Below are 81,267 nucleotides of genomic sequence, written 5' to 3'. Positions count from 1 at the left end.
GATTTTTCAATACCTACAACGAATAATCTGTCGGAAAGATCACTCAGAGGAATCAAAACCAAAATGAAGGTATCAGGTCAGTTTGCATCTACTGATACCGCGGATAATTACGCCCTTATAAGGACATATATCGAAACATGCCGTCGTAACGGGATAAATGAAATAGAAGCTCTGTCCAGGCTATGCAATGGTAAACCTTATACTGTGGAGGAAATCTTCTCTTCACAGAAATAATCATACTGAAACTTAATAGCGAATCAGCGTGCTGATTAAGTACGCTGATTTGTCATGTCCAAAAGTATTTAGACCGTGAATAGTAACACTCACTTCACACTGCTTTAATATGCGTTGTCAACTTGGCGTAATCAGGAATAAAATTATCTTATGAAAAATGGCAATTGCACCTTCACTAACAACAGCATCAACCAAACCCTCGAAAATAAGAAGCGTCAGAAGCACTCACGTCTTCCCTTGATTATTCTCGCTCTTTTTCTGATAATAGGTCTTTGTTTGGGTTATAGGATGATGCAGAGCGACACTTCCGGGATTTTCTCTCTTCCGCCGAATGTTATCTTTTCTCTGAGATCCACAAATGGAAAGGTACTAAATTATGATGTCTCCTTCGTTCCCGAAGAACGTGATGAAATTTTCGTACTATATCAGAATCTCAGCGACGCAGATAAAAATGTTTACAACCTTTTCATGGACCTTGTAGAGAACAGGTCTGCGGAAAAATATGTAAGTGCAATTATTTTCTCAAAAGATACGCTGGAGGAGTTTGGAGAAGATCGTCTCCTTTGGGATATCTACTATGCAATGTGTTATGACCACCCGGAATATTTCTTTCTTTTTACGGATACCAGTGCTGTAGATTACAGAACGTTAGAAATGCGAAACCACATAATTTATTTCATTAAAATAGAAGTGGTGGATCCTTCAGAGAATAAACAGATAGCAGCGTTTGAAGAAGCTGCTGCAGACTTTTTAGAAGATATAGATTTAACAGGAACAGATGAAGAAATAGAGCTTGCCATTCATGACAAGCTCATTGATGTTGTTACCTACGATGATCCAATTTTGAATGATACTGATGAGACCTGGGATCTTGGTCACACAGCGTATGGCGCGCTCGTGTGCGATTCTGAGGGGCGTCCAAACCATGCCGTCTGCGGAGGTTACTCCTTTGCTTTTGAATACCTTCTGCACCGGGCAGGAATCCCCTGTGGTTATGTGACCGGCGCCGCACACTCAATACCATCGTCGGAGTACGACACTGACACTCACGCATGGAACGCCGTCCAGATCTCCGGCAAGTGGTACGAAGTAGATTCCACCTGGAATGATATAGCATACGATGTATCGGAAGATCCGCAGTTCTACAACGCTCTTCTTTCCGATGATGAGAAAGTTTTTAATGTATGCCATCACTATTACAACCGAACGACTGCCGAGATGCAGAATCTGGAAGCAACTGATGACACACTTTTTTGCATAGAAGGTTACGAGCCCTACAACGCCGTGTATGACACCTCACATATACGAGCAGGTCTGTCAGACCACGAATCGGACCAGTTGGATATATTCCTTAATTCTCTCATTCCGATAGCGGAATGATATCACAGCTGGTATATCCTCTCTCTGAATTCCTTTGCAATGGATTCGTATTCCTCTTTGGAATACTCATTCTGCGTGCTTATCGTTTTCAGATATTCCTCGCAGATTTCGTTTGCTTTCTCCTTCTCTCCGGCCTTGTCGTATGCGATCACGAGGTTGTAATAATACTTCTTCCAGAAGTGTTTCATATCATCAGTCGTATATTCCGGAATCGTCGAATACGCCTCGATGACCTTCCTGCACCACTCAAGATTCCGCAGCGCCTCATCAGTTTTGCCCCAGTACGCATAGTTTTCCAACATGCATTTGAACTGTCTAAGCAGGATAGCGCACAGCATCTTATTGGTCGCTGTAAAATTATCCTTCATCTCCTCAAAGCCATGCTCAAAGAACATGAGCTCAGAATATAGCAGTTCCCTGATGCTTGTCATATTAAGGCTCGGCAACACATTGATATGCTCTCTGGCATTTTCAAAATCTTTCCTGTGAATATATATCCAGGCCAGCGCACAATGAGCTTTTTCAACGAGTTTCCTACAGTCGGAATATCTGATTATGTTTACACCCTTCTTTATTCCGTCTTCCAGGATATCATTTGCTCTCTCGGGGTTGTCAGACAGCAGTCCCTCCATATCAATGTAATAGCTAAGTCCTGCCACCTGCTGAACATACAATAGATTTATGTCAAAATTCATCGGATTTCTGCTGACTTCACCCGCAAGATACTCCGTCCTTTTCAAAGCGCTTCCCCCGGTATCGGAGATATCATACATATCCTCAACTTTGTTCCTGACAGTCTCCACAAGGTAATCATCTTTGTCAGCGGCATTATATCCAAGCAGCATATCGGTTGTGACATTGAGTGCCCGTGCAATCGGCACAACCATCGAGATGTCCGGCAGCCCCGCTTCCGACTCCCACCTGCTTACTGCCTGAGGTGTAACTCCAAGCATCCCCGCCAGTTCTTCCTGTGTAAATCCTTTGTTTTTTCTAAAGTTCCTGATATTTGAACCCAAATTGTTTTTCATGTTTTTCCCTTTCCCGATTATTTTCATCAACCGTCCAAACTTGCTGTTTCTCGGAAAATGTCTGCAGAATCATCTTCTGTACTTAGAATACAGAACAGCTCACAACTTATCAAACAATGGATACTTGAGAAAAAATCAATTATATAGGTTAAACAACGACAGCTGCCCGTCAATCCAACTCTTCTGCTCAACGGTATGAACCTCATCCTCCGGTCTGATATTGCCGATAAGGAGCGGCGAGTCCGGATCGTGATTGGCGTTATTTTTCATAACCGTCTCCGCGTCGTAGTTTGCGTAGCAATAGCGGCACATGTGAAGGCAGGTGTTGTACATGCCGATATCGTTTCCCAGGAAGCACGCGCAGGTATTTCTGGCGTTTTTCACCTTGGGGAAGACCATCGTATTGTGGACAGCCTTTTCATAGATGGGCTGTGTCATGCAGCCGCTGCAATCGGCGCCGAATACTTCAAGTTCGTTCCCCTCACTGCAGGGGCGAAGTGTCATACCGTGCTCTCTTGCTATCTTCGCCATGCGTTCGCCCAGATACAAGCGATCCGCTTTTTCAAGTGGCTTTGCCTCCGGAAAATTCTTTTTCACTTTCTGGTATATGTCGATGAAGCTTATCACACAGTTTTCTGTGTAGCCGTCAAGCGCAGCTGCAATCTCAGAGAACTTCGTAAGATGATAATCCCTTGTATATTTTTCATCCAGGAAAATAGGGTCATATCTCCATCCCATGGAGTCTACTCCCGCAAATTCAGAGAGTCTTTTGAAGGTATCTATAACCTCGTGAATCTCCGGGACATTTGGCTCAACATCTTTTCCATAACCGGTGATAGTAACATACCAGTACATCCCGTAGGGTCTAAGGAGATCAAGATACTTCAGCATCGGCGCGGGATTCTTGGAGCAAAAGCTTATGAGATCCACCACCGACGGATGCAATATGAATTTGGTGACATAAGTCATGTTGTAGGGATTTCGCACGTATACATATCCCTCTTTCAGCCTGTTTGCAAACCAGTCTGCATAAAAAGCCGGGATGTCCGTGCGCGAACCTGTCTGAATTATCATTATTGTATCTTCCTAATATTCTGCGGTAGCCCTTTAACTACAGATTATCATCGGCTCCCCATAGCACTGCAGTCCGCCGCGGAATACTTCCACATCGCTGCCGTCTATGAGGTTCTTGTAAATCCCGTCTGGAAGCGGCACGCGGACGTTTGAGGTCTGTGCCTTAAGTGCGAACACACCTACAGCCTTCTTCTCACCATGTGTGAGGGTTGCAACTACTGTATCATTCTCGGATGCTTTGCAATCAAATATTCCGTCTGCGAAAATCGCATCCTTTTTAATAAAGCTGAGGGTGCGTATGAAATCGGTCATATCTATACCGTCTTCAGGTCTAAGTGAAATCGTATCCTTATCAAAGAGGCTTGGCAGGTGGGATGCACCAAACTCCTGGCCCGCGTAGATGAACGGGATTCCCTTCTGGAAGAACAGGAACGCAGTAAAATTCCTGAGCGACTTTTCATCGGGAATCAGGAAATGCGCTCTGGTCTGATCGTGGTTTTCAAGGAAATGGAGCTTAATATAATTCGCGGGATAGATGACCTCCTGGCGATTAAGTCCCTCAAGGTAGTCCTTCAGCTCCTTCTCACCGCATAAGTATCCTGCAAGACTTGGATATACGTCGTAGTCATAGCTAAGATCGAAGGCTCTGAAAATCTCACCGTCGCTGAGCGCAGTTATGCCGCAGCCCCTGAGGTAAGTCAAAAAGGAATATTCCACCGACTCAGCAAGCCAGATGCAGTCGGGGCAGACCTGTGCCACCTCTTTTCTTGCCCTCTCCCAGAATTCTATCGGAACCATCGGCGCCACGTCGCAGCGGAAGCCGTCGACGATTTTCGCCCAGTACATCAGCGTCTCTATCTGGTAATCCCAGAGCTGCTCATTGGTGTAGTCGAGATCTATGATGTCGCTCCAGTCGCCCACATGATTGCCAAAGGAGCCGTCCTCTTTATGGAAAAACCACTCGGGGTGCTCTTTTGCCAGAACAGAATCAGGTGACGTGTGATTATAGACAACGTCGATGATGCACTTCATTCCCTTCTTATGGATTGCATCCACGAGGCTCTTAAAATCCTCCAGCGTTCCGAACTCCGGATTCACCGCGCGATAATCGCTGATCGCATAGGGTGATCCGAGTGAACCCTTCCTTGCCTTTTCTCCGATAGGATGAATCGGCATCAGGTAAATTATGTCTGTGCCAAGCGACTTGATACGGTCAAGATCCGCTTCCACCTGTGCAAAGGTTCCCTCCTTGCTGTAATTACGAACAAAAATCTGATAAAGCACTGAATTTCTGAGACTTTTTGAAGTATTTGAAGCCATTATGTATCCCCCTGTTCTTTCCATTCAGCTACGCATTCAAAGCGTCTAAGCTGAACTCACATATATCGAATTCACATAAATCAATTATACAAGATTCATCTGTCAAATGTGTTATTATTACTATATTAAAATGTATTGTTTTGTTGGGGAGTATTCAATGAAGATCAAGATCAAATCCAAGAGCTACGCGGAGGTCTCCGCGCTAAGTCCATACAAGAACAAGAAGCCTTGCAGGCAGACTGCCTTCTGGAAGTTTCTTATGAAAACAGTATCCAAAAAGGATCTCGAGGATTGCCGTTTTTCCTATACTTCAGAGGGCATGGAGAAGCTCGGAAAAGACGAGCCCTGCCTGATTCTGATGAACCATTCATCGAGCACTGACCTTGAGATTGCTGCTACGATTTTCGCAGACAGGCCGTTTCATATCGTAACGACGCTCGACGGCTTTGTGGGAAAAGAGTGGCTTCTTAGGCGTCTGGGATGCATTCCTGCCCGCAAGTTTATCACGGATCTTCCGCTCGTGAAGGATATGATGTACTGCTTCAAAGATCTGAAGGAGTCTGTCCTCATGTACCCTGAGGCTAGCTACAGCTTCGACGGCACAGCAACGGGCCTTCCTTCGAGCATCGGCAAAAGTCTGAAACTCTTCAAAGTGCCTGTTATCATGGTTACTACCACCGGCGCTTTTCATCGTGATCCTCTATATAACGGACTGCAAAAGCGCGATGTGAAGGTCACAGCCAAGGTGAAGTATCTGCTCTCACCTTCTGAAATCGAGAGCATGAGTGCCGGCGAATTGGGCGACATTATAAAAAAAGAGTTTTCCTTCGACCACTGGCGCTGGCAGCGTGAAAACGGCATCAAAATCGATGAATCTTTCAGGGCCGATGGTCTTGAGAGAGTTCTTTTCAGGTGCCCTGTCTGCGGAAAAGAACGCGTTTTGAAAGGAAGCGGAGCCTCGCTTGTCTGCAGCTCATGCCATACGAACTGGGAGCTTTCTGAAAGCGGCGAACTTAATTGCAAAACTCCCGGCGTAACTATGCCGAAGGGAAACTACGATTTTTCATATGTTTCAGATTGGTACAGGTGGGAACGCGATTGCATAAAAAAGGAAGTCACAGATGGCAGATACTATCTAGACATTCCCGTAGACATCATTGTTGTGAAAGATACCAACGCGGCTTACCGCGTCGGAGAGGGACGTCTTATACATAACAAGAACGGCTTCTCCCTCACAGGCTGCGGCGGAGAGCTTGACTATCAGCAGTCTGCAAAGATTTCCTATTCGCTCTATGCAGACTATTACTGGTATGAAATCGGTGACATGATCAGCATCGGCAACATGAACGAGCAGTACTACTGCTTCCCCAAGGATAAGAGCATCAATGTGGCCAAGGTGCGCCTTGCCGTAGAAGAAATATATAAATTGAACATTCCTCAGAATGTGAAGTCTGCGAGTGCGGCGATTTAATCGCAAATGGCATGTCGGCGAGTTCTGCGATAACCATTGTCGTAATATCGTTATTTTTAGAACATGATTCTAAAATCTCTTATTATCCCGAAGCACTCTCTGACCATGTTGTTGGGGAGATACCACGGTCTCGTGTACGCCGCGATTCCGCATATCTCCTCATCACACATTGACGTTGCAAGGTGTACACCTCTGAAAACATGGAAGTTGTTCGTAACTATCCCGATTTTCAGATCTTTTTCCAAAGCCTCATCTCCGATCATTTCCAGTGAGTAGGCTATGTTCTCTGTTGTATCAACAGCCTCGGTCTCTGCAATAACCCGGTTTTCCGGGATTCCCAGCGATATCAGGTAATCCCTTCCGCCTTCGCCCTCGCTTACAGGCTCGTTCGCAGCCTGCGCTCCCGAGACAATACATATCGTGCCCGGATTTTTTTCAAGATAATGGCGCGCAGCATCAAGTCTGTATTTGAATATGATGCTGGGTCCAAAGTCCCTCATCTGAGCACCAAGGACGATGATGTAATCAAGGTTTTCTTCTCCCTTGTCATTAAAATGGCTTAGTATCATGCCCTCGCAGATAATAAATATCAAGACTCCTATAGCAATTACTGAAGTCATAACAATCCGCAACGCTTTGGGGATTTTGTTCCACCGCTCTTTTCCTGATACAAACCAGAGAAATGCAAAAAATGCTGCGCCGGCAAGCCATATTACAAAAGAAAAAGTCCCGCTTGCTACCAGATAAATGCTCACGGAATATATGAGACAAATTGCTGTCAAAGTAAGGAAAATAATTCTGATAAAAGTGTTCTTCTTAGTCATAGTTTTTATGTAAATCTTTCATGTTTAGTAAATTAATAATTCGCAAGAAATACGCTTACTTGCACGCTTTTACAAATAGGAAATCAGGCTTGTGATAAAGGTCATAGTACTCGGGATATTTCTGTACGATCTCCTCCGTCGCATGTGGTTCCTCTATCCTGAGAATCTTAAATCCGGCGTCAGCAAGAGTATTTATTGTAGTTGAAAACATTCTGTGATATCTCTGAATTCCTTCAACAAACCAGGTTGATTCATAGCTTTTCTCAACGCAGTAATTTGCTATATTGGCATAGATCTTCGTCCCGTTTTCATCGCAGGTCCATCTGCTAAAGGTTCCCTGATAGCATGTGTTAATCGGATGCTCCTGTGAAAAGAGGAAGATTCCTCCGTCGCTCAGTAGCCTATAAACATTCGCTACAACTCCTTGGAAATCCTCAACATAATGAAATGCCAGCGAACTTATCACAACGTCGAATTCCCCGTCGATAGTTTCTATATCTTCCATCGGCATTTTTATATATGTAATCCGGGGATCGCTGTTTTGGCTCTTCGCCACGGCAAGCATTTTTTCCGAAATATCTATTCCCGTAACCTGAATCGCCCCGCGATTTAGATAGTCGATGCAGCGCTCACCGGTTCCGCATCCAAGGTCAAGAACCCTTTTGCCTTCAAGATCAGGCATAAGCGTGTAAAGCGTTGGTATCTCAAACAGATTGTTGGCGTTCACCTCGCGCTCTCGAAGTTTACTGTACTCATTGAAGAATGTTTCATTGTCGTAGATATTTTGTTTTGCCATTTAAACCTCCGTGCTTAGAACCGTATAGAGTAGAAGGCGGTTTCCCACTCATTACAGTCTATCACAATTATAAACAGAATACCCGGATACACTGATCTGAGCCCATTCTACACTTAATTATTCACTTGTTTTTCTAAAGTGATGAATGTATTATATGTGGTATAGTTTTTGTACCAAGTATATAGTTTGAATTTGATTGAATAAAGGAATAAATATCATGAGAAAAAAAGAAAACAAAGAGCTCTTATGTGAAGATATAGCAGGAAAAGGTTGTGGCCTAAAAAAGGTTATCGATACCGTTGGCGGCAAGTGGAAGATCATGATCCTCTGCGTCATCGATAAAAACGAGGTTGTCAGATACGGAGAATTAAATCGTTCTATCCACGGAATCACTAACACAATGCTGGCCAATTCCCTAAAGGAGCTTGAGGCGGACGGCCTCGTTGAGAGAAAGCAATATGATGAGATGCCAGTTCGGGTTGAGTACAACCTCACCCCAAAAACAAAAAGCCTCATCCCCATCCTTCTTGACCTGAAGAAATGGGGAGAGGAGAATTTGTAGTTTGGAATGGTTACCGCTACTAAACGGTGCTTAATACAATTGATATATATGATAAGCATAAAATGATAAAGCAGCAGATGCCAGCCAGATTACAAAAAATGCGATAATTTGCACCGCCTTATTCATTTTTCCCGGTGAGAAATGGATCATCTTGTTATTAATCTCGATAACAAGATAACATACCGCAATTACTATTATTCCGATGGCAAAATGCACCAAAGAAGCAGGCAGCAGACTCCCCCTGGTTGCAATAAGCAGTATACCCCACACGTATAATATGATGTCACTGATGCAATAGTAAGCGTTTATATGCTTAGATAGATGGAAAACGATAGTCGGTACTTTTATTTTTTGTAAAGTCACCAGCTTGTACATGGCAGCAAAAGTAATCAGAGTATCCAGACATACAGCCAAGGCGTCTGTAGCTAATACAGGTTCATCTTCCGGAACGTACTTTGGCATAAACGGAAATGGGACTGTAAACCGAAGCGCAAAGTAAACTACTACAATTGGGATACAAATGAACAATACACGTTTTGACAGAATTGTTTTATCAATAATACGTCTATAATATCCACCCACCAGATAACCAAAGGCAACGAATACAAAATGTGTACACAGCGGAAATAGAGCGTTATCAGTCAAAAAAAATAAGTTAATGAGCTTGTTTATCCAAAAATCTTTAGGAGTCCCGATTATTGAATAAAATGGTACCATGAGAAAGTTGAGTATAATTCCTATTAAAAAAATCACTCCATCGCCAAGCTTTAACATTTTGAGCAGAGCCATTAAGATAAATGCAAGACCGGCAAAAGTGATGATGTCACTATCTATTACCCCCAACATGTATGGGATGAAGTTCTGATTCCCTGTTGCCTTATAAGCTATCAGCCCCGGAATACCTGCACGTAGAAGATTCAAAACCTGACCGATCGTAAGCAATAAAATACCACGATAAAGATTACTTGAGGCATCCTGTTTTTGGGAGTAGCGCATACCGATTCCCATGCATATCATGAATGTGCCTGCCCCCCAAAAAGCCTGCACCATACCCAAGCAATCCGGTTATAATACCATGATAACCTCCTGAACTCGCCATATATGCATGAATTAAAATCATTAAAACAATACAAATAGCCTTCGAAATGTCAATTTCAGGTTGTCTGCCAGGATTTACTGTTTTATCTGAGAAATATTTCAATCTTATCCCTCCTTACCAAGTACAGCCTTTTTCCTTCCTAAAAAGACCTTTATCTTTTCATTATTATAGCAGCCTGACTTCCGCGGTTACCGCCGGTATATCTGTGAGACCAGTATTTATGCGGCATACACATGGTACAGTCTTCGATGATATCAATATTTTTTTCGGACAGACCGGTATTAAGCATGCTTCTCTTTACTACACCTTTCAGGTCAAGCATAAATTTCCCGTTATCTTTTCGGTTATATAGATCGGCGGCATTGGCTTCCAGCAGCCGGTTTACTTCCTCAATAACTTCCTCTCCAACTTCGAAACAGCATCTGCCTATAGCAGGACCTATGCATGCCTTGATATGGTCCTTCCTGGCGCCAAGGCTTAACATTTTGTTTACTGCTTCTCTCTCGATGTCCTGTACAGTACTGCGCCATCCACTGTGTACCGCAGCAACGACACCTGCCTCATCATCCGCCATCAAGAGCGGGATACAGTCCGCGATAAAAATAACCAGCGGTACACCTGACTCGGCAGTTACATACCCGTCAGCCTGAAAAAGCTCATCATACCCGTAGGGCTTTCTCGCATGCTCTTTTCCTACTATCATCACGTTATTCCCATGCACCTGCTGCCCGCAGACAAACTCCTCAGCTTCTATGCCACAGGATTTCAGAAATCTATGATAATTCTCTTTAACATTCTCAGGATCATCACCCCTGTTCATGCCCAGATTGAGTGATTCAAATATCCCTTCACTCACCCCTCCGGTTCTTGTTGAAAAACCGTGAGGATATGATATTATTGATGATTTTATTGTATTTATCTCTGACATATTATTTCCCCAATTCATGTAAGCTCTCTCGTTTTCTATAAGAAACAGGTTCGTATTTACCAATAAGTAAAACGAACCTGTTTTTGGCTAATTATTTAATTGATGAAGCTCTGGGAGTCATGACTATTTGGTAATTATCCAAAATATTTCTCCTTCAAAGCTACAAAAGCATCATCAAATGGAATCAGGTCAGCGCCTTCCTCGATTTCTTTTTCAGATATAGCTATTGATTCATCAATTGAAGCGTCGAGACTGCTAGCAGGGATCTGCTCAAGAAGCTCTAAAGCTCTTTCTCTATTACTCATATAACAAAATCCTTTCTATTCCAGTAGTCCCCACCACCTGTATAGACAATAATATTATATCATTTTTATATTGCTAAACATAGTTATAATGAGCAATTTGTACCGACGGCCAATTCTATGTCTGTGCCTATATCACGCAGCATAATAATATACACCCCGTTATATAGAAGTATTCATATACTTAAATACAAAAACGCTTAACTTTAGTAGTTAAGCGTTTCTAATGAGACACGTGGGAATCGAACGCGATTAGGCAAATGTCTTAAACGCTTACAGAAAGGAGCTTCGCGCATCATCCCTTTCATTTTGGTAACCAGTATGGTAACCAATCTTACAATGTCTCACATATTATAGATTACACTAATACTGTACCTTTTTTGTACTACCGATTGACAAATTCAGGGGATACATGGGATTATACCATTTGTTGGACAAATTTAATATTTTCCTATAAAAGGGAGTAGCTACAGAGTAAACACTCTGTGTTCAGGTTCGACTAAGGAACGTCGATTCGTTCCCGGCCTGTCCGAAGCTTAGGATGACAGCGAGACTTTTATAAAGGATATTGCACTTGCAATTCCTTTATAAAAGTCTTTTTTATTAACACGAAATAAGAAGAGAGGATCAGAAATGCTAGACAGAATAATCAGAACCAAGATCAGACAATATCACAACCACCTTTTTATTGGATTCATCATTTTTATTTCTCTATTAATTCGCATTTCATTACTTGGTCATAACGATATACGGTCAGATTACAATGACTTCCTGATTCCATGGTGCGACTTCTATAGGAGAGTTGGCATTGTCAAAGGATTACGTGATGGAGTCGGAAATTATTACATTCCTTACAATGTTTTCCTTGCTATGATCTCACAAACAAGGCTTCCGTATTGGCTTCCTCTCGGGCTCCTATCAATTACATTCGAATACCTGTCAGTTTTCTGCTTATACAAAATTCTGGCACTAACAAAAGGTACTCTCAGTTCACCACTGAGGATGTTGGCTTCATTAACTATACTGTTTGTTCCTGTTTCTTTTCTAAATTCATCATTGTGGAAACAGTGCGACTCAATCTATACATTCTTCTTGCTAGCCGCCGTTCTGTATATTTTACGGGAAAACTACACACTCGCCATGATCATGCTGTCCATAAGCTTTGTTTTCAAACAGCAGGCAATTTTCTTTTTTCCATTCTTCATCATGGTATATCTGATAAAAGACAGATTTCATATCTACAATATAATATTTTTCCCTTTGATCTACCTTATAGCAGGACTTCCGGCTATCATCTGTGGAAGAGAGGCAATGGAAGTTTATACCATCTACCAGTACCAGCTTCAGGGTAATCTCGAGATGTACAGCGGACTCCCCAACATCAGTGTATTAGGTCTGATCGATTATGATTCTCTGTTCCATGCAATGATACTGACTACCATCATAATATTCACTTATACAGCGTATTTCATATATCACAATGCTTCAGTGATCGATAAGAATATGCTGATCAGTCTATCTATTTGGTGCGTTTATACCTGTTGTATGTTCCTGCCCACCATGCATGAACGCTATGATTATTATGTGGTTCTGTACCTGACTGTATATGCCATCGTCTACAACCGCAAAATGATTCCTTCAGCTCTCCTCATCAACATAGTTTCGGTGATAAACTATACCACATATTTCTTTGGTGAAGACGCTGTAATGATCAGCATGAATTTCATAGCTCCCTGTTATATGGCAGCATATCTCTGGTTCACATACTGTTGCTACAGATCTGTATCTCTAAAGAAGAAAAGCAGAAAACTCTGATACATTAGTAAACGGCATTAGAAATGTTGGTAACATTTCTAATGCCGTTTAAAATAATTACCGATAGACTTGCTCATTGATCATCTCAACATGTCTGTCCCAGGATTCATAGCCATTCTGACCTCTCCTGTCTGGAATATCGAATCTCTCTTTGATCTCATGTCCCAGAAATTCGGTAAATTTGCATGAGCCCAGATAGTTCAGATGAGAGGCGTCATTGAAATCAGTGCTGAAGTTCAGCCCCATATCCTGATAATTATAATTTGTGCTGATGAAGCTGACGTCATACTGCTCAGCAATTTCCTTTATCCTGTTGTAAACGGTCTCATCTTCGCTTATTGTAATGTATGGTGAAACCATCAGGAAAAGATCTATATCGTGAGCTCTGGTATATTCAATTATCTTCATCAGATAGAGCTCACTTTTGGCGGTGAAACCTCCGCTTCTCGTTTCATTAAGCTCCGGTTCCGGCTGAACACTTACATTCATATATGGTGTATAGCCTTTAAATGCTTCCAGGTCGTCCTTTTTCAATTGTTGAATAACATCCGGAATCTGAACAGATTTGTATTCAGAGTGCCATGCGGAAATAGATGGAAAATAATCCCCGTAACGATCCGGTTCACATGCATCATGAAGCATCTGAAGCTTGGTCAGCGAAAACCTCATCCCATATACATTATCTCCCAGCCAGTTATACTGATAATCATCCTTGAACCTGGCAGGTGAGTACAGATCAATAACAACCAGTCCCGGATTCTGATACTTGCAGAACTCCTGGAGATAATAATAGGTAATCCATAAAGGCTGCTCAGCTGCACTATAGTCATATCCCGCAATTCCAAAACGTTCCCACAGATATGCTGTATTGATATCGCAATGTACATGGCTCGATCCCAGAAATGCTACATCCACAGTATTCTTTGGCTGAGAATAAAATGCTCTTGCCTGAACCACACCATGCTCAGTTTTAAAGTTCAGTATCCTGTCTGCCATAGAATATGCACAGCAGAATGCGAATATCATACATATGGTTATTATCAGTTTTTTCTTCAAACTCATATCTCATTCTCCATCATGATCAGATATCAGAACTGCATATATATAAGATTGCTGTCAATGTCAGGTCCATAATTTCCAAATATGAGAGTTATCACTACAAAGAACAGACAAAATGCTTCTCGTAAAGTGAAATTCAATGATAGAACCATATCAGGAACACTCTTTTTATGTCTGTTCGCTATTAATTCCAGCAGAATCATGATAATTATCCATGCCATCAGTAGCTTGAATTCACGAGTACTGATTCCCATACCTTCCAGGACCATAAAGAAAATACTAAACACAGGAGTAATAGACACCATATCTTTGATATAGGTAAATGCCAGGCCTGCATCACCTATTCTGAAGAATATCCATGCAAAAGACACTCCAATAAAAGTCAAAATCCTGACCAGTACCCTGCTGACAGGATATCTGTCTGTATATCTGTGTGTCAAAACATAAATCACATTGTATAAGGCATGAAGTCCGCCCCATATGAGAAATCCGGTTCCTACACCATGCCAGATACCACTGAGCATAAAAACTATTATCAGATTCAGTATTTTTCTCAGCTGTCCCTTACGGCTGCCGCCAAGCGGGATATATACATAATCTCTGAAAAAATTACTAAGAGACACATGCCATCGCCTCCAGAAGTCAGATATATTAGCTGCCAGATAGGGATTTCTGAAGTTCTCAGTCAATCTCAATCCAAATAGCAGAGATATGCCAAACGCCGCATAGGAATAACCGGCGAAATCCGCATATATCTGCAATGTGTAGAAAAGACTTGCAACAGCCATCCATACACTACCGCAGGCATCGTGGTGTTCAAAAACAAAATCGGTATAGGCAGCCAGATTATCAGCAATAGCTACCTTGAGAAACGCTCCCCAGGAAATGTATACCAGTGCCTCAACAAGCACGTCTATATCGAACAGCCGGACTTCCTTAAGCCGGTCAAGCTGAGGAAAAAAGCTGCTCCCTCTCTCTATAGGTCCGCTGATAAATTTGGGGCACCATGTCATGAAGAGAGCGAACTTGAAGATGTTTTTCTCAACTTTCACATCTCCTCTTCGGATGTCTATCAGATAACTGATCGATGAAAAAATATAAAAGGAAAAACCAATCGGAACCAGAAGTCCCGGAATATACTTAAAGAAAAGAAGCGAACAAGCTGATGCTAAAGAACCGATAACGCATACAGCACCGCATAGTTTCTGATAACCCTTCTCTTTACAGAAACCTGCTATCAATCCTGCAAAGTATACACAGATCGTAACTGTGAGAAGTATCACAGCAGCATCAGGCGATAGATGATAAATATAGATAATGCTTCCTGCGAACATTATAGGTATTCTCAGGAACTCTTTGGCAACTCCTATCAATACGAACATAACGGCTATATAGACGAACGAAAAAAATGATATCTGCATACTTACCTTCCTTTTAATAAAAAAGAGACCTTTACAAAAGCGGTATAAACCACTCTTGTAAAAGTCTCGCTGTCATCCGAAGCTTCGGACAGGCCGGGAACAATCTCTCTTGTCCCTTAGTCGAACCTGAACACAGGAAGATTTCCTGTAGCTACTCCCTCTTACTCGATAACAATACCATTAATATTACATTTTAACAACTGCGCAGCAGGTGCGCGATTCTGGACGAGTGAACAGAAACAATATAATAGTCCATGCTACGCTTCTTTATACTCTATGAAATATTTTAGCAGCAATTATTCTACATCTGCAGTTTTAAGGACTCTACCTACGGAAGCGGCCTTCCCTTTTAGAGTTCTAAAACGCAAGCCAGAACATATACAATCCTATAAGCAAGATTGCAACTCCCATCAATATTTTGAGAGCAGATGAAAGCTTTTTGTATTTTTCATTTTCATTTATATTCTTTACAAATCCCATTGACGTTCCTGCAACGATCAATATCGGAATCAAAATTTTAAAAACAAGTGAACTCTTACTCTTCAAACGCATTTCCTCCTATCAGTTTTTCACATAATAAGCGGCTGTATGATGTTGAAGAAGTATCCCACCAGAATGATACCAACCACGCATATCCCGATGAAAATACCCAGGAGCTTTGGCTTAACAGCCTTTCTGAGCATGATCATTGATGGAAGGGACAAAGTGGTTACAGCCATCATAAATGCAAGGACTGTTCCAAGGAGAGCTCCCTTGCCAAGTAAGGCTTCTGCAATTGGAATAGTACCAAAAATATCTGCATACATCGGTACACCTACAAGGGCTGCAAGAGGTACTCCCAGTGGGTTCTTACTTCCAAGAATTTTCTCAACCCATGCCTCTGGAATCCAGTTGTGGATTACTGCTCCGATACCTACACCCACAAGAATGTATGGAAATACTTTCTTGAAAGTCTCAACAACCTGGTCTTTAGCGAATATCAATCTGTCTTTCTGTGTAAGGTCAGGCGCTGAGATATCTACTCTGCCTGCTCGAAGTGCATTCTTTACTACATCTTCAAGCTCATCCTCAAGGTGCATCCTCTCTATAATAGAGCCGCCGATCACAGCAACTACAAGGCCAAGAACTACATAGATTATTGCTACTCTTGCACCGAAGATAGACATGAGAAGAACTAAGCTTCCCAAATCAACCATAGGTGATGAAATCAAGAATGAAAAGGTAACTCCCAGAGGAAGCCCTGCACTCGTAAACCCTATAAAGATCGGGATTGATGAACAGCTGCAAAATGGTGTTACTGTGCCAAGCAATGCCGCTACAGTATTTGCTCCCAGACCATGAAACCTGCTCATAATCTGTTTACTTTTCTCAGGAGGGAAATAGCTTTGAATATAACTGATGCCAAAAATTAAAATGCACAGCAGTATTGTGATCTTGATCACATCATATATGAAAAACTGAACACTGCCCCCAAGCCTTGTTGTAATATCCAGTCCCAGAACTGAAAGTAGATTTCCTATGACTTTATTAAGCCATTTCATTCCAAGGATTTGATCCTGAATAAACATACCCATTGTCTGTATCCTTTCACATAGATGCTTGTCCATGTAATCTTTTTAAAGAAAACCGGCAAATGCCGGTTTGTGGATTTCTTTTTAAATACTCGCCGATAAACTGTTCTGCAAAGTATCCTGAAGAGTTTTTCTTATTTCAGAAATGCCTCAATTTCTTTTTCTTTTAAAACCTTGCCCATTGAAACAACCTTGTCATTCACTATAAGCGCCGGTGTTGACATAATACCGTATCCTGCGATCACAGAGAAATCTGTAATGTATTCAACCTCTGCGTCTACACCAAGAGCACTGATTGCTTCCTTTGCATTTGCAAGAAGTGTCTCACACTTGCTGCATCCACCACCTAAAACTTTAACATTTGTCATAATCTTTTACCTCACCCTTTCTTACATCCGCATTTCCCGGATACTGAGTCACAGCATGAAATTGCAGTAATATATTCTTTGAAATCGCTGAACATATCGCAGTTGATGGAATAATGACTCCACTTTCCATCTTTTCTGGACTCTACCAATCCGCAGTCAGAGAGTACCTTCATGTGATGAGATAGTGTAGGTTGTGTAACCTGCAGCTTATCAAGAAGATCACATCCGCACTTTTCACCTTTTGTCAGCATCTCTATGATTTTCAGCCTGTTCTCATCTGACATTGCCTTACAGATTAGCGACACCTCATTGCCAGTCATTGTAGCCCTCCTTCACATTGATTGCGGTCTATGTGAAGTTTATCATTTACATAGATGAATGTCAATGTTTTCTTACACACCATATTCGAAAACCTCCCGCAACTGCTCAATAACTTTTTTCTCTGTCCGTTCCACTCTGCTCACACTCAGCATGAAATGATCAGCAGTCTCAGCAAGTGAATGTCCCATATCATCCACAAAGCCATATCTGTATAGCAGATAAACCTGGCCTCTCCTGGTCACATTACCGATTGCCCTGTATATTGCAAGAAACAGTTCTTTACGAACGCATATATCCGCAGGGTCTTTGGTATAAATGTTAGAGGCAGTGTCAATATAATGCTGCCTGTTTTCTTCAGTTTTCACATCAGAAAGACTGATGGTACTCATCCTCATATCAAAAGCTGCCGTCTGTTTTCTCAGGTAATCTCTTATGGCATTCTCCATGACTGTCGAAGCGTAGGTCTCAAAACCTGCCTCTCTGGCGGCATCATAAGTTTCAGCAGCTTTCAGAATTGCTATGAGTCCTTCCTGGACCATATCTTTCTCAGTCTCTTCAGAAACATCGGTGCGTTCCTTTTTTATGAGTGCAGCTATCTTTTCTGCCAGCTTCCAGTTCTCACGAATAAGAATATCTCTGGCAGCCATGTCCCCCTGCTGAATTCTCTGGCAGAGCGCGTCATTACTTGTTTCCATCTTCCACCCTGTCAGGAACTGTTGTCATGACAAGTCCCCTCAGCGCCTGCTCAAAATCAGAAATCTTTTCAGTATCTTCAATACCACAGGATTTAATCACCTGCATGATAGGTGCTACAACATACTGTTCGATTGCCATTTCCTTGTCCTCATGAATCAGATTCTCGTCCATAGGCTCATTGAACATCTTCTGAACAGTTTCTCTGGTCAGCTTCTTTGCACTCTCAAGATCACTCCCGACTTCCTTCTTAATCTCTTTTACCGAAGCCATAAACTGGTTCTGAATACCCTAAAGATCAGCCTGGTATACATTAGTCCGCATGTATCTTAGATCATCAGCTACATCATCAGCAGCTTCACTGGTATCTTTATCTATAACAAATTCACTCAGGGATGCATACAGCTCATTCTGCGCCGCAAATCCCGCGGCAAAAGTATCATTGAAATACTTTGATATCATTCTGGTAAGAGCAAGATATTTTTTATTCTCAAGCATTCTGGATACAACCCTCTGATCAGCCCTGCCCTTATACAGATTCCTTGCCGCTTCTGACGACAATCCCAACTCAGAAATCTGATAATTTTTCCTGTCAGGGACATCTGTCTCTCCCAGTAAAAAATCCGTAGATACATTGAATGCTCTTGCGATACGTATAACATTTTCATTACCGAACTTATCGGTACTTCCACTTAAAAATCTGCTGATGGTACTCACTGTCACGCCAAGAAGATCTGCCAGCTCTTTCTGGGTCACCTTCCTGCTTTTCATCAGATCCTGAATACGGTCACGAAGTGTGCCCGGTAGAAATTCCTTTTCCAAATAACACTCCTCCCAATTGTCTTTCCTATGTTTCCAATCCTGTCACGACTCTGCACACCATTTTCAGAATGGCCTCCCATGTATGAGCCTCTGCTAATTATATTCGAGTCACTGTGTAAAAACAAATTCTTTTAAGTTTGCATTTTTGCAATTTTTTCATTTTTCCCGAAGGACTTTTTGCATTTATGCCTTATTTGTCCCCTCTTCTGATTTTCTTACGTATATAGCTACAGAAAGATAAAAAATCAGGAGGATTCTGTCTATGTTTTTCAGAACAAGATCACCGCCCTAAAGCAGTTAGAAACCAAACGGCCGATACGCCGATAAGGACTTCATACAGGCTCCCTATGGAGCCTGAAGTCCATTTGCAGCCGAGACTTATATGCCTCTTTTTTAATGGCTTTTCAGTCCTGTTTTTTAGTAGTAGCAAGCACTGGAATATGGGCCCCACGCCCCCTCGTGCAGTTCCAGCACGAGGTCGCGCTCTTCGGCAAATGGACATGCGAGCATGTCCGCTTGCCTTCAGAGATACGCGCATATTCCATACGAAGGGATGACTTCCGAAAATACCGGAAGCTATCCCTTCTTGCTTGTTGGGGAGAAACTCCCCAAGCCCCTTATACAGCATGCCGGATACGGCATAACAAACAGTGCAGTTCAACTGCACAGAAAGGAAAACAACATGGCAAAAAGAGAACGAACACATGAAGTCAAAGTTCGACTAAGTGACAGAGAAAAAACAATCCTTGATAAAAAAGTTGCCCTGACTCCGTCACGCAATCGTGAACAATTTTTACGCAGCCTGATCATTCACGGAAATGTATTTGTAGTCGATTTTTCCGAGCTGAGAGAAATCAGCACATCACTCAGCAGAATCGGCAGCAACATTAACCAGATTGCAAAAGTGACGAACACATCAGGAAGCATTTATCTGAAGGACATAGCTCAGTTAAAGGAGGAGATGGAAAAAATATGGCAATTACAAAGATCCATTGCATCAAAGGTAAGGTTATGAAATCCGTCAACTATATATGCAATGGAAAGAAAACAGCTGATGAGCAATATGTCACGACCTATGGCTGCGGACGGCATACCGCTGATCTTGACTTCGAGATGGCTCTGTCAACAGCTGCCAGGTCTGATAGAGCTGACAGCAATTCCGCTTATCATATCATCCAGTCTTTTGCGCCGGGCGAAGGTACACCGGAGCAGATTCATCAGATCGGTATCGACCTGATGGACCGGTTATTCGACGGAAGGTATTCATACATTCTGGCAACACATCTGGATCATGAATTTCTTCACAATCATATCATTTTCTGTGCGGTAGATAACGTTGACCACCATCGATACAACGACTGCAGGAAGACCTATTACAACCTCAGAAATACAAGCGATGAGCTTTGCAGGGAAAATAGCCTTTCGGTGATAGAACCGGACCAGGATAAAAGCAAAGGATTGAAATACAAGGAATGGATGAGCCGAAAGAACAAAAACTCATGGAAAGACATAATCCGCATGGACATAGATTCATGCATACAGACATCAACCTCATACACTGAATTTATCACGAACATGAAAGCTATGGACTATGAAATCAAAGGTGATGACCTGAGTGGTAAGACCGGCAAATATATCAGCTTCCGCCCCGAAAACAAGGACAGATTTGTCAGAGGTTCTTCCAGATCTCTTGGCTCTGATTATACAAGAGAAAAAATAACTGAAAGAATTGACGCAATTGTTAATTCCAGGACGGAACAAAACACAACTGCACCTGTCAAAGAAAAAGCTCCTGGTACAATCCAGTCCCACGGCACAATGATTAATATATCAGAGAAGAAATTCCTTGAAAGTCCCGGACTGACCAGATGGGCAAAAAATCAGAATCTCAAAACTGCATGTTCCATTATGGCAGCCGAAGGAGATCCTGAAGCAATCCGTCAGAAGCTGACCGAAGAACGCAGGCTCAGAGATGAGACGTGCAGCAAAATCTCTGACCTTGAACATGAAGTCCATGACCTGGATGATGTCATCCAGTATGCAGGCTACTATCTGGACAATCTAAAATACCACAGAGCGTACATAAAATCCAAAAACAAGGATGCATATGAGCGTAATCACGATTCTCAGCTCATATACTATACCGGTGGTGTCAATGTCCTTCGAAAGCACGGAATCAATCCAAAAGATATGACATCTGAAGCGCTCGCAGGTCTTCAATACCATCGTGAGGAACTGAGCACAAAATTATCCGGTCTGTACAGAAAATACAGTACGCATAAAGCTAACATATCCGCTCTTGATCACGACCTGAAGCAGTTAGAAAAATTCATGAAGCCGCAGAGCAGGGATCTGTTCATGAAACAGTGCGAAGCCCGTACAAAAAAGAGAAGCCATGACCTTTCGCTTTGATAATCACGAGAACAAAACAATACCTTATTAACCAGGCATCTGATTTAATCAGGTGCCTTTTTATTGCCCTTTGGGGGCAGAAAGGAGCTCACATGAGCGTATTTACAGCCGTAAAGGCAAACGTAACCGCCAGGCAGGTCGCAGAACATGCCGGCATCAGGATCAACCGTAATGGTATGGCCATATGTCCATTCCATGATGACCACAATCCCAGTCTCAAGATTGACGATCGATATTACTGCTTCGGCTGCGGAGCAAAAGGTGACGCAGTAGATTTCGAAGCAAACTACTACGGACTGGGCTTAAAGGATGCTGCCCTTAAGATTGCTGAAGATTTCGGAATTTCTGTAGACGATGGATGTTCACACGGATGCTCTTTCACTCATATGCAGCCCAAAGAGAGCTCAGAACACAGATTTATCAGGCTCCGTAATGAATGTATCAACCAGTTAAAAGCATACTCCGTATACCTGCATGAACTGAAAGATATCCTCGCACCAAGATATATCTTCGAGGATTTTTCAGATGAATACGTTGAAACTATCAAGACGGAAGAGTACATCAATTACCTTCTTGATCTCATGTACGGCTTTGAATACTGCACCAGAGAAGATCAGGAGGAAATCATCAGAAAAAATGAGAATGGAGAATTCAACTATGGAGAATAAGACAATCAATAACAGCAATACACAAACACCCAAAGACGATGCAGCATTAAAAAACGCACCCGTTGCTGACACTCTGGAGAGTAACAGGTCATCAGATACCACCTTGGCTGATGTCAATACCCCTGATAAGGAAGAGAATCATCCGCTCTCAGTTCCAGAGATAAGAGAGCTTCTCGAATGCACCAAAGGCGGCAGAGTCAAAACCACTATGGACAACTGTGTGATCATCTTCGAAAACGATCCGGTACTGAAAGGAGCAATTCTTCACAATAACTTCAATGACAGGACTGAGATTGTAAAGGATATGGGATGGAACCGCTCATCAACAGCAATCACAGACACCGACATGAATTTCATTCTGTACAGATTCGAAAAAGAGTACGGAATCCGTAATGAAAGGGATATCACCAAGGCCTGTGATATAGTGGCCAACAATCATTGTTTTCATCCTGTTATTAACCTGCTGGAATCCCTGGCATGGGACGGACAGCCTCGGATTGCAAATGCACTTCACCATTTCCTTGGTGCAGACCAGTGCGATTATGCCAGTCAGGCGATGCAGCTCTTTATGATGGGAGCAATCAACCGTGTATACAATCCCGGAAGCAAATTTGACTATCTGCTCGTTCTGGTCGGAGGGCAGGGGGCGGGCAAATCTACCTTCTTCAGGTTCCTGGCTATGGAGGACGATTATTTCACAGACGATGTCCGTGACATATCTGATAAAAGGCTTTATGAAAGGCTTCAGGGTCACTGGATCATAGAAATGTCGGAAATGCTGGCTGTGGTCAGATCTCAGAGTGTCGAGGAACTCAAATCCTTTCTCAGCAGAAATACCGAGATTGGCCGCGATCTCTATGAACGATATCCCAAGCACAGACCAAGACAGTGCATTTTCGGAGGAACGACAAATTCCATCGATTTCCTTCCTGCGGATTCAACCGGAAACAGACGTTTTATTCCCATCCAGATAAATGCAGAAAACGCCGAATGCCATATTCTTGATGACGAAGATGCATCCAGGGAATATATCAGGCAGATGTGGGCTGAGGCTCTCGTGATCTATAAGAGCGGAAACTACAGCCTCAAATTCGAAAAGGAACTTAGTGCATATCTTGACGAACACCGCCAGGACTTCACTGCCGAAAATACCAAAGTCGGAATCATTGAGGAATTCCTTGAAGATCAGATTTCCAAGGGGAACTTCTTTGTCTGCTCCCTTGACCTCCATTATGAAGCCCTTGGCAACACCTCTGCTCCCACAAGATGGGAAACCAAAGAGCTTAACGACATAATGAACTCCATGCCCGGATGGAGAAAGGTTCAGAATCCAAGGCATACTGCCCTGCACAACAAGCAGCGCGGATGGGAGATGATTCCCGCTGATCCGTCTCTGGAAACAGAAGGAGATTTTATCCCTGTGCCTGAACAGTTAGAGCTTCCATTTAAATAATAAAAGTGGCAACAGCTGTGCCTGATACACATGTTGCTGCCACTTTGTTTCCAATATCGTTGTCATCCTGAGCCCAGTATTTATCGGGCTTTTTTTATATTGGCAACACAGATACCTGATAACAAGAAAAAAATAAAAATATTAAATCATATGCCAGACAAAAATAATATAAGAGTTTCTGCATCGGTTTCCAGTTGCCGTTGCCAGGAACTCTTTTTTCTGCCTGGCATTTTTTATGTCCGGAGAAAAAAATGAATATCAATGCAAACAAAACAGATACAAAAAATAACAATAAAAGCACTTCAGACTACTTGAAATCCGCTGCCGATAATAATATGCTGTCATTGGATGATGCGCGGAAATTGTATGAATACATGCGAAATGAAGAAATACTGAAGAAGTACACTTTCCCCACAAAAGTCAGCAGCGACGGATATTATCACATCTATGTACGGGATACTCTCAAGGCATCCGGAAGGAGGGCAGTCAAAGCCAAAACAATAGATGAGCTCAAAGAAAAGGTCTTAAACAACGAAAGAGGCATAGCAGGGAGCCTTAGGAAGACATTCAGAAACGCTTTCGATATCTTTCAGGAGCAGCAGTTAATGTATGTCAAAGATGCACAGAAGCGCGTTTCCGTTATGAATACAAATACTCGCAGGGAGTATGACTACAAACGCTATTTTGACGGCACTGATATAGCAGGCAGCTACATTGATGATATCAGCAAAAAGGACATTGAGCAGCTCATACTCATGAACCTGCAGAGATATGAAATGCGCAGAAAAGCCTTTGCCAGTATGATCGGTATCCTGAACGCAGTCTTCCGTCTCGCATTTCAGCAGAGCTGGATTCAGGATAATGTCTTTGCCCGTGTGGATCTGAAGCAGCCTATGTTCAGAAATATGATCCTTCCGGATAAAGCAATCGAAGAACGTGCCTATTCCGATGAAGAAATCACTGAAATACTGGATTATATCCATGAAAAAGAGCTGAAAACTCCCTGGCTTGTAACTGCCTATGCACTGGAAATCCAGATAGTTCTTGGGCTTCGCCGTGCAGAAGTATGTGCTCTCAAATGGTCAGATATCCAGGATTCATCTCAGGGATTCAAGATAATCAAGATTCAGAGAGAACTTCTGGAGGTCAAAAAGGGGTCCGGCAATGAAAAGGCATATGGCCAGCTCGTAGATCACACCAAGACCTGGCGTGACAGGATTGTCCCCATATCGGATGAACTTGAAGAAATTCTCACAAAACTGCGTACTGTGACCAGGCAGTATTATCCCGGAAACGAATTTCTTTTTCCTGCCAGGGATAAGAGAAATACAACAGGCTGTATCGGCTACAGAACAGTTTATGAGTTCTACAGGCATATGTGCAGGGCTCTTTCCATTCCGATTCAGAAAGACCTTATACGCGGGCCTCACGCATTCAGACGCAATGCATGTACTGATGTAGTCAATGCCTCACACGGCAATGTGATAATGGCCTCAAAGCTCTTCGGAAACAGTCCCAAGACCCTGCTGCAGAATTATTACTCAGGATATGATCTGAGTGAAGCCAGAGACCTGTTAAACCAGCGCAGACTTACGAAATAAGAATCAGGTAACCATTACCGGTAACCAAAATCACCCCTTCGGTAACCACTTTTTTCTCATAAGAAAAGTTCTGAGATGCAGTATTTATCTGCATTTCAGAACCTCTCAACCTAATGAGACACGTGGGAATCGAACCCACGACAACTTGATTAAAAGTCAAGTGCTCTACCAACTGAGCTAGTATCTCATATATATAAACTGCAAAAGCAGTAATATATCAAAAAACTGGGCTAGCGGGATTCGAACCCACGAGTGCAGCAGTCAAAGTGCTGTGCCTTACCGCTTGGCGATAGCCCATTATACACAGCAACCACGCTCGGTGCTAGAAAATCGCAAACGAAATTCTAATACAATAATAACTTAGATTGAATATATAATCTAGAAGTTATTGCCCTAAAAATTAAAAGGGTGGCTAGAGGGACTCGAACCCTCGGTCTCCAGAACCACAATCTGGCGCGTTAACCAACTACGCTATAGCCACCACAAAATGTGCCCGAAGGGATTCGAACCCCCGACCCACGGCTTAGAAGGCCGTTGCTCTATCCAGCTGAGCTACGGACACATATATCGCAACCACGCGGCGACATCTATAAAGTATAAAGTAGAGTCCAATCAATGTCAATATATAAAATACATTTTTTCTAATTAATTGTTTTTATTTTATATTTCATAGATGAAAGCCGCATAAATTGTGAATTCTTCCGATATTGTATGGCAACCGTTTTTCCTAATGGCCGTACTTAATTATATCTGCTAACGGTTCTGCTTCCTTTTGAACGGGTAATTTTATAGCTTATACCTTTGCTGATAGAATCCTTAATAAATGAATCCAGCACTTCTTTATAGCTGCAATTTCCGTCCTTTTCATAATGAGATATGAGTGAAAGGAATTCATCATCTTCGTACTCGATGCAAAGTACGTCGTCATCTTCCATTTTTATAAGTATGATTTCAACGCTGCCATCGGATGTGATCTCTGTGAACTCGAAATCTTCTTCCTTGAGGAAGTCCTTGATGTCGCCGGCTGTTCCAACCATTGATTCTGTCGCCTGGTCCATGTCATCCATGATTTCGGGAACAAAATCTTCTGCCTGCTCGGGCTCTTCTTCAAGTGCTCTGTCTTCCTCAGTTTGCAGCATCTCCTCTTCAGGAATAATAATCTCAGGTATATCAAGGTCAAGCTCCGGCAAATCGATCTGAAGCTCTTCTTCAGCTCCTTCCGGTGCTGCTTCTTCACTCATGCTTTCATCAACAATTGGCTCGCTAAGTCTTGCAAGCTCTTCCTCAGGAGAAAGCTCAGAAGCTTCCTCTGCCGGCTCCTCAGCAGAACCTTCTATATCCATCAGAGAGATATCTGAATCCATAGCTTCGGGAGATTCCTCTACTGCAGGTGCTTCTTCTGCTACAGGGATTTCTATATCTGCTGGCATTTCTATATCTGCTACGGAAATCTCTGCTTCTGCTGCTGGTGCTTCTTCTGCTACAGGGATCTCTATCTCTGCTGCAGGGGCTTCTTCTGCTGCAGGTATTTCTATATCTGCAGGCATCTCTATATCAGCCGGTATTTCTATATCTGCTGCGGGAATCTCCACCTCTGCTGCAGGGGCTTCCTCTACTACTGGAATTTCTGCCTCTGCTGCAGGGGCTTCTTCTACTGCAGGTATCTCAATCTCAGCTGCAGGAGCCTCTTCAACCGCAGGAATCTCTATCTCTGCTGCAGGGGCTTCCTCTACTACTGGAATCTCTGCATCTGCTGCAGGGGCTTCCTCTGCTACAGGCATTTCTATTTCAGGTGCAGGCGCTGCTTCTGCTGCAGGAATCTCAACTTCCGCTGCTGGTGCTTCTTCTACTGCAGGTGCTTCTTCAACTACAGGAATCTCTACCTCTGCTGCAGGCGCTTCTTCCACTGCAGGTATCTCAATCTCAGGTGCTGGTGCTTCCTCAACTGCAGGTATCTCAACTTCTGCTGCAGGTGCTTCTTCAACCACAGGAATCTCCACCTCTGCTGCAGGCACTTCTTCTACTGCAGGGATCTCTACCTCAGCCGCAGGTGCCTCTTCTACCGCAGGGATCTCTATCTCAGGTGCAGGGGCTTCTTCAACTGCAGGTATCTCAGCTTCAGCTACAGGTGCTTCCTCTACTACAGGAATCTCCACCTCCGCTGCAGGCACTTCCTCTGCCGCAGGAATTTCTATTTCAGGTGCAGGCGCCGCTTCTGCTGCAGGTGCTTCCTCTACCACTGGTGCCGCAGCTTCTGCTGCCATTGCCGCCGCAGCTGCCGCAGCTTCCGCCTTTGCTGCTTCCTGTGCTTCAAACGCAGCGACCTCTTCGGCAAATGCAATTTTTTCCAGGCTTTTATCCACCTCTTCTGCAGGAGCCTCAGGCGCAGGAACCGCTACTTCAGGAGTAGCTACAGCCTCTGGAGCTGGCGCTGCTTCAGGAACCGCTGCTTCAAGCGCAACCTCCGAAGCCGGTGCTGCTTCAGGAACCTCTGCCTCAGGTGCTACTTCCGGAGCAGGTGCTGGCGCAGGAGCTTCTGCAACTTCAGGCGCTGCCGCTGCTTCAGGTGCTGCTACTGCTTCCGGAACTGTTGCCGCCTCAGGAGCTGTCGGAACTTCGGGTGCTGCTACTGCTTCTGGAGCTACTGCTTCCGGAGCCGCTTTCTTTCTGGTTGCTCTTGGCTTCTTTTCCGGTGCCGGTGCTGGTGCTGTTTCAGGTGTCGCTGCTTTTGTATTTGCCATAATTAATCTCCTTTTTAAAAGAGAACTACGTACAATCCTACATATATATTATCTTTTATAATTGTCAAAATGAGAAATTAACTTCTTATAAAAAGACTAAACATTTTGTTACAAAAAAGTTTCTCATTTTAAAATAAATATTCACTTGCAATTTTCTATAAAAAAAAGAGAGCACCTTGCCGGTACTCTCCTCATCAAGCATCATTTATTCAGCATAATAAACATAGTTCTCTTTTCTCGGAGCTGCATCTTTAGGTGGCTCTGCAGCATAACCAAGTGCACAGTGGCCGATTCCTTCATAATCACCACTAATTCCAAGCTTACTCAGAAGATTTTTTCCAAACTCTGACTCAAACTCTTCCTTCGCTCTGTGAATCCAAATGCTGGCAACCCCAAGGCTCTCTGCGGCATTCATAAGGTTTCCCATAACGAGCGAGCCATCGTACACATGGGTGGGAACACTTTTATCTGCAAGAACTATCAGAATAGCCGGTGCCCCGTAAAAAGGATCAAACCCTTCATCCCATCCACCGATTTTCCTGTTTTCCTCTGAAACCGCATCGCGCAGCTCCTTCCCGGTAACTGCAATGATGATAGGACTCTGCTTGCCCATCCCTGTTGCCGCATAAGTTCCCGCTTTAATGATGGCATCAAGCTCTTCTTTCTTAACCATGTCCGGCTTGAATTTTCTGCAGCTACGCCTTGTCTCCAAAACCTTCAGTGTTTCGTTCATAATCATACCTCCTCTGAATCATTTTATATGCCCTGAAGATATGCGCATATTACTTGATATATCTTCATAGACATTTTGTTTTGTATTTCCCTTTATTCAATTGTGTACAATTAACATTATATCACCTTTTCTTCATTAGTTTAAATAGAGAACTTAATTATTGCTTTATCTTGTACGTTATATTACATATTTACACACGCATATTAGTTTATGCCAACAACCCATAAATCCATTTTTCATTTTCTACAAATTAGACTTACGAATTATCAATAAAAAGAACAAAAATCGGTATAAATCGCCATATTCTGCCATGGATATTTGTTATTACAAATAATAATTATCTTAATATCATTTTTCAAACAAATTCCATAAGTCTATTTTTAAAAAATGAAGAATTAGGCTTACCATTATCGATATTACGTTAAAAAATGCCACTTTTCATTAAATTTTCATCAAACTGAGTCACTGGCTAAATCCAGTCAAGCCCCACTAAGCTCAAAAGGAGCCCGACAAACGTCAGGCTCCTCCAATTCAACCAAGATAATATCAAGATAATATCCTCAAAATCAGTTCCTGCCACACATGCAAAAAACTTGATTCCAAAAACTTCCCAATACTAAATACCCATTCCTACAACACATCCAAATACTTAATCTCATAAGTCAGCTCGCCTTCATCGTCAATAGTAAGCACGAGATATGAAGGCTTTCTGCCCTCCTGTCTGGGGTAAGAGAGGCTTCCGGGGTTAAACACGTACATGCCGTCTATCTCTGCCGCCACGGGCCTGTGGGTGTGGCCGTAGATCACGACATCGGCGCCTCTTGAGAATGCCTCGCGCATGATCTCATCGCTGCCCATATTCACAAGATATCTGTGTCCGTGAGTAAGGAAAAATGTGTACGGCCAGACCTCAAAAACCTGCTCATCAGGAAGATTGGAAAAGAAGTCGTTATTGCCTCTCACAATTCGCATGGGAGCGCCGGCAAGCTGCTGCATCTGAGTTTCGCTTCCCTCAGTATCTCCGCAATGAATGATAAGGCTGACAGGGCTTTCCGCCTCCACAGCCTTATAAAAATTCTCATCTTTTCTATGTGTGTCACTAACAACCAAAATCTTATGCATACAAAAATATTACCTTACTAAGTGATTACTTAAGTTTCTCAGCCATCATTCTAAGCGCTTTGCCTCTGTGGCTTATTGCGTTCTTCTCCTCAGGACTAATCTCTGCGGAAGTCTTGCCGTATTCAGGCAGGAAGAAGATCGGATCGTAGCCAAAGCCATTCTCTCCCGCTATCTCATGGCCGATTATTCCTTCCATAGTAGCTCTGACCACAAGCTCCTCGCCGTTTGAACGGACTGCACCTATGGCGCATACGAATCTTGCAGTGCGCTTTTCATCCGGAACTTCTTCAAGCTTCTCGAGGATTTGCTTGTTCTTCTCGGAATAGGGTGTGTCATGACCAAGGAATCTGGCGGAATAGATGCCGGGTGCCTTGTCCAGGTAGTCTATCTCGAGTCCGGAGTCATCAGCCATTATGCAAAAATCGGTCATTCCCTTCTCTTTGCAGTAATCAGCGACAGCTCTTGCCTTTATCATGGAGTTTTCCTCAAAAGTGGTGCCGTCCTCGACTATATCAAGGTCGATTCCCTCATCCTTCATGGAATTGATCTCGGATGCAACTCCGCCCAGAATCTCTCTGATTTCTCTCATCTTGTTTTCATTACCGGTAGCAAAAATTATTTTCATAATATATCTCCATTACAAATAAATTGTATCGATTAGCCGTTTATAATTCCCTGCAGCGCATCATCCTCAGATGAGGAGTCTGTGGGATTTACCGTCTCAAAAGCATTGCGAATTCCCTCTGCAACTCCCTTTGCGCACTTTTCTATATAGCTGTCCTTGGAAAGCTTGTCATGATCGACTCTGTTGTTGAGATTGCCGATTGTCACAAAGGCAGACGGAATCTTTGAAGTGGTCAGCTTTTCATTCTCCTTATAGGAAGAAGATAGCCCGAGAGCCTTGTTCCCTGAGTTCTCCGCAACGCTCATCTCAAGCTTGTCGGCGAGATCCACATTTCCGAAGCCTCTTATGAAAAATCTGTCGTTGAAATAAGTCCTTACACCTGCGTCGCTCTCGACTGTCTCGTCGATTCCAAGCTGCACATAAAAATCCGCGCCGGAGTCATTTATAAGTGATGCAAGCGCCTCCGCTCCGACCTCGGTGTCATCAAGCGTGGTAAAATACAGCTTCACGCTCTCATCTCCCTGAAAAGCGTTCTTAATATAAGGGATCATCTTAAGCCCGAGCTCATCCACAGGATCGATTACTACAACATTTTCATAGTCACCCGAAGGTACGTTAAAATTCACCACAATCTCGCCGTCTCCGAGCGAAGTGGAATTCTCATATAGGCCGTCAAGCCAGAATTTAAGGCACACAAGACCGCTATCTCCAAGAGGGCTGAAGGTAGCCTTCTGGATACAGATGAGGTCTGTCACCACACCGTTTTTCGCATAAAATTCAGGGTCTTTGCCCTTTACATAGAGCACAAACTGGTGAAGTCCGTGTCTCTCTTCAAAGGTGATACTGTCTGAAGATACACCGCTCTCAAGCGGTATCACCAGGCTTCCATTCCCTTTAGAGGTCGTGGGAGCCTGAATTTTCAATTCATATTCACGGGCATCTTCGATTTTTGTTACAACCTCCTCACCCGCTTCAGCGATTATGACATCCTTGGTGGCAGCTCTAAAGAACATGACTCCGAGCGACAGCACCACAAATATACCGGTCATGATCGCGGTTTTCCGTAGTCTGTTTTCAATCATTACTTATATTCCTTCTGGGAGGTTTAGGTCCCATGTATTGGTAAAAATAGGTCTTTATCATACCGTTGTAAATCTTACGGTTCTTGTCAGCCTTCTTGCCGATATCGCGCTCCGCCTTGTCGTATGCGGTGATAAGGTACATCGACCAGGAATCCAGAGCCTTGTATCTCTCGCCAAGTGTCTTGTAAAGCGCAGGAAGCTCCTTCTGTTCACCGATTCTCTCGCCGTAGGGAGGATTGGTGATAATGAAGCCGTATTTCTTCCTGTGACTTAAGTCAGCGACAGGTCTCGCCTGAAAATGTATCATTTTATCAACGCCGGCTTTCTCGGCATTTATCCTTGCAATATCAATGACCTCCGGATCGATGTCATAGCCCTGAATATCGGTATCCACACCAAAGTGAATCTCATCGGCGCACTCCTCGCGCACATCCTTCCAGTTCTGGGGAGTGATGATATGTGTCCATTTCTCTGCTGTAAAATGTCTGTGCATTCCGGGTGCCACATTCGCCGCGATCATCGCCGCCTCAATGGGGAAGGTTCCGCTTCCGCAGAAGGGGTCCACAAGTATCCTGTCGGGTTTCCAGGGTGTCAGCATCAAAAGAGCGGCCGCCAGGTTCTCGGCAATCGGAGCCTTGGCCTCAAGCTTTCTGTAGCCTCTCTTGTGGAGTGACTCGCCTGTCGTATCAAGCGCCACGGTGACCTCGTCCTTCATAAGGAAAACCCTTACCGGAAAGCTCTCGCCGCTTTCCTCAAAACGCATGATTCCGTAGATATCGGAAAGTCTGTCAACCATCGCTTTTTTCATAATGGACTGTATGTCAGACGGGCTAAAAAGCTTACTCTTAACGCTACTTGCCTTCTTAACCCAGAATTTGCCGTCCTTCGGGATGTACTGCTCCCATGGAAGCGCTCTGGTTCCCTGATACAGTTCCTCAAAGGTAATCGCATGAAAAGAACCGACCTTGATGAGTACTCTCTCGGCCGTTCTCAGTCCGATATTCGCACGGACAACGGCGTCCGCGTCACCGATGAAGGTCACTCTTCCGTCCGCAACTTCGCGTATCTCATAGCCAAGGCTAATTATTTCTTTTTTCAAAACCGCTTCCAGGCCAAAATGGCATGGTGCAATCAAATCAAATCTCTGCATAGTTATCCTTTTATAATAATCTGCGGGTGACTAATTAAATCCGTTTTATTTTATCACAGTTTGTAGTTTTAAAAAATTTTTTATTTCACTATAAAGTTCCGGGAACTTTTGTCGATATACTTATTGCAGAACAAAAAGGACAATCTCCTTTTCTTAATGACCGGTATGGAGTCCCCACCCATGCCGGTCTCCTCCCATTAATAGGGGATTTTTGTGTGCCTCAGATCCGGGGATTGGAAAATAGGGAAAAGAAATTTAAAAACAGTATTGACAATTACTTATTCGATGTTATAATAATTTTTGCTGCACAAGTTGTGCAGGCATGTGTGTGTAGCTCAGCTGGATAGAGCGTCTGGCTACGGACCAGAAGGTCGAGGGTTCGAATCCTTTCACACACGTCGATTAAAATAAGAGCCATAGCAATTAGCTATGGCTCTTATTTTATCTTTATAGCCTTATATTATAGTACAGTACTATCACTGGCTAAGCAAGCCTCCGCCACCGGCGGCCAGATTTGCTTCCTCCTCAGCCTTGGTTCTTGTAACCATGGCCTCCATCTCGGGTCTTGCAATATCGAAGCAGGCGAGCATCTTTGTGGAGAAGATTCCGCTCTCACCATTTTTGATCATCTCATAGGCCTTGGTGGGCGAATAAGCTGATTTATATACACGGTCACTTACAAGCGCATCATAGACATCCGCTAGGGAGGTTAGCTGCGCAGCGATGGAGATTTCCTCTCCCTTTAAGCCGTCGGGATAACCCTTGCCATCGTATTTTTCATGATGGTGTCTGCATATATCGTAGCTGACCTCAAGATACTCCTTATCCTGCAGGTCTGCCAGCATCTTAACGATCTCGCAACCTCTTGTGGTATGCGACTTCATGATGTCGAATTCATCGGGAGTCAGGCGCCCGGGCTTTAGCAAAATAGCATCGGGAACGGTAATCTTTCCGATGTCGTGCATGGCACTGGCGTTGGTAATAACTTCAATCTTGTGCGGTGTGAGTCCGAATTCGGGATAGTTTCTCATCGCCACATTTGCCAGGATCTGAACAAAGCCCTTGATTCTCTTTAAGTGATATCCGGACTCAAGATTACGGAACTCAACAATCGTACAAATCGTATCAATAATTCTGCTGTTGGTCTCCCTTAAGCGCTCTTCCTGCTTTTTAAGAACCATGTACTGCTTTTTGAGGACCTTGGTCTGATCGTTAACCTTCTGTTCGAGAACCTTGCGGTTCATATTGAGCTCGATAGCCCTCTTAACCCTGTGTTGAACTATAAATGAATCAAAGGGTTTATGAATAACGTCGGTAGCGCCTGTCTGGTAGCACTTTCTCTCGGTCTCTGCCGAAGTGTCCGCAGTAATCATCAAAACCGGAATCTTGTCCGGAATCTTGTGCTTGAATAGTTCCTCCAAAAGTCTGAACCCATCCATTTCAGGCATAACTATATCAAGCAGAATCGCGGCGATCTCGTCCTTTTTCTGCGCAATAATTCCAAGAGCCTTCTTTCCGTTTTCAGCCTCCAGAATATCATACTGATCCTTGAAAATTTCAGCCAGGATACCTCTATTTATTTCTGTGTCATCTACAATTAGAATACTCTTGTCAGCCACTTTTTAGCTCCTTGCTATCGGTTTCTCACCGTCAAGCATTACCAGTCCGCCATCTTTCCCTGTAAAGGTTATTCCCCTGGATGTTTCGACTATATCATGCACTCGCAGCACTCTGTTTCCAAGTTTCACGGTAGTTCCGCTAAATACAAGTCTTGAGACTATGACTTTGGCATCCCTTACCGATTCCATCTCTTTCTCTATAACCCGCTTTCTCTCGTTCAGTTTTTCAAGCTCAGCTTCCTTTATCGCAGATTCTGCATTGATTTTGATTTTTATCTGCAAAGCCTGTTTATTGGTATTATCGTTAAAGGACTGCAGCTTTCCTCTTTGTTGATCGTAGGTTTTAAGCTCCGCATACAAACGACTGACATTCTTAAGAAGCATCTGATACTCGTAATCGAGTTCCTCTGTGATTCCCGTTCTGACAACTGTTTCCTTTACTGTTTTGCTTCCAAGAACCGCTGTTTCAACGCCCCTTAGTGAGGTAACGACACCTCCGCTCACAAGTCCTTTTTCGCCAAGCATAACGACTTTTCCGTCAGCTGATACATCGCAGTTCAGGCAGTCGTTGGAAATAAGATCACCCTTGCACTTGATGTTTGCCGTATCAAGATGAGCTGCTGCCACCATGCCTCCGGCCGTTATCGAAACACGGTCGTTTACATTTCCGACAATACTTTTTTTGACAAACACGCGGCCGCCGGCATGTATATCGGAACACGAAACGCTTCCGTCCACCACAACATCACCTTTTGCCTGGATGTAAACATTGTCTACATCTCCTTTTACCCAGATGGTTCCGTCGTAGACTATCTTATCTTTGACATTGATAAGTGATTCGTAGGTCTTAGCCTTATCAATCCTTATCTCACCGTTTAGGATTCTTCCGACACCCGCAAGCGAGGACACATACGTCTGCTTATCGGCCAGCATCATGAATCCCTGTCCTTTTAGTATCGGTTTTCCTTTTCCAGGCTTTGCCTTTAACAGTTTTCCGTTGACATCGAAGCCGTCCTCACCGACAGTTGCGGGATGATAGATTGCAAGCTTATCTCCGAGCTTGACCTCCTGGAACACTTTTACCCTGGAAAAATCCGCCACGTCTCCGCTACTTAAATCCGGCTGAATGTCCTCGTTCAAATTCATAAGGAATTCATAGTATCCGTCGGTCCCGTTCACAGGTAATTTCCCCTGAGCCACAAGAGTCTTAACGCCGAACTTCTTATTCAGTATCATCTCTTCGATGGCTTTCCTGCTGACGCCCCTTCGTACACGGGCGCTGTACAGCAGCTTAATCACCTTCTCAAGAGTATATGTTGTTCCCTTGGCTCCGAGAGGAAGAGTAAAATAGCACTTCATTTTATCTTCCGAAATATCGATAAGGCGTCCTTCCTCAGTCTGAAGGAACTGCCACGCCTTAACCTCTTCATCCGCAGGCTTCTCCAGCTCTTCCTGGAGCTGTCCCGTAAAGAGCTTGCTCAAATTGCTGGGAAGAGTTTTACCCTCCTCAAGCCATTTACGCATGATTCGCATCTCCTGCGCGGGATGAACCATGCTCTTATACAAATCTACATCTACATTGTTCTCAAGTCCCCTTCTTATCTCGTACATCTGATCTGCGCGATAAAGGGACTTTGCATAGGGCGTAACATCAATCTGATGTTCAAGTCCGAGGCGCAGCTCTCTCATCTGCTTCCAACCGTATTTCTCATCGGCATAAATGGAAACATCGAGGTTCTGCTCCAGCCCTTTTCTGACCTCATGCATACATTCGCCGCGCATGCCAAAAAGGAAGTAACGGTCTATATCCTCGATTCCTTCCTGTTTTGCCTTTCTGATCTGTTCCAGCTGCTCGGCATCAAAATTTCTTTTTACATATTCGGAGATATCTATCTTCTCCTTAAAAGCAATATGGATCTGCTCCAATGTGGATGCATCCTTATTGCGAATCAATCTCTCGTCAAGCTCGAGGCCATCCTCGAGGCTCTCTCTTATCACCCTCATTTTCATGTAGGGCATATCTATTCGCGCATACTGAGATATGTCTGTGCCGTGCTCGAGACCAATCCGGATCTCTTGCATCTGCAGCCAGTTGAATCTCTCATCCTGATAGAAGATAACAGGCACACCCGCCATAAGTCCGAGTCTGATCTGTTTCATCTGGTCTGAAAAAAACTCCGGCCTTGCATACTCGGAAACATCAAGATTTTCCGAGAGCCCTTCTCTGATCTCGGCAAGCTGCATTATATCAAAGCCCGCCTCACGATAAGCAGACATATCGATTCCGCTCTGAAGCTCAAGCCGTATCTCTTCCATCTCATTCCAGGGCACATCAGGTTTGGCATAGGTATCTACGTTGACCCCGGTCGAAAGTCCCTTTCGGATTTCCGCAAGCTGATAAATGTTGAAATTCTGTTCCTTGTACTTTTCAACATCTCCGCCCTGTTTCTTTATGAGCAGCAGCTCGTTAGCTATCAAATCAGGCTGATATAAACTTTTATCCTCATCGGCGGTAACAACAGCCATTATCAGTGCCCTCGCGTATTATTTCGGCATATAATCTTCCAAAATTATTCTATCACCGAAAAAAATAACTCTCAATGAAATTGCACGAATTTATGAATATTTAATACTCTTTTTCCGTTTTCTTTAAGCACGATTACATACTCTCAAACAGTTCAGCTATGCTAACATCGTACGGTGCACGAAGCACTCCAAACTCAGTCACAATGCCTGTTATAAGCTCGTTATCCGTAACATCAAAAGCGGGATTATAAACCTTCACGCCCTCGGGAGCCATGCGCTCCTTATACCACATTTCGGTAACCTCTTCGGGCTTTCTCTGTTCGATTTTTATGTCGTCACCGGTCTTCGTATTTATGTCAATTGTTGAGGTTGGCGCACATACATAAAAAGGGATACCATAGCGTTTAGCCACAGTCGCCACCACACTGGTTCCTATCTTATTGGCGGCATCTCCGTTAGCGGCAACTCTGTCGCAACCCACGAAAATAGCGTCTATTGCACCGGTTTTCATAAGAGATGCTGACATGTTATCGCACAAAAGAGTTGTATCTATTCCGGCTGACTGCAGCTCAAATGCGGTGAGTCTTGCCCCCTGAAGGAGAGGTCTTGTCTCATCGCAGTAAACGCGTATATTCATGCCCTTTTCATGAGCAAGATACATAGGCGCTGTGGCTGTGCCGTACTTGCAGGTTGCAAGTTGTCCTGCGTTGCAGTGTGTCAGAAGGCCGTAGCCGTCCTTTATAAGAGTGAGGCCGTTCTCTCCGATTCTTCTGCAGACGTCGATATCCTCCGCCTTTATGCGCTCGGATTCCTCTCTCATTTCGGTTATTAGAGCATCTCTGTCAAAAGAGCCCGCACCGTTTTCCTCTGTCATTCCGCGCTCTTTGGCCACACTCATCACATGTGCTTCCATGCGCTTAAGTGCCCAGGAAAGGTTCACCGCTGTGGGTCTTGAAGAATTGAGGTAGTCACTCTTTTCCTTGAGCTCTGTCATGAACTCCGAAAAAGACTCTGCCTTTGAATGTTTCATAAGAATATAAAGACCAAAGCCCGCAGCTACTCCGATAGCCGGTGCGCCGCGAACCTGAAGAAGATAAATCGCATTCCAGATTTCCTCCCCCGTGCGCAGCCTTATCATCTCTGTTTTTCCCGGAAGAAGCGTCTGATCTATTATCTCGATCGCATCATCCTCATCGACAAGCGCTACTGTCTCATAGTCCAAAATACTTTTCATTACCAAAAATCTCCTCTTACATTTTTTATCTGCTATTTTCTCTCAGCGAAGAATTTCTGCAGATCTGCCATAAGCTCTTCCCGCTTTATGGACTTTAAAAGATAGCCTTCGGGCTTTAAGTTTACAACCTTCATAACACTTTCCTTGTCACTTTTGCCCGTAAGGAAAATAACCGGAATATCCCTGGTTGAGGGGTCGTTTCTGAGCATCTCAAGAACCTGCGGTCCGCTTGTTATCGGCATCTCATAGTCCAAAAGTATGAGGTCCACCTGCGTCCTTCCAAGAATCCTGATCGCCTGAAGCCCGGACACAGCCATGGAAACCGTGTATTTCTCGCGAAGCCAGTCCCTGATCAGACCTATGTAGGTGGCATCGTCGTCCACTACCATGATGCTTTTTTTCGAAGGATTCAGAAGTTCCGAAAACTGATTCTTAACCGTTTCGATGAAGTCCTCAACGTCCAACGGTCGAAGGAACGTCTTCAGAATCATTCCACTGGGCAGCTGTCCATTGGCGATATCGGTGTCTGCCTTTCCGCCGATGATAATAATCTGCTTATCATCCTCTGTCAGGTGCTCGTTCAGATAGTGAAGAAACGATTTCTCAATCTTCTCAGACTGATCAAGATAGTATGCAATTGCTGATGCGTTATCCCATTTTTTACTCACCACATCTATATCGGGCGTAACAAAGAAGAAGTCTATACCTGCCTCCCTGAGCTTATTCTCAAGGGCCCGTATGACAAAAGTCTCCTTTATTCCTATAAGCATCAATTCCTGATTTCCAATACTCATCGCTTAAACCTCTTCCAAAACCTTTGTGATTTCATCCCAGTTCAGTTCCTTGAGTAATCTGAAAAGTCGTTCGAATCTCTCGTTGTTTTCGCTTCCGCAGTCGTACTCCTTCATGTCGAGAAGCACCATCTCGAAGGAATCATAGTCCATCACCGGAGCGAATTCTTTAAGTGCCCCGTAGGCCTCTTCAATGGTGGCTTCGTCGCATTTCTCCTTCCCTTCACTGTCCTCTTTTTCGGACAGCTTTGACAGACTGTTTTTGTACTCTCTATACATTTCAAGAAGCGAAGACGTGTTTTCTTTTATTTCTTCAATATTGCCGATCTTCCCTGCTTCTTCCATTTTAGCAGAAAGTTCGGACAATTTCGACGCTCCGATTATTCTGGCGGAGCTCTTAAGGGCATGTACCTTTATAGTATAAAAATCGTAATCCCCGCCTTCATAGGCCTTCTCAATCTCATCCGCCTTCTGTTCCACAGTGAAATAGAAGGTGTTAAGTGCATCGAGAAAAGCCTTGCTGTTTCCGCAGTTTTTAATTCCCTCCGCCACATCAATTCCGCCTACGGAAAACAGCCACTCCATGCCCTCCATGGGATTTTCGTTCTTCCCTGAATTCTCATCGGATGTAAAATCAGTGGGATCCGGCTCCTGCAATAATTCCTCGGGGATGTTGCTCTTAAGAGTTTCCTCCAGTTTCTTTACATTCACGGGCTTCTCCAGATATCCGTTAAAGCCCTTCTTTACATAATAATGCTCGCCGCTGTGAGCTGCATTTGCAGTCAACGCAAATACAGGAAGCTCATACCCCTCTTCCCTTATCCTTTTAAGTGTCTCGATTCCGTCCATCTCAGGCATCATGTGATCAAGGAGTACCAGCTCATAGTGCTCCTTAGCCAACTTTTTAAGGCATTCTTTTCCGCTTAGCGCTGTGTCCACCATAAGCTTCGTTGCCTTAAGAAGTCCCTTTAATACCTGCAGATTCATCTCGTTGTCGTCAACAACAAGGATTCTCGCATCAGGTGCGATGAATCCCGGAACGTAGTTCTCATCGTCATCTGCCGGGTTTTCATCTTCCTTGAACTCACCTATGGGTTCGTCCTTTTCCACCTTCTGAACCAGGGTAAAGAAGAACTTCGAACCCTCACCATAGGTGCTCTCGCACTTAAGCTCATCCCTCATAAGTTCCACAAACTGTCTTGAAATATCGAGCCCCAGGCCGGTTCCCTGGATGCCGCTGTTTTTCTGCTCCTCAAGTCTCTCAAAGGCTGAGAACAGCTTGTCCATATCCTCGGGTCTTATTCCGATTCCGGTGTCGGATACGCTGTAATTTATGGTACAGGTATCGCCTTCCTTCTTCACAAGTTCAAGAACCAGTTTGAAGGAGCCCTCCCTCGTGTACTTGACAGCGTTGGTCAGAAGGTTCATGAGAACCTGTTTTATTTTGCCGTCATCGCCGTAGAGATAGCGCGGTATCTCCGGATCTATTTCCGTTTCAAAAAGAAGATCCTTTTCGTTACTCCTCACACGGATCATGGTTGTTATGGTCTTCAGGAATTCTGACAGGTCGTAACTTTTCTCAACAAGATTCATCTTCCCGGACTCTATCTTGGAGAGGTCAAGGATATCGTTTACAAGCGACAAAAGCGTCTCTGAAGCCCTTTTTATCGATACGGCATAACCTGTTACCTGTCCTGAGTACTGCGGCATGGAGAGGCTCTTATCCTCTCTAAGGATCATCTCATCCATACCGATTATAGTATTGATAGGCGTTCTGATTTCATGCGACATATTTGCAAGGAAACGTGATTTAGCGCTGTTAGCCCTGTCGGCCTCCTCTTTTGCAACACGAATTTCCTCGTACTGTCTTCTGATAATTGTCGATCTGAGGAACCACCAAACCAGGAATCCGACTGAGCCTGCTACAAGGACAACCATACCTATTCTGAATATCGGAAGCTCCGTAAAATGAGCCTTTTTGTATATAGGATAGACTTCGTCCCTCAGGACTTTTCTTGTATTCTTATCGAGCACCTGAATGTGCATCGTATAATCTCCGTAGGGCAAATTGGTGTACGATAAAGAAGACAGTTCATCCTGATATACGCTGACACCGTCGTCCTTTGCACCATCAAGGTAGAATTTGATGAGAGGATTCGACAGCAGGTAATTCAAAATAGATACTTCGAACTGTATACGTCTTGCTCCGGCAGGGATCTCATACACTCCGTTCTCACCTTGCACAACCGGCTCATCGTCTGCAGTAACCTTGTCCAGGTCAATGATATAGTTGTTGTCAAAGGCATCATAGGATGTGGTCGAGACTTTTCTCACACCGTCAGTACAGCACAGGAGAAGGTCGCCCTCCTCACCTGTAATGCTGTTCCACGCATTAGCTGTAAGTGATGTGTTAAAACCTCTGGAGTAATCCAGCAGATCCAGTGTATATTCTTCGTTTTCTATCACATCATCCGCATTTGCAACGAAAATTCCGGCGCTGGAGCTTATCCAGGCCACCTTATCGGGTGTGATATAAACGTCATAGCAGTTTGTATAGGGAAATGCATCCAGCTTTCTTATAGTGCTTCTGTCGTCATAGTACATCGCATTACTTGTGACATAGATAAAGCCATCATTATAGGGCACGATGCGAAGGACCACCTGTGTTCCCAAGCCTTCCTCGGGACCCTTGTGGCCGACTATTTTGTGATCCTTTATTATATAGATTCCTTCGCCGTCCGAACCGGCGAGTATGTTTCCGTCCTTATCCTCCACAATCGTAAGAATCTGCGGGGATTCCATGCCCTCCTCTTCTCCGAGGGTGCAGACAATCTCATCTCCGTCTATAAAGTTAATCCCCATATTGCTGGCTGCTACCACTTCACCGTTAGATAGTTCAAGGCAGTATCTGAATCTTCCGCCAAGAGTTCCGCTCGCCTCATTAAAAGACTTCACCTCTCCATCTGCGCTTACTCTTATAAGTCCGTCCTTACCATACGTTGACAGCCATATATTATGCTTGCTGTCGACCATCTGATGTCTTATACGAACTCCTTCGAAGTACTTAATATAGTCGTAATCCTTCGCTGTACAAGTCTTTTCATCAAGGATCGCAAGCCCCTTGTCCATGCCGATGTAGATCTCTCCATGGTCAACGAGGACACTGTTTACCACCGCTTCATCAAGTCCGGCCTTCACAAAGACGTTGTAGAAGGGATTCTTGGAAAACTCCAGCATTCCCTGCTTATTTGACGAAAACCACACATTGCCCTGGTAATCATAGATACAGTCTGAAACAGAGCTTCCGAAGCCGTTTTTCATAAGTCGCGTGACATTACCGTTTTCATCTATGATACCGAGTCCGTTCTCTGCGCAGAAAAAGCAGCCTGTTCCGTTCTGCTCCGGCACAAGCTTGTTGTAGTAATTTATGTTTTCTGTTTCGACCTGTCCTGTTATCTCAATGTTTCCGCCATTGTAACTGCAGCGCTGAAGTATGTTGCCCGAGGTTCCTAGATGGAGTGTATCTCCGTCTGTACAGGCCACTGTCGTATAAGTAATGCCTGTCTCCTCAAATTCCAGCTCCTGAAGAAGTTCCCTGCCTTTCAGAAAAAACAGCGTTCCACCGTTAGTGACTCCGGCAATGATGCCGTCTGTCACATAGCTCATAGATCTTATTGAGGTGATACCCGTCAAATCATCCAGTTTTTCCAGGGACATATCCTGATGAATAATTGTTATGCTTGAAACTGTCCCGACATAAATGTTTCCGCTGTCATCCTCACATATTGATCTTATGGAATCAGCGCTCAGTCCGTCTTCAGATGTAAACCTGCTCTTCTCTTCAGTTTCAGGGTTATAGCACACAATACCCGTATCGTTTGTGCCTATCCACAACCTTCCCTTTGAATCCACGTACATGACCATTACGTTGCAGATATTGTCATCTATATCAGCAGCTTCGAATTTTATTCCGTTATATCTGTACAGTCCCGAATACGTCCCAACCCAGATATATCCATCAGAAGACTGTGCCAGCGCATTTATCTCATTGGATACAAGCCCTTTACTGGTGTCATAGCTTATGGATGCATATTCAGCCAGATAGTCTCTTTGCCTGTTATACCCGGCAGCCGCCTGAGTTGATGTTTTACCGCCGTTATCTGCCATTATTGCGCTTTTGGCCTTCGCTACTATCGTATTATTGATCTTAGCTGTTATCGCATGATTCCCTATGTCCCCGGATTTATAATCCGATGATACCCCCTGCAAAATATAGCCAACCCCCAGAGCAATAAAAAGCGCCGCAAGTATCAAGGCGACAGATTTTCTGTGATGGATCTGCCGCTTTCTTTGCGACGTATTGCTTAATTTGTTTAACGGTATCATGCTATTACCTATTATTCTATTGTTTTCAGCCATTCAGCTTTTCCTGAGATTTTATTAATTGCGTGGCTTTTGTTTTTTCCTATGATTCTTTGTCTTACATAGGTTCAGAAAACATCATTCTTACTTAGATTCTATTCTATCATATAGCCTTTTTCAGATTATAAAGGGGAAATTTATAATATATAAAAATTCGATAACATTTTCCCTTTATTTAGCTGTTTGACTCATCTTCATCCATTTATACCACTTCCCATCTGTGATTTTTGCATTTTCACACGCTTCACAGATGGACTTTTGTCTGTCATCTGTGTTTTGCTATGTCCTTTCTATTCCACAGATTCATGTGATAATTGCTTCTGTGTTTTTATACTTATCTTTTATTTCACAGAGATCATCGACATCTGGTATCTGTGTTGTATACATATCACTGTGTTCCACATATAGCTTGAAGAAGAATCCTACTATCTCAGCCTATATATCTTTCATTTTGTTTACATCTTGGTAGTAAAAACCTCTCAATAAACCAAGATATCTCTTATTTCCCATCTTTCTTGGTAATAAATCTCAACTACAATACCCAGATTTCTCCCATTTTACTTCCATCTTGGTAACATAAACTTTCCCTTAAGCCAATATATCTCTTATTTCATATATATTTTGGTATTATATTTTTACAACCATACCCTTATTTCTGCCATATAGTTTCTATCCTGGTAATTAACGCCACCACGCCAAAAGACATCCCAATATACCCACACATAAATCCAGACAAAATGATAAAGGGCTGTGGATAATCCACAGCCCTCTTAAAGTCATATAATATGAAAGTTCTGCCCTCGGGCTAAAGCCCTCGCCAAGTGATTACTTTTCAGCGAGTGCAGCCTCAAGCTTCTTTGTAAGTGCAGGAACGATCTTGTTAAGGTCGCCTACTACACCGTAATCTGCTACATCGAAGATAGGAGCGTTCTCATCCTTGTTGATAGCGATGATGAGATCTGACTCTTCCATACCTGCAACGTGCTGGATAGCTCCGCTGATACCGATTGCGAAGTAAACCTTAGGACGAACAGTCTTACCTGTCTGACCTACCTGAAGATCCTTCGGCTTCCAGCCTGAATCTACAACTGCACGTGAGCAAGATACTGTTCCGTGAAGAACCTTTGCAAGGTCCTCAAGGATCTTGAAGTTCTCAGGGCTTCCAACTCCACGTCCGCCAGATACAAGGATCTTAGCTTCCTGGATATCCTCAACCTCTGAAACAGCCTTAACGATCTCAAGGATCTTTGTATAGCATGCATTCTCTGTAAATCCGGGATTGTACTCAACAACCTCAGCCTTAGCGCCCTTTACAGGAGCAATCTTCTGCATAACGCCGGGACGTACTGTAGCCATCTGAGGACGGAAGTCAGGGCAAGCGATAGTAGCGATTGTGTTACCACCGAATGCAGGACGAGTCATGAGGAGCTGCTTATGCTTCTGCTCCTGACCCTCTACAGGGTTAAGCGGGAAATCACCGATATCAAGCTGTGTACAGTCAGCTGTAAGACCTGTGTGAACACGTGAAGATACGCGAGGACCAAGGTCACGACCGATTGCTGTAGCACCAACAAGAAGGATCTCAGGCTTGTACTCGTTAATTACAGATGCAAGTGCGTGTGTGTAAGGCTCTGTACGATAATCCTTAAGTTCAGGATCGTCAACAACGATTACACGGTCAGCGCCGTACTCTGCAAGAGTATCTACAAGATTGCCTACCTTGTCACCAAGAAGGACTGCTGTTACTTTTTTCTCATCAAGATCATTAGCAAGATCTTTTGCTTTGCCCAGAAGCTCTAATGCAATGCCTGAAAGCTCATTGTCTACCTGCTGAGCAAATATAAATACACCCTTATATTCTTCTAAAGACATGTTTTGTTCTCCTTTTTATAACTAATTTGCTGCTATTACGCAGGTATTATATAACGTGCTTCTCTTCGAGTTTTCCGAACAGATAATCAACTGCTTCATCAGCTGAATCAGCAACGATCTTCTCGCCGGCACCCTTCTTAACCTTATCGGAAGCCTTAGCGATCTGAGTAGGTGATCCCTTAAGACCGAGGTTAGAATCCTCAACATCCTTAAGATCTGCTCTTCCCCAAACAGTTACTTCCTTCTCGAAAGCATCGAAGATTCCGCCGGGAGTCATGTATCTGGGCTCGCCAAGCTCTGCAAGAGCTGTAATAAGGCAAGGCATCTTAGCCTCTACCATGTGATAACGATCCTCGAACTGACGCTTAACAACAACAGTCTTTGCCTTCTCGTCAACCTTGATCTCCTCAGCGTAAGAGATTACAGGAAGTCCAAGGTGCTCAGAAATCTGAGGTCCAACCTGAGCTGTATCTCCATCGATAGCCTGACGGCCTGTGATTACTAGATCATACTCAAGGTTTCTGAGTGCGCCTGCGATTGTTGAAGATGTTGCCCATGTGTCAGCACCACCAAGTACGCGGTCTGTAACAAGAACTGCCTTGTCAGCACCCATTGCCATAGCCTCACGAAGAACTGCCTCAGCCTTGGGAAGACCCATGGTTACAACAGTAACTTCTGCACCATATTCATCCTTAAGACGAAGAGCTGCCTCAAGACCTGCTTTGTCATCAGGGTTCATGATTGCAAGCATTGCTCCTCTGTCGAGTGTTCCATCGGGTTTAAACTTAACCCCGCCCTTTGTATCGGGCACCTGCTTTATGCAAACTACAACTTTCATTTGTTTTCTCCTTATTAAAAATTGTAAATAGTCCTTTGTGAATGGTTCCGGATATTAGGAAAGTAATGCTCCACTGATAACCATTCTCTGAACCTCAGATGTACCCTCGTAGATCTCTGTGATCTTAGCATCACGCATCATTCTCTCTACTTCGTACTCTCTGATGTAACCATAACCACCGTGAAGCTGAACAGCCTTGGTTGTAACATCCATAGCAACCTCTGCAGCGAAAAGCTTAGCCTTAGCAGCTTCTACAGAGTAACGATCCTTGTTCTTCTTAGCATCTGCTGCTGCGTAAACAAGCATCTTAGCTGCTTCACACTGTGTAGCCATGTTAGCAAGCTGGAACTGTGTATTCTGGAACTGACCGATTGAACGACCAAACTGCTTTCTCTCCTTAACGTACTCAATTGTACGATCAAGAGCGCCCTCAGCGATACCAAGAGCCTGCGCAGCGATACCGATACGTCCACCGTCAAGTGTGTGCATGGCGATCGGGAAGCCCTTTCCTCTAGCGCCAAGAAGGTTCTCTGCAGGAATGTGGCAATCCTGGAAAATGAGCTCGTATGTGGATGATCCCCGGATACCCATCTTGTTTTCCTTTGTACCGAATGTGAATCCGGGTGTTCCCTTCTCAACGATGAATGCTGAGAATTTCTTTGTCTTTCTGCCTCTCTTATCCTCAACGATATCTGTGTAAGCGATGATGATATAAACGTCAGCAACCTCACCGTTTGTGATGAAGCACTTAGAACCATCAAGGATCCACTCTTTACCGTCTTCTGAAAGAACAGCCTTGGTCTGAACGCCCTGAGCATCTGTACCAGCCATGGGCTCTGTAAGACCGAAAGCACCGAGCTTCTCACCCTTTGCAAGGGGAACAAGGTACTTCTGCTTCTGCTCTTCTGTACCGTATGTCATGATAGGATCGCAGCAAAGTGATGTGTGTGCGGAAACGATAACTGCTGTTGTACCGCAAACCTTTGCAAGCTCCTCTACGCACATAGCGTATGTAAGAGGATCACATCCCTGTCCGCCGTATTCCTTCGGAATCGGGATACCCATGAAACCGTACTTCTGCATCTTCTTAACGGTCTCCATAGGGAATACCTCTGTCTCATCCACATCTATAGCGTGTGGCTTAACTTCTTTTTCTGCAAACTCTTTGAAAAGAGCTCTCGCCATTTCATGTTGCTGATCTAACTGAAAATCCATGAAAATATCCTCCTAAATGAATTGTTGTCTAAGGGAGTTCTGCTCTCAGGGCAAAGCCCTTCGCCAGAACAAAGTAGTACACTAGGCGCCAAAGGACGGCGCCAAGTGATTACTTTTACTTTTTATCAGTGGGAACCTTGCCGCCGTCGCTGTAATCGTAGAAACCGATACCAGTCTTAACACCAAGCTTCTTACCACGAACCATCTTACGAAGAAGAGGGCAAGCACGATACTTGGAATCACCTGTCTCCTTGTAGAGAACGTCCATGATTGCAAGAACGATATCAAGTCCGATGTAGTCACCGAGTTCAAGGGGTCCCATAGGATGGTTGCAGCCAAGCTTCATAGCTGTGTCTACGCCCTGGATATCGGAAACACCTTCTGAATATACGAAGATACCTTCGTTGATCATAGGAACAAGGATACGGTTTACTACGAAACCAGCTGCCTCGTTAACCTGAACGGGAGTCTTTCCAAGATCCTCAGAGATCTTCTTGATCTTCTCAACGTCAGACTCAGGTGTGTTAGCACCCTGGATAACCTCAACCAGCTTCATAACAGGAGCGGGATTGAAGAAGTGCATGCCGATAACGGGCTTCGGAAGTCCTGCACCGATCTCTGTGATTGAAAGAGATGATGTGTTAGATGCAAAAATGCAATCAGGATTCTTTACGATGTTCTCCTCAAGTTCCTTGAAAAGGTTCTTCTTGATATCCATAACCTCAAGAGCTGCCTCAACTACGAGATCAGCGTCTGTGCAGATGTCGTTAAGACCTGTCTGGATCTTGCCGATGATAGCATCAGCCTTAGCCTGATCGATCTTTCCCTTAGATACCATCTTGTCGATGCTCTTCTTAATCTTAGCAAAGCCGCCCTCAGCGAACTCTGTCTTAATGTCGCAAAGATAAACCTTATCTACTGTGTCTGCCTGTGCAAATGTCTGAGCAATACCTGCTCCCATTGTACCTGCGCCAATTACTGCTACTTTCATTTATATATCCTCCTAAAGTTATTTGTTCTGGAAGTCTACAACCTTAACCTTCTTCGGGTCGTCCTTCTTACGAAGGAAGTTAGCCATACCTTCACGCTGATCTTCTGTCTCGAAGCAATCACCGAAGATCTTCTCCTCGAGCTCAATTGCCTTATCGATATCAAGCTGAAGTCCATCGTTGATAGCCTTCTTGCATGCACGAACTGCAATTGGAGCCTGTGCTGCAATTGTGTTTGCCATCTTCTCAGCTGCAGGAAGAAGCTCTTCCTGTGCATAAACTGCATTTACAAGACCGATTCTGTATGCCTCGTCAGCCTTGATGTTGCGTGCTGTATAGATAAGCTGCTTAGCCATGCCTGCACCGATGAGACGAGCAAGTCTCTGTGTGCCGCCGAATCCGGGAGTGATTCCAAGACCAACCTCGGGCTGACCAAACATAGCGTTGTCTGAGCAGATACGAATATCACAGCTCATTGAGATCTCGCAGCCGCCACCAAGAGCAAAGCCGTTAACTGCTGCGATTGTAGGAATGGGGAATGTCTCCAGCTTTCTGAAAACATCATTTCCTTTCTTACCGAATGCTTCACCTTCTGCCTTTGTAAGAGTGCTCATCTCACCGATGTCAGCACCTGCTACAAATGACTTTTCGCCTGCACCTGTAAGAACGAGAGCTCTTACTGTGTTCACATCAATGCTGTCAAGAGCGGCGCTTAAGTCATCAAGAACCTGGCTGTTAAGAGCATTGAGTGCTTCAGGACGGTTGATTGTAAGGACAGCGATTTTATCCTTAACTTCAACATTTACAAATCCCATTTTCTTTGCCTCCTTGTTCGTTTCTATAATTTAGGTATATCAGCAGAACCTTAAGCCTGCCTAAATACCGTAAATTCTTTTAGCGTGTAAAAAGGAAACGGAAAAAATCCGTTTCCTTTTAGCATTTAATTAGTCTCTCTCAACGATAGTTGCACAACCCATGCCGCCACCGATGCAAAGAGTAGCAAGACCTCGCTTCTTGTCAGATCTCTGCATCTCGTGAAGAAGAGTAACAAGAATACGGCATCCTGATGCTCCAACAGGGTGTCCGAGTGCAATAGCACCACCGTTAACGTTAAGCTTTGAAAGGTCAAAGTTAAGGTCCTTTCCAACAGCTACAGACTGAGCTGCGAAAGCCTCATTTGCCTCATAAATATCGATATCATCAATTGTAAGACCTGTGCGAGCAAGAACCTTCTTTGTAGCTGCTACAGGGCCAACACCCATGATAGAAGGATCAACACCGCCAAGAGCTCCTGCTACCCAAGTAGCCATAGGCTTAACACCGAGCTCCTTGGCCTTCTCTTCGCTCATAACAACGATAGCTGCAGCGCCGTCGTTGATACCTGAAGCATTACCTGCTGTTGTAACGCCATCCTTGTTGATAGGACGAAGCTTTGCAAGACCTTCCATTGTAGATCCCGGACGAGGGCCTTCATCTGTATCAAATACAACTGTGTCCTTCTTAACCTTAACTTCTACAGGAACGATCTCATCCTTGAACTTACCAGCCTTCTGAGCTGCCTCAGTCTTCTGCTGGCTGTTAAGTGCGAACTCATCAAGCTCTTCTCTTGTAAGCTTCCACTGCTCTGCTACGTTATCAGCAGTCTGGATCATGTGGTAATCATTGAATGCATCCCAAAGAGCATCATTTACCATGCAATCCTTTAATACGCCGTTATTCATACGATAACCGAAACGAGCCTTGTCAAGTGCGAAAGGAGCCATTGACATGTTCTCCATACCACCTGCAACAACGATATCAGCATCACCTGATAAAATCTTCTCAGCTGCCATGTTTACGCAGTTAAGACCTGAACCGCAAACAACATTGATAGTAACAGCCGGTACCTCAACAGGAAGACCTGCCTTGATTGAAGCCTGGCGAGCTACGTTCTGGCCAAGACCAGCCTGGATAACACATCCCATAAGTACCTCGTCAACCTGCTCCGGTTTAACTCCTGCTCTGTTAAGAGCTTCCTTAATAACAATTGAACCAAGATCTGCAGCCGGTGTGTTAGAAAGGGCGCCGCCCATTTTACCGATTGCAGTTCTGCAAGCACCTGCTAATACTACCTTCTGTGCCATAGATGATACCTCCGTTTCGGGACTATTTTGTCCGCATTTTATTGTATTTTTTGTTGCTTGTTATTTTTTTGTCACAACGAATATATTATAGCATGCATGCGATTTTCTATGCAAGGAAAAGGACAGACAATACACTCTTTTTTTGTAAATTTTTTGTTAAGATGTTCTATTTGCCCATAAATCTAAAAGTCAATATAAAATATTGGATTCAATTTAAGAAAGTCTTAAAAAGTTATCCACAATTTTTGAAATAGAAATGCCTATTTTTCGACTTATACACGGAGTTATCCACACCATCCACATTTATCCACATTAAAAATCAGGTTTACACAATTTTGAAGCGAACATATTTTTTGTGCGACATCCACAAAAATTAAAGATTTGTAAACTATCTTTTATTAAATTGCACATTCGATTGTAAGAATGCTATAATTTGTTTATAAATTTAGGATTTTGTCTGACAGAATTCTAACCCATAATACACTGCAAAGGGGATGATCGCATGAAATTCACTATTATTGGAAAAAACATCGATGTAACACCCGGACTGAGATCCGCTGTGGAGGAAAAAATCGGAAAGCTTGAAAAGTACTTCACCCCGGAAACCAACATCAATGTAACATTAACCGCTGACAAGGATCGCCATAAGATCGAAGTTACCATTCCCGTTAAGGGTAAGATCATCAGATCCGAGCAAGTCAGTAACGACATGTACGTTTCAATAGATCTTGTGGAGGAGATCATAGAACGTCAGCTCAAAAAATACAGAAGCAAACTCGTTAACAAGCATCAGACTGAGATCAGTAATTTCAAGAAGGAATACATTGAAAATGATGATTTCGATGATGAGGAAATCAGAATCGAGCGTGTAAAGAAGTTTGATCTTAAACCCATGTACGTTGAGGACGCAGCTATTCAGATGGAGCTTCTGGGACACAGCTTCTTCGTATTCATAAACGCTGAGACAGACCAGCCGAATGTAGTCTATAAGAGAAAAGGAAATACATATGGCTTAATCGAGCCAGAAGTTTGAGAAAACTTATAAATCCCCCGTCAAAGCCGGGGGATTTTTGATTTTAGTATATTTTTCTTCCCTTTTCATCAGGGATTCCGCATCTGCGGAAGAAGTAACTGTTCACGATGTCGCACCATTCACGTGCATTTCTGACCTGTCTCTCAAATCTCTCGGATACATTATCAAAAACGCGTGCAGGCACTTTACCTTCAAGACTCTGCCACTTTTTCTGCATTGCAAGAGCTTCTTCGTAGCCCTCAAAGTGTGTATCGTAGATATGCTGAATAACCGCTTTTCCTGACTTTAAGACGTGTTTATAGGGTGTCTTATGGAAAAACAGCAAGAGTTCTTCGGGGGTAGTCTCCGGCTTAGAGAAATTCTCCTTGTTGGGAGATCTGTACTGAAGTGCATAGCCGGTGCCCTCAGGTCCACGCTCTACGCCTATTCCCTGCCAGTCTGCACGGTGATAGGTTCCCCATCTGTCATATTCATAACCTTCGACACTGGGACCGTAATGGTCATGAGGTGTTACCATCCAGCCGATGCCAAGAGGCGATGTATAATTCTCATAAGTTCTCCAGGAGCCAAGTTCAAGCTCGCAGATAACCTTCTTGTCTTCATCCTTAAGCATAGGATAAGTAAGGGCTGTCCACTCTGCCACAATCTCCTCAGCTGAAAGCTCCGTATTCCATGCAAGGCGTCCGAAACCATACAGGTTTGCAGCTGCAAGGTCGTTACCTGTCCAGTTCTCATCATTACCCGTATTTGTTACGGCTACCATTCCGCCGCGAAGCGCCTTATCCGCTCTTCCGCTTATTATGCCCGCAACAGTGGAGTCTTTCACATCAGGAAGGTATGTATCAAAAGAGAGTATCTCCTTGAACCAGGGCATAAGATAACACAGATCTATCTGATGGCCGGTGTACTCCTGTGCAATCTGAACCTCCAGCATCTGGCGTGTCTTTGATAACCCGCCGAAAAGTGGAGATACAGGTTCTCTTACCTGGAAATCCATCGGTCCGTTTTTTATCTGCAAAATTACGTTATCAGCAAAGCTTCCATCCAATTGACTAAAGTAGTCATATCCTGCCTTTGCGCGGTCTACAGTCAGATCTCTCCAATCCTGCTGGCAGTTGTAAACAAAGCATCTCCAGATGACCGTAGCACCAAAGGGAGCCAAAGCCTTCGCGAGCATATTCGCACCGTCGGCCTGAGTCCTTCCATAGGTCATGGGACCGGGTCTGCCCTCAGAATCAGCTTTAACAAGGAATCCACCAAGCGTAGGAACCTTCTCATACACTTCCTTAGCCTTCTTGTTCCACCACTCCTGAACCTCGGGCTTTAAAGGATCAGCTGAGCCTATAGGAGTATCTATAGGGCTTGCAAAATTGATACACACATACATCTTTACGCCGTAAGAATTAAAGAGATCCGAAAGCTCCTTAACCTTCGCAATATATCTGTCTCCGATGAGCTCAGTAGCAGCATCCTTAACATTAACGTTATTGATCGCAACGGCATTTATGCCCATTGATGCAAGAAGGCGGGCATAGTCTCTTGTCCTATCATCTATTATTATTTCATTTTTTTCATAGAAGAATGAATTGCCTGAGTATCCTCTCTCAATGGAGCCATCCATATTATCCCAGTGATCAAGCATGCGGATAGGGTTGGACGGAACCTCTGTAACGCACCTTCCTTCATCCATCTTCCCAAGTCTAATAAGCTCCAGCAGACGAAAAGCACCAAAGATAAGTCCTTCTCTCGCTGTAGCCTCTATGACGAGCTTATCCTCGCTTCTTGATATTCTATAAGAGTCTCTTAAAATATCAAAATCTTCTGAACTCTTTTTCTGAAGTTCTTTACCCTCGTTTTCCACATAACCAAGGAGCTCATCTGCGGAAATAATCTTAAGAACAATACCTGCAGACTCTTCTTCTGAAGTCTTTACTGTTTTTCCAAACCAGATATCAGCGGCTCTTTTTATCTCTTCAAAAGCAGCTGTCACATCAGCCTCAGATGGCAGATACACTCCTTCGAAATATTTATCAAACCCGGCCACCCGGTCTTTATCTTCTTTATAATCAAGCCAGCATTGTGTCCACATAGAAACCATATTCCTTTCCAAGCTCAAAGATGTTGCGATGCGAAAAGGTATTATCCTTTCATCGCTCACTATAGTATATAACAATAGCTCGTATATCCTTCAACTCATTTATTGCTTTGTCGGTATCTATTTTTGCGGAGCTCTTAGCGCCGAAGATTTTACAGTACAAAAAATACCGGCGGATAATTCCACCGGTATTTGAAATTCTGTTTTTATGTTTTAGAAGATTCTTCTTACTGAAAGAACCTGTCTGTAGCTAGCGTTTGAAATCTTGATACCTGTCTTAGCAGATGAAGCATGCACGATCTGTCCACCACCAATGTAGATACCTACGTGACCTGAGTAACATACAATATCACCGGGCTGTGCATTTGCAAGACCATCAACTGCTGCGCCGACACTTCTGTCCGCACCACTTGAGTGAGGAAGGCTAACACCGAAGTTAGCATATACACTCATAACGAAACCTGAGCAGTCTGCACCGTTTGTAAGACTGGTTCCACCATATACATACGGATTACCAACGAACTGCTGTGCATAAGAAGCAACTGCAGATCCGATTGAACTTGACTGTGTTGTGTAGCTTGCAGCTGAATTGTAGCTCTTAGAGCTTCCACCATCATTGGATGAAGAGCTCTTAGTATTCTTCTTAGCCTGAGCAAGAGCAGCCTTACGAGCCTCCTCTTCCTTCTTAAGACGAGCTTCCTCTTCTTCCTTGGACTCAGCCTCAACGAACTCTGTAGAAAGCTCTACATAATCCATTGATACATAACCTTCACCTTCCTCAATGCTGACCTTAACCCAGCCATCAAGCTCTTCGGTTACGACAAGTTCGTCCTCGATAGGAACAAGACCAAGCACCTCATCATCAGTGCTGGGGCCACTTCTAACTTTAAGAGTAGTAGTTGTAACTGTAGCGATACGCTTACCAACTTCCTTAGCAAGTTCAACAGCGTCTTCACCTGTTACACAATACTCAGCTTTAACATATCCTTCAACACGACCGGACTTAATCTTGTACCAGCCGTCTGCTTCTTCAATAAAAGTACCAACGGAATCATCGTAAAGTTTACCGATGATCTCGCCATCTTCTTCGCTCGGGTTGTCACGAACATTAACATAATCATTAACGTTAGCAATTACGAGGGACTTAAAACGCTCCTCTTCCTTCTCCTCAGCTGTCATCTCTTCCTCAGAGTTGTCCTCTGTACCTGTTCCGGGCTCCTCTGCAGGAATTGTGGCACCTGTAGCCTTCTGAATATCATTAAGGATGTTCTCCTGCAAAGTTGATGCAAGAGGAGTAGTTTCTGTTATAGTAACAGCAGATTCCTGAATATCGGGCTCTGCTGCTTCATCCGAATTCTCATCAGCGAGATTAGAGAGAGATACTGAATCTCCTGTAAGCGCATAGCTTATTCCTGCGGAAGGCAGTACATTTGTCACCTTAGATGACGAAGCGCTAGCATTCATACCAGTTCCTCCAACTGTTACGGCTGCAGCGACCCCCATCGCTATAAGCTGCATTCTAGTCTTTCGCAAAACAAACCTCCAAAATTTGTTACAAATTTGTTACATCTTTTAACAATATACTCTGTCTCGTTCGATTTGTCAACCTTTCTTAAACATTTTCGCGTAAAATTGCAAGGCTTAAATAAGCCATTTTTCAAATTGACGAATCTATTAACTCAATTTAAAACGCCCGCAAACCCAGTATCCATGCGGCTTGCGGGAATTTCAATATATTGTGGATAAATTTTTTTCTGATACAAGAAATTGTAAATTGACCGAATCAGTTTCCTTTTTAGGTAATAAACTAGCGGCTCGGAAAACTTTTCCTAAACAATATTTTCCTTACTTTTTGCCCACAAAGAAATCCTGAACCGATGTAACGGCATTTGCACCGTCTGCAACCGCGGTAACAATCTGGCGAAGACGCTTTTTCCTGGAGTCTCCTGCTACAAAAATTCCTGGTGTGGAAGTAGCACCGCTCTCATCGGCGATTATGTATCCGCTTTCATCCATATCACAAAGGCCACTGAAGCTCTCCGTAAGTGGATGAATTCCGATTGCAACAAATAATGCATCAGTGGCAACATCCTGTGTTTCACCTGTCTTAACATTCTTAACGGAAACCGCAGTAACTTTGTTGTCTCCCTTAACTTCTTCGATAACGCTGTCCCAAATAACTTCAACATTGGGAAGTGCCAGAAGCTCATCCTGAAGGATCTTGGCAGCCCTAAGCTCATCTCTTCTGTGCACCAGATAAACCTTGCTGCAGCCTCTTGCCAGGAAAATAGCATCCTCAACCGCAACATCTCCGCCGCCATTAACAACAGCAACCTTATTTCTGAAAAAAGCTCCATCGCAGGTTGCGCAATAAGATACGCCTCTTCCGGTGAACTCCTCTTCTCCCTTGATACCAAGCTTATTATGAGAAGCTCCTGTTGCAAGAATTACAGACTTTGTTTCATATTCACCGAGATCCGTAACAACTTTGAAAACAGGTGCCTGGGTATCGGTGCCTTCTTTTTCCATTAATATAGAAGAAACACATCCTTCAGCGAACTCAACTCCGAGCTTATCGGCATGCTCGCGGAACTTCATTCCCATATCAAAACCGTTGATTCCGGGTAGTCCCAGGTAATTATCTACTTCATATGTAATTAAAATCTGTCCGCCCGATACGGGATCTTTTTCAATAACGAGAGTATCAAGTCCTGCTCTCTTTGCATAAACTGCTGCTGAAAGGCCTGCCGGGCCCGAACCTATGATAATAAGATCTTTCATGTTAAAAGCCTCCTATAAATATTTTGCAATTACATTGTGTGCAATCTTTTATTTATCCAAATAATAATACCATCTCCTAAATTTGTAAATACCTTTTTGTGTTATTATATAAAAAAAGATTTTTAGGAGCCTGCCATGCATTCAAATAAAGGTACTGTGCTTATCACAGGTGCTTCAAGGGGAATAGGAAAAGCCATAGCCGAAGCTTTCGCAAAAGAAGGCTATAATCTCTTCCTTTGCTGTAAAAACAATATAGATTCACTTACCGCTTTCGCCGATTCTCTTGCTTCGACATGCGGGATCATCGCGGAAACATTTTGCTGTGATGTCTCGGATGAAAAAAGCGTAAGCTTAATGTTTGAAAAAATGAATACCATGAAGACCGGCTTCCCTCAGATTGTTGTTAACAATGCAGGGATTGCCTGGTATGGTCTTCTGACCGATATGACCTCGGATGAGTGGCACGATATCATAGGTACCAATCTTGATTCTGTCTTTTATATATGTAAAAACGCCGTTCCGCACATGCTGCAGAGCGGCGAAGGTCGCATAATAAATATTTCTTCCGTATGGGGAAATGTCGGTGCTTCCTGCGAAGTTGCGTATTCAGCCTCTAAGGGAGGCGTCAATTCCTTCACAAAAGCACTTGCCAAGGAGCTTGCTCCCAGCAATATTCCGGTAAATGCAATTTCCTGCGGAGTAATTGATACCGAGATGAATTCCTCCCATCTGTCAGAGGAGGAGCTTATGGAGCTTGCCTCGGAGATACCTGCGGACAGGCTCGGAAAACCGGAAGAAGTCGCTGAACTTGCGGTTAACCTTGCTACTGCGCCAAAGTATATGACGGGACAAGTTATTACTATTGATGGGGGATGGATTTAATTTAAAACCGCATCTCCAGTTTGGGAGCGAGGGTATACATGCCTGCTCCAATCGCAACGATTACGAAGGAGATAATCTGGGAGGTTGAAAATACTCCAAGACTTCCTCTGTAATCTGCGCGGAAAAATTCGATGATAAATCTTCCGACACCGTAAAGGATAAGGTACATCGATGCCGTTCTTCCCTTTACATCAGTCTTGCCGGAATACCATATAAGGAAAAGACCTATAAGGAAATCGCCGGCAGAGGACATAAGCTGTGTAGGAATCAGCTGTACTCCGTTGGGTGCAAAGTCCGAGTGTGTAAATACTACATGAAAAGGACTTGTGGTCTCTGCGCCATAGCAGCAGCCAGCGCAGAAGCATCCGATTCTTCCAAAGCCCTGTGCAATCGCAACAGCCGGCATTACCACATCAAAGTATCTTAAGAATTCCTCGTGCCTTGTTTTCACATAGATAAGGCTGGTTAGGGTTCCTCCGATTATTCCTCCGTATACGACATAGCCGTTTGCAAAATCCCATAGTATAGAAGGATTTTTGAGTATATTCGGGAATTCCACAATATAAAACAGAAGCCTGCATCCAAGCAGGCCTCCGATAATTGCGCAGTAGAAAATACCATAAATGATATCCTCAGACAGGCCCTTCTTTTTTCCCCTTTTCAGTACAATCATGAGCGCTGCAAGAAATCCTACAGCTATCATAAGGCCGTACATATGTAATGTAACAGGACCTATCTTAATATCATTAAACATAATTCCTCATTTCCGGTATTGATCTAAAGCAATTATTTTTTCATCACTTTATCAATCGCTGCGATCACCTTATCCTCATCAAGAGGTTTGGTGATAAACTCAATTGCGCCATTCTCCAGCGACTCTTTGACCTTTTCATTCTGCCCTGCGGCAGTAATCATAACAACCTTTGCATCCGGGTATGACTTGTGGATCAGCTTCAAGCCCTCAATACCATCCATAACCGGCATGGTAATATCCATCGTAACAATGTCGGGATTGTATTTGCCGTAGTCGTTAAACCCTTCCTGCCCATTCGTAGCTTCAGCAACAACAACATGCCCGTTTCTCTCAAGCATATCCTTTAAAACACGTCTGGATGTTCTGGAATCATCAACTATAAGAATGTTTGCCATGGCCCCTCTCCTCTATAAAACATTACTTAACAGTAACATTACCGCCTAACGCAACAACAAGAAGTCCCTGTGCACCGCAGCAGTAAACCGGCATAACTCTGACCTGGTCTCCCGCAATCTCACCAAACTTTGTTATAAAGTAAGGCGGATCGAGATCAATCTTCTTGCCCTTTTTACTTCTGTCGGTAGCATACAAACCATTTATACAATTGATCAGCTCACACATTGCATCAAGCGCATCTTCCTCGGTCTCAATGAATTCCTCCTTGGTATAGCCCTTCGCCATTTTCTGAAGTTCCTCATTTTTCCCGACAAGCGCCACCGTAGCACTGATATCGCCGGAGAATACCTGGTAAGCAATACACTCACCCTTAACATTCCCGGCAGTATATGCATTATCTATTGCAAGATGAGCATCCACAAGTCTGTAGATATTCTTTATTCCATATCTGAAAATATCATTATATTCGGTATCATCCGTACCTGTAAAAATCGGTACAATGAAATCGACATCACAATTCTTAAGCGCTGTCATCTGTTCATCCGACATCTGCTTTTCCTGCTGATACTCTTTCAAAATAGCATCAACATCCTCAAGCGTCATATGCCCTTTCTCCACAATCGCCGACGTGAAGGTAAGAAACTCGTTACCCTGAAGAGAAAGAAGATATCCAAGCTGCATCTCGGTCAGATAACCTCTCTCCACCGCAAGATCACCAAAACGTTTATCCATTGTCGCCTGAAGAGCGTTAATCTCCTCAGCCTGAGCAACAGTCATAAGTTTCTCACTTACTGCTATAACCCCGAGCTTTGCTCGCTTTGACTCATGAATCTGGTAAACTGCAGACAACTGCTCTTTGGTAAGTCTGCCCTTCTCAAGCAGATATTTTCCCATGATTCGATCAAACATAACACCCCTCCATGTTCTGTAAAGAATCAAGCAAAATTAAGTTATATACATGATACCACAATTCGTACCTTCAAGGTACATATTAGTCTTGCTCTTCGTCAGTGTTTTTCGAAGCTATTCCCTTTCCGCTCATAGCAGACTGGATAGCTGCCTCTGTCTCGGAAAGCTTTTTCTTTGCGGGCTTACTGCCGCCCTTCTTAGCTTCTGCAGCCTGGCCCACAAGGTGAAGCGCAAGCATTCTCTCTCTCGGGATCATTATCTTCTCGCCGGCGGGATTGATAATAACTCCGGCCTTATCTCCCACAAACTTGAGAATATCTGCAAACCCAAATACAGCTCCTCTGTATTCGGTGTTTCTGAACATCTTTGAAAACTCGATTCCGTCAGTGAAAACCGGAAGGAAGTGCTTTTCATCAGTACTCTTGATCTCAGGGAAACGAATCTTGGTGTCTGCGGTAAACTTGAATCTTCCGTCATCAAGCACCTCGACAGGTCCCTCATGCTGCATGGGAACGATATACTTGGCAGCCTGTGCAGCAGTTGCCATGCGCATCTCCTTGACCTTAAGCACTTCTTCTCTCTTTTCATACTTAACGGGCCATCTCGCCTCTCCGAGGAAATCGAGGATTGCAAATACAAGCGCAGGGTTCTTGGGTGATTTGTCACCGTTTCCGCCCCAGTCATCGGGTGCTGCAACGATCTCGTTTCTCTTAAAGTGTGCTCTGTAATATCCGTTATCCACGATGAAATTCTCGATTCCGAGATAGTACAGATAATCGAAGAAGGTTCTTCTCTCACTGGCTGACTCGGCTTCATTGTCTGCCTTGCAGGGACGAACGGCTAGCTGTCTGAACTGCTTTGCAAATACTTTTACAGCTTCCTCAGCGTACTCTTCACTTGAATAGATATTTATGTATCCGTGATCGATGAAGGGATAGCCTGTAGTCTTATCAAAAAGAACATACAGAGTTCTCGCATCGCGAACTCTTCCGAGTATCTCGTTGTAAACCTTCCTGTGATTAGCTTCGTAGCCCGGAAGGGGAGCGACCTTATTGAATTTCTCCTGCACAGTCAGAAGGAACAAAAGCTCCTGAAGAGAGAAAAACTTTATGGTCTCGGGATTTAAATCCTCTTCATATACAAGCTCTCCGATCTCATCCTTTCGCTCATCGGTAAGAGGATCCTCGAAGGAAACCTCTTCCATTCCCTCTGTCTTTACGGGATTGAGCTTTCCGGGAGTCGGCCATCCGAGCTCCTTATGCTTTTCCTTAAGCTCGGAAATCGCCTGCTCTTTTCTCTCAGCTTCCTGCTGCTCTAAGAGTGCCTCTTCCTCTTCTTTATTTTTCTTACCACCTAAAAAATTAAAAATGCCCATTAAAAATCTCCGTTCTCAAAAAATGTCCTTGAAAATCCAATGAGGTAATCCACATCAAGTACGCCTGCCGTCTCATAGGGAGAATGCATAGCTAGCTGCGCCATACCTATATCCACTGTTCTAACCGCAACCTGTGTACCCGAAATATTGCCGAGAGTTGAACCTCCTGCCACATCGGATCTGTTGGTAAAGGTCTGATAAGGAACCTTTGCCTTTTCGCAAACCATCTTACAGATAGCTCCCGATACCGCATCCGTTGTATACTTCTGATTTGCATTGTACTTAATTACGATGCCCTTGTTCATCTGAGGTCTGTTGACCGGATCCGCTTTCTCCGCATAATTGGGATGAACCGCATGCGCGTTGTCCGCAGATACCATGAAGCTGTTTGCTATAGAAACAAGATAATCCTCTCTTGTCTTTGAAAAGCTGTCATTTATCCTTTCAAGAGTATCCTTAAGGAATGTGGAAGCTGCACCTTGTCTTGTGGTACTTCCAACCTCCTCGTTATCAAATACAACATGCATTATAACATTCTTTTTGTTCTCAGCGCTCATAAATCCTTCAAAAGAACCATAACAGCACTCAAGGTCATCAAGTCTTCCGGCTGACACATATTCTTCGGAAGCTCCCCAGACACTGGGTTCTACTCTGTTATAGAGGAAAAGGTCATGCGATACGATATCATTCTCCTTAACGCCTGCTGCCTTTGCAATAACAGACATGAACTTGTCCTTGCTCTTTTCATCTCCGAAAATCGGAAGCATGTCCTTTTGTGCATTGAATTTGTGACCATCGTTTGCTTCTCTGTCCATGTGGATTGCAAGAGAAGGAAGCATCACAAGATCCCTATCAACATTCACAAGCTTTGATTCCACGCCTATGGAACCTGCAGATTTTCTTACCATAACTCTTCCAGCAACGGAGAGCGGTCTGTCAAACCAGGGTGCACAGAGCATTCCGCCATACTTTTCAACATTGAGAGTTACATAAGCTCCGACTGCATCGATCTCGGGATTCTCCTTGATTTTGAAGGAGGGTGAATCGCTGTGACTTGCGATCATGTAAAAGCCCTTGTAATCGCTCTTTGGAAGTTTGAATGAAATAATGGAAGATTCGCTTCTTGTCACAAAATATTTTCCGCCTTTTTTAAGCTTCCACTTTTCATTCTCGGACAGCTCAGTAAAACCGTCTGAGAGAAGTCTCTCCTTGAGCTCTGCTACCGCATGAAAAGCGGTGGGACTTTTCTTAATAAAATCCGTCAATCCTTTTACTGTTTTTTTCATAACTTACTACCTTCTTATTTTCCTGTTCTTATTCTATCCTGAAGTCCTTTATAGAACTCTGACATTCTTTCTGTATTGAGGCTCTTTCCGCCGCGAAGTACCGGTCTCTTGAACCTGAAATTCTTAATATTGTTAAGCAGATACTTCTGTCTGAAGTCCAACGATTCTGCCGCTGTGGAAATAGCTTCCATCGCTCTTTGTGGAACCATAGATATTGCTTCCTTGGCCTTGGCGGGAGTTGATGCCGCAGTCATATAGACACCCTCCATCTTATCATCAAACTGAGCCATAGCGCCTTCTACGATATCCAAAAGATGTATCAAACTCGAAACCGTAAGCACAAGGTCCGCCGCAAGATAAGCCATAAGTAAAAGCGCCACAATCTCTGCAACAAATGGATGAATCATAGCCTTTATGTTTTCCGAAAACGGAAGAACAAATCTTGTAACAAGTATTCCGGCTACTCCAAAGCCCAGGGTCGCCGGAACGCATACACGTCCGTTGATGTTGAGCGGAATATCATTGTATTCCCACCAGACTGCGTGGAATCTCTTCTCGAGAAAATATGATGTGCTGTATTCAAGCACGACACTTCCAAGTGCGCAGATCACGAATATTTTCCAGAGAGGGATCATGTTGTAGGGTATTCCTCTGAAAAAGGGAAGATACCCGAATACCACTTCACACGCTACAGCACCTGTACCATAAATCGGACACAAGGGCCCAAAGAGAAACCCTCTGTTTCTCCAGTGTCCTTCCTTGACTGTGCAGTAGATACACTCATATATCCATCCAACGAAGCTGTATATCATAAACTCAATAAATAGCTTACTTATCAGCATAAATCATGCTCCTAAATCTTTTTTCCGTATTTACAGATATCCTTAAGACAACAGGATGTACACTGCGGTCTTCTGGCAATGCAGACTGCCCTTCCGTGCCAAACAAATCTGTGGCAAAGGCTGTTGCCCTCTTCGGGAGGTACGATTTTCCACAGTTCTTTCTCAACCTTGGCAGGATCCTTTATGTCATTCACCAGGCCTATCATGTTGGAAAGCCTTATGCAATGAGTATCCGTGACAATCGCCGGTTTTCCGAAAACATCTCCGAGCACAAGGTTAGCACTCTTTCTGCCTACTCCGGGAAGTGCAAGAAGCTCCTCCATATTGTCCGGCACGTTGTCGTTATACTTCTCGTGAAGAACCTTCATACACGCACTGATATCCCTCGCCTTGGACTTGCCGAGTCCGCAGGGACGAACTATCTCTTCTATCTCATCAGGATCCGCAGCTGCAAGAGCCTCCACTGTCGGGAATTTTGCATATAAAAGAGGTGTAGTCTGATCGACTCTGGCATCTGTACACTGCGCAGCAAGCCTTACGCTCACAAGAAGCTGCCAGGCTTCGCTGTAATCAAGGGTGCAGTCCGCATCGGGATATTCTTTTTTCAGTCTCTCTATGACCTCAAGTGCCAACTGTTTTTTATTCATATCAAACCTGCTAAAAGGGTATGCACAAGAAAGTCCGAAAAGCAACAGCCTCCCGGACTTTTTTCATTACTCTTCTGATAAATTGCCCTGCTCAAGTGCGCTGTTCATAAGTTTAAGCAGCTCGAGCGTACTTCTGAAATGTACAGTCTTTTTCTTCTCAGACCAAAGTACCTGCCCCTGCCAGGAACTGTTCTGCCTGAATTTCACCTGTACAAGGAATGTTGCCTTCTCACCTCTGTAGGTCTTAAGGCTTCTTATCGGCTCTCTCTTTCTTATAGAATTGGGATTGTGATAATCCCTCGTCTTATCCTTCTGTCCGAAGGTTCTGTAGGAGGTCGTGCGCTGAGGAAAATCCCAGTTATCATAGAGCCTGTCCATCAGCATGACCATCTCATAGCCGCTGTTAAAAGTGAGCGGTTCCTCCTCGTAGGGTGTCCATAGAACTCCGTTTATATCTCTCTCGGATGCCTCATTGACACATACACAGATTAAATTTTTTCCATAAATACGTGATTCTGAATCAGTCATTTTTTAAGTCTCTTGTCCCTTTTTATTTTTAGAGCTGCCATCAGTACAACCGCAGCTGCAAATACTATTATATGCCTTTCCATACCGGTGCTGTCGTCCGTGGCGCCTCTTCTTGCTCCAAGAACGTTCTTCTTATTCCCGGTATTTGTGGGATTGGCGATATCGACAGTTACCGAGCCTCTCTTAGCTCCTAGAACATTCGGGTCGTTCACACCCGCATTAGCGGTATCCGCGGGAGCAGCTTCAGCAGGATTTATATTTGCCCCGGCCTGCTCGCCTGATGCACTCTGTCCACTTGCAGGAGCGCTTTGTGCATTACTTGCAGTATTCTGCGCCTCCCCCGAACTACTTGTATCTTCGGAAGAAGTACTGTCGTTATCATCGTCATCGTAATACTTAGGTTCCTCGTTTATAGCCACATCATCGGGCTTTTTAACCTTCAGAACTCCGGGAACCTTTTCTATGTCATAATTATCGGCAAGCGTGCCGTCATTAAGCTTATAAGTAAAGTAGTTGTAACTCTCGCCTATTTCCTTCTGCTTACCGGTAAACTCATAGGTTGCGCCTTCGCCCTCTGCAAAACCGTCACCCGATACAGTAACCTTGTGCTTCTTTAATGTCTTATTATTGTACTTTTTCTTTGCACTTGCAGAAGTAAGTACCACATACCTTTTCTCTATGGTGAACTTTCCGGGCTTAAACTCGAATCGGAACTGGCTTGTTACATCATTGCCTTCCGCATCCCTTACAACAGGTGAGCCGGTGATATCCACTGAATACTCTCCGGCGTTCTTACCTGCAGCGGATGCTGCAATTCCTGTCACATTAAAAGTCGAATCACCTATAGTAACAGTAATAACCTGGGACGGATCTCCTGTCCCGTTTACCTGAAAATCGGAACTGCTTCTGCCCTCAAGGACATACCCTGATACGCTCTGCAGACTGCCGTTGTACTTCACCGTGCTGCTGCCGGCCTCAACGGTAATTATGTACTTCTGATCTTCAGTTCTCTCTACAACCGAAATATCTCCGAACACTCTGGAAATATTGTAGTTATCAAAATCAGTGCCGTCTTTAGGTGTTATGGTGAACTCATTTATACCGGTTCCTATTGCGGTCCTGCTGCCCGTAAAGGAATAGTAAGCCCCTTCTCCACTGACCCATCCGGTCTCCTCAGCAAGAGGTGTTTCACCGTTTTCCAAAGGCTTCCCGTCATAGGTTTTCAAAAGATTCATGGACCTTAGCGTGACGTCCTTCTTAGTAATGACAGCTGCATTAACTGTAAGCGACGCCGGCGTGATTACCGTGCCCGCGCTATTAGTGACGGTGATCCCTGTGAGGTCAGTGATTGTAAAGCTACTGTCCTTCACATTTTTGGCTGTAACCGTAACTGTTGCAGCTGTGCCCGAACCTGCTATGGTGTAGCTATTGCCCTGTTCATCACTCGCCGATCCGGCAAGGCTCACAGTAACAGTATGCTCCGCTCCGTCATAAACAAACGTAGCATCAGGTGTACCCTGCACCGTAAGAGAAGACACATTCTCACCTGTCTCGGAAAGCGGTGTGGGCTCGGGAACTGTAAAGATTTCCGCAGCCTCTTCACCGTTGTCTTCGGACGCTCCGTCAGGTTTCTCGGACAGCGTCGCAGGATCAGTATCCTGAACTGTTTCAGGTTCCTGTACTATTTCAGGTATCTGCACTGCCTCAGGTATCTGCGTCATATCAGAATTATCGGATATCTCAAATGAATCCCCTGATGACACCTCCTGTGCGCATACGGATAAAGAATCCGCCATGTTCACATTTATGGCAGCCGCCATAACGCTGACAGCAACTACCGTGTTACAAATCTTTTTGAAAAAAATCCCCTTCAAAACGTAACCCTCTGCATAAAGAAAAAAAACAAATACTAAAACACTTTAATTTTAAAGGTTTTTAGCCCTAAAAGCAACCTCAAGGGCTTCTTTCATTCTTTTTTCTCGCGATTTTTCTCAATAGCCTCCAGGCGCATTTCCTCGGTCACCTTAATGCTCTCATCCCAGGACTCATAGCGCTTGTCACCTCTGTGATCTTCTATCTTGTCGCCATGCCTGCCAAGAAGTTCTCCGGCAAAATATTCCGTAAACTTACAACTGCCCTCATAGTTAAGATGCGAATAGTCGTTGAAATCCTTATCAAAATCAAGTCCTATCTCGTCATAGGAATAATTCATGTCAAGAAACTCAATTCCGTTCTGCTCTGCGATCTCAGCGATATCCTCATAGGTCTGTAAATCCTTTTCATCGATGATATACGGAGCAACAATAAAAAGCATTGTGATATTATTTTTCTTTGCAAGACCTATTATTTTTTCCAGATATTTTTTCTGTTTATCCGTAAGTCCTGGAGCCTCTATCTCTTCCAGAACAGGTCGAACCTGAGGCTTTACCGCGCAGTAGGGAGTGTAGCCCTTAAAGCTTGCAAGGTTTTCCTTTCCGAAAAGACAGTCATAGTCCTCCTTGGTCAGATCCTCGTACCTGCCATGATAAGTGAAAAAGTCCGGATAATAATCGTCCATTCTCCCCACCGCACAGCTGCTCACAAAGAGAGCCAGCTTATTTATCGATGGCTTTAGTCCCTGCAGATTTTCATATAAAAAGTCGTACTGGTAGTCATCCTTATAGCGGCTGACTGAGTAAAAATCCATCACAGCTACCTTGGGCTTCTGGGTTTTCAGAGCTTCCTTAAAGTAGTAATAGGTCTGCCACATAGTCTGCTCTGCTGCGCTGTAATCGTAAGCGGCCATCCCATATTTTTCCCACAAAAGCGCTGTGTTAACGTCGCAGTGGATATGGCTTGAACCGAGCATCAGCACATCTATGGAATCCTTTGGCTGAGCATAAAAGCTCCTCGCCTGATCTATTCCGTGTATAGATTTTTCGGAAAGCAGCCTGTCCAGTCCTATCATGGTCATGATAAAAAGGATACAGAATGCTGCATAGGTTAATATTTTTTTCATAAAAACTCCTTAAGGAAGTTCTGCTCTCACTTCGTTCGCCAGAACAAGCCAAAACACTATGTTCAAAAAGACTTCACCAAGTGTTTTGGCTTAGAAATCCATGTACATAAAGCCGATTACCTGTTCCTTCGGGCCGTAAACTCCGTATACAAGAAGAAGCACCAGAAGAACATAGAACACTAAAAGTCTTACAGGAAGTGCCTTCTCGGTTATCAGCTCCGGAAGGTCTTTTTCCTTAACACTTGAATATACATCCATCACAATCAGGACAACTATTGCAATGAGCATTATCCAAAGCTGGTAACTGCTCATCTCAAGGAGTTCCATCTCCTTTGCCCACGAATAATCTATCTCTGTTCCGAGGAACATGTACTTTATGTAGCGAAGCGCACTGCTAAGGCTCCCTGAGCCAAACAGAACCCACGCAAGTGATACGCTGCAAAAGGTCAGCACTCTTCTTACAATCTGCATAAACTTTGCATCCCACACGTGGAGCCTTGCAAGTATATCATCGACAACTGAAAGGAAGCCGTGCGCAAGTCCCCAGGCCACAAAGTTCAGACCGTTCCCGTGCCAGAGGCCGCATACCAGAAATACTATGACTGTATTTAAGTGCTTTCTGAAAACGCCCTTCCTATTTCCGCCAAGCGGAATATAGATGTAATCCTTAAGCCAGTTACTGAGCGAGATATGCCATCTTCGCCAAAAATCCGACATGCTCTTTGCCGTGTAAGGCGCCTTGAAATTCTGTGTCAGCTTTATTCCAAAGAGTTTCGCAAAGCCGATTGCGATTGAGGAATACCCTGCAAAATCTGTATATATCTGCAAAGTGTACATGAGGCTTCCCGCAATCAGAGCGCCTCTGGAATGAAAATCGGGATTTCCGATAAGTATATCTGTATATTTTGCAAATCTGTTTGCAAGAAGCAGCTTTAAACAAAAGCCGTAAAGAATGTATGAAAAAGCTCCGGTAATGTTCGCCTCATTTAAAAACTTACCGGTCACAGCCTTCTCTTTTTGCGCAAAGAAGTCCTCCGCCCTCTCTATGGGACCGCTGATAAACTTCATGTAAAGCGACTGATAAACTATAAAATCTATGGGATTCGGAAAATGTTCCACCTTTCCCTTATTTACATCAACTATGAAACTGATAGATTGGAAAATATAATAAGAAAATCCAAGAGGCAGCAGCATCCACGAAAGACTTCCGGGGAGCTTTTCTCTTGAACTAAGCAGATCGCCAAGCTTAAAAGCAGACAGAGAAAGCACGCAAACAAGCACTCCCACTACTGTGAGCGCCTTTGTAAGCCTTCTGTTTTCTTCTCTTTTTTTGTGGATTATAGCGCCTAAAATATAGACAAATGCTGAAGTTACGAGCAACACCATCGCAGCAAATCTGCTGAGGTGTGCCACATAAAAAAGACTTACCAGTGCAAGCACCGGCGGCCTTAATTTAGGAGGCGCCAGATAAAAGAGCACCAGCGTGCCTACCAAAAACACAAGTGTTGTAAACTCGAATGTCATTCAGTCCCCCTACTGTTTTTTCTTCTTCGATTTCTTTTGGGAAGGCTTCTTGCCGGAAGTTTTCTTATTGGAAGGCTTTTTAGCTACGCTGTAGCCAAACTTTCCAAGCTTTTTCCCAAGATCAAAATACTCGCCGTGAGAATAGGTTATCAGGTCAGCTTTACCAAGGTCAAAGCGTCCCTTGTCGTCCATGTACTTATCGTCCACGTCGACACACATAACCTCTGCAACAAACATGTCATGGCTTCCGAGCTCAAGAATCTGTTTAACCTTACACTCAATGTTTACAGGGCTCTCGGCAATACCGGGCGCACTTATCTTATTGGATTTTTGCGGAGTAAGTTTCATCTCCTTAAATTTATCGTAGTCTCTTCCCGATCTGACACCGCACCAGTCGGTGGCTTTAAGGAGCTCCTTGTTTGTCAGATTAACCACAAACTCACCGGTCTCCTTGATTATATCGTAAGAGTATCTCTCTTTTCTAACAGAAATTGAAAGCATGGCCGGAGAACTGCATACATTCCCAACCCACGCGGCAGTTATGATATTCGGGACCTCGCCTTCTCTCCCACAGCTCACCATCACTGCAGGAATGGGATAGAGCATATTCCCGGGTTGCCATACTACTTTTGCCATACAAACTCCATTCTATCTAAGCGTCAATTTGACGTTTTTACCTATGATCTCATCTATATTACTGATCGTTGCAAAGCAGTTAAAATCTGCGAGAATATCGCGGATCTGCCTAAGCTCATACTGGCTGACAACAACATACAGGGCCTTGTTCTCACCGCCGATATATCCTTCGGTATTCCACTCGGTACAGGTTCTTCCAAGCTCCTGATAGATACGATTTTTTATCGCATCGACATCATCATGTGTGAAAATAAGGCATGCTCTCTGTGCGTCAAAGCCTTCCTCAACTCTCGTCATAACGACTGATACCAGCACGTAAGTAAGAATCGAGTAAAGCCCTCTGTTCCATCCGTAAATGAAACCTACGATCAGGTACAAAACAATATTAAAGCACAGAACCTGTTTTCCGATAGACATATGAATCTTGGGACTTAGTATCGAAGCCACAATCTCCGTGCCGTCCAGGCAGCCGCCATGCCGAAGTATGATGCCGACTCCAACACCGAGGATAAGTCCACCGAACGTCACCGCAAGAAGATAGTCCTCTGTCACAGCAGGCGTAGTCTCAAAGAATGCCACAGCTATCGCAAATACCGTCATCGCATAGATGGACCTTATTACAAAATGGTGTCCCTTTTTCTTCCAGCCGAATATCAGAAACGGAACGTTTAACACCCAGGTCAGAATACTCAGCTTAAAGCCCGTGAAATTTGCTGTGATCATGGATACGCCGACTATTCCGCCATCGAAGATCCTGTTTGGTGCAAGGAAATCCTCGATCGAAAAAGCCGCAATGGTCGCACCTATCGCGATCAGAATATAGCTTATTATCTTCTCTGAAAGCGTCGCATTGTATAACCTGTTAGCTCGTGTCATACGCACCTCAAATCAAAGTCCACTCGTTCTTACAATGAAGCAATATCCTTAAGATTTAAAATCTTCAACCTTCTTTATTATATCAGTATTTTTCTTCTCTATGTCAGAGAGCATATCATTTCCGAACTTATCGAACTCATCGGGATCGAAACGTCCCACATACCAGGCTTTGCTATCAAAATAACTCTGGAGCTCGGGATCCTGGAAGCGTCTTCCGTATCTTGCATAAATTTCGTTTCTGGCAATTCGAAGTTCCTCGGCTGTAAAGCCCATAAGCTCGCTCTCTGTGTAAAGCCTTGTGCTGCTTTCCGGAAGAATATAATCATTATTCGGCATCTGGTCAGCGCCGTCCATTCCGGGATCCGCTGCTGCGTTTATATCTGCCTGCAAACCGGTATCTGCAGGCTGCGCTGTTGCATCACCCGAGCCGGAACCTTTAAGGAAATCGTCGACATTTCCTGATCCTGCAGCCTCGCCTTCAGCCTGAGCTGTCTGTTCCTGGACGTCTGTCTGAACCGCCTCGTCACCGGCTTCTCCGGAATCATTTCCTCCCAAAGGAATCGCTGATAAGAGACCGTCATCTGCTTCCTCTCCGTTTACCTCTGCTGCTGTCTCCTCAGCCTGCGCAGCATCCTTACTCTTTGTAAAATGAAGAACCGCCAGCACACCTGCTCCTATTCCAAGAACCAGGCAAAGCGTCACAACTGCAGCAAACAAGGGCAGGTTTGACTTTTTCTTCTGCAGACCATCTCCCATATAAAAGTCATTAGACGCCTCTGCCAGTTTTTTTCCACACTTGGGACAAAATGCTGCCGAATCATCAATCTGTGCTCCGCAATATTTACAAAACATACTTTTTCCCTCTACATATAAAATAAAATCAAATTATTCAGCTACAGTACTCTCATATGAATAGTTTTCAACATACTGTGTTACAAGCTTATTGAACATGGTATCTGTATTATCATAACCTCGGAATGAGTAGCTGTAGGTTCCCCACCATCCGTCGTTTATGCCTGTATCGAATGAGAAGCTGTCGGAAGGTGTATCATAATTATTCAGATCAAAAGAGAGTGTTCCGTCATCAAGCTTCATCACATTCTTAAATCTGGTGAAATAGTAAAAGCTGATTTCATTATAATATCCCTCTTCGGGTATTGAAACACTGGCATTAACCTTATACACAAGGTTGACATAGTTCTTGTCATACATCTCTGTACCGGGCTTTTCCGCAAGGAAATATGCTCCGATATAATCCGCACTAAGAAGCTTAACTACCTCGTTGTTCCAGCTCTGGGCAGCGTAGGCCTTGAGTGCATCCTGTGCCTGCGCATTCATCTTGGCAAGTGTATCCTGATCAAGCTCACTCATCGCTGTTATATAGGAACTCAGACCTTCTACAGTGTAGGTCTTCTCTGTAGGGCTCGGAATTTTCCCATAGTTCTCCACAAAGTAGTCCATGCTATCACTGCCATAGGATGAGCTGACGGAAAGAGTTACCTCGTCGCCGTTACTAAGCCCGTCTCTCTTGTCAAAATTGTATGAGAGTGCGCTATACTCACCACCTGAAGAATTGAGAGTATATTCAGCGCGTCCATCGGGTGCTATACCTGTGAAGGACACGGTAATGCCTTCAAATGGATCAAAGGTTGTGGCATCCTCAAGTCCCTTAACCTTTCCATCAATATCGCTGTACTTAAGCTTGATATTCAGGTATTTTTCCATCTGCTCTTTGTCGCTATCGGAGATGTTCCATGTAAAGGTGACCTTGTCTCCATTGGAGAGGCCTCTGTTATTATCAACAGATCCGTAAAGGCTTTCGGAAACCATCTGCGCCGGAGTATATCCGAACTGCTCGAGAAGCTTATCAAGATTTCCGGCATACTTTTTTGCCTGATCAAGTTCGCTATCGGAAAGTACTCCTTCAAGGTCCTTCATAAGAGACTTTTTGCCGCTCTTCGTAAACTTGATCTTGCTGCCGAAGTCCTTGTTGAACTTATCCTTATCTATGGTATAGGAAGCGGTTCCACAAGTGTTGTAGCCTGAGTAGGTGATCTCTACATACTTATTCAGATTTATAGTGTGTTTTCTTACCGAAAAGAAGAAAACCACTGCGATAACAGCCAGTACCGCTACTACTCCGATACCTATTATGGTGTTTCTCTGCTTCGCTGACTCTTTTTCTATATTGGCCATAAAATCAGGCTGCGCGGGCTGAGCCTGATTCCAGGGCTGCCCGGAAGCTGCGTTCGCATAGTCGCTGCCCGAAATTTTAGCACCGCATTTGGAGCAAAACGCAGCCCCGTCCTCAATTTGATTTCCACACTTTGCGCAAAACATAATTACTTTTCTCCCTCTATACGTGTTCCGCATGAAGTGCAGAAAACCGCATCATCGCTAAGTTGTTTGCCACAGTTGGGGCATACCTTTCCTGTAGATGCAGGCGCCTGCGCCGGCTCAGGCATAGGAAGCTTTTCGCCGCAGGCAGTACAGAAAGCAGCTTCCCTCGGAAGAAGCTTTCCGCACTTAGGGCAAAGTCTCTCGCCCTTAAGGTCCCTGATTTTTTCGTTGTTATCGAGCTTTGTCTGCTCATTCTTTTTTATCTCAGCTGCCATCTGGCAAAGGTTTGACCACAGCTCTGCAGGAAGCTCTGCAGGGCTTTTTGTATTAGCAATGTCTTCGAGACTCATCTTTTCAAAAATTGCATCGTAAAGGCTGATGCCCATCTGATTCTTAATTGTCACATTTTTCTTATCGAGGCTGTTGTTCTCGTTTGTGAGGTTAACAACGCTCGCCATATCCTTTGTCTTCTGAACCGCGTCCTGACTTCCCTTGGAAATCTTTGATCCTAACTCTTCAAAAAATGCCATTTTTAAATATCCTCCCAAAATTATTCCGTAACTTCCGTTCCGCACTTTGAACAGAATCTTGAATCGCCATCCATCTCAGCCCCGCAATTCGGGCATGTCTTCTTAAGCTTGGTTCCGCACTTCAAACAGAACATGTCACCGCCCTTAACATCCGCACCACAGGTCGGACATTTCGATTTTGATCCAAAGCCGTTATACTGCATCTGCGCAGGATTTCCGCCTGTTGCTGCAAGCTCAATCTGCTGCTGAAGTGAAGCGTTTGACTGGAACAGACACATGAATGTGATCACACAGTGTATCACCATGAACAGCATCAGAAGAATCATCCATCCTGTCATCTCTGATTCACAGTAATTTTCCTTTGCCTCTTTATCTACTCCATTGAAATAGCTTACCCATGCAATAAAATTGATGAAATTCAAAACCTTGATTACTATGATTGTCTTCTTATTAGCTCTTGTCTGCGCAAGGCACAGCAGCACCAGACATGTAATAGGAAGAATCAGCATAAGGATTCCCGCTATATGTCCATCGATCTTTTGCCCCAGAACTTCAAATCCGAAGGTGATCTTGCTTGCACTGATTTTAACGGTCTCGCCGCTGCAGGATACCAACATGGTTGGCATGAAAAACAGCAGAATGAAACATGCATTCAGAAATCTTAAAATGTTCCCCTTTGTGAGTTTTAACTCGATTTTTTCGTCCATTATTTTGTCCCCTTTTCTTACGTAATAATTTTTATTGTATCACTTAGAGTTTCCAGTTCATATAGTTAATACACGGCTAGTGGGATCACTAAGCTGATCAATTTTCCTGTAACAAATGAGATAGCCGTTTTGCAGAACATCCTCTGTCTTTTCCTTGTCCTTGGACATCATCTGGATGTACGCAAATATCTTCTATCACTTGTCCTGAATTATCTTCATCCAAACTATATCCCATATCCAATTTATCTAGTATTTCCCATCTTTCCTTTTCTGATGACATAAAATCACCTCTTTCTATTTTTATGAATCAGTTTAAATCCATATTCATCAGATAATTCTTTTGGATTACTAAGAAGTCTCATAACCTCCTGGTTTAATGCATCCTCAACCTGATAGCTTTTTATCCCTGAATTATTCTTAATAATTTCCGCCCTCATACGAACCATATGAGCGTATAGCCTGCGCCTTGACATCACATCCACATTATTATTTACAAGGATGAAGATATCTGAAGTGTTCCCAACGGCCAAAATGGCACTAATCGAATCATTTCCATAAAAAAGTCTTACATCCTGAAATGAAAAAATCTGGTTATTAGGATGATTATGTACAATAATCACACGCCCAATTTTATATAAAAGACCACTTTCGGCTTAATAAAAGGGTCAATGGTTGCTTTAGATACGGTTTAAATGTACCTATTATTTCCTAAGTGATGAATTGTCATTGATAAGAAAATCTCTTACCATGTCTATTCCACCCATACCAGAATCTACACCATCAAGATTAAGAACATCCTTCAGTCTATTATGGTTATTAAATTCAATTTTTCCTATAAGCCAGGATGAAAAATCAAATCTGTTAATCACCTCCTGTCTCATCTTATTCGCGTTTAGTTCTGTCATATAATCATTTGATGTTTTGAATTCTTTTAATTTCTCTTCTTCTGAAAGTTCATCATTAGCCAGCAAATCAGAAATCCTAAGAAATTCTTCATCCATCAGCTTATCAAATTCATTCTTACTCTCAGCAGCCGCTACATATCGAGAGGACATCTCATCGACAGTTTCCTTATTTTTATCAATTAAATCGAAAGCTCTGTCAATCAGTTGCTCGTCTGCAGTTTTACCGGTTTCATCGAATTCCAATGCGTTATCATCCTTATTCTCATCAGATTCAGTTTTTTTGTTTTCCTCTTCTTCATCTTCATCATCGACATCAAGGGTCTCTTTTAGTATGTCAATAATTCGCTGTTTTTCATTTTCATCCTGCTTAGCCTTTGCTATAAACTGAGCATTTTTATTGTGCTCATCCTCGAGTCCCTGTGCATCCAACTTCTTTTGCATATCAGAATACATATTAAGACGTGCCTCGAAGTTTTCCTTCAAACCTTTGAGAATAGCTTCAAATTCATCTTTCGTGATAATATGTGTTTTATTATACACGTATCGTTCAGATGTAATCTTCTGAAGATTATCATTGATAAACTCTTTATCAACATCTGTCAGCTCTTCACCGCTTTCGATTTTGTTTGACAGTCTGTCGGCCTCTCCGATTTGCTTCCAGGTCTCTTCAATATTGATCTTTATTTCCTTACGCTTATCTTCACGAAGTTTTTTAGCAAGTTCTCTACCATCTTTTGAAATATCCACAGTAGCAGACTTTTCAACATCCATGATTGGCAAATCATTTTTCTTATGAGAACGTGACTTGGATTTAGAATCAGGAATTCCTACGATATGCTGCTTAATATTAGAATCCATTTTTATGGAAAGATTAGTTGCTTTAATGTTCATATCCCAATACCTCCGTGTAAGCGAGACATAATCATAGCCAACCTCCATGTTCGACTAAGATAGTGATAATGTTCCATTAAGGTTATCGGCAAAAAATTTAATAACTTAGCCCCTTCAAAAAAATTTTATTCGTTGTATACTAGCTTTTTCACTTTTCTCCTTTTCGATTCTTTTTCATCCTTTTCCAAACTATTTGAAATGTCGGTAGGTTTTCGGTAGGTTTTTCGCTTTTCTACCATCAATCGGAGAAAACAATTAGTGAGAATAAAAATCCCTCAAAGTCAGACATTTTCTAGCTTTGAGGGACTCTTTTTTTCGAGCTGGCAACGGGAATCGGACCCGTGACCTCCGCACTACCAATGCGACGCACTACCGACTGTGCTATGCCAGCAATCCGTGACTTTCGCAAGTCACAAAGGTTATTTTAACAAGCAGTTAGTAGCTTGTCAACATGCATTTTTCAACAAGATTTCTCACATAAGTTCAGTCATGATAGTCCTGTAGATGTTCTGGTTTTTCTTCTTCCAGTTCTCGCAGATTGTCTCTGCCATATCCTCCGTGATTGCGGGGACATGAAGCTCTACCAATATTTCTCCGAACTCCGCTGCGGAGAGGTATGTCATGTACTCATTTTCTCCGGTCTTCTTGTAATAGGCACCAATGGAAGTCTCGTCGCGCATCTTGAGCCCGTTTTCCCGGAAAAATGTATCAATCTGCTCCCTGATTGAGGGATTGATGCGGTTGCCGAAAAAGTCCAGTGTCTCACTTCCTGCATCGGTGAGTTTCAGGAATGTCCTGCTGCCCTCGATGTTCTCGGTGATGAGCTCAGACTCCGCAAGCTCGCCGAATACTTCCTGTAGGGTGAGAAAATTCGTGTACTCTTTTTCCAGTATAAAGTCATAAATCTGTGCCTTGCTGAGGCGTCCGTCGGATTTTCTCAGCATGTAGAGCACGATCATTTTGTATAAGGTTAGGTATTGTGAACTCATGGTGCCCTCATCCGTCAGCTTCGCTGACACCTTCTCCCAGAGGGAGAAGGCTAATTTTATTCCGTCATCTTCTCTCAGAGATAATTTCAATATTCTCTCAGAGACAATTTCAATATTCTCCCTCTGGGAGAAGGCAAATTATTGTTAGAAATTCACCCCGACAATGTCTCTGGCGAAAGCGATGTGTTCCTCCCGCTGCGGGGTATCCATGTATTTAAATACGTCGTACGATAATTTGTGTCCGCCGCCCGTGGTGCAAAGTCCCATGGCGAGGCCGTCGTGTGCGATCTCCTCAGGAGCATCGGTCTGTCTGGAAAACATGATCGCGTGAAGGTTACCGTTCGCCGCAACCTTGCTGTAGGCGTAGGCGATAGCTGCTGCCTGGAGTGCATCACCCTTAGTGGAAGTATAACCCACTTCGCTAAGAATTATTGAGCGAACACTCCCATTATACAACATCGCTTCACTGCTCATGTAATTTGTGAGGACACCTATGTTTTTCATTGTGATAAAAGATGTGTCCGCGGAGTCGGTCACAAGCTTGTGTCCGTTCCAGAACGCCACGTCAGTCAGCGGCACAGTGTAAGGGTGCTGAGCAAGTCCCCAGCCGATGTCGCCGTAGCTTCTAAGTGAAGCCGCAAAGCTGTCAAGAAGGTCTCTTCCGTCGTAGTCGGGATTGTCCTTCATGTTTCTGTCCCACTGCTGGTCGAGCGAGATGTATACATGTGCGCCGGCATTGTTGCTCTTAATCGCATTGTAGAATACTCTGAATGCCCTTGCGTAGGCAGAAGCGTATGTTCCAAGGTCGGTGGACGCCATGTAATTCCACTCTTTTCGCGCATTGACTTCGTTTCCGATAATCCACATCGCAACATTGCCATGTCCGGAACCTGAATATCTCTCAGCCAGGAATGATCCGATGGCTGCAAGCGCGTTGACGCCCGCCTCGTCGGAGGCATTGAACATATAATAAGGCGCCGTGGATCCGCTTCTCGCATTGGGATGAGTCACCTCAGGAAAAGTGGAGGGCGATACGTTATTAAGTATGATCGCAGCAACATCCACACCCTTCGAATTGAGGGTTGTGAACAGATAATCGTATTCGTGGAGAATTGCTCCGTTAAAATAGTAGGTCACACCGTTGTAGGTGTAAGCGACGGAACCTCCCGCACTTGTTGCAAGGAGTCTGTTCAGCGGAATATTGTAAGTTGCATAATTAACTCCGAGGTCGCCAACGGCATCCAGATGAGAAGGATCAACCAAAAGTCCCTTCTTAGAGCTGTGCTGCAATCCACCGTAATTATGCGATGCAACCGCCTCCGGATTTGTGATATAGCTTGCATGGGAAACCGGTTTAAACTCGTCGTCCTTTTTCACAGCAATGAAAAACTTCCTATACAATCTGGAGTTCGCAGCAGCCTTGTTCAACGCTGCCTTAAGTGTAACTTCGCTGTCCTTATATATCTTCGAGATTGGCTCCGCATCTGTGCTAAAGCCGTCTTCATACATTGCTGCATCGAACAAATAATAGTACTTATCGTCGGAAGTAGGAATTCCCTCAGCTGTGCCTGTTACCTCAACTCCGCCGCTCTCTCCTATGATGCAGCTGTCGAGTTTAACATACTCTGCAAGCTGATCGTCGGGTACGTCCACCGTAGCCGGTCTCTCGCCGAGTGCTCGCTTAACCTTATCACCTGAATTTGTTATGGCTTTCAGAATGTCCTCGTCAAGGTAGCTCCTTTCCTTGGGTGTCTCCTTAACTTCCGTTACCGGTTTTTCCTCGGTGGTCACTACCACCTCTTCCTTCTTATCAAAAGCGCCTTCCGTATATAACAGTATCCCTACCACAAAAAGAACCGCCAGTACTGAGCCTATCAGCACAGCCAGCGTTCCTTTTCTTGAATACAGTATTTTATTATCTATAAACTCTTTTAGTTTCTTAAAGGGTTTCTTCAACTCTTACCTCTCGTTTTACATCTCTGATTTAGTTCTGCTTATTCTCGTCCGTCTGCCCGGCATCCTTTGCCTTCGTAGCTTCTGCTCCCGAATCGGAGGCGTGCTCTTTCAGGAACTTCATATGCTCCTTGATCTTCACCTCGTAGCCATTTCCGGACGGACTGTAAAATTCCTTACCGTTTAATTCATAAGGAAGATATTGCTGCTCCACATAATTGTTCGGATAGTCATGGGCATATTTGTAGCCTATCCCATGTCCGAGCTTACCTGCGGATTTGTAATGTGCATCCTGAAGATGCGATGGTATCGGGAGATTTCCCGTATTCTTCACTGTGTCCATTGCGCTGAAAATCGCCTCCACTGCGGCATTGCTCTTAGGCGCTGTCGCTATGTAACTGGCCGCCTGTGACAGGTTAATCTGACACTCCGGCATACCTATTCTCTCTGTTGCAAGAAAAGCCGCTACCGCAACCTGAAGCGCCTGCGGATCGGCATTCCCGACATCCTCGGAGGCACAGATCACCATTCTTCTTGCTATAAATTTGGGGTCCTCTCCTGCATTGAGCATCCTTGCAAGATAGTAAACCGCTGCGTCGGGATCAGATCCTCTCATACTTTTTATAAAAGCTGAAATTGTATCGTAGTGGTTGTCGCCGTCCTTATCATATCTCGCAACACGCTTCTGGATGCACTCCTCGGCAACCTCTCTCGTGATATGTATCTTACCGTCTTCACTTCGCTCTGTAGTCAGTATTCCTAGCTCAATAGCATTGAGCGCGTGTCTCGCATCCCCGCCCGCTATGTCAGCCAGAAATTCCTCTGCCTCAGGCTCCAAAACTGCATCAAAAGAGCCCATTCCATTCACAGTGTCTGTCACCGCTCTTTTCATAAGGGTCTTGATATCGTCCTCTGAAAGCGGCTGAAGTTCGAAGATAACGGATCTTGAAATAAGAGCCCCGTTCACCTCGAAGTAAGGATTCTCCGTCGTGGCTCCGATCAGAATAACCGTACCGTCCTCAACAAACGGAAGAAGGTAGTCCTGCTGTCCCTTGTTGAAGCGGTGTATCTCGTCTATGAAAAGGATGGTTTTTCTTCCAAAACCGCCTAAATTCTCTTTGGCCTTAGCCACAACCTCTTCCATGTCCTTTTTTCCTGACACGGTGGCGTTAAGCTGAACAAAATCTGCCTTGGTGGTGTTGGCAATGACCTTGGCAAGAGTCGTCTTGCCTGTTCCGGGCGGTCCGTATAAAATTATCGAGCTTATCTTATCCGCCTTGATTGCGCGGTAAAGAAGCTTGTCCTTACCGATGATGTGCTGCTGTCCGACTACCTCGTCAAGGGTCTTCGGGCGCATCCTGGCTGCAAGCGGAGACTCGCTCTTCATGTTTTTTTCACGTGCATACTCAAATAAATCCATAGTATTAGTATTCTACTATAAATGCTATAATTATTCCAACGTGCGTATAGCATTTTATAAAGCTTTTATTTTTAAATATTGAGGGAGGTTATTATGTTATTTGGAGCACTAGAAGCCGGCGGAACCAAGATGGTCTGCGCGGTCGGCAATGAAAACGGGGAGATTCTCGAACAGGTAAAATTCCCCACAGAAACACCCGAGACTACAATGCCTCAGATTTTTGAGTATTTTAAAGGAAAAGATATCAAAGCGCTCGGAATTGCGTGCTTTGGTCCAATTGATCTAAAGACGGATTCTCCCACTTACGGAAGCATTACTTCCACACCTAAGAAGGGGTGGTCCGGCTACAACATCGTTAACGCCGCTAAGGAGGCCCTTGGAATCCCGATCGGTTTTGATACTGACGTAAACGGCTCTCTTCTCGGAGAAGTTACCTGGGGCTGCGCCAAGGGGCTCTCTGATGCCATCTATCTCACCATCGGAACCGGCGTCGGCGGTGGAGTAATGTCCAACGGAAAACTGCTTCATGGCATGCTTCATCCTGAGGTTGGCCACATCCGACTTCCCATTGTGAAGGGTGATCCAGGCAAAAGTGTCTGCCCTTTCCATGACAACTGCTTTGAAGGTCTCGCTGCAGGTCCTTCAATCATGGCTCGCTGGGGCAAGCCTGCTGTAGAACTGTCCGATAAGAGCGAAGTATGGGAGATTGAAAGTGAATATATCGCCACCGCTCTTATGAGCTATGCACTTATCCTTAGCCCCAAGAAGATAATCCTCGGCGGCGGAGTAATGCATCAGGAGCAGCTCTTCCCGCTTGTTCGAAAGAAGTTCGCCGAGCTCATGAACGGCTACATCTTAACTGATGAAATGAATCATCTTGATGATTACATCGTTCCTGCCAGCCTCAACGACGACCAAGGCATCATGGGCGCGATCAAACTCGCTATTGATGCGTGCTAAGTTTAATTTTTTTATTTATCTTGAAAAAGCCTATTCCAGAATATCTCTGCAATAGGCTTTTTCATAACTTTTTTCTACTCTATTGACCATAAAGTAATTAGTATTCCAATATTTTCTCCCATAAATTGTTCAATTTAAATATATAAAAACCTCATCTGAATCATTTACCTCTAGCAAATTACTTTGAGAATTCACAATTATTACTTCCACCGCATCTATTTTTTCAGTAGTTAAATATTGCTTTCCTATTTTCTCTGCATACCTTTCAGCTTTTTTATGATTATATAAAAAATTAGGCGCTGCGCAAAGTGTTATTGTTTTTCCATATATATCTTGATGCACTTCAGTTTCATCTATTACTCTATATCCAGGGCATAAAATATAAAAACAAACTATAATCCTGAATTATTCATGACACCTTAGAACCATTCAAAAATCGCTTTGGATATTTTTTCGAAGCGCGAACGCTGAAAATGGCGCGTTCGAAAGCTGAAAAAGGGTAGACTATCCCTATAGCTTCCTGAGAATGGCTTTTTGGTTGTCAAGGTACGTTAACAGTTACTATTCCAACTGCACCTTCAGCTGCCAGATGTTATCGAAAATCTGGAATACTTCTTCTTTGTAAGGGCAGCTACTGCACAGATTGAATTTTATATATCTGCCAGAATGGATTACTTTTGTTGCAATCTTTAATAGCTTGAGTCTG

Annotated in this window: 73 protein-coding genes, 6 tRNA genes and 1 pseudogene; 14 read left to right on the top strand and 66 right to left on the bottom strand. The window is 43.8% G+C overall.

Annotated features, from left to right (window positions below):
- Together BLR42_RS22730 and BLR42_RS11140 are read left to right on the top strand one after the other, a co-directional pair.
- Positions 1-234, top strand: a pseudogene (locus tag BLR42_RS22730) (hypothetical protein); the annotation flags it as partial.
- 150 nt (positions 235-384) lie between these two features.
- The gene (locus BLR42_RS11140; protein ID WP_091869074.1) at positions 385-1,614 is read left to right on the top strand and encodes a transglutaminase domain-containing protein; all 1,230 of its coding nucleotides are present in this window, start codon (positions 385-387) and stop codon (positions 1,612-1,614) included.
- Positions 1,615-1,616: 2 nt separating this feature from the next.
- Here the strand turns inward: BLR42_RS11140 and BLR42_RS11135 are convergent, their stop codons facing one another.
- From BLR42_RS11135 to BLR42_RS11125, 3 genes are all read right to left on the bottom strand, one after another.
- Positions 1,617-2,642, bottom strand: coding sequence for a helix-turn-helix domain-containing protein (locus BLR42_RS11135; RefSeq protein WP_170832739.1), 1,026 nt, complete (start codon positions 2,640-2,642; stop codon positions 1,617-1,619).
- 135 nt (positions 2,643-2,777) lie between these two features.
- Entirely contained in the window at positions 2,778-3,716 is a 939-nt protein-coding gene (locus BLR42_RS11130) for a DUF1848 domain-containing protein (RefSeq protein WP_091869069.1), read from the bottom strand.
- A 33-nt stretch (positions 3,717-3,749) separates the two neighbouring features.
- Positions 3,750-5,036, bottom strand: coding sequence for an alpha-amylase family glycosyl hydrolase (locus BLR42_RS11125; RefSeq protein ID WP_091869067.1), 1,287 nt, complete (start codon positions 5,034-5,036; stop codon positions 3,750-3,752).
- 157 nt (positions 5,037-5,193) lie between these two features.
- Between BLR42_RS11125 and BLR42_RS11120 the strand changes: the two genes are divergently transcribed.
- Positions 5,194-6,507 carry a 1-acyl-sn-glycerol-3-phosphate acyltransferase gene (locus BLR42_RS11120; RefSeq protein WP_091869065.1) on the top strand — a complete coding sequence of 438 codons (1,314 nt, stop codon included), beginning with the start codon at positions 5,194-5,196 and terminating at the stop codon, positions 6,505-6,507.
- 56 nt (positions 6,508-6,563) lie between these two features.
- Here BLR42_RS11120 and BLR42_RS11115 read toward each other — a convergent pair whose 3' ends face one another.
- Together BLR42_RS11115 and BLR42_RS11110 are read right to left on the bottom strand one after the other, a co-directional pair.
- Positions 6,564-7,331 carry a YdcF family protein gene (locus BLR42_RS11115; RefSeq protein ID WP_091869063.1) on the bottom strand — a complete coding sequence of 256 codons (768 nt, stop codon included), beginning with the start codon at positions 7,329-7,331 and terminating at the stop codon, positions 6,564-6,566.
- Between the two features lie 55 nt (positions 7,332-7,386).
- Positions 7,387-8,127, bottom strand: coding sequence for a class I SAM-dependent DNA methyltransferase (locus BLR42_RS11110; protein ID WP_091869060.1), 741 nt, complete (start codon positions 8,125-8,127; stop codon positions 7,387-7,389).
- Positions 8,128-8,344: 217 nt separating this feature from the next.
- On the opposite strand from BLR42_RS11110, the gene BLR42_RS11105 reads away from it, so the two are divergent.
- Positions 8,345-8,689, top strand: coding sequence for a winged helix-turn-helix transcriptional regulator (locus tag BLR42_RS11105; RefSeq protein ID WP_022762520.1), 345 nt, complete (start codon positions 8,345-8,347; stop codon positions 8,687-8,689).
- Between the two features lie 30 nt (positions 8,690-8,719).
- Here BLR42_RS11105 and BLR42_RS11100 read toward each other — a convergent pair whose 3' ends face one another.
- The 3 genes from BLR42_RS11100 to BLR42_RS22720 all read right to left on the bottom strand — a co-directional run bounded on the left by BLR42_RS11100 (position 8,720) and on the right by BLR42_RS22720 (position 11,021).
- Positions 8,720-9,739, bottom strand: a complete 1,020-nt coding sequence (locus tag BLR42_RS11100) for a hypothetical protein (RefSeq protein ID WP_091869058.1) — start codon at positions 9,737-9,739, stop codon at positions 8,720-8,722.
- 200 nt (positions 9,740-9,939) lie between these two features.
- Entirely contained in the window at positions 9,940-10,716 is a 777-nt protein-coding gene (gene pgeF, locus BLR42_RS11095) for a peptidoglycan editing factor PgeF (protein WP_170832736.1), read from the bottom strand.
- Between the two features lie 134 nt (positions 10,717-10,850).
- Entirely contained in the window at positions 10,851-11,021 is a 171-nt protein-coding gene (locus BLR42_RS22720) for a hypothetical protein (RefSeq protein WP_170832735.1), read from the bottom strand.
- A 630-nt stretch (positions 11,022-11,651) separates the two neighbouring features.
- Here BLR42_RS22720 and BLR42_RS22340 point away from each other — a divergent pair.
- A complete protein-coding gene (locus tag BLR42_RS22340) occupies positions 11,652-12,833 on the top strand; it encodes a hypothetical protein (RefSeq protein ID WP_139165143.1) in 1,182 nt (393 codons plus the stop codon).
- Positions 12,834-12,890: 57 nt separating this feature from the next.
- Here BLR42_RS22340 and BLR42_RS11085 read toward each other — a convergent pair whose 3' ends face one another.
- The 9 genes from BLR42_RS11085 to BLR42_RS11045 form a co-directional block, all read right to left on the bottom strand.
- The gene (locus BLR42_RS11085; protein ID WP_091869051.1) at positions 12,891-13,895 is read right to left on the bottom strand and encodes a hypothetical protein; all 1,005 of its coding nucleotides are present in this window, start codon (positions 13,893-13,895) and stop codon (positions 12,891-12,893) included.
- 26 nt (positions 13,896-13,921) lie between these two features.
- Complete coding sequence (locus tag BLR42_RS11080) at positions 13,922-15,313, bottom strand: MBOAT family O-acyltransferase (protein WP_091869049.1); 1,392 nt, start codon at positions 15,311-15,313, stop codon at positions 13,922-13,924.
- A 357-nt stretch (positions 15,314-15,670) separates the two neighbouring features.
- Positions 15,671-15,859: a hypothetical protein gene (locus BLR42_RS11075; RefSeq protein WP_091869046.1), complete on the bottom strand. Its 189-nt coding sequence runs from the start codon at positions 15,857-15,859 to the stop codon at positions 15,671-15,673.
- A 23-nt stretch (positions 15,860-15,882) separates the two neighbouring features.
- Entirely contained in the window at positions 15,883-16,887 is a 1,005-nt protein-coding gene (locus tag BLR42_RS11070; RefSeq protein WP_091869044.1) for a permease, read from the bottom strand.
- Between the two features lie 131 nt (positions 16,888-17,018).
- A complete protein-coding gene (locus tag BLR42_RS11065) occupies positions 17,019-17,252 on the bottom strand; it encodes a thioredoxin family protein (RefSeq protein ID WP_091869041.1) in 234 nt (77 codons plus the stop codon).
- 11 nt (positions 17,253-17,263) lie between these two features.
- Positions 17,264-17,572: an ArsR/SmtB family transcription factor gene (locus BLR42_RS11060; RefSeq protein ID WP_091869039.1), complete on the bottom strand. Its 309-nt coding sequence runs from the start codon at positions 17,570-17,572 to the stop codon at positions 17,264-17,266.
- Between the two features lie 72 nt (positions 17,573-17,644).
- Complete coding sequence (locus tag BLR42_RS11055; protein WP_091869037.1) at positions 17,645-18,268, bottom strand: sigma-70 family RNA polymerase sigma factor; 624 nt, start codon at positions 18,266-18,268, stop codon at positions 17,645-17,647.
- The gene (locus BLR42_RS11050) at positions 18,255-18,539 is read right to left on the bottom strand and encodes a hypothetical protein (protein WP_091869035.1); all 285 of its coding nucleotides are present in this window, start codon (positions 18,537-18,539) and stop codon (positions 18,255-18,257) included. Before BLR42_RS11050 ends, BLR42_RS11055 begins: the two co-directional genes overlap by 14 nt.
- Positions 18,540-18,557: 18 nt before the next feature.
- Positions 18,558-19,088 (bottom strand): helix-turn-helix domain-containing protein, encoded by a 531-nt coding sequence (locus BLR42_RS11045; RefSeq protein WP_091869033.1) that lies wholly within the window; start codon positions 19,086-19,088, stop codon positions 18,558-18,560.
- A 553-nt stretch (positions 19,089-19,641) separates the two neighbouring features.
- Here BLR42_RS11045 and BLR42_RS11040 point away from each other — a divergent pair.
- The 5 genes from BLR42_RS11040 to BLR42_RS11020 all read left to right on the top strand — a co-directional run bounded on the left by BLR42_RS11040 (position 19,642) and on the right by BLR42_RS11020 (position 25,222).
- Complete coding sequence (locus BLR42_RS11040) at positions 19,642-20,103, top strand: MobC family plasmid mobilization relaxosome protein (RefSeq protein WP_170832734.1); 462 nt, start codon at positions 19,642-19,644, stop codon at positions 20,101-20,103.
- Positions 20,061-21,500, top strand: a complete 1,440-nt coding sequence (locus BLR42_RS11035; protein ID WP_091869030.1) for a relaxase/mobilization nuclease domain-containing protein — start codon at positions 20,061-20,063, stop codon at positions 21,498-21,500. Before BLR42_RS11040 ends, BLR42_RS11035 begins: the two co-directional genes overlap by 43 nt.
- Positions 21,501-21,592: 92 nt before the next feature.
- A complete protein-coding gene (locus BLR42_RS11030; RefSeq protein WP_091869029.1) occupies positions 21,593-22,168 on the top strand; it encodes a CHC2 zinc finger domain-containing protein in 576 nt (191 codons plus the stop codon).
- Entirely contained in the window at positions 22,158-23,621 is a 1,464-nt protein-coding gene (locus BLR42_RS11025; RefSeq protein WP_091869085.1) for a virulence-associated E family protein, read from the top strand. The genes BLR42_RS11030 and BLR42_RS11025 overlap by 11 nt, the downstream gene beginning before the upstream one ends.
- Positions 23,622-23,872: 251 nt before the next feature.
- On the top strand, positions 23,873-25,222 hold the full coding sequence (locus BLR42_RS11020) for a tyrosine-type recombinase/integrase (RefSeq protein ID WP_091869026.1): 1,350 nt from the start codon (positions 23,873-23,875) through the stop codon (positions 25,220-25,222).
- A 114-nt stretch (positions 25,223-25,336) separates the two neighbouring features.
- Here BLR42_RS11020 and BLR42_RS11015 read toward each other — a convergent pair.
- The 10 genes from BLR42_RS11015 to BLR42_RS10970 form a co-directional block, all read right to left on the bottom strand.
- A tRNA-Lys gene (locus BLR42_RS11015) sits at positions 25,337-25,409 on the bottom strand.
- 38 nt (positions 25,410-25,447) lie between these two features.
- Positions 25,448-25,519 (bottom strand) — tRNA-Gln (locus BLR42_RS11010).
- Between the two features lie 110 nt (positions 25,520-25,629).
- A tRNA-His gene (locus tag BLR42_RS11005) sits at positions 25,630-25,703 on the bottom strand.
- Between the two features lie 7 nt (positions 25,704-25,710).
- A tRNA-Arg gene (locus BLR42_RS11000) sits at positions 25,711-25,784 on the bottom strand.
- 178 nt (positions 25,785-25,962) lie between these two features.
- Positions 25,963-27,963 (bottom strand): hypothetical protein, encoded by a 2,001-nt coding sequence (locus BLR42_RS10995; RefSeq protein ID WP_091869024.1) that lies wholly within the window; start codon positions 27,961-27,963, stop codon positions 25,963-25,965.
- A 205-nt stretch (positions 27,964-28,168) separates the two neighbouring features.
- Positions 28,169-28,696: a nitroreductase gene (locus BLR42_RS10990; protein ID WP_091869022.1), complete on the bottom strand. Its 528-nt coding sequence runs from the start codon at positions 28,694-28,696 to the stop codon at positions 28,169-28,171.
- Positions 28,697-29,326: 630 nt separating this feature from the next.
- Positions 29,327-29,818 carry a metallophosphoesterase family protein gene (locus BLR42_RS10985; protein ID WP_091869020.1) on the bottom strand — a complete coding sequence of 164 codons (492 nt, stop codon included), beginning with the start codon at positions 29,816-29,818 and terminating at the stop codon, positions 29,327-29,329.
- 25 nt (positions 29,819-29,843) lie between these two features.
- Positions 29,844-30,443, bottom strand: a complete 600-nt coding sequence (rdgB, locus tag BLR42_RS10980; protein WP_330387347.1) for an RdgB/HAM1 family non-canonical purine NTP pyrophosphatase — start codon at positions 30,441-30,443, stop codon at positions 29,844-29,846.
- Between the two features lie 32 nt (positions 30,444-30,475).
- Positions 30,476-31,525, bottom strand: coding sequence for an N-acetylmuramoyl-L-alanine amidase (locus tag BLR42_RS10975; RefSeq protein WP_091869016.1), 1,050 nt, complete (start codon positions 31,523-31,525; stop codon positions 30,476-30,478).
- Positions 31,518-32,675 (bottom strand): THUMP domain-containing class I SAM-dependent RNA methyltransferase, encoded by a 1,158-nt coding sequence (locus BLR42_RS10970; protein WP_091869014.1) that lies wholly within the window; start codon positions 32,673-32,675, stop codon positions 31,518-31,520. The genes BLR42_RS10975 and BLR42_RS10970 overlap by 8 nt, the downstream gene beginning before the upstream one ends.
- 324 nt (positions 32,676-32,999) lie before the next feature.
- On the opposite strand from BLR42_RS10970, the gene BLR42_RS10965 reads away from it, so the two are divergent.
- Positions 33,000-33,073: transfer RNA gene (locus tag BLR42_RS10965), tRNA-Arg, on the top strand.
- Between the two features lie 78 nt (positions 33,074-33,151).
- On the opposite strand, the gene BLR42_RS10960 is transcribed toward BLR42_RS10965, so the two are convergent.
- From BLR42_RS10960 to BLR42_RS10910, 11 genes are all read right to left on the bottom strand, one after another.
- Positions 33,152-34,294: an HD domain-containing phosphohydrolase gene (locus BLR42_RS10960; RefSeq protein ID WP_091869012.1), complete on the bottom strand. Its 1,143-nt coding sequence runs from the start codon at positions 34,292-34,294 to the stop codon at positions 33,152-33,154.
- A 3-nt stretch (positions 34,295-34,297) separates the two neighbouring features.
- Positions 34,298-36,820: a DUF342 domain-containing protein gene (locus BLR42_RS10955; RefSeq protein ID WP_091869010.1), complete on the bottom strand. Its 2,523-nt coding sequence runs from the start codon at positions 36,818-36,820 to the stop codon at positions 34,298-34,300.
- A 133-nt stretch (positions 36,821-36,953) separates the two neighbouring features.
- On the bottom strand, positions 36,954-38,054 hold the full coding sequence (gene mtnA / locus BLR42_RS10950; RefSeq protein ID WP_091869008.1) for an S-methyl-5-thioribose-1-phosphate isomerase: 1,101 nt from the start codon (positions 38,052-38,054) through the stop codon (positions 36,954-36,956).
- A 32-nt stretch (positions 38,055-38,086) separates the two neighbouring features.
- Positions 38,087-38,848 (bottom strand): response regulator, encoded by a 762-nt coding sequence (locus BLR42_RS10945; RefSeq protein WP_091869006.1) that lies wholly within the window; start codon positions 38,846-38,848, stop codon positions 38,087-38,089.
- Positions 38,849-38,851: 3 nt separating this feature from the next.
- A complete protein-coding gene (locus BLR42_RS10940) occupies positions 38,852-43,264 on the bottom strand; it encodes a hybrid sensor histidine kinase/response regulator (protein ID WP_091869004.1) in 4,413 nt (1,470 codons plus the stop codon).
- Positions 43,265-44,092: 828 nt separating this feature from the next.
- Positions 44,093-45,139, bottom strand: a complete 1,047-nt coding sequence (locus BLR42_RS10935; protein ID WP_022762770.1) for an electron transfer flavoprotein subunit alpha/FixB family protein — start codon at positions 45,137-45,139, stop codon at positions 44,093-44,095.
- 46 nt (positions 45,140-45,185) lie between these two features.
- Positions 45,186-45,977, bottom strand: a complete 792-nt coding sequence (locus BLR42_RS10930; protein WP_022762769.1) for an electron transfer flavoprotein subunit beta/FixA family protein — start codon at positions 45,975-45,977, stop codon at positions 45,186-45,188.
- A 54-nt stretch (positions 45,978-46,031) separates the two neighbouring features.
- Entirely contained in the window at positions 46,032-47,192 is a 1,161-nt protein-coding gene (locus tag BLR42_RS10925; RefSeq protein WP_022762768.1) for an acyl-CoA dehydrogenase, read from the bottom strand.
- A 115-nt stretch (positions 47,193-47,307) separates the two neighbouring features.
- Complete coding sequence (locus tag BLR42_RS10920) at positions 47,308-48,183, bottom strand: 3-hydroxyacyl-CoA dehydrogenase family protein (protein WP_022762767.1); 876 nt, start codon at positions 48,181-48,183, stop codon at positions 47,308-47,310.
- 18 nt (positions 48,184-48,201) lie between these two features.
- On the bottom strand, positions 48,202-48,996 hold the full coding sequence (locus tag BLR42_RS10915; RefSeq protein WP_091869002.1) for an enoyl-CoA hydratase-related protein: 795 nt from the start codon (positions 48,994-48,996) through the stop codon (positions 48,202-48,204).
- Positions 48,997-49,125: 129 nt separating this feature from the next.
- Complete coding sequence (locus BLR42_RS10910) at positions 49,126-50,304, bottom strand: acetyl-CoA C-acetyltransferase (RefSeq protein ID WP_022762765.1); 1,179 nt, start codon at positions 50,302-50,304, stop codon at positions 49,126-49,128.
- Between the two features lie 502 nt (positions 50,305-50,806).
- Here BLR42_RS10910 and raiA point away from each other — a divergent pair.
- Positions 50,807-51,337, top strand: coding sequence for a ribosome hibernation-promoting factor, HPF/YfiA family (gene raiA / locus BLR42_RS10905; RefSeq protein ID WP_022762764.1), 531 nt, complete (start codon positions 50,807-50,809; stop codon positions 51,335-51,337).
- Between the two features lie 43 nt (positions 51,338-51,380).
- Here the strand turns inward: raiA and BLR42_RS10900 are convergent, their stop codons facing one another.
- The 3 genes from BLR42_RS10900 to trxB all read right to left on the bottom strand — a co-directional run bounded on the left by BLR42_RS10900 (position 51,381) and on the right by trxB (position 56,213).
- A complete protein-coding gene (locus BLR42_RS10900) occupies positions 51,381-53,426 on the bottom strand; it encodes an alpha-glucuronidase family glycosyl hydrolase (protein ID WP_242879300.1) in 2,046 nt (681 codons plus the stop codon).
- A gap of 219 nt (positions 53,427-53,645) precedes the next feature.
- Positions 53,646-54,965: a C40 family peptidase gene (locus tag BLR42_RS10895; RefSeq protein WP_242879299.1), complete on the bottom strand. Its 1,320-nt coding sequence runs from the start codon at positions 54,963-54,965 to the stop codon at positions 53,646-53,648.
- A 312-nt stretch (positions 54,966-55,277) separates the two neighbouring features.
- A complete protein-coding gene (trxB, locus tag BLR42_RS10890; protein WP_022762761.1) occupies positions 55,278-56,213 on the bottom strand; it encodes a thioredoxin-disulfide reductase in 936 nt (311 codons plus the stop codon).
- 135 nt (positions 56,214-56,348) lie between these two features.
- Between trxB and fabG the strand changes: the two genes are divergently transcribed.
- Positions 56,349-57,095 (top strand): elongation factor P 5-aminopentanone reductase, encoded by a 747-nt coding sequence (gene fabG / locus BLR42_RS10885; protein ID WP_091868997.1) that lies wholly within the window; start codon positions 56,349-56,351, stop codon positions 57,093-57,095.
- A 1-nt stretch (position 57,096) separates the two neighbouring features.
- Here fabG and lgt read toward each other — a convergent pair whose 3' ends face one another.
- From lgt to BLR42_RS10765, 24 genes are all read right to left on the bottom strand, one after another.
- Positions 57,097-57,849 carry a prolipoprotein diacylglyceryl transferase gene (gene lgt / locus BLR42_RS10880; RefSeq protein ID WP_091868995.1) on the bottom strand — a complete coding sequence of 251 codons (753 nt, stop codon included), beginning with the start codon at positions 57,847-57,849 and terminating at the stop codon, positions 57,097-57,099.
- A gap of 32 nt (positions 57,850-57,881) precedes the next feature.
- On the bottom strand, positions 57,882-58,244 hold the full coding sequence (locus BLR42_RS10875; RefSeq protein ID WP_022762758.1) for a response regulator: 363 nt from the start codon (positions 58,242-58,244) through the stop codon (positions 57,882-57,884).
- Between the two features lie 22 nt (positions 58,245-58,266).
- Positions 58,267-59,154, bottom strand: coding sequence for a chemotaxis protein CheX (locus BLR42_RS10870; RefSeq protein ID WP_091868993.1), 888 nt, complete (start codon positions 59,152-59,154; stop codon positions 58,267-58,269).
- An 82-nt stretch (positions 59,155-59,236) separates the two neighbouring features.
- Positions 59,237-60,529 carry an SseB family protein gene (locus BLR42_RS10865; RefSeq protein ID WP_091868991.1) on the bottom strand — a complete coding sequence of 431 codons (1,293 nt, stop codon included), beginning with the start codon at positions 60,527-60,529 and terminating at the stop codon, positions 59,237-59,239.
- Positions 60,529-61,815, bottom strand: a complete 1,287-nt coding sequence (locus tag BLR42_RS10860; RefSeq protein ID WP_091868989.1) for a M18 family aminopeptidase — start codon at positions 61,813-61,815, stop codon at positions 60,529-60,531. Before BLR42_RS10860 ends, BLR42_RS10865 begins: the two co-directional genes overlap by 1 nt.
- A gap of 14 nt (positions 61,816-61,829) precedes the next feature.
- The gene (locus tag BLR42_RS10855; protein ID WP_091868987.1) at positions 61,830-62,657 is read right to left on the bottom strand and encodes a putative ABC transporter permease; all 828 of its coding nucleotides are present in this window, start codon (positions 62,655-62,657) and stop codon (positions 61,830-61,832) included.
- 11 nt (positions 62,658-62,668) lie between these two features.
- Positions 62,669-63,304 (bottom strand): endonuclease III domain-containing protein, encoded by a 636-nt coding sequence (gene nth / locus BLR42_RS10850; protein ID WP_026671380.1) that lies wholly within the window; start codon positions 63,302-63,304, stop codon positions 62,669-62,671.
- Positions 63,305-63,370: 66 nt separating this feature from the next.
- Complete coding sequence (locus BLR42_RS10845) at positions 63,371-63,832, bottom strand: hypothetical protein (protein WP_091868985.1); 462 nt, start codon at positions 63,830-63,832, stop codon at positions 63,371-63,373.
- A complete protein-coding gene (locus BLR42_RS10840; RefSeq protein WP_091868983.1) occupies positions 63,829-65,706 on the bottom strand; it encodes a hypothetical protein in 1,878 nt (625 codons plus the stop codon). The genes BLR42_RS10845 and BLR42_RS10840 overlap by 4 nt, the downstream gene beginning before the upstream one ends.
- Before the next feature lie 92 nt (positions 65,707-65,798).
- The gene (locus tag BLR42_RS10835) at positions 65,799-66,830 is read right to left on the bottom strand and encodes a hypothetical protein (protein WP_091868981.1); all 1,032 of its coding nucleotides are present in this window, start codon (positions 66,828-66,830) and stop codon (positions 65,799-65,801) included.
- Positions 66,831-66,920: 90 nt separating this feature from the next.
- Entirely contained in the window at positions 66,921-68,354 is a 1,434-nt protein-coding gene (locus BLR42_RS10830; protein WP_091868979.1) for an MBOAT family O-acyltransferase, read from the bottom strand.
- Between the two features lie 9 nt (positions 68,355-68,363).
- The gene (locus tag BLR42_RS10825; RefSeq protein ID WP_091868977.1) at positions 68,364-68,990 is read right to left on the bottom strand and encodes a flavin reductase family protein; all 627 of its coding nucleotides are present in this window, start codon (positions 68,988-68,990) and stop codon (positions 68,364-68,366) included.
- A 12-nt stretch (positions 68,991-69,002) separates the two neighbouring features.
- Entirely contained in the window at positions 69,003-69,866 is an 864-nt protein-coding gene (locus BLR42_RS10820; RefSeq protein WP_091819833.1) for a YitT family protein, read from the bottom strand.
- A 48-nt stretch (positions 69,867-69,914) separates the two neighbouring features.
- The gene (locus tag BLR42_RS10815; protein WP_091869081.1) at positions 69,915-70,718 is read right to left on the bottom strand and encodes a YARHG domain-containing protein; all 804 of its coding nucleotides are present in this window, start codon (positions 70,716-70,718) and stop codon (positions 69,915-69,917) included.
- Positions 70,719-70,751: 33 nt separating this feature from the next.
- Entirely contained in the window at positions 70,752-72,206 is a 1,455-nt protein-coding gene (locus BLR42_RS10810) for a zinc ribbon domain-containing protein (RefSeq protein ID WP_170832733.1), read from the bottom strand.
- A gap of 2 nt (positions 72,207-72,208) precedes the next feature.
- Positions 72,209-72,736 (bottom strand): zinc ribbon domain-containing protein, encoded by a 528-nt coding sequence (locus BLR42_RS10805; protein ID WP_091869078.1) that lies wholly within the window; start codon positions 72,734-72,736, stop codon positions 72,209-72,211.
- A gap of 20 nt (positions 72,737-72,756) precedes the next feature.
- Positions 72,757-73,443, bottom strand: a complete 687-nt coding sequence (locus tag BLR42_RS10800; protein WP_091868973.1) for a zinc ribbon domain-containing protein — start codon at positions 73,441-73,443, stop codon at positions 72,757-72,759.
- 97 nt (positions 73,444-73,540) lie between these two features.
- The gene (locus BLR42_RS10795) at positions 73,541-73,723 is read right to left on the bottom strand and encodes a hypothetical protein (RefSeq protein WP_091868971.1); all 183 of its coding nucleotides are present in this window, start codon (positions 73,721-73,723) and stop codon (positions 73,541-73,543) included.
- A gap of 4 nt (positions 73,724-73,727) precedes the next feature.
- Positions 73,728-74,063 (bottom strand): hypothetical protein, encoded by a 336-nt coding sequence (locus BLR42_RS10790; RefSeq protein ID WP_022760916.1) that lies wholly within the window; start codon positions 74,061-74,063, stop codon positions 73,728-73,730.
- Between the two features lie 81 nt (positions 74,064-74,144).
- The gene (locus tag BLR42_RS10785; protein ID WP_091868968.1) at positions 74,145-75,239 is read right to left on the bottom strand and encodes a hypothetical protein; all 1,095 of its coding nucleotides are present in this window, start codon (positions 75,237-75,239) and stop codon (positions 74,145-74,147) included.
- Positions 75,240-75,557: 318 nt separating this feature from the next.
- Positions 75,558-75,630 (bottom strand) — tRNA-Thr (locus BLR42_RS10780).
- A gap of 82 nt (positions 75,631-75,712) precedes the next feature.
- On the bottom strand, positions 75,713-76,228 hold the full coding sequence (locus BLR42_RS10775; protein ID WP_091869076.1) for a DUF4364 family protein: 516 nt from the start codon (positions 76,226-76,228) through the stop codon (positions 75,713-75,715).
- Positions 76,229-76,372: 144 nt separating this feature from the next.
- Positions 76,373-78,184 carry a DUF5722 domain-containing protein gene (locus tag BLR42_RS10770; RefSeq protein WP_091868966.1) on the bottom strand — a complete coding sequence of 604 codons (1,812 nt, stop codon included), beginning with the start codon at positions 78,182-78,184 and terminating at the stop codon, positions 76,373-76,375.
- 28 nt (positions 78,185-78,212) lie between these two features.
- Complete coding sequence (locus tag BLR42_RS10765; protein ID WP_091868963.1) at positions 78,213-79,601, bottom strand: replication-associated recombination protein A; 1,389 nt, start codon at positions 79,599-79,601, stop codon at positions 78,213-78,215.
- 93 nt (positions 79,602-79,694) lie between these two features.
- Between BLR42_RS10765 and BLR42_RS10760 the strand changes: the two genes are divergently transcribed.
- Entirely contained in the window at positions 79,695-80,561 is an 867-nt protein-coding gene (locus tag BLR42_RS10760; RefSeq protein ID WP_091868961.1) for an ROK family protein, read from the top strand.
- Positions 80,562-81,122: 561 nt separating this feature from the next.
- Here BLR42_RS10760 and BLR42_RS22335 read toward each other — a convergent pair.
- Positions 81,123-81,267, bottom strand: a 145-nt coding sequence (locus BLR42_RS22335) for a transposase (RefSeq protein ID WP_207648536.1), incomplete at its 5' end; no start/stop codon positions are given.

The organism is Butyrivibrio sp. INlla16 (assembly GCF_900104155.1).
Taxonomy (GTDB): domain Bacteria; phylum Bacillota; class Clostridia; order Lachnospirales; family Lachnospiraceae; genus Butyrivibrio.
Note: the sequence above shows the minus strand (reverse complement) of the source record. Positions and strands in the feature narration are given on the sequence as shown.

Bases quoted from the DNA above. Each gene is read 5' to 3' on its own strand.
- BLR42_RS11140 (WP_091869074.1), top strand. From the start codon at position 385: ATGAAAAATGGCAATTGCACCTTCACTAACAACAGCATCAACCAAACC.
- BLR42_RS11135 (WP_170832739.1), bottom strand. From the start codon at position 2,642: ATGAAAAACAATTTGGGTTCAAATATCAGGAACTTTAGAAAAAACAAA.
- BLR42_RS11130 (WP_091869069.1), bottom strand. From the start codon at position 3,716: ATGATAATTCAGACAGGTTCGCGCACGGACATCCCGGCTTTTTATGCA.
- BLR42_RS11125 (WP_091869067.1), bottom strand. From the start codon at position 5,036: ATGGCTTCAAATACTTCAAAAAGTCTCAGAAATTCAGTGCTTTATCAG.
- BLR42_RS11120 (WP_091869065.1), top strand. From the start codon at position 5,194: ATGAAGATCAAGATCAAATCCAAGAGCTACGCGGAGGTCTCCGCGCTA.
- BLR42_RS11115 (WP_091869063.1), bottom strand. From the start codon at position 7,331: ATGACTAAGAAGAACACTTTTATCAGAATTATTTTCCTTACTTTGACA.
- BLR42_RS11110 (WP_091869060.1), bottom strand. From the start codon at position 8,127: ATGGCAAAACAAAATATCTACGACAATGAAACATTCTTCAATGAGTAC.
- BLR42_RS11105 (WP_022762520.1), top strand. From the start codon at position 8,345: ATGAGAAAAAAAGAAAACAAAGAGCTCTTATGTGAAGATATAGCAGGA.
- BLR42_RS11100 (WP_091869058.1), bottom strand. From the start codon at position 9,739: ATGGTGCAGGCTTTTTGGGGGGCAGGCACATTCATGATATGCATGGGA.
- pgeF (WP_170832736.1), bottom strand. From the start codon at position 10,716: ATGTCAGAGATAAATACAATAAAATCATCAATAATATCATATCCTCAC.
- BLR42_RS22720 (WP_170832735.1), bottom strand. From the start codon at position 11,021: ATGAGTAATAGAGAAAGAGCTTTAGAGCTTCTTGAGCAGATCCCTGCT.
- BLR42_RS22340 (WP_139165143.1), top strand. From the start codon at position 11,652: ATGCTAGACAGAATAATCAGAACCAAGATCAGACAATATCACAACCAC.
- BLR42_RS11085 (WP_091869051.1), bottom strand. From the start codon at position 13,895: ATGAGTTTGAAGAAAAAACTGATAATAACCATATGTATGATATTCGCA.
- BLR42_RS11080 (WP_091869049.1), bottom strand. From the start codon at position 15,313: ATGCAGATATCATTTTTTTCGTTCGTCTATATAGCCGTTATGTTCGTA.
- BLR42_RS11070 (WP_091869044.1), bottom strand. From the start codon at position 16,887: ATGGGTATGTTTATTCAGGATCAAATCCTTGGAATGAAATGGCTTAAT.
- BLR42_RS11065 (WP_091869041.1), bottom strand. From the start codon at position 17,252: ATGACAAATGTTAAAGTTTTAGGTGGTGGATGCAGCAAGTGTGAGACA.
- BLR42_RS11060 (WP_091869039.1), bottom strand. From the start codon at position 17,572: ATGACTGGCAATGAGGTGTCGCTAATCTGTAAGGCAATGTCAGATGAG.
- BLR42_RS11055 (WP_091869037.1), bottom strand. From the start codon at position 18,268: ATGGAAACAAGTAATGACGCGCTCTGCCAGAGAATTCAGCAGGGGGAC.
- BLR42_RS11050 (WP_091869035.1), bottom strand. From the start codon at position 18,539: ATGGCTTCGGTAAAAGAGATTAAGAAGGAAGTCGGGAGTGATCTTGAG.
- BLR42_RS11040 (WP_170832734.1), top strand. From the start codon at position 19,642: ATGACTTCCGAAAATACCGGAAGCTATCCCTTCTTGCTTGTTGGGGAG.
- BLR42_RS11035 (WP_091869030.1), top strand. From the start codon at position 20,061: ATGGCAATTACAAAGATCCATTGCATCAAAGGTAAGGTTATGAAATCC.
- BLR42_RS11030 (WP_091869029.1), top strand. From the start codon at position 21,593: ATGAGCGTATTTACAGCCGTAAAGGCAAACGTAACCGCCAGGCAGGTC.
- BLR42_RS11025 (WP_091869085.1), top strand. From the start codon at position 22,158: ATGGAGAATAAGACAATCAATAACAGCAATACACAAACACCCAAAGAC.
- BLR42_RS11020 (WP_091869026.1), top strand. From the start codon at position 23,873: ATGAATATCAATGCAAACAAAACAGATACAAAAAATAACAATAAAAGC.
- BLR42_RS10995 (WP_091869024.1), bottom strand. From the start codon at position 27,963: ATGGCAAATACAAAAGCAGCGACACCTGAAACAGCACCAGCACCGGCA.
- BLR42_RS10990 (WP_091869022.1), bottom strand. From the start codon at position 28,696: ATGAACGAAACACTGAAGGTTTTGGAGACAAGGCGTAGCTGCAGAAAA.
- BLR42_RS10985 (WP_091869020.1), bottom strand. From the start codon at position 29,818: ATGCATAAGATTTTGGTTGTTAGTGACACACATAGAAAAGATGAGAAT.
- rdgB (WP_330387347.1), bottom strand. From the start codon at position 30,443: ATGAAAATAATTTTTGCTACCGGTAATGAAAACAAGATGAGAGAAATC.
- BLR42_RS10975 (WP_091869016.1), bottom strand. From the start codon at position 31,525: ATGATTGAAAACAGACTACGGAAAACCGCGATCATGACCGGTATATTT.
- BLR42_RS10970 (WP_091869014.1), bottom strand. From the start codon at position 32,675: ATGCAGAGATTTGATTTGATTGCACCATGCCATTTTGGCCTGGAAGCG.
- BLR42_RS10955 (WP_091869010.1), bottom strand. From the start codon at position 36,820: ATGGCTGTTGTTACCGCCGATGAGGATAAAAGTTTATATCAGCCTGAT.
- mtnA (WP_091869008.1), bottom strand. From the start codon at position 38,054: ATGAAAAGTATTTTGGACTATGAGACAGTAGCGCTTGTCGATGAGGAT.
- BLR42_RS10945 (WP_091869006.1), bottom strand. From the start codon at position 38,848: ATGAGTATTGGAAATCAGGAATTGATGCTTATAGGAATAAAGGAGACT.
- BLR42_RS10940 (WP_091869004.1), bottom strand. From the start codon at position 43,264: ATGGCTGAAAACAATAGAATAATAGGTAATAGCATGATACCGTTAAAC.
- BLR42_RS10935 (WP_022762770.1), bottom strand. From the start codon at position 45,139: ATGTCTTTAGAAGAATATAAGGGTGTATTTATATTTGCTCAGCAGGTA.
- BLR42_RS10930 (WP_022762769.1), bottom strand. From the start codon at position 45,977: ATGAAAGTTGTAGTTTGCATAAAGCAGGTGCCCGATACAAAGGGCGGG.
- BLR42_RS10925 (WP_022762768.1), bottom strand. From the start codon at position 47,192: ATGGATTTTCAGTTAGATCAGCAACATGAAATGGCGAGAGCTCTTTTC.
- BLR42_RS10920 (WP_022762767.1), bottom strand. From the start codon at position 48,183: ATGAAAGTAGCAGTAATTGGCGCAGGTACAATGGGAGCAGGTATTGCT.
- BLR42_RS10915 (WP_091869002.1), bottom strand. From the start codon at position 48,996: ATGGGATTTGTAAATGTTGAAGTTAAGGATAAAATCGCTGTCCTTACA.
- BLR42_RS10910 (WP_022762765.1), bottom strand. From the start codon at position 50,304: ATGGCACAGAAGGTAGTATTAGCAGGTGCTTGCAGAACTGCAATCGGT.
- raiA (WP_022762764.1), top strand. From the start codon at position 50,807: ATGAAATTCACTATTATTGGAAAAAACATCGATGTAACACCCGGACTG.
- BLR42_RS10900 (WP_242879300.1), bottom strand. From the start codon at position 53,426: ATGTGGACACAATGCTGGCTTGATTATAAAGAAGATAAAGACCGGGTG.
- trxB (WP_022762761.1), bottom strand. From the start codon at position 56,213: ATGAAAGATCTTATTATCATAGGTTCGGGCCCGGCAGGCCTTTCAGCA.
- fabG (WP_091868997.1), top strand. From the start codon at position 56,349: ATGCATTCAAATAAAGGTACTGTGCTTATCACAGGTGCTTCAAGGGGA.
- lgt (WP_091868995.1), bottom strand. From the start codon at position 57,849: ATGTTTAATGATATTAAGATAGGTCCTGTTACATTACATATGTACGGC.
- BLR42_RS10875 (WP_022762758.1), bottom strand. From the start codon at position 58,244: ATGGCAAACATTCTTATAGTTGATGATTCCAGAACATCCAGACGTGTT.
- BLR42_RS10870 (WP_091868993.1), bottom strand. From the start codon at position 59,154: ATGTTTGATCGAATCATGGGAAAATATCTGCTTGAGAAGGGCAGACTT.
- BLR42_RS10865 (WP_091868991.1), bottom strand. From the start codon at position 60,529: ATGGGCATTTTTAATTTTTTAGGTGGTAAGAAAAATAAAGAAGAGGAA.
- BLR42_RS10860 (WP_091868989.1), bottom strand. From the start codon at position 61,815: ATGAAAAAAACAGTAAAAGGATTGACGGATTTTATTAAGAAAAGTCCC.
- BLR42_RS10855 (WP_091868987.1), bottom strand. From the start codon at position 62,657: ATGCTGATAAGTAAGCTATTTATTGAGTTTATGATATACAGCTTCGTT.
- nth (WP_026671380.1), bottom strand. From the start codon at position 63,304: ATGAATAAAAAACAGTTGGCACTTGAGGTCATAGAGAGACTGAAAAAA.
- BLR42_RS10845 (WP_091868985.1), bottom strand. From the start codon at position 63,832: ATGACTGATTCAGAATCACGTATTTATGGAAAAAATTTAATCTGTGTA.
- BLR42_RS10835 (WP_091868981.1), bottom strand. From the start codon at position 66,830: ATGAAAAAAATATTAACCTATGCAGCATTCTGTATCCTTTTTATCATG.
- BLR42_RS10830 (WP_091868979.1), bottom strand. From the start codon at position 68,354: ATGACATTCGAGTTTACAACACTTGTGTTTTTGGTAGGCACGCTGGTG.
- BLR42_RS10825 (WP_091868977.1), bottom strand. From the start codon at position 68,990: ATGGCAAAAGTAGTATGGCAACCCGGGAATATGCTCTATCCCATTCCT.
- BLR42_RS10820 (WP_091819833.1), bottom strand. From the start codon at position 69,866: ATGACACGAGCTAACAGGTTATACAATGCGACGCTTTCAGAGAAGATA.
- BLR42_RS10815 (WP_091869081.1), bottom strand. From the start codon at position 70,718: ATGTTTTGTAAATATTGCGGAGCACAGATTGATGATTCGGCAGCATTT.
- BLR42_RS10810 (WP_170832733.1), bottom strand. From the start codon at position 72,206: ATGTTTTGCGCAAAGTGTGGAAATCAAATTGAGGACGGGGCTGCGTTT.
- BLR42_RS10805 (WP_091869078.1), bottom strand. From the start codon at position 72,736: ATGGCATTTTTTGAAGAGTTAGGATCAAAGATTTCCAAGGGAAGTCAG.
- BLR42_RS10800 (WP_091868973.1), bottom strand. From the start codon at position 73,443: ATGGACGAAAAAATCGAGTTAAAACTCACAAAGGGGAACATTTTAAGA.
- BLR42_RS10795 (WP_091868971.1), bottom strand. From the start codon at position 73,723: ATGTCATCAGAAAAGGAAAGATGGGAAATACTAGATAAATTGGATATG.
- BLR42_RS10785 (WP_091868968.1), bottom strand. From the start codon at position 75,239: ATGAACATTAAAGCAACTAATCTTTCCATAAAAATGGATTCTAATATT.
- BLR42_RS10775 (WP_091869076.1), bottom strand. From the start codon at position 76,228: ATGAGTTCACAATACCTAACCTTATACAAAATGATCGTGCTCTACATG.
- BLR42_RS10765 (WP_091868963.1), bottom strand. From the start codon at position 79,601: ATGGATTTATTTGAGTATGCACGTGAAAAAAACATGAAGAGCGAGTCT.
- BLR42_RS10760 (WP_091868961.1), top strand. From the start codon at position 79,695: ATGTTATTTGGAGCACTAGAAGCCGGCGGAACCAAGATGGTCTGCGCG.